This window comes from Bradyrhizobium cytisi (assembly GCF_008123515.1).
Classification (GTDB): Bacteria; Pseudomonadota; Alphaproteobacteria; order Rhizobiales; family Xanthobacteraceae; genus Bradyrhizobium; species Bradyrhizobium cytisi.
In genome coordinates this window covers 225107-338199 of record NZ_VSSR01000042.1, presented here as the reverse complement: position 1 = coordinate 338199, position 113093 = coordinate 225107, and the positions used below count along the sequence as shown (strand labels likewise).

The 113093-nt window shown below is 64.1% G+C and carries 111 protein-coding genes and 1 pseudogene (2 of these 112 running past the window's edge); 41 read left to right on the top strand and 71 right to left on the bottom strand.

All coding sequences use genetic code 11. The features are described 5' to 3' along the window. The 4 genes in view from FXB38_RS26045 to yajC are tightly spaced (at most 60 nt apart) and all read right to left on the bottom strand, a layout consistent with a single transcriptional unit that may run on beyond the window. Positions 1-63 carry the 5' end (the start) of an Mth938-like domain-containing protein gene (locus FXB38_RS26045; protein ID WP_148753782.1) on the bottom strand. It extends 321 nt beyond the left edge of the window, so 63 of the gene's 384 nt are visible here — the first part of the coding sequence; its start codon is at positions 61-63; its stop codon lies off the left edge, out of view. A gap of 60 nt (positions 64-123) precedes the next feature. After that, the gene (secF, locus tag FXB38_RS26040) at positions 124-1143 is read right to left on the bottom strand and encodes a protein translocase subunit SecF (RefSeq protein WP_148753781.1); all 1020 of its coding nucleotides are present in this window, start codon (positions 1141-1143) and stop codon (positions 124-126) included. A gap of 10 nt (positions 1144-1153) precedes the next feature. Next, positions 1154-2752, bottom strand: coding sequence for a protein translocase subunit SecD (gene secD / locus FXB38_RS26035; protein WP_148753780.1), 1599 nt, complete (start codon positions 2750-2752; stop codon positions 1154-1156). A gap of 47 nt (positions 2753-2799) precedes the next feature. Then, on the bottom strand, positions 2800-3168 hold the full coding sequence (gene yajC / locus FXB38_RS26030; RefSeq protein ID WP_148753779.1) for a preprotein translocase subunit YajC: 369 nt from the start codon (positions 3166-3168) through the stop codon (positions 2800-2802). Positions 3169-3347: 179 nt separating this feature from the next. Between yajC and FXB38_RS26025 the strand changes: the two genes are divergently transcribed. After that, positions 3348-4340 carry an ATP-binding protein gene (locus FXB38_RS26025; RefSeq protein ID WP_148753778.1) on the top strand — a complete coding sequence of 331 codons (993 nt, stop codon included), beginning with the start codon at positions 3348-3350 and terminating at the stop codon, positions 4338-4340. A gap of 94 nt (positions 4341-4434) precedes the next feature. Here the strand turns inward: FXB38_RS26025 and FXB38_RS26020 are convergent, their stop codons facing one another. Beyond that, positions 4435-5823 carry a LysM peptidoglycan-binding domain-containing M23 family metallopeptidase gene (locus tag FXB38_RS26020; RefSeq protein ID WP_148753777.1) on the bottom strand — a complete coding sequence of 463 codons (1389 nt, stop codon included), beginning with the start codon at positions 5821-5823 and terminating at the stop codon, positions 4435-4437. Between the two features lie 109 nt (positions 5824-5932). Continuing rightward, positions 5933-6583, bottom strand: a complete 651-nt coding sequence (locus FXB38_RS26015; protein WP_148753776.1) for a protein-L-isoaspartate(D-aspartate) O-methyltransferase — start codon at positions 6581-6583, stop codon at positions 5933-5935. 240 nt (positions 6584-6823) lie between these two features. On the opposite strand from FXB38_RS26015, the gene FXB38_RS26010 reads away from it, so the two are divergent. Next, the gene (locus tag FXB38_RS26010) at positions 6824-7195 is read left to right on the top strand and encodes a response regulator (protein WP_148753775.1); all 372 of its coding nucleotides are present in this window, start codon (positions 6824-6826) and stop codon (positions 7193-7195) included. A 24-nt stretch (positions 7196-7219) separates the two neighbouring features. Here the strand turns inward: FXB38_RS26010 and surE are convergent, their stop codons facing one another. The 12 genes and pseudogenes from surE to FXB38_RS25950 all read right to left on the bottom strand — a co-directional run bounded on the left by surE (position 7220) and on the right by FXB38_RS25950 (position 18723). Then, positions 7220-7987, bottom strand: coding sequence for a 5'/3'-nucleotidase SurE (gene surE / locus FXB38_RS26005; RefSeq protein WP_187435147.1), 768 nt, complete (start codon positions 7985-7987; stop codon positions 7220-7222). 102 nt (positions 7988-8089) lie between these two features. Continuing rightward, positions 8090-8452, bottom strand: a complete 363-nt coding sequence (locus tag FXB38_RS26000; RefSeq protein WP_148753773.1) for a hypothetical protein — start codon at positions 8450-8452, stop codon at positions 8090-8092. A 95-nt stretch (positions 8453-8547) separates the two neighbouring features. Continuing rightward, complete coding sequence (serS, locus tag FXB38_RS25995; protein ID WP_148753772.1) at positions 8548-9879, bottom strand: serine--tRNA ligase; 1332 nt, start codon at positions 9877-9879, stop codon at positions 8548-8550. A gap of 188 nt (positions 9880-10067) precedes the next feature. Further along, entirely contained in the window at positions 10068-10880 is an 813-nt protein-coding gene (tatC, locus tag FXB38_RS25990; RefSeq protein WP_148753771.1) for a twin-arginine translocase subunit TatC, read from the bottom strand. After that, on the bottom strand, positions 10877-11422 hold the full coding sequence (gene tatB / locus FXB38_RS25985; RefSeq protein ID WP_148753770.1) for a Sec-independent protein translocase protein TatB: 546 nt from the start codon (positions 11420-11422) through the stop codon (positions 10877-10879). Before tatB ends, tatC begins: the two co-directional genes overlap by 4 nt. Positions 11423-11510: 88 nt before the next feature. Beyond that, positions 11511-11747: a twin-arginine translocase TatA/TatE family subunit gene (locus FXB38_RS25980; protein WP_092028685.1), complete on the bottom strand. Its 237-nt coding sequence runs from the start codon at positions 11745-11747 to the stop codon at positions 11511-11513. Between the two features lie 171 nt (positions 11748-11918). Further along, a complete protein-coding gene (gene scpB / locus FXB38_RS25975; RefSeq protein WP_187435146.1) occupies positions 11919-12671 on the bottom strand; it encodes an SMC-Scp complex subunit ScpB in 753 nt (250 codons plus the stop codon). 21 nt (positions 12672-12692) lie between these two features. After that, a complete protein-coding gene (locus FXB38_RS25970) occupies positions 12693-13532 on the bottom strand; it encodes a segregation and condensation protein A (protein WP_148753768.1) in 840 nt (279 codons plus the stop codon). A gap of 8 nt (positions 13533-13540) precedes the next feature. Then, positions 13541-13771: pseudogene (locus FXB38_RS45085) on the bottom strand (beta-hexosaminidase); the annotation flags it as partial. A gap of 246 nt (positions 13772-14017) precedes the next feature. After that, positions 14018-15574, bottom strand: a complete 1557-nt coding sequence (locus FXB38_RS25960) for an SPOR domain-containing protein (RefSeq protein WP_148753855.1) — start codon at positions 15572-15574, stop codon at positions 14018-14020. Positions 15575-15714: 140 nt separating this feature from the next. Next, complete coding sequence (gene argS / locus FXB38_RS25955; protein ID WP_148753766.1) at positions 15715-17505, bottom strand: arginine--tRNA ligase; 1791 nt, start codon at positions 17503-17505, stop codon at positions 15715-15717. A 9-nt stretch (positions 17506-17514) separates the two neighbouring features. Next, the gene (locus tag FXB38_RS25950; RefSeq protein WP_148753765.1) at positions 17515-18723 is read right to left on the bottom strand and encodes a deoxyguanosinetriphosphate triphosphohydrolase; all 1209 of its coding nucleotides are present in this window, start codon (positions 18721-18723) and stop codon (positions 17515-17517) included. Positions 18724-18848: 125 nt separating this feature from the next. On the opposite strand from FXB38_RS25950, the gene erpA reads away from it, so the two are divergent. Next, positions 18849-19178, top strand: coding sequence for an iron-sulfur cluster insertion protein ErpA (gene erpA / locus FXB38_RS25945; protein WP_148753764.1), 330 nt, complete (start codon positions 18849-18851; stop codon positions 19176-19178). A gap of 245 nt (positions 19179-19423) precedes the next feature. Here erpA and FXB38_RS25940 read toward each other — a convergent pair whose 3' ends face one another. After that, positions 19424-20122 (bottom strand): DUF4272 domain-containing protein, encoded by a 699-nt coding sequence (locus tag FXB38_RS25940; protein WP_210250949.1) that lies wholly within the window; start codon positions 20120-20122, stop codon positions 19424-19426. 257 nt (positions 20123-20379) lie between these two features. Here FXB38_RS25940 and FXB38_RS25935 point away from each other — a divergent pair, with 257 nt between their 5' ends. From FXB38_RS25935 to FXB38_RS25925, 3 genes are all read left to right on the top strand, one after another. Then, a complete protein-coding gene (locus tag FXB38_RS25935) occupies positions 20380-20661 on the top strand; it encodes a type II toxin-antitoxin system RelE/ParE family toxin (protein WP_148753763.1) in 282 nt (93 codons plus the stop codon). 17 nt (positions 20662-20678) lie between these two features. Further along, positions 20679-20984: a HigA family addiction module antitoxin gene (locus FXB38_RS25930; protein WP_148753762.1), complete on the top strand. Its 306-nt coding sequence runs from the start codon at positions 20679-20681 to the stop codon at positions 20982-20984. A gap of 142 nt (positions 20985-21126) precedes the next feature. Then, a complete protein-coding gene (locus FXB38_RS25925; protein WP_148753761.1) occupies positions 21127-22029 on the top strand; it encodes a hypothetical protein in 903 nt (300 codons plus the stop codon). A gap of 126 nt (positions 22030-22155) precedes the next feature. Here FXB38_RS25925 and FXB38_RS25920 read toward each other — a convergent pair whose 3' ends face one another. Continuing rightward, positions 22156-24498 carry an ATP-binding protein gene (locus tag FXB38_RS25920; protein ID WP_148753760.1) on the bottom strand — a complete coding sequence of 781 codons (2343 nt, stop codon included), beginning with the start codon at positions 24496-24498 and terminating at the stop codon, positions 22156-22158. 134 nt (positions 24499-24632) lie between these two features. Between FXB38_RS25920 and xth the strand changes: the two genes are divergently transcribed. Continuing rightward, on the top strand, positions 24633-25430 hold the full coding sequence (xth, locus tag FXB38_RS25915; RefSeq protein ID WP_148753759.1) for an exodeoxyribonuclease III: 798 nt from the start codon (positions 24633-24635) through the stop codon (positions 25428-25430). A 68-nt stretch (positions 25431-25498) separates the two neighbouring features. On the opposite strand, the gene FXB38_RS25910 is transcribed toward xth, so the two are convergent. Together FXB38_RS25910 and ilvD are read right to left on the bottom strand one after the other, a co-directional pair. Further along, positions 25499-26323: a tetratricopeptide repeat protein gene (locus tag FXB38_RS25910; protein ID WP_148753758.1), complete on the bottom strand. Its 825-nt coding sequence runs from the start codon at positions 26321-26323 to the stop codon at positions 25499-25501. Further along, a complete protein-coding gene (gene ilvD / locus FXB38_RS25905; RefSeq protein WP_148753757.1) occupies positions 26310-28034 on the bottom strand; it encodes a dihydroxy-acid dehydratase in 1725 nt (574 codons plus the stop codon). Before ilvD ends, FXB38_RS25910 begins: the two co-directional genes overlap by 14 nt. Before the next feature lie 509 nt (positions 28035-28543). On the opposite strand from ilvD, the gene FXB38_RS25900 reads away from it, so the two are divergent. Both FXB38_RS25900 and FXB38_RS25895 read left to right on the top strand, forming a co-directional pair. Continuing rightward, entirely contained in the window at positions 28544-28822 is a 279-nt protein-coding gene (locus FXB38_RS25900; RefSeq protein ID WP_063706516.1) for a metal/formaldehyde-sensitive transcriptional repressor, read from the top strand. Positions 28823-28826: 4 nt separating this feature from the next. Then, positions 28827-29888: a nickel/cobalt efflux transporter gene (locus tag FXB38_RS25895; RefSeq protein WP_148753756.1), complete on the top strand. Its 1062-nt coding sequence runs from the start codon at positions 28827-28829 to the stop codon at positions 29886-29888. A gap of 33 nt (positions 29889-29921) precedes the next feature. Here FXB38_RS25895 and FXB38_RS25890 read toward each other — a convergent pair whose 3' ends face one another. From FXB38_RS25890 to FXB38_RS25860, 8 genes are all read right to left on the bottom strand, one after another. Next, complete coding sequence (locus FXB38_RS25890) at positions 29922-30794, bottom strand: DUF1259 domain-containing protein (RefSeq protein ID WP_148753853.1); 873 nt, start codon at positions 30792-30794, stop codon at positions 29922-29924. 445 nt (positions 30795-31239) lie between these two features. Further along, positions 31240-32010, bottom strand: a complete 771-nt coding sequence (locus tag FXB38_RS25885; protein WP_148753755.1) for a CbtA family protein — start codon at positions 32008-32010, stop codon at positions 31240-31242. A gap of 10 nt (positions 32011-32020) precedes the next feature. Then, on the bottom strand, positions 32021-32215 hold the full coding sequence (locus FXB38_RS25880) for a CbtB domain-containing protein (protein ID WP_148753754.1): 195 nt from the start codon (positions 32213-32215) through the stop codon (positions 32021-32023). A gap of 2 nt (positions 32216-32217) precedes the next feature. Then, positions 32218-32508 (bottom strand): hypothetical protein, encoded by a 291-nt coding sequence (locus FXB38_RS25875; RefSeq protein WP_148753753.1) that lies wholly within the window; start codon positions 32506-32508, stop codon positions 32218-32220. A gap of 205 nt (positions 32509-32713) precedes the next feature. Continuing rightward, on the bottom strand, positions 32714-32971 hold the full coding sequence (locus tag FXB38_RS25870) for a hypothetical protein (RefSeq protein ID WP_148753752.1): 258 nt from the start codon (positions 32969-32971) through the stop codon (positions 32714-32716). Positions 32972-33121: 150 nt separating this feature from the next. After that, entirely contained in the window at positions 33122-33334 is a 213-nt protein-coding gene (locus tag FXB38_RS25865; protein ID WP_148753751.1) for a hypothetical protein, read from the bottom strand. A gap of 208 nt (positions 33335-33542) precedes the next feature. Next, positions 33543-33719, bottom strand: coding sequence for a hypothetical protein (locus tag FXB38_RS43030; protein WP_187435144.1), 177 nt, complete (start codon positions 33717-33719; stop codon positions 33543-33545). 105 nt (positions 33720-33824) lie between these two features. Continuing rightward, positions 33825-35561, bottom strand: coding sequence for an adenylate/guanylate cyclase domain-containing protein (locus FXB38_RS25860; protein WP_148753750.1), 1737 nt, complete (start codon positions 35559-35561; stop codon positions 33825-33827). Positions 35562-35882: 321 nt separating this feature from the next. On the opposite strand from FXB38_RS25860, the gene FXB38_RS25855 reads away from it, so the two are divergent. Next, a complete protein-coding gene (locus FXB38_RS25855; protein WP_148753749.1) occupies positions 35883-38060 on the top strand; it encodes a lytic transglycosylase domain-containing protein in 2178 nt (725 codons plus the stop codon). Between the two features lie 84 nt (positions 38061-38144). On the opposite strand, the gene FXB38_RS25850 is transcribed toward FXB38_RS25855, so the two are convergent. Genes FXB38_RS25850 through FXB38_RS25840 form a run of 3 tightly spaced genes read right to left on the bottom strand, consistent with a single transcriptional unit; the run spans position 38145 to position 39078 of the window. Beyond that, positions 38145-38447 carry a hypothetical protein gene (locus FXB38_RS25850; protein ID WP_246230137.1) on the bottom strand — a complete coding sequence of 101 codons (303 nt, stop codon included), beginning with the start codon at positions 38445-38447 and terminating at the stop codon, positions 38145-38147. Positions 38448-38494: 47 nt separating this feature from the next. Next, positions 38495-38683 carry a hypothetical protein gene (locus FXB38_RS25845; protein WP_148753748.1) on the bottom strand — a complete coding sequence of 63 codons (189 nt, stop codon included), beginning with the start codon at positions 38681-38683 and terminating at the stop codon, positions 38495-38497. Beyond that, positions 38680-39078: a hypothetical protein gene (locus tag FXB38_RS25840; protein ID WP_246230135.1), complete on the bottom strand. Its 399-nt coding sequence runs from the start codon at positions 39076-39078 to the stop codon at positions 38680-38682. The genes FXB38_RS25845 and FXB38_RS25840 overlap by 4 nt, the downstream gene beginning before the upstream one ends. Positions 39079-39798: 720 nt before the next feature. Between FXB38_RS25840 and FXB38_RS25830 the strand changes: the two genes are divergently transcribed. The 3 genes from FXB38_RS25830 (at position 39799) to FXB38_RS25820 (ending at position 43375) form a co-directional block, all read left to right on the top strand. Next, a complete protein-coding gene (locus FXB38_RS25830) occupies positions 39799-42234 on the top strand; it encodes a PAS domain-containing sensor histidine kinase (protein WP_148753746.1) in 2436 nt (811 codons plus the stop codon). Between the two features lie 77 nt (positions 42235-42311). Beyond that, positions 42312-42902: a response regulator transcription factor gene (locus tag FXB38_RS25825; protein ID WP_430640189.1), complete on the top strand. Its 591-nt coding sequence runs from the start codon at positions 42312-42314 to the stop codon at positions 42900-42902. An 86-nt stretch (positions 42903-42988) separates the two neighbouring features. Beyond that, a complete protein-coding gene (locus FXB38_RS25820; RefSeq protein ID WP_187435143.1) occupies positions 42989-43375 on the top strand; it encodes a response regulator transcription factor in 387 nt (128 codons plus the stop codon). A 32-nt stretch (positions 43376-43407) separates the two neighbouring features. Here FXB38_RS25820 and FXB38_RS25815 read toward each other — a convergent pair whose 3' ends face one another. The 14 genes from FXB38_RS25815 to eno form a co-directional block, all read right to left on the bottom strand. Further along, a complete protein-coding gene (locus FXB38_RS25815; protein ID WP_148753744.1) occupies positions 43408-44379 on the bottom strand; it encodes a tripartite tricarboxylate transporter substrate binding protein BugD in 972 nt (323 codons plus the stop codon). A gap of 87 nt (positions 44380-44466) precedes the next feature. Further along, the gene (locus tag FXB38_RS25810; protein WP_148753743.1) at positions 44467-45708 is read right to left on the bottom strand and encodes a threonine synthase; all 1242 of its coding nucleotides are present in this window, start codon (positions 45706-45708) and stop codon (positions 44467-44469) included. A 74-nt stretch (positions 45709-45782) separates the two neighbouring features. After that, a complete protein-coding gene (gene lpdA, locus FXB38_RS25805) occupies positions 45783-47204 on the bottom strand; it encodes a dihydrolipoyl dehydrogenase (protein WP_148753742.1) in 1422 nt (473 codons plus the stop codon). Between the two features lie 131 nt (positions 47205-47335). Continuing rightward, entirely contained in the window at positions 47336-48682 is a 1347-nt protein-coding gene (locus FXB38_RS25800) for a pyruvate dehydrogenase complex dihydrolipoamide acetyltransferase (RefSeq protein WP_148753741.1), read from the bottom strand. 62 nt (positions 48683-48744) lie between these two features. Further along, positions 48745-49197 (bottom strand): nucleoside deaminase, encoded by a 453-nt coding sequence (locus FXB38_RS25795; protein WP_148753740.1) that lies wholly within the window; start codon positions 49195-49197, stop codon positions 48745-48747. A gap of 2 nt (positions 49198-49199) precedes the next feature. Continuing rightward, positions 49200-49502, bottom strand: a complete 303-nt coding sequence (locus FXB38_RS25790) for a DUF5076 domain-containing protein (RefSeq protein ID WP_015685879.1) — start codon at positions 49500-49502, stop codon at positions 49200-49202. Between the two features lie 3 nt (positions 49503-49505). Further along, on the bottom strand, positions 49506-50894 hold the full coding sequence (locus FXB38_RS25785; protein WP_148753739.1) for a pyruvate dehydrogenase complex E1 component subunit beta: 1389 nt from the start codon (positions 50892-50894) through the stop codon (positions 49506-49508). Between the two features lie 30 nt (positions 50895-50924). Next, entirely contained in the window at positions 50925-51947 is a 1023-nt protein-coding gene (gene pdhA / locus FXB38_RS25780; protein WP_148753738.1) for a pyruvate dehydrogenase (acetyl-transferring) E1 component subunit alpha, read from the bottom strand. Between the two features lie 169 nt (positions 51948-52116). After that, on the bottom strand, positions 52117-53496 hold the full coding sequence (locus FXB38_RS25775) for a glycerophosphodiester phosphodiesterase family protein (RefSeq protein ID WP_246230133.1): 1380 nt from the start codon (positions 53494-53496) through the stop codon (positions 52117-52119). Between the two features lie 94 nt (positions 53497-53590). Continuing rightward, positions 53591-53908, bottom strand: coding sequence for an FtsB family cell division protein (locus FXB38_RS25770; RefSeq protein WP_148753737.1), 318 nt, complete (start codon positions 53906-53908; stop codon positions 53591-53593). Between the two features lie 120 nt (positions 53909-54028). Continuing rightward, on the bottom strand, positions 54029-54580 hold the full coding sequence (locus FXB38_RS25765; protein WP_148753736.1) for an NADPH-dependent FMN reductase: 552 nt from the start codon (positions 54578-54580) through the stop codon (positions 54029-54031). A gap of 183 nt (positions 54581-54763) precedes the next feature. Then, complete coding sequence (locus tag FXB38_RS25760; RefSeq protein ID WP_148753735.1) at positions 54764-55762, bottom strand: MBL fold metallo-hydrolase; 999 nt, start codon at positions 55760-55762, stop codon at positions 54764-54766. Positions 55763-55873: 111 nt separating this feature from the next. Continuing rightward, entirely contained in the window at positions 55874-57013 is a 1140-nt protein-coding gene (locus FXB38_RS25755) for a zinc-binding dehydrogenase (protein ID WP_148753734.1), read from the bottom strand. Between the two features lie 41 nt (positions 57014-57054). Then, positions 57055-58338, bottom strand: a complete 1284-nt coding sequence (gene eno / locus FXB38_RS25750; protein WP_148753733.1) for a phosphopyruvate hydratase — start codon at positions 58336-58338, stop codon at positions 57055-57057. Between the two features lie 126 nt (positions 58339-58464). Between eno and queF the strand changes: the two genes are divergently transcribed. Both queF and modA read left to right on the top strand, forming a co-directional pair. Further along, positions 58465-58953 carry a preQ(1) synthase gene (gene queF / locus FXB38_RS25745; RefSeq protein ID WP_148753732.1) on the top strand — a complete coding sequence of 163 codons (489 nt, stop codon included), beginning with the start codon at positions 58465-58467 and terminating at the stop codon, positions 58951-58953. A gap of 16 nt (positions 58954-58969) precedes the next feature. Beyond that, entirely contained in the window at positions 58970-59755 is a 786-nt protein-coding gene (modA, locus tag FXB38_RS25740) for a molybdate ABC transporter substrate-binding protein (protein ID WP_148753731.1), read from the top strand. Between the two features lie 28 nt (positions 59756-59783). Here modA and FXB38_RS25735 read toward each other — a convergent pair whose 3' ends face one another. The 6 genes from FXB38_RS25735 to FXB38_RS25710 all read right to left on the bottom strand — a co-directional run bounded on the left by FXB38_RS25735 (position 59784) and on the right by FXB38_RS25710 (position 64846). Continuing rightward, the gene (locus tag FXB38_RS25735) at positions 59784-61016 is read right to left on the bottom strand and encodes an HlyD family secretion protein (protein ID WP_148753730.1); all 1233 of its coding nucleotides are present in this window, start codon (positions 61014-61016) and stop codon (positions 59784-59786) included. Beyond that, positions 61009-61509, bottom strand: a complete 501-nt coding sequence (locus FXB38_RS25730) for a hypothetical protein (protein WP_148753729.1) — start codon at positions 61507-61509, stop codon at positions 61009-61011. The genes FXB38_RS25735 and FXB38_RS25730 overlap by 8 nt, the downstream gene beginning before the upstream one ends. A gap of 249 nt (positions 61510-61758) precedes the next feature. Next, positions 61759-62211 carry a universal stress protein gene (locus tag FXB38_RS25725; RefSeq protein ID WP_148753728.1) on the bottom strand — a complete coding sequence of 151 codons (453 nt, stop codon included), beginning with the start codon at positions 62209-62211 and terminating at the stop codon, positions 61759-61761. Positions 62212-62330: 119 nt separating this feature from the next. Continuing rightward, positions 62331-63542, bottom strand: a complete 1212-nt coding sequence (locus FXB38_RS25720) for an MFS transporter (protein WP_148753727.1) — start codon at positions 63540-63542, stop codon at positions 62331-62333. Next, positions 63542-64393: a 3-deoxy-8-phosphooctulonate synthase gene (gene kdsA, locus FXB38_RS25715; RefSeq protein ID WP_148753726.1), complete on the bottom strand. Its 852-nt coding sequence runs from the start codon at positions 64391-64393 to the stop codon at positions 63542-63544. Before kdsA ends, FXB38_RS25720 begins: the two co-directional genes overlap by 1 nt. A gap of 126 nt (positions 64394-64519) precedes the next feature. Beyond that, entirely contained in the window at positions 64520-64846 is a 327-nt protein-coding gene (locus tag FXB38_RS25710; RefSeq protein WP_148753725.1) for an NIPSNAP family protein, read from the bottom strand. A 172-nt stretch (positions 64847-65018) separates the two neighbouring features. On the opposite strand from FXB38_RS25710, the gene FXB38_RS25705 reads away from it, so the two are divergent. From FXB38_RS25705 to FXB38_RS25690, 4 genes are all read left to right on the top strand, one after another. After that, entirely contained in the window at positions 65019-65696 is a 678-nt protein-coding gene (locus FXB38_RS25705) for a response regulator transcription factor (RefSeq protein ID WP_148753724.1), read from the top strand. Positions 65697-65706: 10 nt separating this feature from the next. Then, the gene (locus tag FXB38_RS25700) at positions 65707-67083 is read left to right on the top strand and encodes a sensor histidine kinase (protein ID WP_148753723.1); all 1377 of its coding nucleotides are present in this window, start codon (positions 65707-65709) and stop codon (positions 67081-67083) included. 111 nt (positions 67084-67194) lie between these two features. Continuing rightward, entirely contained in the window at positions 67195-67857 is a 663-nt protein-coding gene (locus tag FXB38_RS25695; RefSeq protein ID WP_246230132.1) for a class I SAM-dependent methyltransferase, read from the top strand. A 148-nt stretch (positions 67858-68005) separates the two neighbouring features. Next, positions 68006-68335: a BrnA antitoxin family protein gene (locus tag FXB38_RS25690; protein ID WP_246230130.1), complete on the top strand. Its 330-nt coding sequence runs from the start codon at positions 68006-68008 to the stop codon at positions 68333-68335. Here the strand turns inward: FXB38_RS25690 and pyrG are convergent. From pyrG to tpiA, 3 genes are all read right to left on the bottom strand, one after another. Beyond that, complete coding sequence (gene pyrG / locus FXB38_RS25685) at positions 68298-69929, bottom strand: CTP synthase (protein WP_148753721.1); 1632 nt, start codon at positions 69927-69929, stop codon at positions 68298-68300. The two genes, FXB38_RS25690 and pyrG, sit on opposite strands and share 38 nt — an antisense overlap. A 167-nt stretch (positions 69930-70096) precedes the next feature. After that, complete coding sequence (secG, locus tag FXB38_RS25680) at positions 70097-70486, bottom strand: preprotein translocase subunit SecG (RefSeq protein WP_148753720.1); 390 nt, start codon at positions 70484-70486, stop codon at positions 70097-70099. Between the two features lie 143 nt (positions 70487-70629). Next, the gene (gene tpiA, locus FXB38_RS25675) at positions 70630-71385 is read right to left on the bottom strand and encodes a triose-phosphate isomerase (RefSeq protein ID WP_148753719.1); all 756 of its coding nucleotides are present in this window, start codon (positions 71383-71385) and stop codon (positions 70630-70632) included. 222 nt (positions 71386-71607) lie between these two features. Here tpiA and FXB38_RS25670 point away from each other — a divergent pair, with 222 nt between their 5' ends. The 5 genes from FXB38_RS25670 (at position 71608) to FXB38_RS25650 (ending at position 78758) form a co-directional block, all read left to right on the top strand. Then, a complete protein-coding gene (locus tag FXB38_RS25670) occupies positions 71608-73506 on the top strand; it encodes a SurA N-terminal domain-containing protein (protein ID WP_148753718.1) in 1899 nt (632 codons plus the stop codon). Positions 73507-73520: 14 nt separating this feature from the next. After that, positions 73521-74534, top strand: coding sequence for an anthranilate phosphoribosyltransferase (gene trpD / locus FXB38_RS25665; RefSeq protein ID WP_148753717.1), 1014 nt, complete (start codon positions 73521-73523; stop codon positions 74532-74534). Positions 74535-74541: 7 nt separating this feature from the next. Beyond that, positions 74542-75363, top strand: coding sequence for an indole-3-glycerol phosphate synthase TrpC (trpC, locus tag FXB38_RS25660; RefSeq protein ID WP_148753716.1), 822 nt, complete (start codon positions 74542-74544; stop codon positions 75361-75363). Continuing rightward, positions 75363-75890 carry a cyclic pyranopterin monophosphate synthase MoaC gene (gene moaC, locus FXB38_RS25655; protein ID WP_148753715.1) on the top strand — a complete coding sequence of 176 codons (528 nt, stop codon included), beginning with the start codon at positions 75363-75365 and terminating at the stop codon, positions 75888-75890. Before trpC ends, moaC begins: the two co-directional genes overlap by 1 nt. A 147-nt stretch (positions 75891-76037) precedes the next feature. After that, positions 76038-78758: a bifunctional diguanylate cyclase/phosphodiesterase gene (locus tag FXB38_RS25650; protein ID WP_148753714.1), complete on the top strand. Its 2721-nt coding sequence runs from the start codon at positions 76038-76040 to the stop codon at positions 78756-78758. A gap of 137 nt (positions 78759-78895) precedes the next feature. On the opposite strand, the gene FXB38_RS25645 is transcribed toward FXB38_RS25650, so the two are convergent. Next, positions 78896-80233, bottom strand: coding sequence for a S41 family peptidase (locus FXB38_RS25645; RefSeq protein ID WP_148753713.1), 1338 nt, complete (start codon positions 80231-80233; stop codon positions 78896-78898). 319 nt (positions 80234-80552) lie between these two features. On the opposite strand from FXB38_RS25645, the gene FXB38_RS25640 reads away from it, so the two are divergent. From FXB38_RS25640 to FXB38_RS44010, 3 genes are read left to right on the top strand one after another with little or no spacing between them, the layout of a single operon-like run. Then, entirely contained in the window at positions 80553-81680 is a 1128-nt protein-coding gene (locus FXB38_RS25640; protein WP_148753712.1) for an alpha-hydroxy acid oxidase, read from the top strand. An 8-nt stretch (positions 81681-81688) separates the two neighbouring features. Next, entirely contained in the window at positions 81689-82315 is a 627-nt protein-coding gene (locus tag FXB38_RS25635; protein WP_148753711.1) for an HAD family hydrolase, read from the top strand. 24 nt (positions 82316-82339) lie between these two features. After that, the gene (locus FXB38_RS44010) at positions 82340-82675 is read left to right on the top strand and encodes a hypothetical protein (RefSeq protein WP_246230128.1); all 336 of its coding nucleotides are present in this window, start codon (positions 82340-82342) and stop codon (positions 82673-82675) included. 104 nt (positions 82676-82779) lie between these two features. Here FXB38_RS44010 and FXB38_RS25625 read toward each other — a convergent pair whose 3' ends face one another. Genes FXB38_RS25625 through FXB38_RS25615 form a run of 3 tightly spaced genes read right to left on the bottom strand, consistent with a single transcriptional unit; the run spans position 82780 to position 85626 of the window. Then, positions 82780-83562: a hypothetical protein gene (locus FXB38_RS25625; RefSeq protein ID WP_148753710.1), complete on the bottom strand. Its 783-nt coding sequence runs from the start codon at positions 83560-83562 to the stop codon at positions 82780-82782. A 29-nt stretch (positions 83563-83591) separates the two neighbouring features. Beyond that, a complete protein-coding gene (locus FXB38_RS25620; protein ID WP_246230126.1) occupies positions 83592-84161 on the bottom strand; it encodes a hypothetical protein in 570 nt (189 codons plus the stop codon). A 43-nt stretch (positions 84162-84204) separates the two neighbouring features. Next, complete coding sequence (locus tag FXB38_RS25615; RefSeq protein WP_187435142.1) at positions 84205-85626, bottom strand: YadA-like family protein; 1422 nt, start codon at positions 85624-85626, stop codon at positions 84205-84207. Between the two features lie 222 nt (positions 85627-85848). Between FXB38_RS25615 and FXB38_RS25610 the strand changes: the two genes are divergently transcribed. From FXB38_RS25610 to FXB38_RS43025, 5 genes are all read left to right on the top strand, one after another. Next, positions 85849-86976 carry a helix-turn-helix transcriptional regulator gene (locus tag FXB38_RS25610; RefSeq protein WP_148753708.1) on the top strand — a complete coding sequence of 376 codons (1128 nt, stop codon included), beginning with the start codon at positions 85849-85851 and terminating at the stop codon, positions 86974-86976. A 104-nt stretch (positions 86977-87080) separates the two neighbouring features. Next, positions 87081-88292 carry a molybdopterin molybdotransferase MoeA gene (locus FXB38_RS25605; RefSeq protein WP_148753707.1) on the top strand — a complete coding sequence of 404 codons (1212 nt, stop codon included), beginning with the start codon at positions 87081-87083 and terminating at the stop codon, positions 88290-88292. Between the two features lie 176 nt (positions 88293-88468). Next, positions 88469-89170 (top strand): transcriptional repressor LexA, encoded by a 702-nt coding sequence (gene lexA, locus FXB38_RS25600; RefSeq protein WP_148753706.1) that lies wholly within the window; start codon positions 88469-88471, stop codon positions 89168-89170. 31 nt (positions 89171-89201) lie between these two features. Then, on the top strand, positions 89202-89603 hold the full coding sequence (locus tag FXB38_RS44005; protein WP_246230124.1) for a hypothetical protein: 402 nt from the start codon (positions 89202-89204) through the stop codon (positions 89601-89603). Between the two features lie 193 nt (positions 89604-89796). After that, complete coding sequence (locus FXB38_RS43025) at positions 89797-90228, top strand: hypothetical protein (protein ID WP_187435141.1); 432 nt, start codon at positions 89797-89799, stop codon at positions 90226-90228. 10 nt (positions 90229-90238) lie between these two features. On the opposite strand, the gene FXB38_RS25585 is transcribed toward FXB38_RS43025, so the two are convergent. Both FXB38_RS25585 and FXB38_RS25580 read right to left on the bottom strand, forming a co-directional pair. Continuing rightward, positions 90239-92536 carry a ComEC/Rec2 family competence protein gene (locus tag FXB38_RS25585; RefSeq protein WP_148753705.1) on the bottom strand — a complete coding sequence of 766 codons (2298 nt, stop codon included), beginning with the start codon at positions 92534-92536 and terminating at the stop codon, positions 90239-90241. Positions 92537-92699: 163 nt separating this feature from the next. Next, positions 92700-93392 (bottom strand): hypothetical protein, encoded by a 693-nt coding sequence (locus tag FXB38_RS25580; protein WP_148753704.1) that lies wholly within the window; start codon positions 93390-93392, stop codon positions 92700-92702. On the opposite strand from FXB38_RS25580, the gene FXB38_RS43020 reads away from it, so the two are divergent. Continuing rightward, a complete protein-coding gene (locus FXB38_RS43020) occupies positions 93391-93537 on the top strand; it encodes a hypothetical protein (RefSeq protein ID WP_187435140.1) in 147 nt (48 codons plus the stop codon). The two genes, FXB38_RS25580 and FXB38_RS43020, sit on opposite strands and share 2 nt — an antisense overlap. A 600-nt stretch (positions 93538-94137) precedes the next feature. On the opposite strand, the gene FXB38_RS25570 is transcribed toward FXB38_RS43020, so the two are convergent. From FXB38_RS25570 to FXB38_RS25560, 3 genes are all read right to left on the bottom strand, one after another. Further along, on the bottom strand, positions 94138-95133 hold the full coding sequence (locus FXB38_RS25570; RefSeq protein WP_246230122.1) for an IS1595 family transposase: 996 nt from the start codon (positions 95131-95133) through the stop codon (positions 94138-94140). 108 nt (positions 95134-95241) lie between these two features. Next, positions 95242-95475, bottom strand: a complete 234-nt coding sequence (locus tag FXB38_RS25565) for a DUF2171 domain-containing protein (protein WP_148753702.1) — start codon at positions 95473-95475, stop codon at positions 95242-95244. Positions 95476-95654: 179 nt separating this feature from the next. Further along, a complete protein-coding gene (locus FXB38_RS25560) occupies positions 95655-97331 on the bottom strand; it encodes a glutamine--tRNA ligase/YqeY domain fusion protein (protein WP_148753701.1) in 1677 nt (558 codons plus the stop codon). Positions 97332-97487: 156 nt separating this feature from the next. Here FXB38_RS25560 and gltX point away from each other — a divergent pair, with 156 nt between their 5' ends. The 8 genes from gltX (at position 97488) to FXB38_RS25520 (ending at position 106828) form a co-directional block, all read left to right on the top strand. After that, complete coding sequence (gene gltX / locus FXB38_RS25555) at positions 97488-98915, top strand: glutamate--tRNA ligase (protein ID WP_148753700.1); 1428 nt, start codon at positions 97488-97490, stop codon at positions 98913-98915. 142 nt (positions 98916-99057) lie between these two features. After that, positions 99058-100362 carry a citrate synthase gene (gltA, locus tag FXB38_RS25550; RefSeq protein ID WP_148753699.1) on the top strand — a complete coding sequence of 435 codons (1305 nt, stop codon included), beginning with the start codon at positions 99058-99060 and terminating at the stop codon, positions 100360-100362. Positions 100363-100643: 281 nt separating this feature from the next. Next, positions 100644-101822, top strand: coding sequence for an ROK family transcriptional regulator (locus tag FXB38_RS25545; RefSeq protein WP_187435139.1), 1179 nt, complete (start codon positions 100644-100646; stop codon positions 101820-101822). Positions 101823-101875: 53 nt separating this feature from the next. Continuing rightward, on the top strand, positions 101876-103162 hold the full coding sequence (locus FXB38_RS25540) for an ABC transporter substrate-binding protein (RefSeq protein WP_148753697.1): 1287 nt from the start codon (positions 101876-101878) through the stop codon (positions 103160-103162). Beyond that, positions 103159-104088 carry a carbohydrate ABC transporter permease gene (locus tag FXB38_RS25535; RefSeq protein ID WP_187435138.1) on the top strand — a complete coding sequence of 310 codons (930 nt, stop codon included), beginning with the start codon at positions 103159-103161 and terminating at the stop codon, positions 104086-104088. Before FXB38_RS25540 ends, FXB38_RS25535 begins: the two co-directional genes overlap by 4 nt. Beyond that, complete coding sequence (locus FXB38_RS25530) at positions 104081-104938, top strand: carbohydrate ABC transporter permease (protein ID WP_187435137.1); 858 nt, start codon at positions 104081-104083, stop codon at positions 104936-104938. Before FXB38_RS25535 ends, FXB38_RS25530 begins: the two co-directional genes overlap by 8 nt. Positions 104939-104948: 10 nt before the next feature. Further along, positions 104949-106064 (top strand): ABC transporter ATP-binding protein, encoded by a 1116-nt coding sequence (locus FXB38_RS25525; RefSeq protein WP_148753695.1) that lies wholly within the window; start codon positions 104949-104951, stop codon positions 106062-106064. Further along, the gene (locus FXB38_RS25520; RefSeq protein ID WP_148753694.1) at positions 106061-106828 is read left to right on the top strand and encodes an SDR family NAD(P)-dependent oxidoreductase; all 768 of its coding nucleotides are present in this window, start codon (positions 106061-106063) and stop codon (positions 106826-106828) included. The genes FXB38_RS25525 and FXB38_RS25520 overlap by 4 nt, the downstream gene beginning before the upstream one ends. On the opposite strand, the gene lpxB is transcribed toward FXB38_RS25520, so the two are convergent. From lpxB to bamA, 6 genes are all read right to left on the bottom strand, one after another. Next, the gene (gene lpxB / locus FXB38_RS25515; RefSeq protein WP_148753693.1) at positions 106825-108006 is read right to left on the bottom strand and encodes a lipid-A-disaccharide synthase; all 1182 of its coding nucleotides are present in this window, start codon (positions 108004-108006) and stop codon (positions 106825-106827) included. The two genes, FXB38_RS25520 and lpxB, sit on opposite strands and share 4 nt — an antisense overlap. Further along, the gene (locus tag FXB38_RS25510; protein WP_187435136.1) at positions 108003-108860 is read right to left on the bottom strand and encodes an LpxI family protein; all 858 of its coding nucleotides are present in this window, start codon (positions 108858-108860) and stop codon (positions 108003-108005) included. Before FXB38_RS25510 ends, lpxB begins: the two co-directional genes overlap by 4 nt. A 19-nt stretch (positions 108861-108879) precedes the next feature. Then, positions 108880-109671 (bottom strand): acyl-ACP--UDP-N-acetylglucosamine O-acyltransferase, encoded by a 792-nt coding sequence (gene lpxA, locus FXB38_RS25505; protein ID WP_148753691.1) that lies wholly within the window; start codon positions 109669-109671, stop codon positions 108880-108882. A gap of 117 nt (positions 109672-109788) precedes the next feature. Continuing rightward, on the bottom strand, positions 109789-110250 hold the full coding sequence (fabZ, locus tag FXB38_RS25500; RefSeq protein ID WP_148753690.1) for a 3-hydroxyacyl-ACP dehydratase FabZ: 462 nt from the start codon (positions 110248-110250) through the stop codon (positions 109789-109791). After that, positions 110247-111314 (bottom strand): UDP-3-O-(3-hydroxymyristoyl)glucosamine N-acyltransferase, encoded by a 1068-nt coding sequence (gene lpxD, locus FXB38_RS25495; protein WP_148753689.1) that lies wholly within the window; start codon positions 111312-111314, stop codon positions 110247-110249. Before lpxD ends, fabZ begins: the two co-directional genes overlap by 4 nt. Before the next feature lie 162 nt (positions 111315-111476). After that, positions 111477-113093, bottom strand: the 3' portion of a protein-coding gene (gene bamA / locus FXB38_RS25490) for an outer membrane protein assembly factor BamA (protein WP_148753688.1). The gene runs 921 nt beyond the window's last position; the window shows 1617 of its 2538 coding nt (coding positions 922-2538); its start codon lies off the right edge, out of view — the gene reads right to left on this strand; it ends in the stop codon at positions 111477-111479.

Genomic DNA, 113093 nt, shown 5'->3' with positions numbered 1-113093 from the left:
CTTGCCATAGGCCTCGATCGGCGCCGAGCGTGGGAAATGGGGAGCGTTGGGATCGCCGGCCATGAGCTTCGTCCGAATGGGCTGACTGCCCTCGCAAACTCATGCGAGGGCCTGCGGTTCGGATCACGCCTTGCTTTTCTTCGCCGGCGTAGTCACTTCGACTGCGTCTTCGCGATGCTCGCCGACGCCGAGATAGATCAGGATCGGGGCTGCGATAAAGATCGAGGTGTAGGTGCCCACCAGCACCACGCCGAACATCATGACGGCCGTGAAGCTGTGGATGGCATGACCGCCGAACAGCAGCAGCGCCAGCAATGCCAGCGTCACCGTGAAGTGGGTGATAATCGAGCGCGACAGCGTCGAGTTGATGGACTCGTTGAGCAGCTGCGGCATCGGCATCTTCTTGTAGCGCCGCAGCATTTCGCGGATGCGGTCATAGATGACGACGGTGTCGTTGAGCGAATAACCGAGAATGGTCAGAAGCGCCGCGATGCTGGTGAGATCGAAGTCGACCTGGCTGATCGACATGAAGCCGATGGTCAGCACGATGTCGTGCACGTTGGCGATCATGGCGCCGAGCGCGAACTGCCATTCGAACCGGAACCAGAGGTAGATCAGGATCGACACGATTGCGAGCATCAGGCCCAGCATACCGAAGGCCAGCAACTCGCCGGAGACGCGCGGGCCGACCACTTCGACGCGGCGATATTCAAAGAAATCGCCTAGCGCCGTGCGGACTTTCTGCACGGCTTCCTGCTGCGCGGCGTCGCCGCCCGGCTGCTCCGCGACACGGATCAGGACGTCCGCGGGACCGCCGATTTGCTGGATCTGGACTTCGCCCAGGCGCAAGCCATCCAGTGTCGTGCGCATCGCCGCGATGTCGGCGGTGCCGGACTTGGCCCGCACCTCCAGCAGCGTGCCGCCGCGGAAGTCGATGCCGAAATTCAGGCCATGGGTGAAGAACAGCGTGATGGCGACAATCGACAGCGCCGCCGAGATCGGGAAGCTGATGCGACGGAAGCGCGTGAAGTCGAAATGCGTATCGTCAGGGACGATGCGCAGCGACGGCAGCAGGCCGAACACCGAGACCACGGTGAGGACAGCAATGAGGATGCCGAGCCCGATGAGAACAATGTGAGTCACGGTCAGGCTCCTAGATCGGCACGCTCTGCGGCCGCTTCCACCGCACCCACCCGGCGACGATCAGCCGGGTCAGCGTGAAGGCGGTGAACACCGTGGTGATGATGCCGATGCCGAGCGTCACGGCGAAGCCGCGCACCGGGCCGGTACCGATATAGAATAGCACCGCGGCAGCAATGAAGGTGGTGATGTTGGAATCGAGGATGGTCGCGAGAGCCCGCTTGAAACCGGCGTCGATCGCCGAGATCGCGTTGCGGCCGCTGCGCAGCTCCTCACGGATGCGCTCGTAGATCAGCACGTTGCTATCGACCGCGATGCCGACGGTGAGCACGATGCCGGCGATGCCGGGCAGCGTCAGCGTGGCGTTGAGCAGCGACAAGAGGCCGAAGATCATGGCGACGTTGATGGCCACCGCGATGTTGGCGAATACGCCGAACAGCCGGTAGGTCAGCAGCATGAACACGATGACCATGATCGAGCCGACATAGGCCGCAAGCTCGCCCTTCTCGATCGAATCCTGGCCGAGGCCCGGACCGACGGTGCGCTCTTCGACCACCGTGAGCGGCGCCGGCAGCGCGCCGGCGCGCATCAGGATCGCAAGATCGTTGGCAGCCTGGACCGTGAAGCTGCCCGAGATCTGCCCCTGCCCGCCCGTGATGGGCTCGCGGATCACAGGTGCCGAGATCACCTCGTTGTCGAGCACGATCGCGAACGGTAGACCCACGTTCTCCTGCGTGGCCTGCGCGAATTTGCGGGCGCCAGTGGAGTTGAAGCGGAAGGAGACGATCGGCTCATTGGTGCGCTGGTCAAATCCGGGCTGCGCATCGGTGAGCTCGGCGCCCGAGACCAGCACCTGCTTCTTGACGACGTAAGGCACCTTCGGCGAGTTCTGGCTCATCAGCAGCTCAGAATCCGGCGGCACTCCACCGCGCTGCGCCTGGTCCGGCGGCACCGAGGTGTCGACCATGCGGAATTCCATCTTGGCGGTCTTGCCGAGCAGCTCTTTCAGATGCGTCGGGTCCTGAAGGCCCGGGACCTGCACCAGAATGCGGTCGTTGCCCTGACGCTGGATCACCGGCTCGACGGTGCCGAGCTCGTTGACGCGGCGTTCGACGATCTGGATCGACTGCTCGATGGTCTTGCGCATGCGCTCGACCATGGCAGGCTGCGACAGCGCCAGACGGATCAACCCGCCGCCGGCATCGGATATGTCGAGGTCGCGCTGGGTGCTCGACCCGAGCAGTCCGCCGATCGGTTGCGAGAGGTCACGCAGCTTGGTCAGCGCGGCCTGGAGATCGGTATCCTTGACCCGGACCTCGACCGTGTCGCCGCGGGTCACGAGGCCGGTATAGCCGATCTTCGCCTCGCGCAGCGCGCGGCGGACGTCGTCGCGGACCTGGTCGAGCTTTTCCTTCTTGACGTAATTGCCATCGACCTCGAGCAGCAGATAGGAGCCGCCCTGAAGGTCGAGGCCGAGCACGAGCCGGCGCTGCGCCCAGGCGGGCCAGGTCTTGACCTGCGCTTCGGGGAAGAAGTTCGGGACCGCGCAGAGGCACACGATCAGCGCTGTCAGGATAATCCCGAGCGCCCTCCACCGCGTGAAATACAACATCGACTGGACCTGTCAGATCAGGAGATTTGAGAGACTCGCGGAAGCGCTTACTTCGCCGCGGCGTCGTCCTTGGCGCTTTCCTTCGCGCTGTCCTTGGCCGGCTCGCCCTTGGCGCGCACGCCCGAGATCATCGATCGCATCTGGCGCACGCGCACGCCGTCGGAAATCTCGAACTCGATCTGGTCGTCATCGACCACCTTGGTGACCTTGCCGACCAGGCCGCCCGAGGTCACGACGGTGTCGCCGCGGCGGATGTTCTTCACGAGCTCGGCGTGGTCCTTCACCTTCTTCTGCTGCGGGCGCAGAATCAGGAAGTACATGATCACGAAGATCAGGGCGAACGGCAGCAGCGACATCAACATGCTGTTGGTGTCACCGGCGCCCGCGGCCTGGGCATACGCAGGGGTAATGAACATTCGGACGATCCTTGTGGAAACAGGGGAAGCCGGTCAGGCCCTTGCGGCGACCGGTCCGGTCAAATTCGCGCGGACTATAGCGGCCATTGCCCCAATTGCAACGCTGCCAGACCGTCGATTTGGCCACCTTGCGGCCGGCCGTCAGGCCCGATAAGGCTGCATTCTCAGGAACTTCGGACATGCCCAAAAAACCAAGCAAAAGCCCGGCCGGCAAAGGCCCCCGTACCCCTGCCACCAAGCCCGCCCAGGTCGCGGCAAAACGCCCCAAGGCGGTCTCAAGGGCGGCCCTCAAGGCCTCCCAGGACCTTTCCCAGGAGCGCATCGTCCGCGCACTGGAGACCATTGCGGCGCACCTCGCCGCCCGGGGCAACCCGGTTGTCGCGCGCGAGTCGTTCAAACAGGCGGACGCCTATGTCTGGCACCCCGACGGCCGCCTTGCTGCGGTGCCGCGGGTCAGCCGCGTCGAGCTATTCCTGCTTAGGGGCGTCGACCGGGTGCGCGACATTCTGATGGAGAACACCGAGCGGTTCGCCAACGGCCTGCCCGCCAACAACGCCCTGCTGTGGGGCGCGCGCGGAATGGGCAAGTCCTCGCTGGTGAAGGCGGCTCACGCCAGCATCAACGCCGACCGCAAACCCGCCGACAAGCTGAAGCTGATCGAGATCCACCGCGAGGACATCGAGAGCCTGCCGGCCCTGATGGAGCAACTGCGCGCCTCGTCCTTCCGCTTCATCGTGTTCTGCGACGACCTTTCCTTCGACGGCAATGATGCATCCTACAAGTCGCTCAAGGCTGTGCTCGAAGGCGGCATCGAGGGCCGGCCCGAGAACGTCATCCTCTACGCCACCTCCAACCGCCGCCATCTGCTCGCGCGCGAGATGATCGAGAACGAGCGCTCGACCGCGATCAATCCCGGCGAAGCGGTCGAGGAAAAGGTCTCGCTGTCGGACCGCTTCGGCCTGTGGCTTGGCTTCCACCGCTGCAGCCAGGACGAATATCTCGCCATGGTGCGCGGCTATTGCGGCCATTTCGGCGTCAAGGTCGACGATGAGGCGCTGGAGCGCGAGGCGCTGGAATGGTCAACGACGCGCGGCTCGCGCTCGGGCCGTGTCGCCTGGCAATTCGTGCAGGAGCTGGCCGGACGGCTCGGCGTGAAGCTCGCGACCAAGTAGCGTCTTCAAAAACATGATCGCCCGCTCCAGTGCGCTGCGCACAAGGCGGGCGATCATTGGGCTCGACTTGATGTGGAAACGAGGCCCTAGGGCCTCACGCCCCGTTCAGGAATTGAAGCGGGTCAACCGGGCTCGATCCCTTGCGGATCTCGAAGTGGAGCTGCGGCGACGCCACCTCCCCGGATTGACCCGACTTGGCAATGACCTGACCGCGCTTGATGGGATCGCCGCGCTTCACCAACAGCTCACTCGCATGGGCATATGCGGTGACGTAGCCGTTGGAGTGCCGAACCAGGACGAGATTGCCGTAGCCCTTCAGCTCGTTGCCGGAATAGGCAACGACACCGTCTTCTGCCGCCTTGACCGGCGTACCCTCGGGCACCGCGACATTGATGCCGTCATTGGACTTGCCGTTGGTCTTAGCGCCGTAGCTCGTGATCACCTTGCCGCGCACCGGCCAGCGGAAGGTCGGCAACGAGCTGGTGGTCTCTGCCGCTTTCGCCGGCGTCTCGGCGGCCTTCTCTTCGATATTCGTGGTGGCCTGAGCCAGGCGCGCGCTCTGCGCGGGTTGGGCAACAGCGGCCATCCTGGTGGTCGGTGCGGGAGCGGCCGCAACTGGCTGCAGCGCAGCCGCCACGGGGGCCGCGGCGACAGGCGCCGGAGCAAGCGGAGCGGGAACCGCTGCGGTTTTGGCGCCCGGCACGGTCAGCTTGGTGCCGAGCTTCAGCTTGGTCGACGGCTCGAGACCATTGGCGCGAGCGAGCTCGGCCGCGGAGATATGGTTCTTGCGCGCGATGCTGGCGAGCGTGTCACCGTGATTGACGAAGTGGTAGCTCGATGGCGCAGCGACGGCGGCAACCGGTTTCGCCATTGCGGGAGCCGCCGCAACCGGAGCCGTGACCGGCGCCGGTGCAGCAGCCGTTGCACCCGGATGCGGGATGACCAGCTGCTGGCCAGGCGAGAGCGCGCGCGGCCCCTTGTAGCCGTTGGCGGCCATGATCGCCTGCGGGCTCACATGGTAGCGCTTGGCGAGCACGTCGAGCGTGTCGCTGGTGCCGACGATGATCTTGGTTCCGCCGACGGGCTGGGCAGCTGCAACTGAGCGCGGCGGCACGGTGCCGGTGGCTTCAAGACGCGGCTGAGCCGGCGGCGTGTAGGAGCCGAGGCCGCGACCGCCTCCGGAGACGCCCCCACCCGACGCAACCGGATAGGATTGCGGCGCAGCGACAGCCGGCGGCGGCAAGGCCTGAGACTGATAGTAGCCGGGCTGGGTCTGCGGCCGTGCATATTGCGGCAGCTCACGCTGCGGCGGCGGGGCCTGCTGGACCGAACCGGTCGATTCAGAGAAGGGATTGGAGAAGTTCGACTGGGACAGCCTCGACTGCATGTCGGCACTGCACCCTGCGAAGCTGAAGGAAATCAGCGCCAGCACCGCGACCTGCGGTACGCGGCGCGAGTAAAGCAACTCGGCGACAACAGACATGGTTACTCACTCGTACGCAACAGAACTGGTCTTTTAAGTAAACACGTCGCGAGTAAATAACGGCTTAACCCTCCCAATAAGATGTTGGCAGCACAGCCGATCCGGAATTCTACAGCTCCCGCGCCACGCCGGGCAGCGCCGGCACGAAACGGACCTCCACGAGTTCCCTGCGTTCGATCCCGGCTTCGGTACGGCTGAGACGGGTCAGCGTCTGCACGCCCTGATGCGGCCCGACCGGCGCAATCAGGATGCCGCCGACCTCGAGCCGTTCGACGAGGTTCTCCGGAATCTGCTCCACCGCGGCGGTAACGATGATGCGGTCGAACGGGCCGATGTTGGGTGGCAGATTGAGGCCATCGCCCAGCATCACCTCGACATTGTGACACCCGAGCTTTTCAAGCCTGGCGCGCGCGGCGTCCGCAAGCTTGCGGTAGCGCTCGACCGTCAGCACCTCGCGCGAAAGCCGCGACAGCACGGCGGCCTGATAACCGGAGCCGGCGCCGATCTCGAGCACGCGATGCTGCTTCTGGAGCTGAAGCTGCTCGGTCATGTAGGCGACGACAAATGGCTGGCTGATGGTCTGCCCGCAGGCGATCGGCAACGCGCTGTCACGATAGGCGGCGTCGCGATCGGACGCTTCGACGAACAGATCGCGCGGCACCTCTTCCATGGCCCGCAGCACGGTCTGATTGCTGATGCCGCGACGCCTCAGCGTGAGCTGAAACATCATCTTTTCCGGCGGGGGCTGGTTGGAGGTCATCGCTGCTTATATCGTCTCGTCAGAGGGCCGGATCGTCGCACGCGTCGCTCAGGCCCGGGCAAGAATCCTGTTCCTGCTCAGGAACCTATGATAGCCTTTCGCTGCGGTATTTGACCACAAATCGGCTTGCAGCGGGCCAGCCGCAAACGCATTTCCGCGCGTCCGCCGGCCGAAACGCGCATTGCGTCGATTCATGTTATCTGCGAACGTTTTCCGGAGATGGGCAAGGACTCAACGACAATGACCGCGACCGGGCTTTCGGGCCGCTCTGTATTCCTCGTCGAGGACGAGGTCATGATCAGAATGATGGTCGCGGATATGCTGGAGGAGCTCGGCTACAAGGTCGCGGCGGAAGCGGGCGATATCAACGAGGCCCTGCGGCTGGTCCAAGCCACCGAGTTCGACATCGCCATCCTCGATGTCAACGTCAACGGCAAGGTCATTTCGCCGGTTGCCGATCTCATCAGGGAAAAGGGCTGCCCGTTCATCTTTGCCACCGGCTACGGCTCGTCGGGCCTGCCCGAGCAATATCGCGACCGGCCAGCGCTGCAGAAGCCGTTTCAGCTCGACGCGCTCGGCAAGACCATCGAAGCCGCGCTTCGCACCGGCTAGCTAGCTTCTACTTCCAAATCATCTTCACTTTAGCGTCGCGCTCAGCTCTTCGGAAAACGCTTCATTGGTACGATCGAGCCGCAGTGGCGTGACCGAGACATAGCGCTCGCGCAGCGCCGCGAGATCGGTGCCTGCGGCCGGCATGTCCATCATCGCGGCACGTTCGAAGCCAATCCAGAAATAAGGATTGTTGCGGCCGTCCCTGCGCTCGTCGATCCTGAGGAAGCCGAGATTGCGCTTGCCCTGCCGCGTGACGCGAATGCCGAGCACATCCTCCGGCGCGCAGGACGGGAAGTTGACGTTGATGACGGTGTCCTTCGGGATGCCGGCCTTGATCACCTTGCGCAGGATGTCGGGACCGAATTTGCGCGCGGTGTCCCACGGCGGCCGCTCGCGCGTCTCGACGCTGAACTCCTGCGACAGCGCGAATGACGGGATCCCCAGGATGGTGCCTTCGAGCGCACCGGCGATGGTGCCGGAATAGACCACGTCCTCGGCAACGTTGCGGCCCTTGTTGACGCCGGAGAGCACGACATCGGGCAGCTTGGCGCCGAGGATGTGGCGCGCGCCCATGATGACGCAGTCGGTCGGCGTGCCGCGCACCGCGAAGTGCCGCGGCCCGACGTCGCGCAGGCGCAGCGGATCGTTCAACGACAGCGAATGCGACACGCCGGACTGGTCGAGCTCGGGCGCGACCACCCAGACGTCGTCGGACAGCGCGCGCGCGATCTCCTCCACGACCTTGAGGCCGGGAGCGTGGATGCCGTCGTCATTGGTGCAGAGAATACGCATGCCGGTGGTCGATTCCTGAGCTGGGTCAGGCCGTCTTATCCCGCTATGGCGGATCAGGCAAACCGGTATCCAGGCCCGACGCATTATTAACGCCGGGCGCAATTAACGCCGGACGCGCCATTGCGGCAGGAAGCGCGCAAGCTTGCCCTCCGCGCGCAGCTGCATCGCCGGCACGACAGGGCTGACGACGGCTGTCTCGATCACACCGAGCGCCTTCAGCTGCGCAACGAATGGAGCCGACACGGGCGTCTCTGGAAAGCGCTCACGCGCTACCGTTACCGCCGTGTCAAAATCCTCGACATTGACGCCCGGCTTGGCGCGCCGGCTTTGCACATGCGTGTCGTCCCAGAGCCGCGCGATGTCGATGTCCAGCACGCCACGCAAGCGCTGGTCGACGGCCTGGATACCGGAACCGGTCACCGCCCATTGTCGGCCGACCCAGAAGATGTCGCGGTGCAAGGCCATGGACGGTCGGTTCGCGTTGACGGATGGCCGGCAGGATAACCGGCCGCCCGATCTTCGCAACCAAACGTTTCTGCCGCAACACCAAGCAACGCGTTTTACTCGCGGGCAACCACCTTCAGCCCGCCCATATAGGGCTGAAGCACGCTGGGAACGGCAATCGAGCCGTCCTCCTGCTGATAAGTCTCCATGACGGCGATCAGCGCGCGGCCGACCGCCGTACCGGAGCCGTTCAGCGTGTGCACGAAGCGCGGCTTGCCGTCTGGGCCGCGCGAACGCGCATCCATGCGCCGCGCCTGGAAATCGCCGCAGACCGAGCAGCTCGAGATCTCACGGAATGCGCCGCCCTCGCCCTGCCCGGGCATCCACACCTCGATGTCATAGGTCTTTTGCGACGAAAAACCCATATCTCCGGTGCACAGCGTCATCACGCGGTAATGCAGATCGAGCCGGCGCAGCACTTCCTCTGCACAGGCCAGCATCCGCTCGTGCTCATCCTTGCTGGTCTCCGGCGTCGCGATCGACACCAGCTCGACCTTGGTGAACTGGTGCTGGCGGATCATGCCGCGGGTATCACGCCCGGCGGCACCCGCCTCCGCGCGAAAACATGGCGTCAGCGCAGTGAGCCGCATCGGTAGTTGCTTCTCGTCGAGAATTGATTCGCGCACGAGGTTGGTGAGCGCCACCTCCGCCGTCGGAATGATGCCGAGACGGTCGGTCCGCAGCCGCTCCAGATCGGGTGCGGCGAGCAGTTCGCCCTTGATCGCCCAGAACTGGTCGTCCTCGAATTTCGGCAATTGTCCCGTGCCAAACATGATCTCGTTGCGGACAAGCAGCGGCGGGTTGATCTCGGTATAGCCGTGCTCGTCGATGTGCAGATTCAGCATGAACTGGCCGAGCGCACGTTCGAGCCGCGCCAGCCCCTTCTTCAGCACGACGAAGCGCGCGCCGGAGAGCTTTGCCGCCGTCTCGAAGTCCATGTCACCAAGCGCGCCGCCGAGATCGTCATGAGGTTTGGGCGCGAACGCGTAGTTGCGCCGGTTGCCGAAGACATGGCGTTGCACGTTGCCGTGCTCGTCGGGTCCGTCGGGCACTTCGCCGAGCGGCAGATTGGGGATCGCCGATAGCGCAGTGGCGAGCTCCTCGTCTGCGGCTTTCGCAACGGCTTCGAGCTGCGGCATCGTGGTCTTGAGCTCGGCGACCTCAGCCATCAGCTTGGCCGCACGCGCATCGTCCTTCGCCTTCTTGGCGTCGCCGATCTCCTTCGAGGCCGCATTGCGCCGCGCCTGTGCCTGCTCGGAAGCCAGGATCGACGCCCGCCGCCGCTCGTCGATCGCGAGCAGCGACGCCGATAGCGGCTTCAGGCCCCGCCGGGCGAGACCGGCGTCGAAGGCTTGCGGATTGTCGCGGATCAATTTGATGTCGTGCATGGCGGTGGTCCTGAATCAGCGTGCAATGGCCGAAGCGCGTGTTGGCGGGGTGCACAGCGCTTCCCACTACCACAGGCGTCATCGCCGGCGAAAGCGGGCGATCCAGTATTCCAGAGACAGGGGTGATTCTCCGAGAGGCCGCGGCGTACTGGATTCCCCGCTTTCGCGGGGAATGACACAGAGGCGCCCTACTCGGCCGGATTCGGCGGCGTCGACACGTCGGTGCCGGTCGTGGCCTGCGAGGCGGCCGCCTTCTTCTCCACCATCGAGACCGCAATGATCGAGCCCTCGTAGAGCGCCAGTAGCGGAATCGCCAGCGAGCACTGGCTAAGCACATCAGGCGGCGTCAGCACGGCCGCGATGATGAAGGCGACGACGATGAAATAGCGGCGCTTCTCGCGCAGCATCTTTGACGTGATGATGCCGATCCGCCCGAGCAGCGTCAGGATCACCGGAAGCTGGAAGGCGATACCGAAGGCGAAGATCAGCGACATCATCAGCGAGAGATATTCGCCGACCTTGGGCAGAAGCTGGATCTGCGCGGTCTCGTCGCTGCCGGCCTGCTGCATGCCGAGCGAGAAGCGCACCAGCATCGGCAGCACGACGAAATAGACCAGCGCCGCGCCGAGCACGAAAAAGAACGGCGTCGCGACCAGATACGGCAGGAACGCCTGCTTCTCGTGCTTGTAGAGGCCGGGCGCGACGAATTTGTAGATCTGCGTCGCGACGATCGGGAAGGAAATAAAGCCGGCACCGAACAGCGCGAGCTTGAGCTGGGTGATGAAATATTCCAGCAGCGCCGTGTAGATGAATTTCGAGTTCTCGGCGCCTGCGATCCACACGAACGGCCAGACCAGCACGTTGTAGATCTGCTTGGCGAAGAAGAAGCAGAAGATGAAGGCCACGCCGAATCCGAGCAGCGCCTTGATCAGCCGCGAGCGCAGCTCGATCAAATGGTCCATCAAGGGGGCCTTGCTGGCCTCGATCTCGGCGTCGCTCATGACGCTTTGGCGTCCTTGATCGCTTCGGGCGCGGTGTCTTGCTCTACCGTCGCCTGCGGCTCGACCTCGCGCGTGATCGCGAGCGGCTCGTTGATCGCCGCGTGCGCCTCGGCCTCCACGAAGGTTTCAGGCGTCGGGGCTTCGGGTGTCGTTGGTGTCGTCGGCGTTTCACTTGAAATCGCCGGCGCTTCACTTGAAGTCGCCGGCGGTTCGACAGCAGTGGTCGTGGCGGTCTCGGCCGGCTTGTCGAGCGCATCGACGCGCAGCGCGTCGCTGACGTCCTTCTGCAGCGAGGTCATCAGACCGCCGCCGGTGAAGCCGGAAGCGGCTTCCTTGACCTCGTCAAAGCTCTTCTTGAGGTCGGCCATCTCGGCCTCGCGCATGGCTTCCTGAAACTGGCCCTGGAATTCGGCGGCCATCTTGCGGGCCTTGCCCATCCACTGACCGACCATGCGCAGCACGCCCGGCAGCTCTTTCGGGCCGATGGCGACCAGGGCCACGACCCCGATCAGAACCAGTTCACTCCACCCGATGTCGAACATGACGTCTTCCGTTCACGCGAAATCACGATCGGCCTGATCCCTCACGCGCAGGATCGGGGCCGCTACCCGTGTCTCGCGTGCTCCTGGCTCAGACGGCCTTGCTGCCGACGTCGGATCGCGCCGCGGTCGGCGCCGCATTGTGCTCGATGGACTTGGACGGCTCGGCGGGCTTGTCAGCGACCTTGTCGTCGTCCTGCATGCCCTTCTTGAAGGCCTTGATGCCCTGCGCCACGTCACCCATCAGATCCGAAATCTTGCCACGGCCGAACAGCAGCAGGACCACTGCGATCACCAAGATCCAGTGCCAAATGCTAAGTGAACCCATCCTGCAACCCTCCAAACGCGCATCGCCGGGACCCCCGGCCGATCTTCACCGAAACCTAGGCTTCGCAGGCCTCAAAAACAAGGACCAAGGCAGCGCCAATTCGCTGTTGGCGCTACGTAATCTTGCCTAGTGTTAACTGGTCGCAGGCGGCCCGCAGAAGCGACCGGAGGATCACTCCTCGTTCCCGCCTTCGCCGCCCTCATTGCCGCCTTCCGGCGGCGTCTCGGGCTCGACCGCAGGCGCCAGCGCCAGATCGAGGTCCTCGCCCGGTTCCAGGGGGTCCTCGTCCTCGCGCAGCTGAGGATCATCCGATGGCGTCGGCACGCTGAAGCCGGTCGGCAGCCGCGAATCCAGCAGTCCCGTACCCTTCAGCTCCTCCAGACCCGGCAGGTCGCCGAGCTGTTCCAGAGTGAACTGCGAGAGGAAGTCCTCGGTGGTTCCGAAGGTCAGAGGACGGCCAGGCGTCTTGCGACGACCGCGCGGCTTGATCCAGCCGGTCTCCAGCAGCACGTCGAGCGTGCCCTTTGAGGTGACGACGCCGCGGATCTCCTCGATCTCGGCACGCGTCACCGGCTGGTGATAGGCGATGATCGCCAGAACCTCGATGGCCGCACGCGACAGGCGGCGGGTCTCGGTGCTCTCGCGGGTCATCAGCCAGGCGAGATCGCCGGCAGTGCGGAACGTCCATTTGTTGGCGACCCGCACGAGGTTCACGCCGCGCAAGGCGTAGTCGGCCTGGAGCTGCTCGAGCGCGGCCTTGATGTCGACGCCCTCGGGCATGCGCTTGGCCAGCGTCGCCGTATCCAGTGGTTCATTCGAAGCAAACAGCAGCGCTTCCAGCAGCCGCAATTCTTCGGGACGCGCCTGGGATTCGTTCTCCATCGGCTCGGCCTCATCTACCCGCACTTCAGCCAGGCTTGCCATGGCAGATTCTCCTTCTTGCACTTAAGCGACCGGCGCATCGGGCGCAGGAGCTGCGTCCGGAACCGGTTTAGGACGCCCCTTCCGGAAATAGATGGGCGCAAACGCCTCTTTCTGATTCAGCTCGAGCTGACCTTCGCGCACCAGCTCGAGCGCAGCGGCGAAGCTCGAGGCGAACACCGTCGCGCGCTGCGTCGGATCAGCGACGTGACGGACCAGGAAATCGTCGAGCACGCCCCAGTCATCCTGGTCGGTGATGCTGCCGACCAGCCGCTCCAGCGTGGCGCGCGCCTCGGCGAGCGACCACACCGTGCGCTTGGCCAGATGCACGCTCGCCAGCACGCGCGACTGGCGCTGTGAAGCATAGGCCGTGAGCAGGTCATACAGCGTCGCCGTGTATTTCGGATGCCGGATCTCGGCGATCTGCTCGGGCTCGCCGCGCGGAAAAATGTCGCGCAGCAATTGCTGCCGGTTCATCAGCCGGTTGGCGGCTTCGCGAATGGCTTCCAGGCGGCGCAGACGGTTGGCGAGCGCGGTCGCCATTTCCTCGGCGCTCGGACCTTCCGCACTCGGCGGCTCCGGCAGCAGCAGGCGCGACTTCAGGAAGGCAAGCCAGGCGGCCATCACGAGATAGTCGGCGGCAAGCTCGAGGCGGATTTTTCGAGCAGCTTCGATGAAGTGAAGGTACTGGTCGGCCAGCGCCAGGATCGAGATCTTGGCGAGATCGACCTTCTGCTGCCGCGCCAGCGCGAGCAGGAGATCGAGCGGGCCTTCATAGCCCTCGACATCGACCACCAACGCCGGCTCGCCCTCGGCCAGCTCTGCGGGCCGCCCGGTTTCAAACGATAGGATTTCTGCGGTCATGCGGATGCCGTGGTTGCGGTCAATGCGTCCAGTTCCGCATTGTCATTGCTGTGAAGCGTCGTGTCGCAGCCGCCCGCGAACATGGCGCGAATTCGCTCGGCGATTCCGCCCGCCGGCGCGTTCATCGGCACGTCATTACTCATTAACAAACCCTGGAACCCAATTGCGCTGCGAATCACTTGAGCAATCATTGTCGCAGAAGTCGTCACCGGATGGGCGGGGGCGGCGGCGCCATCCACGGGAATGCTGAGACTGCCGAGATTGGCCGCGGTTAAGCCCGCAACCACCAATTCCTCAAGCAGTACCGTGACTTGCGTCGAGATTTCGATGCTACGCCTGAAGCGAATGAAATCCCGTGGGCATTCGGCACGGCCAAACGCCAGCTCGGCGGCGGTCAGTTCCATTCCGGATACGCCGGTATTGAAGGCCCGCGTGCTCATGGGGCCGATTAACCCTGCCCCGGCAGGCGGTCAAGGAAACGGCCGCTAATTCCTCTGGACGAAGCAGGACGGCAGGCCAGCCGACTTCAGATTGTTGCAGGCCTGCACCGCCTCGTCGGCCGAGCCATACGGTCCGGCGAAGGCGCGGTAGACGATACCTTTGCCCTTATCGGTCAGATCGACGCGCTTGATGACCGGCGAGCGGCCGCCGAGCACGCTGCCATACTTGCTCTGCAGTACCCTGTAGGACGCGGCGGCGCTATCCTCGCTCTGCTGCGAGGAAACCTGCACGACGAAGCCGCCACCGCCGCTGGGCGTGGGTGCAATTTGGGTCGGATTGGTCGCGGCCATACGCTGCGGCGGTTCGGCCGGCGCAGCCTGCGGCGCCAGCGAGAGCGGCTGGTTGGCACTGGCATTGGCCGAGGTCGGCGGCGTACGCGGCGCGGCTGGTGCAGCGACCGGCTTCGGCGGCGCGGCCGGCTTAGCGGCTGACGATGCGGCGGCCTGCGGCGTGGCGCTGTCGGTCTGGTCACCCTTCACCGCCACGGTCTTGACCGAGCGTGGCGCACTGTTCGGCATCGTCCCGTTGCTCGGGACCGGACCGGCATTCGGTGGCGGAACGTTGGACGGCGACACGCTCGCAACCGGCGGCGGGTTCGCATTCTGGTTCAGCGGCGGAAACACCACGCGCGGACCGGCCGCCTTGGCATTGACGTCGACGGGCGCCTCCTCGCGCGGCACGATCTTCTCGCTGCCGTCGCCGCTCACCATGCGGTCCGGCACCTTGGCCGAGGAGTCCGACGGCGCAGGCACGATCTTGGTCGGCGTGTTGTCGGCCTTGATGATCGGCGGCTCGCCGCTGCGGGGCGATCCGATATAGGTCTTGTAGGCGAAAGCAGCACCAGTTCCGACCACGGCCAGCGCGAGGATCGCGGCGACCGTCATCATGCCGCCGCGCGATTTCCTGGGCTCGTCGAGATCGGCCTCGGGATAGTCGCTCTGGAACGCGTAAGGGTCGTCCGGATAGGCCGGCTCACGCTGAAAATCCTGCTCACCCGACTCGAGCCGCCCGTAGAGCGCATCATCGTAACGCGCCGAATCGGGCTGCTCGGATGACGCCTCGTGGGCTTGGTCCTGGGCCTGCTCCTGATGATAGGCCTGATGCTGGTAAGCCTGATCCTGATAGGCCTGATCCTGATAGGTCTGGGGCTGATGAAACTCAGGCTCCGGCGCAGCCGGCTGGGCTGAATAGCGATGCAGCGGATGAACGGGATTCACCGCGACGGGATAGTCAGGCTCGGGCGCCGGCTGCGGTTGCACGTTGGCGCGGCGCATCCATGACGGCGGACCCGGCTGAGTCGGGGCAGCCTGCTCGGCATATTCCTGCCGATAGCCGTCCTGCGAATAATCTTCGTCCTGATAAGTCTGTGCTGGCGCTGCGGCCGGCCGCGCGCCCGGGCGGCCCTGTGCTGCGAACGGATCGGTCTGCCCGATCAGGCGGGCGAGCTCAGCCAAGGGATCGTTTTCCGCCTTCCCATGCTGGTCGGCGCCGCGGCCATAGTCGTCGGACGGAAACGGTCTGTCGTGATATCGATCGGCCATCGTGATGATGCGTCCCTTCGGGAAAGCCGCGCGCCCCTCGACCAAGGCGCGGCTTTCGACCCACAAGGCTTTCAACCAAGTCTAAGCGATCCGGCTTCTGCCGGTACCCCCAATATTCCCCTTAAGTAGTTCGCCCCAAACTACCGCATCTCGTCCGGAGCATGGACGCCGAGGATGGCGAGGCCCGATGCCAGGACAGAGACGACGCCCTGGACCATGGCCAGCCGCGCCTTTGTTAGAACTGCATCATTATTGATAATGAAGCGTAAATAGGGCAAATCGCGCCCCTTCGTCCAAAGTGCGTGAAATTCGCTCGCTAAGTCATAGAGATAAAAGGCAATACGGTGCGGCTCGTGAGCCGCCGCGGCGGCTTCCAGCATCCTCGGATAAATTGCAAGGCGCTTGAGAAGGTCGAGTTCAACGGGGTCCGACAGCCGTTCCACGTCCGACTCGCTGAGCCATGCGATCCGCTTGTCGGCATCCTTCGGGAGCTCCGGGAACACCTCCGTCCGCGCGTTGCGGAAGATCGAGTGGCCGCGGGCGTGGCCGTACTGGACGTAGAACACCGGGTTGTCGCGCGACTGCTCCATGACCTTGGCGAGGTCGAAGTCGAGCACGGCGTCGTTCTTGCGGTAGAGCATCATGAAGCGGACGGCGTCCTGGCCGACTTCATCCACCACCTCACGCAAAGTGACGAAGTCCCCGCTCCGCTTGGACATTTTCACCGGCTCGCCGTTGCGCAGCAACTTCACGAGCTGGACGATCTTGACGTCGAGCGCGCCCTTGCCAGAGGTCGTCGCCTTCACCGCCGCCTGCATGCGCTTGATGTAGCCGCCGTGATCGGCCCCCCAAACGTCGATCATCTCCGCAAAACCGCGGTCGAACTTGTTCTTGTGGTAGGCGATGTCGGAGGCGAAGTAGGTGTAGGAATTGTCCGACTTGATCAACGGACGATCGACGTCGTCGCCGTAGGCGGTTGCCTTGAACAGCAGTTGCTCACGGTCTTCCCAGTCCTCGACCGGTGCGCCCTTCGGCGGCGGCAGGCGGCCTTCATAGATGTCACCCTTGGCCTTCAGGAAATCGATGGTCTCGGCAACCTTGTTGTTGCCGCTCTCGATCAGCGAGCGCTCCGAGAAAAACACGTCGTGGCGGATATTGAGCGCGGCGAGATCGTCCTTGATCTCGTCCATCATCATCCCGATCGCCTTGGACCGTACCGTCGGCAGCCATTGCGCCTCGCTCATCGCGAGAAGCTTGTCGCCATGCTCCTCGGCCAGCGCCACACCCACCGGCTTCAGATAGTCGCCCGGATAGAGGCCTTCCGGAATGGCGCCGATGTTCTCGCCGAGCGCCTCGCGATACCGCAAGAAGGCGGAGCGCGCGAGCACGTCGACCTGCGCGCCGGCATCGTTAATGTAATATTCACGCGTGACGTCGTGGCCACCGAATTGGAGCAGGCTCGCCAGCGCGTCGCCGAACACGGCGCCGCGGCAATGGCCGACATGCATCGGCCCGGTCGGATTGGCCGAGACGTATTCGACGTTGACCTTGGAGCCGCCGCGGACGCGGCCGTAATCGGCGCCCTCGCGCAGCACCGTCCGCAGCGCCTCGGCCCAGGCGGCGGGCTTCAGCGTCAGATTGATGAAGCCGGGACCGGCGATGTCGACCTTGGCGATCAGCGCGTCGACGCGCAGCCGCTCGGCGATCTGCTCAGCGAGATCACGCGGTTTTGCCTTTGCCTCTTTCGCAAGCACCATGGCGGCGTTGGTCGCCATGTCGCCGTGGGAGGCATCGCGCGGCGGCTCGACCACCACGCGCGAGAAATCGATGCCCTCGGGCCAGTTGGCTTCGGCCGCGAGCGCGCGGCAGGCGGCGTGCACGCGCGCGAGCACGTCGGCGAACAAATGCGGTGCTGAGGATGTGTCGGGCATGGCCGCCGCCTAACGCAAATCCGGGGTCGAGTCAAAGAGCCGCTGGTGCTCGGTCAGGGCGAAACGGTCGGTCATTCCGGCAATGAAATTGCCGATCCGGCGGGCCCGGTCGCCCTCGTCGTCCGCCTCCGCCCCGGCCAGCCATTCCGGCGGGAGGTCGGCCGGCGATATCAGGTATTTTGCGAACAAGTCGAACAGGATCTGTTCCGCCTCCGCCATCACCCGCACGACCCGCTTGTGGCGGTACATGTGTCCATAGAGAAATCGCTTGATGGCGGCCTCCTCCTCGGCGACCTCGGCGGGGAACGCGATCAGCGCCCGGCTCTGCTGGCGCACGTCCTGGGCCGATTGCGGGCTGACCGCGGCGATGTTCTTTTTCGCCTCCGCGAACACCGCGCCGATCAGATGCGAGATCAGCTCGCGCACCAGCTCAGCCCCGCGCCTGACGTCTTCGAGGTCAGGGTAATGCGCCGAGGTCTCGGCGATGATCTCCGCCGTGAGCGGCATCACCTTGAGATCATCGAGGTGGAACAGGCCGGCGCGCAGGCCGTCGTCGATATCGTGGGCGTCATAGGCAATGTCGTCGGCAATCGCCGCGACCTGCGCCTCCAGCGAGGCGAAGCTCCAGAGCTCGAGATCGTAGGACTTGATATAGTCGGCGATGCCGACGGGAATGCCATGCTCGCGGTAGCGCCCGATCGGCGCGCCGCTGCGATCGGTCAGCGGGCCGTTGTGCTTGACGATGCCCTCGAGCGACTCCCAGGTCAGGTTGAGCCCGTCGAACTCGGGATAGCGGTGCTCCAGCAAGCCGACGACGCGGAGCGCCTGGGCGTTGTGGTCGAAGCCGCCGAAATCCTTCAGGCAGGCATCCAGCGCCCGCTCGCCGGCATGGCCGAATGGCGGATGGCCGAGGTCGTGGGCGAGCGCCAGGGTTTCCGTGAGATCCTCGTCCAGCCCAAGCTGGCGCGCCAGCGCGCGGGCGATCTGCGCCACCTCCAGCGAATGGGTCAGCCGGGTGCGATAATGGTCGCCCTCATGGAACACAAACACCTGGGTCTTGTATTTCAGGCGGCGGAACGCGGTGGAATGGATCACCCGGTCGCAATCGCGCCGGAACGGGCTCCGGGTCCGGCTCGGGGGCTCGGCGACCAGCCGGCCTCGGCTGCGATCGGGGTCGCAGGCATAGGGCGCACGGGGGGCTGCCATTCCGACGGACACGACGAATTTAGTCCCTATCCATTTGATTCTGCGTATTCTTGCACTTAACTATGCCGGACGCGGGATACCAAATGAATTGGCCAAGTGAATTTGGTATGACCGCGGACGACGACCGGAGACGAGCCATGACGACTGCTGTGACCATCAGTGACCGCGCCGCGCGCCGGATTGGGGAGATCCTCAAGGGCGAAGGCACAGGCGCGATGCTGCGCATCTCCGTCGAAGGCGGCGGCTGTTCCGGGTTCCAGTACAAGTTCGACATCGACCGCGACCGCACCGATGACGATCTCGTCATCGAGCAGGCAAACGCGGTGGTGCTGGTCGATTCCGCCTCGCAGCCGTTCCTGGCGGGCTCGCAGGTGGATTTCGTCGACGATCTGATCGGCGCCTCGTTCCGCGTCAACAATCCCAACGCGACGGCGTCCTGCGGCTGCGGGACCAGCTTCTCGATCTGATCCGACTCAAAATCTGAAAAACAACCCCATGCACAGTAGCCGGGACGCCGGCACGGTGTATTTCGGCTTTTGCGAAGATCGGTTGACCCGTCGGGCAAAACAGGGGTAATGTATCATCATCGCGAGATCCCCCAAGGTCGGGGAGCTCGACCGGGCGCACACGGGGCGGGTCGATACAGCCCAACGCCGAAGCGTCCCTTGCCGCAGTCCAATCCTTCGAGAAGGTTTGAATCTCGTCAGTGGCGTCAGGTGTGAGTGGTGACCTGATCCCACATTTGTTCCCCGTATCCGATGAGCCAGTTCAAAGCATGGTGTCTTTCTTCCGTCACGCCAGGATCTAGACCCTGCTGTCCTTTAGTACGCGCGTTTCTGACAGCCCAGTGGTACCTGTAGATCAGATCGGCCTGATCAAGAATGTCGGCGATCGGACGAAGTTCGGAGTCGTCGATAAACTCAGATATCGTCCTTTCGGCCATGGTCTTCGCGGCGAATTCCACGTCGCAAATCTGATCTGGCTTGCCTAGCTGGGCCACGAAGCCCAATGCCCAAAGCAGAGTCCAGGCGGCTTCGTGCCTCCAAGTGAATTGAATCCGGTCGTGCTGCGAAGGGGAATTGTCGAGCACGAACGCGAGTTCCTTGGGAGTCAGATGCGGCCGGAGTTCGTATGTTTCTAGAAGTCGTTCGACTAATTCTTCCTCAAGTCCCTCGCCTTTTGCAGCAACAAAAAGGAGACCAAGAGTGCGTAGCGCGACTTCTTCTTTAGATCGTTTCAGCGCCTCAGCCGTGGTCTCAATAACGGGTAATGCGGCAAGGAAAGGTACGCCCTCGGCTTGAAGTATCCTCTCTGATCTGAGCTTTCTATCAATAGCTTCCGCTGAGATCCCTCCATTCCCCGTTGACATCCTCCCATTCATCGCGCCAATCCCCCAACGCTTGTCAGACATAGAATATCACGAGACATCCTCGCCCGCGACAAGATCGAGCATGTTGCCGCTTGGAGCGCATGCCAGACTGCGAAGCACCCATCTTCGTCTGCCGTGGCGCGCCGTTCTACGCTAGGGCACGCCATGGCCCGCGTAGCGGCCGTTCCTGCGCTGCCGCTCCTACGATCAGCTACCGCGCCGAGGCTGTGGCTAGGCCGCGTATCATTGATTGATACGTTGATATTGACAGGCGTATCATCCAATGATACACCATGTGAGTGATCAAAAGCTTCCGGGACAAAACCACCGAGGCCGTCTTCAATGGCGAAAGTCCTAAGGGCTTTCCGGCCGACCTGGTCAAGGTAGCGCGCCGGAAACTGCGCTACCTGAGTGCCGCGGGCGATTTGGGCGATTTGAAGTCGCCTCCTGGCAACCGCCTTGAGGCATTGGCGGGCGATCGCAAGGGGCAACACTCAATCAGAATCAACGACCAATTCCGCGCGTGCTTTGTTTGGACAGCGCAAGGCCCGGCGGACGTCGAAATTGTAGATTACCATTAGAAGAAGAGGACGCGACAATGGCCAAGAAGCTCAAGCCCATGCATCCAGGTGAGGTTCTGCGGGAGGAGTTCCTGGTTCCGCTGAAAATGTCGGCGGGCGCTCTTGCCAAGGCCTGCGGCTTGCCTCGCACCCGGATCGAGCGGATCGCCAGCGAACAGACCGGCATTACTGCCGACACTGCGCTCCGGCTCGCTAAGGCGCTCGGGACAACCGCCCAGCTTTGGCTCAACCTGCAGAACGACTATGATATGCAGCTCGCAAAGCGCGAACTCGGTAAGACTCTTGACCGCATCGAGACCGTAAACAAGCCGGAAGCAGCCTGAGCGGCGGAGCGCAATATCGCAAGGCGTCGAAAATTTGCGGATCGGCGCGGGCGGCCGGCCGCTCCATCATAGCGCCCCGGCGAAAGCAATTGTGCCCATCTTCATCGGCCGTGGCGCGCCAATAGTGGAAGTCAATTATCAAATGCGCATTATCGATCGGCTGTTCTGTTGCTTCGTTCTATTCCTTGCAATCGCAGCCGTCCCGGTGCTGCCCGTGCACGCTGCCGAAACCTGCCCGTTCATCAGCGCCAAGGAGCTCGCCGACGCGATGCCTGCGCTCAAATGGTCGCTGATTTCAAATCAGGACGGCCGCGGTTGCATCTATCAGGGCGGGCGCGGCGACACGATGATGCTGACCGTGTTTCGCAATCCCGACAAGGACCGCGCCAAGGAATTATACGCGACCTTCGTCAAGACGCTTGGCGTGCGCATGCCGCTTAACGCAGTCGCTGACATCGGCGACGAAGGCCAGGGCGGAACGAGCGCCGCCGGCGCGGAGCGCCAGGAGGCCTCGGTCGTCGCCTTGTCCGGCGATTACATCTTGCAGATCAGCGTCTATCCGACCGGTCGGCGTGCCGGCGAGGCCTTGCTCGGGCCGCTCACCGAAGGCGCCCGCGTTGCCATCGCCAACGTGAGCAAGAGCAGCGAGCGGTTCGGCAATTGCGAGTGGCTCACTGCCGCCGATGCCGACGGTTTTCTCGACAAGAGCACGCTGACGGTCCAGCGGACCGGCGCCGGCAGCTGCATGATGTTCGATCGCGCGGCCAACACCATGACCGTCGCGGTGATCGCGAGCTCGCGCGACACGGTCATCAGCATGATGAAACGCACGGGCCCGTGCCAGCACGTGGCGATCCCCGAGCTCGGTAATGAAGCGTTTGGCGAGCATTCCTGCACCAAGGGCAACGGCAACGCCGTCAACATCTACGTCTGGAAGAACGGCAGGCAGGCTTCGATCCTGTTCGCACCGGTCAAGCCGCATCCGGAGTCCGGTTCGGTCGAGCGCCTGAAAGCGGTCGCCGGGCGGGTCTATGCAAAACTGTAGCGGCGCCGCGTTGCATTGTCGGCCGTGGCAGAGCACCAAATCGATTTCGTCGACGATTTGATCGGCGATTCTCTTTTTGACGCGTTTTCTTTACGCCAACCGGCATTCACTTCGCTTGAAAGTGCTTTAAGCCCCAGTCATCTGCCTTTCCTCGTCCGTCCACTCCACCTCGACCGGCAGCAACTCTGGCTGAAGCGGCGCGTCCTCTGCCATCACGTGTCCGTCCAGCGCATGCAGCAAGGCCGCGGCCAGCGCGGGCTTCCGTAGCGGCTTGGCCAGGAAGTCCGACATGCCGGCCTCGCGGCAGATCTTGACGTCTTCGGGAAATGCGTTGGCTGTCAGTGCGATGATCGGCAGGGCCTCGAAGCGCCCGCCTTCCGCGCGGATCGCCCGGGTCGCGGCAAGGCCATCCATCTCTGGCATGCGCACGTCCATCAGCACGATGTCGTAATCGCCTTCGGAGACGGCCGCCACGGCCTCGACGCCGTCGGCGACGACCCGCAGCTCGACCTCGAAGGCACCGAGCATCTTGCTCACGACCATGCGGTTGACGGCGTCATCCTCGGCGACCAGCACCTTCAGCGGCCGGTCGAGGCTCGCGATGCGGGTCTTGAGGTCGTCCGCTTCATCGCGGCCCGCGTCCTGACTTGACGTCTGCGCCTGGCTCCACGGCAGCACCAGCGTGAAGCGGAAGGTCGAGCCCTCGCCCGGCGTCGAGATGACGCCGATGGTGCCGCCCATCTGCTCGATGATACGCCGGGAGATCGCGAGACCGAGGCCAGTGCCGCCGAAGCGGCGGCTGATCGAGGCGTCGGCCTGGGCAAAATCCGAGAACAGCTGTCCGAGCTTCTCGGGCGCAATGCCGATGCCGCTGTCCGACACGGTCCATTCGACGGTCGCGAGCAGATCGCGGCGCGCCTGGCAAATCGCCTTGATCGTCACCTCGCCCTGATCGGTGAACTTCACGGCGTTGGAGGCGAGATTGAGCAACACCTGCCGGATCCGCGCGACGTCGCCGCGCAGCGTCGGCGGCAGATCCGGATCGAGCTCGACCTTGACTGCAAGCCCCTTGCTCTTGGCGCTTGCGCGCACCACGGTCGCGACCGTCTCGACCAATGTCTGCGGCGCAAAGTCGATCGCCTCGAACGCGAAGCGCCCGGCCTCGAGCTTGGACAGATCGAGGATGTCGTTGAGGATGCGCTGGAGGTTGTCACCGGACTCGCGGATCGTGGTGACGGCCTCGCGCTGCTCCGGATCGAGTTTTGTTTCGAGCAGCATGCTCGCAAGTCCGAGCACGCCGTTCATGGGCGTGCGGATCTCGTGGCTCATCACGGCGAGAAAATCCGACTTCGCGCGGCTCTCGGCCTCGGCCTTTTCCGCGCGCCAGCGCTCGGTGACATCTCGGCCAAAGCCGCGATAACCCAAAAATTGCCCGTCGCGGTCATAAGCCGGTTTCGCCGTCAGCGACCACAGCCGCGCCTCCCCGCCCGCAACGACCTTGAGGTTCATCTCGTGCAGCGGCTCGGCGTGCTCCATCAGGCCGACGACGTTGTAGGCCGCCGCCTTGTCTTCGGGGCACAGCATGTCGAGCACGTCGGCGAAATGCGATCCCTTCAGCAGTGGAAGCGGCAGCTGCGCGACGTCGGCGAAGCGCTCGGGCACATCCGTGAGATGCCCTTCGGCGTCGGTCTGCCACAGCCAGTCGCTGGCGTTCTCCTGAAAATCCTTCAGCAGCAGCGAGATGATCTCGGTCTGGCGTTCGAGCTCGAGCCGGGCCTTGAGATTGCCGAGGAACAGATTGCCCTGCGAGACGATGTTGCGCGCCATGAAGAACGCGAACAGCAGCAGGAATACCGCGGTCAGGGCATACGGACCAGCACCGCACAACAGCATCGCGCCGGCGCAGGCGACCGTCATGGTCGCGAGATAGACGAGGCCCGCACGCGGAAAGGTCGACAACGTGAAGGCGCCGCCCGACATCATGCCAACCATCAGGCAGGCCAGGATCAGCTGGCTGGTCGGGCCGACGCGGCTGAACAATGCGAGCGGCAGCATGCCCCAGATCGCGGCCAGAAAGAATGCCTGCCGCATCATTTGCCGCGTCGCGCGGCGTGACGCTTCCTGCGGCGGATTCTGCTGCGCGCGCCGCCACGCCCTCACCGCGAGCGAGGCGGCGGCGGCAAGCGTCATGCCCCATATCGCGAGGAAATCGTTCCAGCCCCGGCCCCAGAACAGGATCAGCACGATGGCGACATTGAGCATGGTCACGGCCATCGTCACCGGGATGGCCCGCGTCACGGCGTCGATCTGCTTGGCGCGGATGCGGCGCAGCTCGCGCTCGCTGAGACCGGCGGTCAGGCCGTCCTCGATCTCGAAGCCGCCGAGCCAGTACAGGAACGCGCCGATCAGGCCGTCTGTCAGGCCATCCTGCGGCTCAGTCTCTGTAGCGGATTTGTCCGGCCATCCCATCCGAGGAACCTTTTCCGCATCAATGGCCTGCCGCCTGCTTAAGCCGGGTTAATTTTGTGGGAGATTTTGCGGCGTCCTTGACGGGCACGTTTGCATTTTGTTCTAACCATGGCCCCTGCCCGGAGCGCGTCGACATGCCCATCAGAGTAGCCACCTGGAACGTGAATTCAGTCCGGCAGCGGATCGACCTGCTGCTGACCTGGCTCAGGGAGTGCCAACCGGACATCGTCTGCCTGCAGGAGATCAAATGCGTCGACGAGGCGTTCCCGCGGCTGGAGATCGAGGCGCTGGGCTACAACGTGGTCACCCACGGGCAGAAGACCTTCAACGGCGTCGCTTTGCTCTCCAAGCTCAAGTTCGACGAGACCAAGTCGGGGCTCGCCGGCGACGACGAGGACGCACACGCTCGCTTCCTTGAGGGCGTGGTGACGCTCAAGCGCGGCGTGATGCGCATCGCCTGCCTCTATCTGCCCAATGGCAATCCGGTCGGGACCGAGAAATATCCCTACAAGCTCAAATGGATGTCCCGGCTTCTTGAGTATTCGAAGGAGCGCCTTAAGACGGAGGAGCCGCTGATCCTCGCAGGCGACTTCAACGTCATTCCGCACGCCCGCGACGTCCACAATCCCGCCGCCTGGACCGAGGACGCCCTGTTCAAGGCCGAGACGCGGGAGAGCTTCCAGTCCCTGCTCGGCCTCGGCCTGACCGATGCGCTGCGGGCCGTCACCGACGAGCCCGGGCTCTATACTTTTTGGGACTACCAGGCGGGGGCCTGGCAGAAGAACCAGGGCTTGCGCATCGATCATCTGCTTCTATCGCCGCAGGCCAGCGACCGGCTCGCCAATGTCGGCATCGACAGCTATGTGCGGGCCTGGGAGAAGCCATCGGACCACGTGCCGGTGTGGGCGGATCTGGATCTGGAGGCGGCGTAAGCGCCACTCAGGTGGTGGGCGCGCTCCGCTTTTGCCCCACCTCACCTACGGCACCGAGGTCGCCGCGCTTACTCGTGGCGGCCCTGCACCCACTGTTCCAGCATTTGCAGGCACATGGCGCGGTCGTCGTCCGACGCCTTGGCGAAAGCGCGGTTGTAGTTTTCCTTGATCCAGGTCTCGTCGGTGCCGGCGCTGTCACGCGCCAAGGTCAGCCACATCAGGCCGCGCGCAGCCTGCCGCGGCAGGCGGTCGCCGTTGAACAGCATCTGCCCGAGCAGCGCCTGGGCCTCGTGCTGGCCCTTCTGGGCGGCGAGGCCGAGCCATCGTGCGCCGTAGCGGAAATCCTCGCGCGAGGCGTCCGGCGTCTTCAGATAGAGCCGGGCGAGATCGTACTGGGCATCCGCGTTGCCGAAATAAGAGGCCGCGTAGGAGAACATCTCCCGCGCCCGGTCCGGATCGGCCTTGATCTTCGAGTTCGGGATACCGCTCAAATAGTAGCGGCCGAGCGCGACGAAGGCGTTGGCCACGACCTGCGCCTGCGGCGCGGACGGGCTGTCCTCAGCATGGGCATTGGCGATGCGGGTGAAATATTCGAAGGCGCGCACGTCGTCCTGGGCCACGCCGTCGCCGCTGGCGTACATGCGGCCAAGCTTCCACTGCGCGATCGGGTGACCGCCCTCGGCGGCATATTGCAGAGCGCTGAGCGAGGTTTCCTGGGTCGCGACCGGCGGCAAGGACTTGCGCACCGCGCCCGCAGCACCGGGCAAGGTGGTCACGACCGGGATGGTCGCATCCTTCTGGTTGACCGGCGCACCGTCGAAGGCAAGCGCCGGCGCGGCCAGCGCGGCAGCCCCCAACACAAACGCAACAATGGCACGCCTAGATGTCCGCATAACACTGTTTCTCGTGCGCGCCGCCCGGATGGGTTACTGCCCCACCGACCGCTGGTCCAACCTGCTGGGCATATTTCCAGAGCGCGCCCGTCGTGTGGTTAGTCGCGCGAGCGCTCCATTTGGTCTTGCGTTGCGCGAGCTCGGCGTCGCTCAATTTTACGTTAAGGATTCCGGCAACGGCGTCGATCTCGATGATGTCGCCATCCTGCAACAGTGCGATCGGGCCGCCGATGGCGGCTTCGGGCCCGACATGACCGATGCAGAAGCCGCGGGTGGCGCCGGAGAAGCGGCCGTCGGTGATGAGCGCGATCTTGCCGCCCATGCCCTGGCCGGTCAGCGCCGCGGTGGTCTGGAGCATTTCCCGCATGCCGGGGCCGCCCTTGGGGCCCTCGTAGCGGATCACGATGACTTCGCCTTCGCGGTACGTGCGGTTCTGGACGGCCTCAAAGGCGTCCTCTTCCCGGTCGAAGCAACGCGCCGGACCGGTGAACCTCAGACTGGACATTCCCGCGACTTTCACGATCGCACCTTCTGGCGCCAAATTCCCCTTCAGACCAACCACACCGCCGGTGACGGTGATGGGCTTGTCTGCCGGGTGCACCACGTCCTGGTGCGGATTCCACTTCACGCTCTTGAGGTTTTCGGCGATCGTTCGACCGGTGACAGTGATGCAGTCACCGTGGAGAAATCCGTTGTCGAGCAGCGTCTTCATCAGAAGCGGTATGCCACCTACTTCAAACATGTCTTTGGCGACATAACGGCCACCCGGCTTCAAATCCGCGACATACGGTGTCTTTTTGAAGATTTCGGCGACGTCGAACAGGTCGAACTTGATGCCGGCTTCATGCGCGATCGCCGGCAGGTGCAGCGCAGCATTGGTCGAGCCGCCGGAGGCCGCGACCACGGCGGCCGCGTTCTCGAGCGCCTTGCGGGTGACGATGTCGCGCGGCCGGAGATTGGACGCGATCAGCTCCATTACCTTCTCGCCTGCGGTCATGCAGAAGGCGTCGCGGATTTCATACGGTGCCGGGGCACCGGCCGAGTAAGGCAGCGCCAGGCCGATCGCCTCGGAGACGGTCGCCATGGTGTTGGCGGTGAACTGCGCGCCGCAGGCGCCGGCCGAGGGGCACGCCACGCGCTCGATCTCGTCGAGATCCTCGTCCGACATGGCGCCGACCGAGTGCTTGCCGACGGCCTCGAACATGTCCTGCACGGTGACCTGCTGTCCGCGAAAATTGCCGGGCAGGATCGAGCCGCCATAGATGAAGATCGAGGGCACGTTGAGGCGGACCATCGCCATCATCATGCCCGGCAGCGACTTGTCGCAGCCGGCCAAGCCAACGAGCGCGTCATAGGCATGGCCGCGCACGGTCAGCTCGACGGAGTCGGCGATGCATTCGCGCGAGGGCAGCGAGGAGCGCATGCCGTCATGGCCCATGGCGATGCCGTCGGTGACCGTGATGGTGCAGAATTCGCGCGGCGTGCCGCCGGCGGACGCGACGCCCTTCTTCACCGCCTGCGCCTGGCGCATCAGAGAGATGTTGCAGGGGGCGGCCTCGTTCCAGCACGAGGCGACCCCGACGAAGGGCTGGTGGATCTGCTCGGTGGTCAGACCCATGGCGTAGAAGTAGGACCTGTGGGGCGCGCGCGAAGGGCCTTCCGTCACGTGACGGCTCGGCAGCCTCTGCTTGATGTTGGTCTTGGCGTCCATCGCGACCAGTTTCCTTGGCTAACCCTTGTCAGACCCGGAACATCAGACCCAAGATTTGAATCGACCCTGGGATTTTCCGCCGCCTGCAAGGGACCAGCCCAGCCCCTGAAACATTAGAGTTGGATTTTATTCATGTTTGGGTGTGGCCAAAAAGCGGCGCCGATGCGAACGGACTGCGATAGGGGTCAAATCGCGCGGGAATGTTGCATGAAGAGCACAAAAGTGGCTCAGAGGACACGGAAAAGCCTACTGTGTTACCCTCGTGAGACCGGCCATCCACAACTACAGATTTTGTGATGGGAGAGACGCGCCCAGCCTTGCGGCAATGGCGAGCGGAGCCAGACTGAGTCGACCGTTTCCCGCCCCATACATCCTTCGGGGCCTCCGCTGCGCGCCGGCGCCTCGGAGTGACGGTGATGGATGAGGGCTTTCTCCCTCCACACCAAAGGCAGCTGTACGATCAGCATCCACGCATTGACTCGTATAGGGTACCCCCCTATCTTATGGGCATGTCACATACGATCAAGCACAAGTCGAAGCTCATCGGTCGGGTCCGGCGTATCAAGGGCCAGCTCGAGGCCGTCGAGCGCGCGCTCGAGTCGGAGATCGGCTGCGCCGATGTGCTGATGCTGGTGGCTTCGGTGAAAGGCGCGATCAGCGGTCTCACCACCGAGCTGTTGGAAGACCACATCCGCCATCATGTCGTGGATCCCGCGCACGAGAAGGATCCGGAGAAGGCCAAGGGCGCCGCCGACCTCATCGACGTCGTCCGAACCTATTTGAAGTGAAGGGATGACCGACCTGTCTCACCTGCTCCAGCAGAGCAGCGCGCATGCATGGCTGTTCGTGCCTAGCGCCATCCTCCTCGGCGCGCTGCATGGTCTCGAGCCCGGGCATTCCAAGACCATGATGGCTGCGTTCATCATTGCAATCAGGGGCACCGTGCTTCAGGCCGTGCTGCTCGGCCTGTCGGCGACCATCTCCCATACCGCCATCGTCTGGGCGATCGCACTCGCGGGGTTGTATTTCGGCCGGGAATTATCAGGCGAACGCAGCGAGGCCTATCTGCAAATGGCGTCCGCCGTCATCATCATCGGCATCGCCGGCTGGATGGTCTGGCGCACCTGGCGGGAGCAGAACCACGCGCACGACCATCACCACCACGACGAACCGCAATCCATCTCGCTGGCAGGGTTGCAGCTCTTGCTGGAGGTGTTCGAGGACGGCGTGCCCCCTCGCTGGCGGATCCGGAACGAGGCCGGCGAACTTCCCGCCGCCCGCGATATCAAGGTGACCACCATCCGCGAGGACGGCTCGGAGCAGACATTCGCGTTTGCCGCTTGCGATGGATACCTCGAAAGCGTCGGGGAGATTCCCGAGCCGCATGCGTTCAAGGCGCGCGTCGCCCTTGCCGGCGACGCCACCGAGATCCTGTTTGAGGAGCATGATCACGACCACATGGATCTCGGCGACGAGGACGACGCGCACGCGCGCGCCCATGCCGCCGACATCCGCAAGCGCTTTGGGGGCCGCAACGTGACGAGGGCACAGATCGTGCTGTTCGGCCTCACCGGTGGACTGATCCCCTGCCCCGCCGCGATCACCGTGCTGCTGCTTTGCATACAGCTGAAGCAATTCAGCCTCGGCTTTGTCCTTGTGCTGTCCTTCGGTGTCGGGCTTGCGATCACGATGGTGTCGGCAGGCGTTCTCGCCGCGCTCAGCCTGCGCCACGTCGAACGGCACTGGGGCGGCTTCAGCCGTTACGCCCACCGCGCGCCCTACGTGTCGGCGGCCCTGATCGTCTTCGTCGGCCTCTACACCGGCTGGACTGGCCTGCACGAACTGATGTCGTGATCGGCAGCGGCGCGGCATCGGCTGCCTGTCCGGTCAGCCTTTCGTGCTCGCAGTCTTATCAAGCGCGGCCCGCAGGCCCTTGGCGAGCTTGATGGCGTCGTCGTGAGCCCAGAAGTGCATGAAGAAGAGCCGTGGCTGCTCATCCAGCATGTGGCTGTGCAGTGCCGTCATCTCGATGCCATTCGCCAGCAGTGCCGCAAGCACCGAATTCACCTCGTCACCCGACAGAACGAAGTCGCCGGTGATGGCGGCGTTGCCCCCGCCGGTTGGCTGGAAGTTGATGCCGATCGCAACGCCCATCGCCCCGACGGGGGTGAGCGGCATGCCCTCCTGCGTGATCGGATCGCGGCGCTTGACGTTGAATTGGTAGACGCCGCCATTGGCCTGTCCCTTCGCGCCGATGATCTGGTCGAGCTTGGCTGTATCGAGATCGACGGCGGGCGGCGGATTGGCCGATGCTGCAACAGTCAGCGGAGTCTTGCTTTCGGCGAGTGCGTCGTGGATCGCCGAGGCCAATTTGACGGGGTCGCCGTGTCCCGCGACATGCATGTAGAACGTCGCCGGGCTCGCACGCAGGAGGTGGTTGTGCACGGCGGTGATCTCGAGACCGCTCGCGATCATCTTCGCCATCACGGGATTGATTTCGGTCTCGAGGAGCACAAGGTCGCCCATGACCATGGCGCCGCCATGGGCTGGCTTGAACGCCACCCAGCCGCCGAGGGCCAGTGCCGGCTTGATCGCGACCCCGTCCAGAGTCACGGAGAGATCGTTGCGAGGAAACCCGTATCGGTGGACATCATCCGAGACGGCGGCCTTGCGGCCTAGCGTTTGGTCGATCGCCTGCCAGTTGATGTCTTCCGCCCGGGCCGGCGCGATGAATTGCGCAGCGAGCGACGCTGGGCCCATGACGGCGGCCAGCAAGATGGCTGCGCGACAGGTTGTTCGTAGTCGCATGGTCATTCTCCTGGTGTCCCTGCCCCAGGTCGAATCCGTTTTTCGGGCTCAGGCATCCGCACCGCGCGCGCCGACGCATGCCGCGCGAGGCGAATGAGCCATTCTGTCGAAAGAAATCGAGGTGCGTGAAGTGGACATGCTGCGCCCTTGATGATCAGGACGCGATGCTTGGGCATGTCGCCTCGCGGGGAGACCGCATATCCCCGATGCCTCAACTAGAGACCCGGGAGTCCAAGCTGTCAATCGCGTGCAATCAGCGGATCCGCGAAAAGATTTCGCCGATGCCATGGAACGAAATCGATTGACGCCCTCTCGCCCGGCTTGGTCCAGGGCGCCTGGCCGTTCGGCTTTGTCAAGACGGTCTGACGGCGGTCGCCTTGCGGCGATGGGGCAAGCTTTAGGTGCGCTGGTCCGCACCGCGATCGAAACGCGCGAACATCGCGCTCGTCAGACCGCCGAGCAAGGTCCAGAACACCAGGCTCGTCACCGTTACCGCCGTGACGAATTGATGCGTCAGCGACGACGGCACGTTGGTCTCGATGTTGGCGAGCTCAGGTGCGCCGATCAGATGCGGCAGGGTCAGCAGGATCACGCCGGCGATCGCGGCCGGCACCGAGCGGCGGAAGGCGATCAAAGCGAGCCCTCCGGCCGTGGCCAGCACGGCGGCGAGCCACCAGATCTGGCGCGACAAAAGCGGCGCGGCAGGCACGCCGGGCAGCTCCGGAGGCAGGCCGAGGCCGGGCGCCAGGGTGAAGACGGCAAAGCCCGCAAGGCCCCACAGCAGGCCTTCATGCCAGGACACAAGGGCCCCCGTAGCGCCGCTGCGCACGGCGAAGAAGCCGGCCAGCAGCAGCGCGAATCCGATCGCGGTCAGGATATTGGCGGCCGCAGTATAGGCGTTGCGCTCGAAACCATCGCGCGGCTCCCAGGCCCCGGCGCCATGGTCGTGGCCGCCGGCGCCATGGTCATGGCCTGCGTGGTCATGCCCGGCTGCTGCCGGTTGCGCAGTGGCCGGAGTGTCATGCTGGTGCGCCTCCGCCGCCTTCTCGAAGACTTCCGCCTTCAGGATCAGGGGGACGGTGCCGAACTGCTGGACGACGGTGACGATGAGACCGACGATGAAACCGGCAATGACCGACGCGAAGACGATCGAGCGAAATGTGCTCATGCCACCCCGGTTAGTGGCAGGGGAACGCGTTCGAGTGCCGCACGTCGTGGGCGGCGTTGTGGACGACGTCGATGTGGGAGAAGCCGACCATGCCGACGACGAACACGCCGAGCACCATGGCCATCAGAGCCTGCGACAACCGTCCCACCTGCCCGGCGGCGACCGGAAGCGTGACCTGGGCGTCTGCGAGCTGGGACTGGCTCATGGCTATTCTCCGTTGGCGATTTGCGCGTCTTCTAGCAGCTTCCGGGCGATGTCGCGACTGGTAAGATGCAGGCTCGTCCCCGGCAAAATGCCCTTGCGGGCGATCTTGGCACCGGCTGCGGCCCGAAAGGCGGCCTCAAACTGCCGGAAATAGCCGAAGCAGGCGTCCGGCGTCGGCTCGCTGCCCAGCAAGGTCCGGAAGGCGCCCCGGTGCACGGCGCAGATCGCGCCATGTCCGGCGACGGGAAACACCAGCGACGCGATGTCGTCGCGCCAATGGACCTCGTTGCTCAAGCTGTCGCGCGCCCCGTGAGCACCATAGGTGAACTCCCGGCGCTACCCTACCACAGCTATCGCTGAATTCCGCCAGCTCGCAATCAGGCCGGCTCACGCTCCGCGCGCGTCCTGATCATGGCCCGGTCGCCGGCGTCGGCAAGTTGGCCGATGCCGGTGCGACCCGTCAGCGCGCAGGGGGATGTTCTTGGCGACCTGCCGAACCCTAGGTTCGCCCGCGCAGGCGTTGGGCCCGGGCCCAGGCCGCGGTCACCTCGTGCGGGGGAATGTCGACGCGCTTGATCGGTAACAGCTGCCCGGACGCAGAGACGATCGCGGTCTCCTCACGGCGGCAGCGCGGACAGACGAACCTAACCTCATGCGGCTGCGCCGACCAGCTCGCGCGTTTGACGTTGGCCGCCATCGGCCAAGCCTCGCAATGCGAGCAAGACACGAGAAACCGGCCGGGATCGAGCGTACCCATCCATAGGACTCCGTGTCCTGCCCGCTTACTCCAATGACTATCCTGTAATGACTATCCTGTGTGATCGTTCCGGTGTCCCGGCACCGCCGAGCGAGCTCATAGCCACATAGGCTAGCGTGTCGTGCGCGACCTCGCCGGCATGCCTTGCTTTCAGTGCGCGCCGCGGAGGGTGCAGGAGGTGGTGCACGTGACCGTATTGCCATGGTCACACGACTTGCAGGCGGCAACGCACTGGTTCATGTCGCGGGGATTGTAGGAGCTGTAGTTCCGCAGCGCGCAGAGCGGTGTCGAGCCCGTGACGTCCTGCTCCTGGTTGCAGGCTGCCGTCAGAAGCGCAAACAAGATGACCGCAAGCAGACGCATGGGATGTCAACCATCGAACGAGCTACAGGCAATTTCGCATGGCGACCTTGCCCCAGGCATTCCCATCGCCGGGAGACGCAATGCGCGACTCCCCGCTTCCCATCAAGGATGCGTCTTAATTGTTAAGAACGGCTTGCGATCACGCGCGATCCTGCAAACGCAGGGATGCCGCGTCGTGCCTCGTTCCAATTGGAACCCTTAAGCCGTTTCAGGCCGCCGCCTTGGTCGCGATCGCCTGGCGCATGTCCACCGCAAGCTGGCGGTACTGCTCCCCGAGCTTCAGGTAAAACTCGCGCTTCTTGCTGTCGGTGGCGAGCTTGGCAATCAGCTCGCATTCGGCGGTGAGCGTCTCGAACCGCTCCAGCCTGTCCTCAAGTTCTGTCATCGGCGTATCCCCATTAAACGCCTCAAGGACAACTAACCTAAGCCCAGACATTAGGTCATTGCGAACATTGTTATAGGGTAGAATCAATTATTCGCGGGCGGACGGCTATTTGCTCTCCAACCGCCAAGCGCCGTTCCAATCGGCTGCCGGCGGGTTGGCCTCGAACTGTGCAATGCGGGCGAGCATGGCGCGCGACGGGCCGTCGCCGGGAGCGCTCTCCAGCGCCGCGTTGAACGCGCTGCGTGCCTCGTCGAAACGACACGCGCGATAGGCGGCAAGGCCTTCCGCATAGTACGCGCGCAGGCTCTCCTGCGGCGGATTGGGCGCGCCTGCCCTGCCCATCACCTCGAACACGGGCTGCGGCACGCTTTGGCCGACCACCGCGAGACGGTCGATCTCGCGCAATTCGAGGCGCGCGCCGATCGCCTCGGCGGTCGCCTGCGAGATCAGGATGCGGGTGCCGTAGACCTTGTTGGCGGCCTCCAGCCGCGAGGCGAGGTTCACCGCGTCGCCCATCACCGTAAAGCTCATCATCAGCTCGGAGCCGATGCTACCGGTCAGGACCTCGCCAGTGGCGATGCCGATGCGCAAATCGCACGGCACCGGCATGGCGCGGATGCCGAGCAGGTCCGGCAATTGCTTCTGCAACGCGGGCACTTCGTCGGCCATATCGATGGCGGTAAGCCCGGCGAGCAGCGCCTGCTCGTCCTCCTCGACGAAGGGCGGGCCCCAATAGGACATGATGGCGTCGCCGATATATTTGTCGATCACGCCACGGTTGTTCCGGATCGGAGCTGACATCACCGTGAAATAGTGGTTCATCACCTTGACCAGGCCGCGCGGGGTCATGCCCTCGCTCATCGAGGTGAAGCCGCTCATGTCAGAGAACATGATGGTCATCACCCGGCGCTGGCCGTCGATGGCAACCTCGGGCCGGTCGATCAGGCCCTGCACCACCTTGGGATCGATATAGCGGCCGAACGTCTCGCGGATGCGCTCGTTGTGGCGCAACTGCTCGATCATGCGGTTGAAGGCGGCCGCGAGCTCGCCGATCTCGTCCTGGGTCGAGACCGTGATGGCCTTGTCGAAGCGGCCCGCCTCGACCTCGCGAGTGCCGGCGAGCAGCAGCCGCACCGGGCGGGTGATGCCGCTACTGACCAGCAGCGCAAAGGCAAATCCGACCACCGCCGCAAGGACGGTGACGATGCCGGAAATGATGATCGCCTGCCGCTGGTGGCGGATCACCTGCGACGTAGAGACGAAAACCTGCTTCAGCATGTCGGCCCGGATCGCGTCGATCTTCTGGTTGAACTGGTCGCGCAGCGCGTCGATATGCTCCAGCGTATTGCGGGCTTCTGTCATCTGCTGGGCGTCGATCTGCTTGAGCAGCTTTGCGTGGTCCTCGTTCTGATCGCGGCGCAGCTCGATGACGGCGGTCTCGATCCGGGTCTCGATCCGGGCCAGCGCGGCATTGTCGGAAGGCGTCCTGGTATCGTCGATGATCGCGTTGATGTGCTTGCGCGCGCTCTCGGCCTCCTGCTCGATCTTGCGGTCAGCGTCCTCGAACTCGCGCAAGCGCGCCGCATAGGCCTCCTCGTCCGTTGGCGACTGCATCTTCATCATCACCATGCGCCGCAGCGCTACCGCCCGCTCCAGCGAACGGATATTGGCGCGCGCCAGATCTCCGTAGGCCGGGATGTAGCGGTTGGTCAGCTCGTCAAGGAGGATGCCGACCTGGCTGGACATCACCATCGACAGGATCGAGGTGACCAGCATCAGGACGATCAATCCGAGGGCGATGCCGACGATCTTGCGCCGGATCGACTGGTTGAAAAGCGGCATGAGGCGCGGGCAAAGGGGTGAAAGAAGGCTCGGGAACCCAATACACCGAATTTGGGCCCGGGAACACGCGCAATCTGGCCGTTCACGCGCCAAGAGCTGCCGCAACCGTCGCGCAAACCCTATTCGTTAACGAAGGTTAAGAGCTCTCCGTTTATCCTCCGTTGCGCAAGTTCCCGCGTTCCATCCGTATTTTGCCGCATTGTTGCGGCAGCGTGAGGAATGCGAAACGATGCCGTGTCATCGTTCTTGATGGGGTTTTGATTCTCGGCCGCATGTCGTCGCGGATTTTGGTTTGTGCTGGTTTCGCAGGGGGACCACGGAATGAACCAGTGCCTACGCTCGCTCGCGTGTGTGTTTGCCATGGCCGCTGTAGCCCTCCTTCCGACGGAGCTGGCAGCGAAGACCAAGTCATCAGCGCCGAAGAAGACGCATGAGGCCAAAACCGGCAAGCACCGTCATGCTGCATCCGGCAAGCACGGCAAACATGCCGAGGCCAGGCGCAAGTCGAAAAAGCAGGACGACGAGCCCGCGGACAAGCCCGCCCCGCCGCCGCTGACCGGCGACCTCGCCGCGCTCAAGGACGCGATCGACCTTGCACGCAAGGGCAAGACCGATGATGCGACCGCGGCGCGCGACCGCATCGCCGATCCCGCCGGACAAAAGCTCGCCGACTGGTTCATGCTGCGCCATTCCGAGAGCACGGCGGATTTCAAGCGCTACGCCGCCTTCCTCGCCGCCAATCCGGATTGGCCGAGCGCCGCGCTGCTGCGCCGGCGCGCCGAGGCGCGGCTGTGGCAGGAGAAGACCGATGCGGCCACCGTGCACGCCTTCACGATGGACCGGCCCACCAGTGCCAAGGGCGGTTTCGCGCTCGCCCGCGTGCTGCTCGCCGAAGGCGACAGCGACAGGGCCGCGCGTCTGGTGCGTGAGGCCTGGCGCTCGGAGGAACTGTCCGAGCACAGCGAGGAGGATTCCTACGCAGCGTTCCGCGACCTCCTGACCGCCGAGGATCATCGCGCCCGCATGGACAAGCGCCTTGGCGCCAAGGACTACGCCGGCGCAAGGCGTGCGGCCAAGCGGCTTGGCGAGGACGCGCTCGCGATCGTCAAGGCCTGCGCGGCGGTCAACGGCAAGGAGAACAAGGCCAAGGACTACCTCGAAGACGTCTCGGCCGATGCTCGCCGCGACCTCGGCTATGTCCTCTGCCGCGCGCAATGGCATCTCCAGAAGGACCGCATCGACGATGCGGCCGAGGTGATCCTCGCTGCGGCGCCCGACACCATGGCGGTGCAGGATACCGACGCCTGGTGGCGCGAGCGCCGCCTCCTGGCGCGAAAACTGCTCGACCAGGGCAAGTCCGGGACGGCCTATGATGTGGTGCGCGCCGCCGCGGTGCCGGCGATGGAGGTCTATCGCGTCGACTATCACTTCATGTGCGGCTGGATCGCGCTGCGCTATCTCGGCGATCCCAAGACCGCGATGATGCACTTTGCGGCGATCGACGAGGGCTCGCCCAATCCGCTCGCGCTATCGCGCGCCCATTACTGGCGCGGGCGCGCCGCCGAAGCCATGGGGGCCACAGCCGACGCGCGCATGAGCTACAGGGCCGCCGCGCGCTATCCAACCGCCTATTACGGCCAGCTCGCCCGTGCACGCCTCGGCCTCGAGGGAATCGAGCTGCGGGCGCCCTCGCCCGTGCTGGCCTCCGTCGGCGCGCCGGCCACGGACGAGCGCGTGCGCGCCGCCGACATGCTGTACGGCATCGGAGAGCGCGACACGGTGTATTACTACGCCGAGGATTTCGCCAAGGAGAGCACCGACGTCGCGGCGCTCGAAGCGCTCGGCGAGCTCGCCGGCCGGCGCAACGATGCGCGCGTCATGCTCGAGGTCGGCAAGTCGGCGCTGGCGCGCGGGCTGGCCCTGGACCATTACGCCTTCCCGACGATCGGCATTCCTGAACATAAGCAGGTCGCGCCCGCGATCGAGACCAGCGTGATCTATTCAGTGGCACGCACCGAGAGCTCGTTCAACCAGCGCGACAAGTCGGCCGCCAATGCCGTCGGGCTCATGCAGGTAACGCCCGAAGCCGGCCGCGATACAGCAAAGCGCTTCGGCGTGACCTATGACTGGGACAGGATGGTCTCCGATCCCGTCTACAACACGCAGATGGGTGCCGCCGAGCTCAGCGCGTTGCTGTCGGAATATCGCGGCAACCAGATCATGACCTTCGCCGGCTACAATGCCGGCCGCGGCCGGGTGCGCGAATGGGTGCAGGCCCACGGCGACCCCAGAGATCCCAAGATCGATCCGGTCGACTGGGTCGAGCGCATCCCGCTGTCGGAGACGCGCAACTACGTGCAGCGGGTGATGGAGAACGTGCTGGTTTACCGGGCCCGCTTCGAGGGCAGCGGTATGGTGGCCGGCAAGGACGTCCAGCGTGTCACGTCACAAGACGTGGGTGCGGCACCGACGGCATCGGCCGCAGCCCCCTCGCCCTAGGCCCGCACCGCCGGGGCTGGAGCGCGGCGCGAAGCTGGACGCGGTGACTGCGGCCGACGGCTCTGCGCGGCCGGCATCGTGGGGTCAGCCGTCACCTCCTTCCGTGGTCAGAAGGTCGTGCGCGCGCAGATAGGCTTCGGTCAGCGAGCGCGAGAGTGCGCCCATCTGCATCATCAAGCTCCAGGCCGAAATGGCCGTGAGCGCCGTGATCGCCTCGAGCGAACTGCGGAAGGGCCAGAATATCTCCATGGTTGCCTGCTGCCGGTAGCAGTCATAGTCGCAGTACCGCTCTTGCATGGAGGCATGCCGGAGGTAACTCGCGCCCAGCGGCCGGGCGCAGGCGCTACAGGTAGCGCCGAGGCGAGGTGTTTCCTGATTGACGAGCATGAATCTCAACGTCGTGCCCTCTCTTGCCGCCTCGACCGGTTCTCTCCTCAGGACGCCGCTCGCACACGCTCCCCGATCGGCGCCAACGCTTCGTGATGAAGCGCGTAGCATTCGTGGTCGCAGTAGGGCAGCAGCGTTCGGACGTCGCGCAAATAGCTGCCGCTGATCTCCTCGCAGCACCACAGACAGAACGTCTTGCGGAAAGGGGTCCTGCCGTTCACCAATACGAACCTCACGTGGCACCTCCCAGCGCGAAGCAATAGACCGTATCGACCAGGGAAGCGGACGGCGGCGGCGCGCAAAGATGGTTGCGGCCGTCGGGATTGTCCCTGTTTCGCTCGACTTTCTGGACCGGGATCAGGATGTATTTCCCGTCCTCCCGGCGCCGCGCGTAGATCTTGCCGTCGACATAGCGGATCTCGGTCGGGTAGCAATCCGCGCTGTTGCAGCAGCTCAGCACCGGATTGTCGGGCATGTGCCAGCTCGAATAAAACTTCTCGTGCAGAAGCTCGTCCTGAGGCGGATGGTGACGATGTGCAGCATCCGGTCCAACCTCGTCGGCCTTCACGCCCGTCATCAGGGGAAGCGGCAGCGCGATCGCCAGGAGGAGCTTGCCGACACGGTTCAACACGTAGCCTCCTGGTTCGGAAGTTTCCTGGTGACTGTCCCCGCGGCTGGTCCTTACGCCGCCTGGAACCGGAACAGCCAGCGGCGGTCGCGCTCACGGCGCGCCCTGAAGCGATCGAGACATTTCCGGGAGCAGAGCGGCGCTCGCCAGGAATAATACCGGATCAGGCCGAACTTCCCGCTGCAGACGGCGCAGCTTTTTGCGGCAGAAGGGCGCTCGGAGTGTTCGGGCTTATCGCACATGATCCTCTCCTCTTCGCCTCTGATGGGTGCCTCTGATGGTCCAGGCTCCCACGGGCGCTGATGCACGGTCATCACGTTCGTCAACGAAATGCGGCTTCTCAATCATGACCGGCCAGATCATCGGCAAGTCAGGCGCCGGCGAAGGCGAAGCTGGCCTCTTCGGTGCACGACACCGAGCTACTCGACGGTTCGTGCTTCGCGATCGACTCCACTGGATTGACGGTGAGACTAGTCCCCATGCGGCGGGCCGCTCAATTGTACGGAAGTAAATGCAGCGTATGACTAGGGTTGCGCGACCTATACATAGGTTTGTCCGGTAGTTTTCCGGAGTTTCGCCCGCGCGCAACGAGACGGCGCAAGCCTGGCAAGCTGCACGGAGGCCGCGAATTTCCGGTGCGGAAATCCCGCTTTGATCGGAATTGCCCCTGTTGGAGCAAAGTGCTCTACTCGCCCTGCCCCCAAGCGGGCCGGGACGCCTGCGATGATGCCTGGCCAGATCGCAAAATTAGGGAACTCGGCCGCGCAATTCCTGCTCGGCGGCCTTGCGGCGCTTCGATCTCTCGGCAATGCAGCGAAAGACGAGCCCGCGGCTGGAGAAGGCCGGCGGCAGGATAACGCCGACCTGCGCGACGCCGTAAAGCAATGGCGACAGGTGTTCGAGCACAATCCGGTCATGTACTTCATGGTCGATCCCGCCGGAACGGTGCTCAACGTGAATCCATTTGGCGCCGCGCAACTAGGCTACACCGCGGCCGAGCTGACCGGCCAATCCGTGCTGAACGTCTTCTTCGAAGAGGACCGCGATTTCGTCCGTCGCTGTGTCGGGCTGTGCCTGGAAACCGTGGACCAGTCGCACACCTGGGAGATTCGCAAGATCCGGAAGGACGGCTCGGTTCTCTGGGTCCGTGAAAACGCCAAGGCCATGCTGCGCGGCGACGGTACGCCCCTCGTGCTGGTCGCCTGCGAGAACATCACCCAGCGCAAGGAGGCGGAGGATGCGCTGCGACAGAGCGAGGCCTACCTTGCCCAAGCTCAGGAATTGAGCCGCACCGGCAGCTTCGGCTTGAGTCTGGCAACCCGCGAGGCCGTCTGGTCCAGGGAGACCTTTCGCATCTTCCAATGTGACCCGGAGGTGAGGCCGACCCTGGATTTCGTTTTCCAGCGCATCCATCCGGAAGATCGCGATGCGGTCAGCAAGACCCTCGATCGCGCCTTCCGCGACGTGGAGGATTTCGACCATGAATATCGCCTGCTGATGCCCGATGGATCAATCAAATATCTCCATTCCGTGGCGCGCGCGGTGAGACATGGATCCGGGTACATCGAGTTTGTCGGAGCCGTCACTGACGTCACGACTGCAAAGGAAGCGGAACAGAGGTTGCGCCGCAGCGAGGCCTATTTGACCGAAGCCCAGCGCCTCAGCCATACCAGCAGCTGGGCCTGGGACGTGCGTCGCCAGGAGTTCGCTTACCGATCGGCCGAACTCTACCGCTTGTTTGGATTCGACCCGGACCAGATCGATCTGTCGGCACGGGCTTTCCAACAGCGGATCCTCGCCGAAGACTTTGGCCGGATTGTCGATATGGAACGTCAGGCAATCCAGCAAAAGCAGCCTTTCGAAGTTGATTTTCGGATTATGCGTCCGGACGGTTCGGTAAGACACGTTCATACGGAGGGGCATCCCGTCATCGGCGGGGACGGCGATGTGATGGAAATCATCGGCACCCACGTGGACGTCACCGAGCAGTTTGCTGCAAAACAAGCGCTGCGAAAGGCCTTTGACGAACTCAAGCAATCCGAGCAGCGATTCCGCGACTATGCCGAAACCGCATCGGACTGGTTTTGGGAGACCGGGCCGGACCACCGTATCACACGGATCTCGGAACATGCCGATACGGCCGGTGCCGTGCCCACGGGCGTGATCGGTCTCGCCCGTTGGGACATTCCGCCCGACGCCGAGCTCGAGCCCGAGAAGTGGGAGCGGCATCGCGCGACGCTCGATGCCCATCTTCCGTTTCGCGACCTGGTGTACCGAAGCAAGGATCGCAACGGATCTCCAATCTACGTGCGCACCAGCGGCAAGCCCTTGCACGATGCGAACGGCAGCTTTCTCGGCTATCGTGGCGTCAGCAGCGACGTGACGGCGGCGATCCGTGCCGAGCAGGCCGAAGAAGCACTGCGCAAAGCGCAAGCCGAGCTTGCTCACATCACGCGCGTCACGATGCTCGGCGAACTCGCGGCCTCGATTGCCCACGAGATCAATCAACCCTTAGCCGCCGTGATCTCCAATGCGGATGCCTGCATCGGATGGATCGACCGCGAGCCGGTCGAACTGAATGCCGCGCGCCGTTCCGTGGAATGGATCGTCGAGGACGCCAATCGCGCCAGCGAGGTGATCCGCCGGATCAGAGCGCTTGCCAAGAAGACCGAGATCGAGATGGCTCCACTCGACATGAACCAGCTCGTCAGGGAGACCGTGGCGCTCGTTCGGCGCGAGCTTGCCACCCATGCTGTGTCGGTGCGAATGGAGCTGGCGTCCGCCCTGCCCCGGGTTTGCGGCGACCGGATCCAGCTGCAGCAGGTGCTGATCAATCTGGTCATGAACGGGATTGAAGCCATGCACGCCAATGTGGAACGCCCGCGCGAGCTTGCGATCCGCTCCAGCCAGGTGAGCGAGCACGGCGAAGGCCGCATGCTCGTGACCGTGACAGATCGCGGAGTTGGCCTTGGCAACGGCGCGACGGAGCGCATCTTCACACCTTTCTTCACGACAAAGCCGAGCGGCCTGGGGATGGGACTGTCGATCTGCCGATCGATCATCGAGGCTCACGCGGGCCGGCTCTCGGCCTTCCCCAATGACGGGAGCGGTGCAACATTCCAGATTGCCCTGCCCTTGCCGACCGAGAACACGTCGTGACCGACCTTCCCAAGGCCGCGACGGCGCGGACAAGCGTCGACGATGCGATCGTCTTGATCGTCGATGACGATCCATCGATGCGCCGTGCGCTCACGAACCTCTTTCAATCCGTCGGCCTCAGGGTCGAGGCTTTCGGCTCCGCGGCGGAGATCATGGAAGCCAAGCCACCGGCGGTCCCCAGCTGCCTTGTGCTCGACATCCGCCTGCCGGGCTCGAGCGGATTTGACCTGCAGTCGGACCTCGCGAAGGCGAACATTCACACGCCCATTATCTTCATCACCGGTCATGGCGATATTCCGATGACCGTCAGGGCCATGAAGAGCGGCGCCATCGATTTTCTGACCAAGCCGGTGCGCGACCAGGACATGCTGGATGCGGTTCAGGCGGCGATCGAACGGGATCGCAGGCGGCGCAATATCGAGGAGTCGGTCGCGGGAGTGCGGTCCCGCTTCGAGGGTTTGAGCGCGCGCCAGCGCGACATCCTCATCCTGGTGGCGTCCGGTCTGATGAACAAGCAAGTCGCTGCCGAGCTCGGATTGGCAGAGATTACCGTCAAGATCTATCGCGGACAGATCATGCGGAAAATGGGCGCCAAGTCGTTGGCCGACCTCGTCAGAATGGTGGAGGCGCTCGGAATCTCACGCCCGGGGGGAAAGGTGCAAACCTAAGTATGCTTTTCAAGCTCGCTCCAAGAGCCCACCTTCCGCCAGGTGCGGCACCGTGATCGGCGGCTCCCCGATCAGGAGCGATCATCTTGTCAATCCCCTCGGCTATTTCCGTCATTGACGATGATCGATCAGTCCGCCTTGCGACGAACAATCTGCTGACGTCGCGGGGATACACGGTCAACATCTTTCGCTCCGCTGACGAATTTCTTCAATCGGCCGAACTGAAGACAACGTCCTGCGTGATCGCGGATGTGCAGATGGCGGTCATGGGCGGCGTTGAGCTCTTGATGCACATGCGCAGCCTCGGTCATCACACGCCGTTCATCTTCATGACGGCCTTTCCCGACGATGCCGTGCGCGACCGCGCGCTGAAGGCGGGCGCTATCTGCTTTCTCGCGAAGCCCTTCTCCACGCCGGCTCTGCTTGAATGTCTGCGTATGGCTCTGTCCGGCTCCGATAAAACCGAGACGTGATACGCCGGCGCCGAGCCCCGGCGATAAGGCGCTCAATCCACCGTGATGTTGGCGGCCTTGATGATCGGCCACCATTTTGCGATCTCGGCCTTCTGGCGCGCGCCGAGGGCTTCGGGCGTGAGCTGATCCTGCGGCGTCATCTCCAGGCCCTGGCCCTCGAGCTGCTTCTTCACGGCAGGATCGTTCAGCGCTTCTACGGCCGCCGCATTGAGCTTGGTGACGATCTCCTTCGGCGTGCCCTTCGGCACCCACAGGCCCGACCACAGCGTCATGTTGAAGCCCTTCAGGCCCGCTTCATCCGCGGTCGGGATGTCGGGCGCCGAAGCCAGGCGCTTGTCGTCGGTGATGGCGTAGGCGCGGATGGTGCCGGCCCGCACCTGGTTGATGGAGTTGGAGGTCTGGTCGACGATGACATCGATCTGGCCGGCGATCAGATCGTTCAGTGCGGGCGCGGTGCCGCGATACGGCACGTACTGCAGCTTGATGCCGGAGATGCTCTCGAAATAGACGCCGGCGATGTGGCTGCCGGAGCCGGCGCCAGCCGTGCCGGCCGTCGGCGGCGACGGCCGCGATTTCAGCCAAGCCAGCAGCTCCTTCAGCGAGGTTGCGGGCACCGCGTTCTTGCTGACCACGATCATCGGGTTGCTCGGCAGCAGCACCACCGGCTCGAGATCGGAGACGAGATCGTAATTGAGCTTGTAGACGGCGCCGTTGGCGACGTGGGTGCCGAGATGGCCGAAGGAGATGGTGTAGCCGTCCGGCGGCGAGTGCACGGCGCGCCCCACCCCGATCGAGCCGCCGGCGCCGGTGACGTTCTCGATCACCAAGGGCTGGCCGAGCGAGGTGCGCATGCGCTCGGCGAGCACGCGCGCCATTGCATCCGACGGACCGCCAGCTGCGAAGGGCACGATGATGGTGATGGGATGCGACGGATAATCGTCGGCGCGCACGGCGCCCGTGAACGCGACAATGCCGATCAGCGCAGCCCAGACGGCCTTGTTCATTGTGTTCTCCCCGGCGATGTCGTTTTTGCTTTTATCTCTTCCCGCGTACGGGAAGAGAGGTCGTTCGTGAAGAGATGAAATGACGCGCTAGAACTGTGTGTAGTCGATCGGCTTGTGGCGATCGAGCGTGCGGGTGACCGGCGGCAGCGGGTATTTCAGGCCGGTCGCGCAGTTGAACAGCATCACGCGGTCGGTCTTGCTGACGCGGCCGTCGGCGAGGCTGTCCTTGTAGGCGGCATAGGTCGCGGCGCCCTCCGGGCACAGCAACAGCCCCTCCTCGCGCGCCACTTCGTTCAGCGCCGCCGAGATCTTGTCGTCGTCGACCGCGATGGCAAATCCCTTGCTCTGCCGCACCGCGCGCAAAATCAGGAAGTCGCCGATCGCCTGCGGCACGCGGATGCCGGACGCGATGGTGTGGGCATCCTCCCAGCGCGTGGCGTGCTCGGTGCCGGCCTCATAGGCGCGCACCATCGGCGCACAGCCCGAAGCCTGCACCGCGACCATGCGCGGGCGCTTCGAGCCGATGAAGCCGATCTTCTCCAGCTCGTCGAAGGCCTTCCACATACCGATCAGGCCGGTGCCGCCGCCGGTCGGATAGAAGATCACGTCGGGCACGTCCCAGCCGAGCTGCTCGGCGAGCTCGAGACCCATCGTCTTCTTGCCTTCGATGCGGTACGGCTCTTTCAAGGTCGAGGTGTCGAACCAGCCCACTTTTGCTTTGCCCTCGCCAACGATCTTGCCGCAATCGTCGATATAGCCGTTGACGCGATAAACGGTCGCGCCCTGCAGCTCGATCTCACTGACATTCACCTCGGGCGTATCGGCCGGGCAGAAGATCGTGGTCTTGATGCCGCAGGAGGTTGCATAGGCCGCGAGCGCCGCACCGGCGTTGCCGTTGGTCGGCATCGCCATATGCTTGATGCCGAGCGCCTTGCCCATCGACACCGCCATCACGAGGCCGCGCGCCTTGAACGAGCCGGTCGGCAGCCGACCCTCGTCCTTCACGATGATCTCGCCGCCGCCGAGCTTCTGGCCGAGCTTGGGCAGCCGGATCAGCGGCGTGGTGACTTCGCCGAGCGAGACGATGTCCTTGCATTTGCGCACCGGCAGCAGCTCGCGATAGCGCCACATGTCGGCGGGACGCTCGCTAAGCGCGTCCTTGGTCAGCGCCTTCTTCACACCGGCGAGGTCGTAGCGCACCAGCAGCGGCTTGCCGGCCTTGGAAAGGTTGTGGACCTGGTCGGCGGCATAATGATCGCCTTCCATCGCGCATTCCAGATGCGTGACGAAGGTCGGGCGCTCGATGGTCAGATTGTCGTTGTCATGCATGGGTGATTTCCTTCTTATTTTGCAAACGGCTCTCGCCGCTCGTCATTGCGAGCGGTGGGCGGCGATGGCGCCCCTCAAATATTCAGCACTCGCCCATAAGCATCCAGCACGGCTTCCTTCATCATTTCCGACAGGGTCGGATGCGGGAACACCGTGTGCATCAGCTCTTCTTCCGTCGTCTCCAGATTCATGGCAACGACGTAGCCTTGGATCAGCTCGGTCACTTCAGCGCCGACCATGTGGGCACCGAGCAGCTGGCCAGTCTTCTTGTCGAAGATGACCTTGACCAGGCCCTGATCCTCGCCAAGCGCGATGGCCTTGCCGTTGCCGACGAACGGGAAGCGGCCGACGCGGATCTCACGGCCGTTTTCCTTGGCCTTGGCTTCGGTGAGACCGACGGAGGCAACCTGCGGCTGGCAATAGGTGCAACCCGGGATCAGGTTCTTGTCCATGGGGTGCGGATGCAGGCCCTTGATCGCCTCGACGCAGATCACGCCTTCATGCTCGGCCTTGTGCGCGAGCATCGGGGGGCCGGCGACATCGCCGATGGCATAGATGCCGGGGACGTTGGTCTTACCGTAGCCGTCGATCACGATGCAGCCGCGGTCGGTTTTGACGCCAAGCTTTTCGAGCCCGAGATTTTCGATATTGCCGACCACGCCGACCGCCGAGATCACGCGCTCGAACTCGGTCGTGGCCGGCTTGCCCTTGCCGTCATCAATCGTGGCGACGACGCTGTCGGCCTTCTTCTCGAGCTTGGTCACCTTGGTCGAGGACATGATCTTGATGCCCTGCTTCTCCAGGCGCTTGCGGGCGAGGCCTGCGATCTCGGCGTCCTCGACGGGAAGGATCTGAGGCAGCACCTCGACGACGGTGACGTCAGAACCCATGGTGTGGAAGAACGAGGCGAACTCGATGCCGATCGCGCCCGAGCCGACCACCAGCAGCGACTTCGGCATCTTCTCCGGCACCATCGCCTCGAAATAGGTCCAGATCAGCTTCTTGTCGGGCTCGAGCCCCGGCAGCACGCGCGGACGCGCGCCGGTCGCGACGATGATGTGCTTGGCCTGGTAGCTCCCCTCGCCGAGGGTCCCCTTCGGTGCCTCGACGTCGGACTTCTTCACGGTGACGTTGCCGGGGGCATCGATCGAGGCGGCGCCCCAGATCACGTTCACCTTGTTCTTCTTCATCAGGAAGCCGACGCCGTCGTTCAGCCGCTTGGAGACGCCGCGCGAACGCTGCACCACCGCCTTCGGATCGAACGACACCTTCTCAGCTGACAGGCCGTAATCCTTGGCATGCTGCATGTAGTGGTAGATCTCGGCGGAGCGTAGCAGCGCCTTGGTCGGGATGCAGCCCCAATTCAGACAGATGCCACCGAGATAGGCTTTCTCGACGATCGCGGTCTTGAGACCGAGCTGGGCGGCGCGGATCGCGGTGACATAGCCGCCGGGACCGGAGCCGATGATGATGACGTCGAAGGATGTGTCGGCCATTGCGGCTCCCATTCAACTTAAATTCGTAGGGTGGGCAAAGCGAAGCGTGCCCACCGCCGTCTAACGCTATGAAATAAGGTGGGCACGGCGCCTTGCGCCTTTGCCCACCCTACGTATCCACCGTTCTCGGCTCACACCATCATCATGACGGGATTTTCGATCAGCTGCTTGAAGGCGCCGATCAGCTCGGCGCCGAGCGCACCGTCGATGGCGCGGTGATCGCAGGACAGCGTCACGCTCATCATGTTCGCGATCTCGATCTTGCCGCCGCGCACGACGGGCCGCTCCTCGCTGGTGCCGACCGCCAAAATGGTGGCGTGCGGCGGATTGATCACGGCGGTGAAGTGGCTGATGCCGAACATGCCGAGGTTGGAGACGGCCGTGGTGCCGCCCTGGTACTCTTCCGGCTTCAGTTTGCGCGAGCGGGCGCGCGCGGCGAAATCCTTCATCTCGTTGGAGATGGTGGAGAGCGTCTTGGTCTCGGCCTTGCGGATGATCGGCGTGATCAGGCCGCCGGGCATCGCCACCGCGACGCCGACGTCGGAATGATGATGCTTGACCATGCCGCTTTCGGTCCAGCTCACATTGCAGTTCGGAATCTTCTGGAGCGCGACCGCCATCGCCTTGATGACGAAGTCGTTGACCGAGATCTTGTAGAGCGGCTTCTTCTCCTTGTCCTTCGGAGCAGCCGCATTGATCTCCTCGCGCGCGGCGAGCAGCTTGCCGATGTCGCAGTCGATGGTCAGGTAGAAGTGCGGGACGTTCTGGATCGAGGCGGTCAGGCGTTGCGCGATGGTGCGGCGCATGCCGTCATGCGGGACGACCTCGTAGGAGCCAGGCTCGAATAGCGACAGGATCTGCTTGTCGGACATGGTCGGCGCGATCGAGGGTACACCGGACGGCGCCGCGGCGGGTGCCTTGAGACCCTTGCCGGACTTGGCCTGCTCGACGTCGCGCGCAACGACGCGGCCGTGCGGACCGGTGCCGATGACCATGCCGACATCGATGCCAACTTCCTTGGCGATGCGGCGCGCCAGCGGCGAGGAGAACACGCGGCCGCCCTGGCCGTTGCTCTGCGCAGCCGGTGCAGCAGCGGCCTGCGGCGCCGAAGCAGCGGCAGCAGGCGGCGGAGCCTTGGGGGCGGCAGGCGCAGGAGCGGCAGCCGGTGCAGCAGCGGCTTTCGGAGGCGCGGCCGACGCGCTGGGCTTGGCGGCACCAGCGGCCTTCACGTCCTCGCCTTCGCCGGCGAGCACCGCGATCACGTCGTTGACCGGGACGTCCTGCGTGCCCTCGGGCACGAGGATCCTGGCGATCGTGCCCTCGTCGATGGCCTCGACCTCCATGGTCGCCTTGTCGGTCTCGATCTCGGCGATGATATCGCCGGATTTGACCTTGTCGCCTTCCTTCTTCAGCCACTTGGCGAGGTTGCCCTTCTCCATCGTCGGCGAAAGAGCGGGCATCAGGATGTTGATGGGCATGCTGACCTCAAGAAGAATTTTGCAAAACGTCGTCTCCGACAGCGAAGACGAACAGACCAGGTTTAGTTGCCGATGTCGCCCTGCCACAGGCGCTCATTGGCAGGGATGGAACGCCAATTCTTCATCATGGCGATGGAGCGGTCGTCGGCAAGGTCGAGCCAGGGGATTCCGAACTTGTCGAGAATATCCTTGGAGCCCTCGAAGGTGACGGATTCCCCGATCACCACCAGCTGAACCTTGAACAAGGCGAGCGCGCCGGCACACATCGAGCACGGCGACAACGTGGTGTACATGACGGTGTCATGGAACGAGATCGCACCGGCTTCGCGCAGGCAGCTCATCTCGCCATGAAGGATCGGGTTGTTCTCCTGCACGCGGTTGTTATGACCGCGGGCGATGATCTTGTTGTCGCGCGTCAGCACGGCGCCGATCGGCAGGCCGCCTTGCGCAATCGAGGCTTCCGCTTCGCGGATCGCCTCCAGCATGAGATCGTAATGGTGGGATTCGATCGCCACGGTCAGTGTCCCTTTCCGCGCGGGGTCGTGGTGCCGGTGTCGGTGGGACGTTCGATTTCCGCCTGGAACATCTCGAGGATCCGGTTCATCGCGTCTTCCTCGGTGTATTCGCTCTCGCGCGCATAGGCGCGCGCGGCGTGACGAGCGAGATCGACGAGCAGCAGGCCCCACATGTCGGGCTCTTCGAAGGCGCGCTGGAACGCCATCGACAGCCCGCCATCCAGCACGAACACGCGCAGGATCTCGACCGCGTCGTCGCGGGCGAGGACGTCGGGCGGCAATGGCTGCTCCTTCGGGCCCGCCATGGCCTACCTGTAGCAGACAGCTTTGGCGGCCTCGACCACTTCAGCCGCCGAGGGCAGCGCAAGCTTCTCCAGGTTTGCCGCATAGGGCATCGGCACGTCCTTGCCGGTGACGCGGGCGACCGGCGCATCCAGATAGTCGAAGGCGTTCTCCATGATGCGCGCAGCGATCTCGGCGCCGACGCCGCTCTGGGCCCAGCCCTCCTCCACCGTGACGGCACGGCCCGTCTTCTTGACAGAGTTGATGATCGTCTCGGTGTCCATCGGGCGCAGCGTGCGCAAATCGATCACCTCGGCCTCGATGCCCTCCTTGGCGAGCTCGTCGGCGGCCTTGAGCGCATAGGACATGCCGTTCGACCAGGAGATGATCGTGACATGGCTGCCCGAGCGTACGATCCGCGCCTTGCCGATCGGGATCACGAAGTCGTCGAGCTTCGGCACTTCACCGGTGTGGCCGTAGAGCATCTCGTTCTCGAGGAAGATCACCGGATTGGGATCGCGGATCGCGGCCTTGAGCAGACCCTTGTAGTCGGCGGCCGAGAACGGCGCGACCACCTTGAGACCCGGAATGTTCGAGTACCAGGACGCGTAATCCTGGCTGTGCTGGGCGGCGACGCGCGCAGCCGCGCCGTTCGGTCCGCGGAACACGATTGAGCAGCCCATCTGTCCGCCGGACATATAGAGCGTCTTGGCCGCAGAGTTGATGATCTGGTCGATCGCCTGCATGGCGAAGTTGAAGGTCATGAACTCGACGATCGGCTTCAGGCCGGTCATGGCCGCGCCGACCCCGACACCGGCAAAGCCATGCTCGGTGATCGGGGTGTCGATGACACGCCTGGCGCCGAATTCCTGGAGCAGGCCCTGGGTGACCTTGTAGGCGCCCTGATATTCGGCGACCTCCTCGCCCATCACGAAGACGTCGGCGTCGCGGCGCATCTCTTCGGCCATGGCGTCGCGCAGCGCTTCGCGGATGGTCTGCGTCACCATCTCGGTGCCGGCAGGCACTTCGGGATCTGGCTCGGCGACGGCCTGCGGCGCAGGCGCGGCCTTTGGCGCGGGCGCTTCGGCCTTGGCAGCGGCGGGAGGTGCGGATTCCGCAGCCTTCTCCTGCTTGGCCGGCGCGGGCGCCTTGGCCAGATCGGCGGCACTCTCGCCGTCGGCGAGGATGGTCGCGATCGGCGTGTTGACGGCGACGTCGGCGGTGCCCTCGGGGATCAGGATCTTGCCGAGCGTGCCCTCATCGGTCGCCTCGACCTCCATGGTGGCCTTGTCGGTCTCGATCTCGGCGATCACGTCGCCGGACTTGATCGTCTCGCCCTCTTTTTTCAGCCATTTGGCAAGGTTGCCCTTTTCCATCGTGGGCGACAACGCGGGCATCAGCACTTGAATTGGCATATCTTCTCCAAAAGAAAGCTTGCGCGCGTTTCAGCGGTAAACGTCGGTCCAGAGCTCGGCGGCATCCGGCTCGGGATCGTGCTGGGCAAAGTCGGCGGACGCGTTGACGATGTCGCGCACTCCGGCGTCGATCGCCTTGAGGTCGGCCTCGCTGACCTTGGCCGCGAGCAGTCGGTTGCGCACCTGCTCGATCGGATCCTGGTCGTGGCGAACCTTCTCGACCTCCTCGCGCGTGCGGTACTTGGCAGGATCGGACATCGAGTGGCCGCGATAGCGGTACGTCTGCATCTCCAGGATCATCGGGCCCTTGCCGGAGCGGCACCAGGCGGCAGCTTCATCAGCCGCAGCCTTGACCGCGCGGACGTCCATGCCGTCAACCTGCATTCCGGGGATGTTGAAAGAGGCGCCGCGCTTGGAGAAATCCTGCTGCGCGGAGGCGCGCGAGACCGAGGTGCCCATGGCGTAGCGGTTGTTCTCGATGACGAAGATCACCGGCAGCTTCCAGAGCTCCGCCATGTTGAAGCTCTCATAGACCTGGCCCTGGTTGGCCGCGCCGTCGCCGAAATAGGTGACGCTGACATTGCCATTGCTGCGATAATTGTTGGCGAAGGCGAGACCGGTGCCGAGCGAGACCTGGGCGCCGACGATGCCGTGGCCGCCGTAAAAGTGCTTCTCCTTGCTGAACATGTGCATGGAGCCGCCCTTGCCCTTGGAATAGCCGCCGCGGCGGCCGGTGAGCTCGGCCATCACGCCGTTGGCTTCCATGCCGGTGGCAAGCATATGTCCGTGATCGCGATAGCCGGTGATGACCTGATCGCCCTGCTTCAGGGCCATCTGCATGCCGACCACCACGGCCTCCTGGCCGATATAAAGGTGGCAGAAGCCGCCGATCGCGCCCATGCCGTAGAGCTGACCGGCCTTTTCCTCGAATCGCCGGATCAGCAACATGTCGCGGAGCGCCTTCAGCTCCTGCTCCCTGGTGAACTCCGGGGGCGAACCGCCGTCGGTCTTGTCTTGTGGGCTGCTTGCGGCGGCTTTCTTGGGGGCGGCCATGGGAATTCCGGGTCAGAGAAAACTAAGCCCTCTCTAACCCAACTCAATCGCGTGTGAAAGCACCGCAGCGACATGGCACGACTTTCATTATGCCGCACTGCAACGTGGCCGAAATTTTGCAAAATCTTTGGGCTTGATCAGGCAACATTCGGCTTTGGCAATGCTCGGCTCACCAGCCGAGCTCTCGCAAATACGTTGCGCGGGCGGCAACGCCGGTGTGTGTGAAGTCGGTGAAGACCCCGTCGACGCCGAGACGGAAAAATTTGAGATATTCCTGGGCCGGATCGGCGTGATAGTCGGCCGCGAGATATTTCTTCTCATTCCGGAACGTGAAGACGTGGACGAATAGGCCGAGCTTGTGCGCGTCGGCGATCAGACTGGTTGCCTCCTGCGTCGATGCCTCCGGCGTCGAGGCCTTATAGGGCGTGCCGTCGGCATTGCTGTCCTTCCACGGCGCGATCTTGAGCGGAACGATATAGGCCTTCCACGGGCCGATGCCGTCGGCATAGGTCTTGATCTCGGCGAGGCCCACCGGGGTCAGCATCGCATCGTACAGGCGCGCGTCACCGGCCACCGTCCAGTCGAACGGACGGGAGTTGGTGATGTTGTTGAGCAGGACCTTGCCGGTCTTGAAGTCGATGCCGTTGCCGTCGATGAGCTGAACCTGCCGCGTCTCCAGGCCATGGCTGCGCATATATTTCAGGCTGCCGGGCTCGAAACTCTGGACCAGGATCGGCGCGTCCTTGGTGTTGAGGCCGTTGTCCTTGATGATCTTGATTAGGGCATCCTCGAGTGGATGGCTGCCCGGCGCGCCGCAGCCGTTGGCGATGGCCTGCGCATTGTTCCAGGTCGGGTTCTTGGTTTCCGGATAGACCAGGATGGGACGCCCGGTCTCCTTGCTCTTGGCCTTGGCGATATCGAGGATGTCCTGGAAGCTGATAACCGGGAATTTGCCGTTGAACACCTTCGGCCGCTCATTGGCTGCATCGTAAGTGGTGCCCCCGATCCACTGCTTCAGCTCGGCCATGGTGAAGTCGGTGATCGACCAGTCGTTGGTGTGATCTTCGCCGTCGACGATCAATGACTTCAGCACCGATTTGGGATCGGCCGGATCGGTGAGATCGACGAGGTAGTCGGCGGGCCCGTTGGTGGGAGAAGGCGCCTTGACACGCACGCCGGGCACCGTGCGCTTGCGGGCCGCGACTGCCGCATTGGTCTTCGCCACCTCGGCCACGTCAGTGTTATCCGCGAGCCAGGGGTTGTGACGCGCGACCAGGACGCAGTCCTTGGTCAGGTGCAGGTCCTCTTCGAGCGCGTCGGTTCCGAGCGCCGCGGCGAGGTCATACGAGGCCTCGGTCTCTTCGGGCACTAGCCCCGGCACGCCGCGATGGCCGAGGATCAGCGGCGCCTTTCCGTCAACAGTCAGGAAGGGTTTTGCGCCTGATGGCGACGAGGCGGTCTGTGCATATGCCATCGACAGCGGCAGGAATGCCGCGCTGAACAGCATCGCTCCAATACGCAGCGTCCGTCGGGAACGATCGTTCGTCATGACAAGCCTCCATCTTCGCGGCAACGCATCAATGCCGGGCTTGCTGTCTTGTCTTAAGACTCTGACATGCGGATGACGGCGGAAGGCAAGCGATTCAGTTCTGCGGGATCATCCGAACGAGATCGTGCGGATTGACATAGTCGAGCTGGAACCGCGCCCGCTCATCCAGCATGTCAGGATCGATCTTCTCAGTGCGCAGCAGCGAGACGCGCTGCTCGCTCCGGGCGCGCTCGCGCTTGAGCTGGGCGAGCTCGCTGGTCAGCGCGATGATCTCCTGGTCGAGCTCCTGGCGGGCGTTGAGGCCGTATTTGCCGGTATAGGCGTTGACGCCGAAATAGCCGACGATGGCGGCCGCCATCGCATAGAGGGCGAGACCGGTCAGGACCGATTTGAGGCGGGCGCGAGAGACCATTTTGGCAAGATGGGGCAGCTTGGTTAAGGGAGTGCTAATCTTCCCTTTCCCGTATTACGGACCCGTCATGCCCGGGTTTATCCTTGGTTTATCCCGGACATGACGGAGGCTCGAACCGTATCAGCCGTGATGCTTGGCAACGTGCGCGGCGAACGCGTCGATGTAGGCCTGGAGCACGGGCTTGAGCGACTCCTTGACCAGATTGCCCTCGGCATCAAAAGCGTCGCCGACCGCATTCAGATAGATCTCGGGCTGCTGCAGGATCGGGCCGGCAATGCCCGGCAGGATGTTCTGGAGCGTCTTGGCGGCGCTGACGCCACCGAGCGGGCCCGGCGAGTTGGAGATGATACCGACAGGCTTGCCGTTGAACGAGCTCTTGCCATAGGGCCGTGAGGCGACATCGATAGCGTTCTTCAGCACGCCCGGGATGGCGCGATTGTATTCCGGCGTGACAAAGATGACGCCGTCGGACTTCTGCAGCTTCTCGCGGAAAGCCAGCCAGTCGGCCGGCGGCGCGCTTTCGAGATCCTGGTTGAAGAACGAGATGCCCCCGAGCGTCACGACCTCGAGCTTGAGAGATGCCGGCGCGAGCTTGGTCAGCGCATTGGCGATCTTCCGAGAGAAGCTGTCCTTGCGCAGGCTGCCGGCGATCACGACGATATTGTAGGCCATGGGTTGTCCTTGAGATCTGGAGCGAGAGTTCCGCGGCAGCACTTAAGCGATCCGGACTGATGGATGCAAGTGCATGAACCGACCCGATTTGGAAACGCTGAGTTTCTTGAAAGCAGATGGTCGTCCAAAACAACCGGGCCGCCAAGCGGCGGCCCGATCTTTCGTGCAAATCTGCAAACGGGATCAGATCGTCGGATTCCACGCCGACGGGATCAGGCGATACCTGGCGCCGTCCTTCTCGACATGGCCGACCGAGGGGAAGGTGAAGTGGAAGCCGACCACGGTCGCCTTCTCGGCTGCCGCCATGTCGTAGAACTTGTGGCGGGTCTCCTGCGCCAGCGCGCCGTCGGTGTCGAATGCCACGTGCCAGTCCGGATTGCGCAAGAAAAGCTCGGGAATGTTGGTGACGTCGGACTGGATCAGCACCTTCTTGTCGCCCGAGGCGACCGCGAACGAAGTGTGACCGGGCGTGTGGCCGGGCGTCGCGATCGAGGTGATTCCGGGCGCGACCTCCTTGCCCCATTCATACTTCGTCACCTTGGACTCGATGCCGGCGAAGGTCTTCTTCACGTTGGCGAAGTAGTTCTTCATCATGTCGCTGGATTGCGCCTTGGCGGCGTTGTCCTCGCTGGTCCAGAACTCCCAATCCTTCACCGGCACCATGATCTCGGCATTCGGGAACGCGAGCGAGCCGTCGGCCAGGCGGATGCCGTTGGTGTGGTCGGGATGCAGGTGCGACAGCAGCACGATGTCGATGCTCTTCGGATCGACGCCGGCGGCCTGCAGGTTTTGCAGGGTGCGGCCGACCGCGCCCTTGCTGGGCTCCAGATTGGCGACGCCGTTGCCGGTATCGATCAGCACGAGCTTGGAGCCGGTGTTGATGAGCTGCGGATTGAACGGTACCGTGACCATGCCCTTCGGCATGTAGGCGGCGTCGGCAGCGGCGAGCGCTTCCTCCTTCGGAATGTTGGCGACGAACTTGTCCGGCATCGGGAAGCTGCGCGCGCCGTCATTGATCGAGGTGCACTCGAAGCTGCCGACCTTGTAGCGGTAGAAGCCCGGCGCCTGCGCGCCGGCTTGCGGCACCGCGGCATTGGTTGCGATTGGTCGCAATCCCGTGACGGCGGCCGCGCCGACTGCAGCGGCGCCTGCAAGCAGATGACGGCGATTGAGATCGGTCATGGAGATGTCCCCTTCTGAGCGCGTTACGGTTTTTCCGCTTTCAACGCGGCGGAATAATCTCCCGCTGCGCTCAGAAGGCAAGACCTCTTTTAGGTAACCTGCCGTCGCCGATCACGAAGATTTATTCGGATTGATGAGGAATTTTTCGCCGGTGGCACGTTTGGCGTACACCGCGATATTGGCGGGATCGAGCGCCTCCTGCAGCGACACCACCTTGGTGTAGTGGCTGGCAAAGGTGGTCTTTAATTCGCTCACGACGCGCTGACGCAGCCGTCCGATGTCGGCAGGTCCGATCTTCTGCAGGAACGGAGTCAAGAGCCAACCGCCAACGCCCCAAGCCATGCCGAAGCCGCGCGGCAGCTCGATCGGACGGATATCGAGCGCGCCGTAGACGTAAACCTGCTTGTGCACGCTGGAGCCGTAACGGCTGTATTCCTTCGCGGTCTTGTTGATCGCGATTTCCATGCAGTTGAGGATGTCGCCGGCGAGCTTGCCGCCGCCGATGGCATCGAAGGCGATGGTCGCGCCGGTCTCGACCAGCGCAGCCGTGAGATCGTCGAGGAAATCAGGCACGCTGGAATCGACAACATGCTTGGCGCCGATCTTCTTCAGGATCTCGGCCTGCTCCTTGCTGCGCACGATGTTGACGAGCCCGATGCCGTCCTTGATGCAGATCTTGTTCAGCATCTGACCGAGATTGGAGGCGGCTGCGGTGTGCACCAGCGCCTTGTGGCCTTCGCGCCGCATCGTCTCGGTCATGCCGAGCGCAGTGAGCGGATTGACGAACCAGGATGCGCCCTCTGCCGCCGTCGTGCCCTCGGGCAACGGCTGGCAGTCCCTCGCCTTCAGGGTCCGGTACTGCGCGTACATGGCACCGCCGATCATCGCGACGGTCTTGCCCATCAGCGCCTTCGCCGCATCCGACGAGCCGGTCTTGATGACGACGCCGGCACCCTCATTGCCGACCGGCAGGGATTGGTCGAGCCGCGCGCCCATTGCGCGCATCGCACCATCAGGCACCTTCGCGGTGATGACGGGCGCCTCTTTCGTGCCAGACGCCTTCGCCGTGCTCATGTCGGCAGCGCCGACGAGCAGGCCGAGGTCGGACGGGTTGATCGGCGCCGCCTCGATGCGGACGACGACCTCGTCATCCGCGGGCTCGGGGGTCGGCACGTCCAGAAGCAGGATCTCGAGCTCTCCGCTCTTCTTGATCAGCGAACGCAGTTGCAGTCCGGTCTTGCCGTCGCTCATGTCGATCCTCCCCTGTCCTTGTTCAAGCGCTGGCTGCTGGCTTATGCCAGCGCCTTCAGTGCCGCCTTGCCGCCGTAGAGCGCCTGCTTGCCGAGCTGCTGCTCGATGCGGAGGAGCTGGTTGTATTTGGCGGTGCGATCGGAACGTGCAAGGGAGCCGGTCTTGATCTGACCGCAATTGGTGGCGACCGCGAGGTCGGCGATCGTGGAATCCTCGGTCTCGCCCGAGCGGTGCGACATGACCGAGGTGTAGCCGGCCTTGTGCGCCATCTCGACGGCGGCGAGCGTCTCGGTCAGCGTGCCGATCTGGTTGACCTTGATCAGGATCGAGTTGGCGCGGCCGGCCTTGATGCCTTCGGCGAGACGCTTGACGTTGGTGACGAAGAGATCGTCGCCGACCAGCTGGCACTTGTTGCCGACGAGGTCGGTGAGCTCCTTCCAGCCGTCCATGTCGTCTTCCGACATGCCATCTTCGATGGTGACGATCGGATAGCGGCCGACGAGGTCGGCAAGGTACTTGGCCTGCTCGGAGACCGAACGGGTCTTGCCCTCGCCTTCATAGACGTACTTGCCGTCCCTAAAGAATTCGGTCGAGGCGCAATCGAGGCCGATCACGATATCGCTGCCTGCCTTGTAGCCCGCCTTGCCGATCGCGTTCATGACGAACTCGAGCGCGGCATCCGCCGACGGCAGGTTCGGGGCGAAGCCGCCCTCGTCGCCGACATTGGTGTTGTGGCCGGCCTTCTTCAGCTCCGACTTAAGGGTGTGGAACACTTCCGCGCCGTAGCGCAGGCCCTCGGCGAAGGAGGACGCGCCCACGGGCAGGATCATGAACTCCTGGAAGTCGATCGGGTTGTCGGCATGCACGCCGCCATTGATGATGTTCATCATCGGCACCGGCAGCAACCGCGCCGAGGTGCCGCCGACGTAACGATAGAGCGGCATGTCGAGCGAATTCGCGGCCGCCTTGGCGCAGGCGAGCGACACGCCGAGGATGGCGTTGGCGCCGAGCCGGCTCTTGTTCGGCGTGCCGTCGAGGTCGATCATGATCTGGTCGATCTGCGCCTGCTGCTCGGCATCGAGGCCGCTCAGGGCCTCAAAGATCTCGCCATTGACGGCGCCGACCGCCTTGGTGACGCCCTTGCCGAGATAGCGGGTCTTGTCTCCGTCGCGAAGCTCGACCGCCTCATGGGCGCCGGTGGAGGCGCCGGAGGGCACAGCGGCGCGGCCGAGCGCGCCATCTTCCAGCACGACGTCGACCTCGACAGTGGGATTGCCGCGGCTATCGAGGATTTCGCGTCCGATGATTTCGATGATGGCGGTCATGAGGGCCTCTTTTCGGGGAGCAAAGGGGGGCAGTTGGCGGTGCTTCTACCGCAATGCATCGAAGCGGAAAAGGCCGGGTGACGGCCGCGCCACGATTGGCTAAGAGGGCCGCTCGGAGGCGGCCTCATGTCGAAAAAACCCAGCAAATCAAACAACTCACGTTCAGATTCCCCTGCCCTGCAGCTAGGCCGTGCCGTGGAATGGCCGGATGCGCCCGAGAAGGCGAAGCTCGACCGAGTCCCGAATCCGCAAGGAGGAACCGAATATCTGGTCCGTTTCACCGTGCCGGAGTTCACCTCGCTCTGCCCGGTGACCGGCCAGCCCGATTTCGCCCATCTGATGATCGACTACGCGCCCGGCCAATGGCTGCTGGAGTCGAAATCGCTGAAACTCTACATCGCGAGCTTCCGCAACCACGGCGCCTTCCATGAGGACTGCACCGTGATGATCGGCAAGCGCATCGCCGCCGAGATCAAGCCGAAATTCTTGCGCATCGGCGGCTACTGGTACCCGCGCGGCGGCATCCCGATCGATGTGTTCTGGCAGACCGGCCGCGTGCCGAAGGGCCTATGGTTGCCCGAACAAGGCGTCGCGCCCTATCGCGGCCGGGGCTAGTTGGAGACCCGTGACGATGACATCGATACCTGCAAAATTCCGCGGCGTTGCCTTCGGCCTTCTTGGCGTCCTGTGGTTCACCGGCGCGTCCTACGCTGCCGAAGTCCGCGTGATGATCTCGGGAGGATTGACGGCGGCCTTTCAGGCGCTCGTGCCTGAGTTCGAGAAAGCCACCGGCAACAAGGTGCTGACCGCCTACGGGCCGTCGATGGGCACCACCACCAATGCGATTCCGGTCCGGCTCGAGCGCGGCGAGCCGGCGGACGTGCTGATCATGGTGGGCTACGCGCTGACCGATCTCGTCAGCAAGGGCAAGGTCGTGGCCGGCAGCCAGATCGATCTGACGCGATCGCCGATCGGGGTCGCCGTGAAATCGGGGGCGCCGAAGCCGGACATCAGCTCGGTGGACGCAGTCAAGCAGGCGCTACTGGCCGCGAAGACGATCGCCTATTCCGACAGCGCCAGCGGCGTCTACGTCTCGACCGAGATGTTCGACAAGCTCGGAATCACCGAGGCCATGAAGGACAAGGCGCGAAAGATCCCGGCGACGCCGGTCGGCGAGATCGTCGCGCACGGCGAGGCCGAGCTCGGCTTCCAGCAGATCAGCGAATTGAAGCCCGTGAAGGGCATCGACATCGTAGGTCCCCTGCCGAAGGAATTGCAGCAGATCACGATCTTCTCGGCCGGGATCGCGACCGTATCGAAAGAACAAGAGGCCGGCCGCGCCCTGATCAAATTCCTCGCCTCGCCCGCGGCCCGCGACGCGATCATCGCGAGCGGGATGGAGCCGATCGGGCCTTAGTGTCCACGAGAGCAGGCTCGCGGGCAGATCAATGCCCGCTCAGCACCAGCGTCTTGACCGGCAACAGCAGGGCCTGAATCCGCAACAGCATGGCGTGCACAAGTCCGGTCGCATCGACGATGTGCAATGCGAAGCTTTTGAACGCACCGACTTTGCCCGACGCGATCAATTCGTGATTGCTGGTGTAGGCGTTAGCAATGCAACTGCTGCCGGGCGTCACACCCGCTAGGCCGCCCTTGTAGATCGGCTCCATGAAAACGAGAATCGTGCCGGGTCGAACGGTATTCTGCACTTCAAGCAGTTGCTCACCGCCTCTGAACTGGCCCGCTGCGATGTAATCCTGCACGTCCGTGACCACCATCGGAACGATGGTCCATGGCTTTGAAATGCAGGCGGCCTCGGCCACCATTCCGACTTTCATGACTTGCGCTTCGATCTGACCGAACCCCGCCGAAAGTGCGCGTTGCCCAGCGCCTTCGGGGATCAGGACGCCCGCGGACCGCAGCATGGGATTAACGACGTCGCCCGGCCGCAGCAGGAATTGTTCGACACGGCCGTCCACGCCGGCGCGAACGTAGGTCTTGTCCAGATCGACCTGCGCTTCAGCGAGCGCGGCTTCCGCGCTTGCCTTCTCTGCCGGGAGAAGCGCGCTGACGCGCGTCGTTACGGACTGCCTTGCCGCAGTTGCAGCATCGACCGAGCCCTGACGGCCGGCGACGGCCACCTCGAGCTTTTCGATATCCCGCTGCGGCACGATCCCCGGATTGCGTTTCTGTAGCTCGCGCTTGACGTCGAGTTCGTCGTTGGCCTGTTGCAATGCGCTCTTGGCTTCCTGAATCTGGCCTTCCGATTTGAGAATATCGGCCTGCGCCGTCAGCATCGATGCATCGACTTCGGCGATCTTGCGTTTCGCCGTCTCCAGCGACGCCTGCTGTTTGGAATTGTCGAGCCTGAAGATCACGTCGCCTTGCTTGACCGGCGCGCTGTAGTCGACATGAACCTCTGCCACCCGTCCGGTAATCTCGGGGACGATAGGCACGGTCCGATAGTACAACGTAGCCGATGTGGTCGACGGGTGATAATAGAAAATCATCGTAATCAGCGAGACGGTCAGCATCAGGCAGGCAATGATGCCAAATCGCAATTCGAACCAGACCGAATAAAGCGTAATCTCGTGCCCGAGGCGCTTTCCCTGCCGATATCGGCGATAGAGATAGTCGGGAAATATTGTCAGGAGCGAGCAGAGCAGCAGCTCAAGCATGACCGGCCACCTCGCTCTTGGCGCTCTCAGCCTTGAGGCTCTCAGCCTTGGCGCTCTCAGCCTTGGCGCTCTCGGCCTTGGCATCGCCGGCCACAGAAGGTTGCGCAGGACCAGCTCCATTCGATGGCTCGGTCGGATCTTGCTCCGGCGCGACGCCGGCCATCTTCTCGACCGAGCCGGCAATCTTGCGCAGCGGCGTGCTGAAGTCGGGCAGATCGATCATGGCGAGGAACAGGCCGATCACCCAGAACAGGTGGTTGTGCGTGAACAGCGCCAGCAGTCCCAGTACGGCCACGATCTCAAACTGGAATTTCTGCGATTTGTGAGCCTTCCGCTCCGGCAAAGTGTGCAGGTGCAGATAGATATTTCCGACTGCGAGAACGGCGCCGACCAGAACGATTCCGACGACAACCATCAGGACATCGGTGTCTCCCGGCGCGGTGATGAAGGAAGGCAGGTGATGCGGGGCGGCGGGATGAAGCGATTCACTCACGCGTCTCTCCCCGAAATTGCATTGGGAGCCGGCCGCTCCAAATTCATTCTTTCACAATGCCGGAACTTGGCAAGCACAAAGCTCGTGCCACACCTTCAAGATTCGCCTCGGCCCGTCTCGTACGCGCTGGGAAAACAGGCCTTCGCGTTTGCGCGCATCAGCCGCCGCGCCAACAATGAAGCTGTCGCCTTCAGCCGGGAGCGAGCTCGACTGGCTCGACGGATTGGCGGCCAACGGGCGTGCACGCGACTACGGCACGACCAATACCGGCACGCTTCCGTTGACGAGAACTTCGGATGTCTGACTTCCCAGGAACAGCTTCCTGAGGCCGCGACGTCCATGCGAGGCCATGACAATCAAATCGCAGCCCCTGGACTTTGCCGTTTCGACAATCGCGGTGGCTGGGTGCGCATTCGGAACGTGTAAGAGCTCTACCGGCAGCCCGCTCCGCTCTGCCATGGACCGAGCTTGATCGAGCACCTTGCCCGCGCGCTGCTTGCAGGCTGCGTCAAACTGATCAATCTCTTCTTGCGAGGGAACCCATCCCGAATCGAATCCGCCGCCATAGTCGATCGGCAGCGGTTCCGTCACGGTGACGATTGTCGCTTTGGCATTCAAGGCCTTTGCCAGAGCAATTCCATGCTCAACGCCTTTTCTTGCGACATCCGAGCCATCGGTGCTCAAGAGGATATTGGCGTACATTGGGTGGCTCCTTGCTGATTGCCCCCTGCAAGTGATGCCTCCGAATATGGTCCGATCCCGGCCTCCGGTCTATTCGCTTTTATTTCAATCTCAATATCTCGGCCCGCGAAACACTGGCCTCAGGCACGCGCGTCGGACGGTGCCCGCGGCTTGAGGAGCGCGGCGCAGGCAAGGCCCAGCAGCACCATGAGCACGGCACTCGCGACCAGCGTCGGCGCCTTGCCGGTATGCGCAAGCCCGAACCCGTAGGCCAGCGGTCCGACCGTCTGGCCCATGAAGAAAAAGAACGAGTGCAGCGACATCGCCGTCGCACGCGCCTCGACCGACAGCTCGCTGGCGAACACCTGCAGGCAGCCGTGGATCATGTAGAAGCCCCAGCCCATCAGCAGCATGATGGCGAATTGGACTTTCCAGCCGGGCCCAAGAGCGAGTGCCGCGAGCTGGAGCGCGACGAGGCTCGCGCCTGCGATCATCATGCCCCTGACGCCCAGTCGCGGCAGGAAGCGCGAGACCGTGAACGTGTAGAACAGGCCACCGACCGCGAAACCCGCGATCACGATGCCCGCGATCGACAGCGAGGTCTCGCCGAGATCGAACAGCAGAGCGGCGATGAAGGGAAACAGCCCGAACACGCAGCAGCCCTCGACGAACACGGCCGAATAGCAATAGCGCGCGTTGGGATTGGCGAGGATGGTGCGATAGCCCTGCCGCAAGGTCTTCAGGTCGCTCCTCGGCCGAGCCGTCAGGGCGGCGCCGCGAAAGCCCGCCGCGACCGCGACCGCCGCGATCAGCCCGAGCGCCCCGATGATCACGAGCACGCCGCGCCAGCCGACGAGATCGCCGATGATGCCCGAGGCGGTCGCGCCGAGCAGATTGCCGGTCATCGAACCGGCAAGCGTGCGTCCGATCGCCACCTGCCGCTTGGCTGGTGCTACCAGGTCGGCGGTGAGGCCGAGCGCAACCGGGAACACGCCACCCGAGGCGATGCCGGCGAGCATGCGGCTCGCGAACAGGCCCGAGAAGGAGGTCGAGAGCGCGCCGAGAACGCAGGCGACGCCGAGCAGCGCCAGGCACAACGTCATCAGCCGCGCCTTGCCGAACAGATCGGCCGCCGCACCGACGATCGGCTGGATCAGCGCGTAGATCAGGGCATAGCCGGCCGCGATGCTCGCCGCCGTCGTGATGCTGATCGAAAATTCCTCCGCGATGTGCGGCAGCACCGGGTCGAGCGCCCGCGTCGACAATGCAGCCGAGAAGCTCGCAAGCGCGATGATGTTGATCGCAGGCGGAAACCTCTGGTCGGTCGACGGCCTGGCCACGGGCTCGTGCATCAGTGCATTTGGCCCTTGGCGATCGTATCGAACGCCATCAGCGTACGGATCAAGCCTTCGAACTCGCGCAGCGGCACCATGTTGGGCCCGTCCGACGGCGCGCGGTCGGGATCGGGGTGAGTCTCGATGAAGACGCCGGCGACACCGACGGCGACGGCCGCGCGCGCCAGCACCGGCACGAATTCGCGCTCGCCGCCGGAGGACGCACCCTTCCCGCCCGGCTGCTGCACCGAATGGGTCGCGTCGAAAATCACGGGCGCGCCTGTGGTGCGCGCCATGATCGGCAGCGCGCGCATGTCCGATACCAGCGTGTTGTAGCCGAAGGACGCGCCGCGCTCGGTGACGAGCACGTTGGGATTGTTCGCGCTGGTGATCTTGGCGACCACGTTCGTCATGTCCCAGGGGGCGAGAAACTGGCCCTTCTTGACGTTGATGACCTTGCCGGTAGCGGCCGCGGCCAGCAGCAGATCGGTCTGCCGGCACAGGAAGGCCGGAATCTGCAGGATGTCGACGGCTTGCGCGACGTCGGCGCATTGCCCGGCATCGTGCACGTCGGTCAGCACGGGCAGGCCGAGCGAGGACCGGATCTCGGCGAAGATCGGGAGCGACTGCGCCAAGCCGAGACCGCGTTCCGCCGAGGCGCTGGTGCGGTTGGCCTTGTCGAAGGAGGTCTTGTAGACGAGGCCGATCTTCAGCCGCGCGGCGATCTCCTTCAGCGCGGAGGCCACCTCCAGCGCATGCTGGCGGCTTTCGAGCTGGCACGGGCCGGCAATGATCGAGATCGGCAGTTCATTGCCGAACTTGGCCGTGCCAACAGTGACGACCGGGGCCGCGGATGATGAAGAGCTCAAGGCCAATTCCCTCGTTTCGCCGCGACCATAGCGGTGATGAGGGGCCGATCAACCCCATTCGGCCCGGGCTATCAGAATATCAGGGTTGCGCGAGAGGTCCCCGCCGCAACCCATGCCGGACAAGCGCTATTTGACCGACGAAAAGGCGGTCGGCGTCAGCAGCTGGCTGACGATGTTGCCGACGATCTGGCCGTCCGCTTCGCTCTCGGCGCGCCCCTTTATCCAGTCCGGATCGGTCATGAACTTGCCCCACTTGGTCTCGCGCTCGGCAAGCGATTCCCAGGCCAGGAAGTAGGTCAGCTCCTGGTTGGATTCACCGATCAGCGTGGTGAAGAAGCCGGCCTGGCGGATGCCGTGCTTCTCCCAGAGCTTCAGCGTCACCGTCTCGAACCGCTTCAACAGCGCCGGAAGGCGGCCGGGCAGGCAGTGATAGACGCGCATCTCGTAGATCATTGTTGTATTCCTCCCTGGACAGGTGCGGAGGTTATAACGATCGGCCCTGATACTGTCTTGAGCCCTGCCCGGCGGCCCCCGCGGCGTTTCGCGCATGGCTGGTCCTGTTCCCGCAATGCTGCCGCAATGATCGGGCCGCTAGAATGGCTCAATGGGGTTGAGGTGGCGGATCATGCGAATCTTGCTCGTCGAGGATGAGGCGGAGATGGCCACAGCGCTGTCGTCGGCGCTCAGGCGCTACGACATGGTGGTGGATCACGCCCCCACGCTTGCGGATGCTGAGGAAGCGATTTCCGCCGACGTCCATGCCGCCGTCCTGCTCGACCGCCAGCTTCCCGACGGCGACGGCCTCGCCCTGATCCCGAAGCTTCGCGCACGCGCCGACGGCGTGCCGATCATCGTCCTGACCGCTCGCGGCGAGCTCGCCGACCGCATCGCCGGGCTCGACAGCGGCGCCGACGATTATCTCGCCAAGCCGTTCGCGGTCGAGGAGTTATTGGCGCGACTGCGCGCCGTGCTGCGGCGGCCCGCGGGGCTGTCTCCGGACGTCATCCGCACCGGCCGCCTCGCCTTCGATGTCGGCCATCGCGAGGCCAGCATCGACGACCAGCCGTTCGAGCTGCCGCGCCGCGAGCTGCTGGTGCTCGAAGCCCTGATCCGCCGGATGGGCCGCACGGTGCTGCGCGCAGCGCTGGAAGAGGCTGTCTACAATTTCGACGACGAAATCCAGTCGAATGCGCTGGACACCCATGTCTCGCGGCTGCGCCGCAAGCTCACTGATGCCGACGCCGGCGTGGAGATCCACGGCATTCGCGGCGTCGGCTATCTCCTGAGGAAGCTGCCGACTTGAAGAAGCCAACATGAGCAAGCACGACGATCCCTATTGCCTGCGCTCGCGATTGAGCTGGCGCCTGCTTGCGCTCCAGGCCGCACTGTTGCTGGCGCTGGTTGCTGTTGTCGTCGGTGCGCTCTGCGCCTCAGGCTTCGTGCTCGCGGATCGCGACGAGGATCGCGTCATCGATGTCGTGGAGCGCGCGCTCGCGCGTAACGCTGAAGGCGACCTGACCCTGCGCCAGACGCCCGACCTGAAACAATTGCGTGCCGAGACACCGGACCTCTGGTTTCTGGTCCGCGACCGGCAGGGACATTCGCTCACTGAAGGCGCCGCGCCGGCGGAATTCGCGGCAATCGGCGGCAGCCTCGACCAGATCAGCCAGGCGCGGCTCGGCTGGCAGATGTTCGAGGACGACCCGCGAAAGCCGGCGGCGCGGCTGAAGCGCGTCGACACCGATGCCGGCAATGTGCAGATCATCACGGCGACGCAGGGACGGCTGACCGGCGCCAAGGCGCTGTTGATGACCTCGCTGGCGTTTCTCGGCATCGCCCTGCCCGGCCTGCTCGTGATGGGCACCGCGACCTTCATCGCGACGCCGATGATCGTGCAGCGCGCTTTCAGGGGGTTGGATGCGACCGCGGATCAAGCGCGGCGCATCGACATCCATCAGCGCGGCGCGCGGCTGTCGGTGGAGAAAGTTCCGCTGGAGGTCGTACCGCTGGTCACCGCAGTTAACGAGGCGCTGGCGCGACTCGATCAGGGCTATGCCCGTCACAAGCGCTTTGTTGCGGATGCCGCGCACGAGCTGCGGACGCCGATCGCGATCCTGAACACGCGGCTGGAATCGCTCCCCTCCGGTCCGGACAAGACCCGGCTGCTGGAGGATGCCGCGCGGCTGGCGACGCTCGCCGAGCAGTTGCTCGACATCCAGCGGCTTGACCGTTGCGGTCATCCCTTCACGCGCGTCGACCTCGTCGCGATGGCGCAAAGCGCGGCCGCCGACCTCGCACCGCTCGCGATCGCCGCGGGCTACGAGCTGGAGCTCGATGCACCCTCAACGCCGATCGAGACGATCGGCGATGCCGCCGCGCTGGAGCGCGCGCTGACCAATCTCGTGCAGAACGCGATCCAGCACGGCCCTCGCCGCGGCACGATCGGCATTCGCGTGAGCAAGCCCGCCTGCATCGAGGTCACCGACGAAGGCGCCGGCATTCCCGCTGATCAACGCGCGCAGATTTTCGAACCGTTCTACCGGCTCACGCCGCTCGATCGCGGCGCCGGCCTCGGTCTCAACATGGTGCGCGAGATCGTGCTCCTGCATGGCGGACAGGTCTCGGTCACCGATGGCGCGGACGGCGGCACCTGCTTCAGATTGACGCTGCGGCCAGGCCCGCAGAGTTGATTCAATCCGCTTTCATGGCTCACAGCGCAATGCTGTCGCAATCCACTCCCGCGACAGTGCATCCGCCTCACCTCTAATCCTCCGAGGTGCAATCGAAATGCCGGAGTGCGCATGCCCAACGATTTTCTGTCCTTCTTTATTTCCTGGATGTCTTCGCCGCGCCGGGTCGGCGCCATCGCGCCATCGGGCGCGGCGCTCGCCGATCTCATCACGCGCGAGATCACCGAGAAGACCGGCCCGATCCTCGAGCTCGGTCCCGGCACCGGCGCCTTCACCTACAAGCTCTTGAAGCGCGGCGTCAGGCCACAGGATCTCACGCTGATCGAATACGGCTCGGACTTCATGAAGCTCTTGCAGATGCGCTTCCCCGGCGCGCGCGTGCTGTGGATGGATGCGGGGCGGCTGGCGACGGAGCGGCTCTATGACGGTGCGCCCGTCGGCGCGGTCGTGAGCGGCCTGCCGCTGCTCAACATGTCGACGCGCAAGGTGGTCTCGATCCTCGGTGGCGCGTTCAGCTATGTCCGCCCCGGCGGCGCCTTCTACCAGTTCACCTATGGCATGAGCTGCCCGATCCCGCGGCCGGTGCTCGACCGTCTCGGCCTGCGCGCGACGCTGGTCGATCGCGCCTTCCTGAACGTGCCGCCCGCCGCCGTCTACAAGCTGACGCGGCGGCCGCAGATGACGCTCATTGCGGGATCGGTTGCGCCTGAGCAATCGACAAGACGAACGTTAGCGACGATGGACATCGAGCGCGATTGCACCCTCGCTCCCTAAGGCGGAGCACTGGCGGGGTTGCAGCCCAATGGCGCTGCGATACGATGCGGTTGCCCCGATGCGGCGCACGACCTGGTGTTCACCGTTCGCGACGAGCGGTATCGACCGATCAGCCTGCGGCGTGCTCATGCCAAGGAGGTGAAGCGTCATGTCCCGGAAGACTAGGCAACCTGCCCCCGACAAGGAGAATCCCGAGTGGACCCGGGAGGACTTTGCGAAGGCGACCAAGTTTCCCGCTGGAGTCCGGTTGAGCGACATGAAGCCGGCTCAGCTTGCATCATTGGTCGGCAAACGCGGCCCTCAGAAGACTCCGACCAAAATTCCGGTGTCGATCCGGCTCAGCCCTGAAGTGGTTCAACACTTCAAGGCGAAGGGGCCTGGCTGCAATCGAAGATTGATGCAGCCCTACGCAAGATGGTCAAGAAGGCGGGCTGAACCGATTACACCAACCGGCTCTGCACCATCGCCGCCTGGATGAACGAGGCGAACAGCGGGTGCGGCTCGAAGGGGCGCGACTTCAGCTCGGGGTGGAACTGGACGCCGATGAACCAGGGGTGATCCTCGTACTCGACGATCTCCGGCAGCACGCCGTCGGGCGAGAGGCCGGAGAATTTCAGGCCGTGCTGCTCGAGACGGTCCTTGTAGGCGGTGTTGACCTCATAGCGGTGGCGGTGGCGTTCCGAAATCTCGGTTGCGCCGCCATAGACCTGCGAGACGCGGCTGCCGCGATCGAGCGCGGCGGGATAAGCGCCAAGCCGCATCGTGCCGCCGAGATCGCCGGCCCGCGAGCGCTTCTCGAGCTCGTTGCCGCGCAGCCACTCCGTCATCAGGCCGACCAGCGGCTCCTTGGTCGGGCCGAATTCGGTGGAGTTGGCCTCCTCGATGCCGACGAGGTTTCGCGCGGCCTCGATCACCGCCATCTGCATGCCGAAGCAGATGCCAAAATACGGCACGTCGCGCTCGCGCGCGAACTGTGCCGCCTTGATCTTGCCCTCCGCGCCGCGCTGGCCGAAGCCGCCGGGCACCAGGATGCCGTTGACGTGCTCGAGGAACGGCGCCGGATCTTCCTTCTCGAAGATCTCGCTCTCGATCCAGTCGAGATTGACCTTCACCTTGTTGGCGATGCCGCCATGCGAGAGCGCCTCGATCAGCGACTTATACGCATCCTTCATGCCGGTGTATTTGCCGACGATGGCGATGGTGACATCGCCCTCGGGATTACGGATGCGCTCGTTGATCTGGTGCCAGCTCTTGAGCACCGGCGGGATGCGCGATTCGATGCCGAAGGCGGCGAGCACTTCGTCGTCGAGGCCCGCCGCGTGATAGGCTTCGGGCACGGCATAGATGCTGTCGGCATCGCGCGCCTCGATCACGGCGCTCTCGCGCACGTTACAGAACAGGCCGAGCTTGCGCCGCTCTTCCTTCGGGATCTCGCGATCGGTGCGGCAGAGCAGGATGTCCGGCTGGATGCCGATCGAACGCAGCTCCTTCACCGAGTGCTGCGTCGGCTTCGTCTTCAGCTCGCCGGCGCTCGGGATGTACGGCAGCAGTGTGAGGTGAATGTAGATGGCGTGATCGCGCGGCAGCTCGTTCTTGAGCTGACGGATCGCCTCGAAGAACGGCAGGCCCTCGATGTCTCCGACGGTGCCGCCGATCTCGACCAGCACGAAATCGTAATCGTCATTGCCGGAGAGGACGAATTCCTTGATCGCGTTGGTGACGTGCGGCACCACCTGGATGGTCGCGCCGAGATAATCGCCGCGGCGCTCCTTCGAGATGATGTCCTGGTAGATGCGCCCCGTCGTGATGTTGTCCTGCTTCGTCGCAGGCCGCCCGGTGAAGCGCTCGTAATGACCGAGATCGAGATCGGTCTCCGCGCCGTCATCGGTCACGAACACTTCGCCGTGCTGATACGGCGACATCGTTCCGGGATCGAGGTTGAGATAGGGGTCGAGCTTGCGGAGGCGGACCTTGTAGCCCCGGGCCTGCAGCAGGGCACCGAGTGCCGCTGAAGCCAAACCCTTGCCGAGCGAAGAAACCACGCCGCCGGTGATGAATATGTACCGCGCCATGGGACCTAACCTCTAATCCCTCGAATCCGATTCGCCAAAGCGATTCGCATTCCGCCCCAAAGAATCCTGCGGGACTGTGGGTGAGCCAAAACTAAGAGTGGTGACAGAGCCTTGATGGGGGTTGTTGATGCAGGATGGTAGCCACCGCCCTGCATGGCGCCCCTGCTTTATTGCGAGCGAGGCACCTGCGGGCCACTCGGCGCTGCCGGGGCCTGCTGCTGCTCGTCCGCCTTCTTCAGCGTATCCAGAATGCCGCCCGAGGTCGGCGGGGTGATCGGTCCACCGCCGGCCGGCTGGGTCTGCGACGCCGGCTGGCCGATGATCGAGGACGGTGCACGGTTGTAGCCGGCATACCAGGACAGGAACAGGCTGGTCAGGAAGAACCCGGCAGCCAGGACCGCGGTGGTGCGCGACAACAGATTCGCGGTGCCGCGGCTCGACATGAAGCCCGCGCCTCCGCCCATGCCGAGGCCGCCGCCTTCCGACTTCTGGAGCAGCACGGCACCGATCATGACGGCCACGATCATGAGGTGGATGACGATGACAACAGTCTGCATAGTATCCTTCCGTCACAAGCCGACAGCGCCGGTACCGGCAGCCGATCGCGCTTCGCGGGTTTTCCTGAAGTTGCGCGGTGTTACACGATCGGAAACGGCATTGCCACCCCCGATCGGCCACGGCCCCGCGCTTTACGAATTAGCTAGGGGCAGCCCTTGGCGATCGCAAGGAAATCGGCCGCCTTCAGGCTGGCACCGCCGACCAACGCGCCGTTGACGTTTTTGACCGCCATCAGCTCGGCCGCGTTCGACGGCTTGACCGAGCCGCCATACAGGATCCGCATCGCTACCCCATCCGCCTTGAAACGGGAGGTCAGGAGTTCCCGGATAAAGCCATGAATCTGCTCGACATCCTCGGACGTGGGAGTCAGGCCCGTGCCGATCGCCCAGACCGGCTCATAGGCCACGACCAGATTGGCTGCGGTGGAGCCGTCCGGGAGCGAGCCGTTGAGCTGGCCGCGGACGATGTCCAGGGTCTGCCCGGCATCGCGCTGGGCCTGCGTCTCGCCGATGCAGACGATCGCGACCGCTCCTGCCCGCCAGACGGCCTCCGCCTTCTGCCGGATCAGCGCATCGCTCTCGCCATGGTCGGCGCGGCGCTCGGAATGGCCGACAATGATGGCGGTCGCGCCCGCGTCCGCCAGCATTTCGGCCGCGATGTCGCCGGTATGGGCGCCGGAGGCCTTGGGATGGCAATCCTGGGCCCCTACGGCGACCTTCTTGCCGTGCGCCTTGTCGGCAAAGGCTGCGATCAGGGTTGCCGGCGGGCAGACCAGCAGATCGGCCTTGCCGGCCACCTCTGCCGCGCCATTGAGCATGGCGTCGAATTCGGCGGCCGCGGCCTTCAGGCCGTTCATTTTCCAGTTGCCGGCAATCAGCGGTCGGATGGCATCGGTCATGTCAATTCCCAGCAAAATGAGGTTTGTGCATGCGCTAGCAGAGGTGTCGCGGCAGTTCCAGAGACCAGGGGCTTTTAACCGCAGCTTCGAAGCGCGGCCTGAGCTGAGGTTGCGGGGGGAAAGCCGCCACTTTATGATGGCATATCAATTTGGTGACGCGCTTCTGCGGAATCTGCATTAAGACGCGCTCCCGTTCCCCTCCTTTCAGACAAGTTGGACCAAATGCTTCGAGGAATGCGCAAGGCCTCATCAAACTGGGTCGGCAAGACCATCATGGCCGTCGTGATGGGCGTGTTGATCATCAGCTTCGGCATTTGGGGCATCGCCGACATCTTCCGGGGCTTCGGACAGTCCACGGTGGCCAAGGTCGGCCACACCGAGATTTCGCTGAACGAGTTCCGCCAGATCTACACCGACCGCCTCCAGCAGATCGGCCGCCAGTTCGGCCGCCCGCTGACGCCGGAACAGGCGCGCGCATTCGGCCTTGACCGCCAGGTGCTCCAGCAGACGATTGCGGAAGCCGCCCTCGACGAGAACGCACGCCGGCTCGGGCTCGGCCAATCCGATGAGCAGATCCGACAGCTCATCATGAACGATCCGAACTTCAATGGCGTCGATGGCAAATTCGACGCGAACCGCTTCCAGAGCCTGATCCGCAATTTCGGCTACACCGAGCAGCGCTACGTGGCCGAACAGCGCAAGGTAGCGCTGCGCCGGCAGATCACCGGCACGATCGGCGCCGGCCTCGAGCCGCCGAAAGCCATGCTCGACGTCGCGACCCGCTTCCAGAACGAGCAGCGCGCGATCGAGTTCGTCAGGCTCGACACGGCCCAGGCAGGCACCATCGAGGCGCCCTCGCCCGAGGCGCTCGCCGCCTATTTCGAGGATCACAAGGTCCAGTTCCGCGCGCCCGAATACCGCAAGATCGTCTTCGCTGTGATCTCGCCTGAGGAGATCGCCAAGTGGAGCGATGTTTCAGATGACGACGCGAAGAAACTGTTCGACCAGCGCAAGGACCAGCTCTCCACGCCGGAGAAGCGCCAGATCCACCAGATCGTGTTCCCGAACGCTGCCGACGCGCAGGCCGCGCGCGAGCGCCTCGCCGGCGGCCTCTCCTTCGAGGACCTCGGCAAGGAGCGCGGACTGAGCGCCACCGACGTCGATCTCGGGCTCGTGGCCAAATCAGCACTCGAATCCGCTGTCGGGGATGCCGCCTTCGCGCTTGCCGCAGGCGAGGTCAGCCAGCCGATCCAGGGCCGTCTCGGCGTCTCGATCGTCAAGGTCGACAAGATCGAGCCGGGTGCCGAGGCCGACTACGCCAAATTTGCCGGCGACGTGAAGCGCCAGATCGCGACCGAGCGCGCCCGCGTCAAGGTCGGCGAGCTCCGCGACAAGATGGAAGACGAGCGCGGCGCAGGCACCAGCGTCGCCGATGCCGCCCAGAAGCTCGGGCTCACCGCCGTGACCATCGATGCCGTCGACCGCTCGGGCCGCGCGCCGAACGGGCAGACCGTCGCCAACATTCCGCAGGGCCTCGATGTGGTGTCGCAGGCCTTCAACAGCGACGTCGGCGTCGACAACGACCCGATCTCGTTCAAGGGCGGCTATGTCTGGTACGACGTGGTCGCCATCACGCCGTCGCGCGACCGCAACCTCGACGAGGTTCGAGACCAGGTCGAGGCCCGCTGGCGCCAGGACCAGATCGCCACCAAGCTGAAGGCGAAGGCGACCGAGATGGTGCAGAAGCTCGAACAGGGCGGCAGGCTCGCTGACGAGGCGGCCGCGATCAACGCCAAGGTCGAGACCGCCAGCGGCTTCAAGCGCGACGACACGCCCGCCAGCGTGCCCGCGAACATCGTTGCGGCCGCTTTCCGCACCGCCAAGGACGGCGTCGGACAGGCGCCCGTGACCGGCGGCGGCGAAGTCATCGTCTACCGCGTCACCGACATCGTCGATCCCGCGGCCGACACGGCCTCCGACGCCGTCAAGAAGCTGAAGGACAGCACCGACCGGTCGTTGACCGACGAGCAGGTTGCCTCCTACGTCAACAAGCTTGAAGCCGACATCGGGACCACCATCAATCAGGCCGCCTTCGCGCAGGTGACCGGCGCGAACCAGTGAGTTGAAAGCACGCGATGGACGACCTGAAATCGATCATTGGAAAAGTGGCGACCGGCGCCAGCCTGTCGCGTGACGAGGCCGCTTCCGCCTTCGACGCCGTGATGTCCGGCGAGGCTACGCCCTCGCAGATGGGCGGCCTGCTGATGGCGCTGCGGGTGCGCGGCGAGACCGTGGACGAGATCACCGGCGCGGTCACGGCGATGCGCTCGAAGATGCTCACGGTCGATGCGCCTGCGGACGCCGTCGACATCGTCGGCACCGGCGGCGACGGCTCCGGCTCGGTCAACGTCTCGACCTGCGCGTCGTTCATCGTCGCGGGCACGGGCCTCCCCGTGGCCAAGCATGGCAACCGCGCGCTGTCGTCGCGCTCGGGCGCCGCCGACGTGCTGGCCTCGCTCGGCGTGAAGATCGACCTCAAGCCCGAGCAGGTCGGGCGCTGCGTGCGCGAATGCGGCATCGGCTTCATGTTCGCGCCGGCTCATCATCCCGCCATGAAGAACGTCGGCCCGACCCGGGTCGAGCTCGCGACGCGCACGATCTTCAATCTGCTCGGCCCGCTGTCCAACCCCGCCGGCGTGAAGCGGCAGATGGTCGGGGTGTTCTCGCGGCAATGGGTGCAGCCGCTGGCGCAGGTGCTGAAGAACCTCGGCTCCGAATCCGCCTGGGTGGTGCACGGCTCCGACGGGCTGGACGAGATCACCCTCACTGGCCCGAGCTTCGTCTCCGCACTCCACCATGGCGAGATCAGGAATTTCGAGGTGACGCCCGAGGACGCCGGCCTGTCGCGCTGCGAGCCCGGTGCACTCAAGGGGGGCGATGCCGACGCCAATGCGATCGCGCTGCAAAGCGTGCTCGACGGCATGCCGAGCCCCTATCGCGACGTCGCACTCCTCAACGCCGCGGCCGCGCTCATCGTCGCCGGACGCGCCAAGGACCTTAAGGAGGGCGTCGCGATCGGAGCAAAATCGCTCGACAGCGGCGCGGCGAGCGCGCGGCTGAAGCATCTGATCGCGGTCTCGAACAGCTGAGCTTGTCATGTCTGATATCCTGACCAAGATCGAAGCCTACAAGCGCGAGGAGATTGCCGCAGCCAAGCGCGCGCAGCCGCTCGCGGCGGTGGAGGCAAAGGCCAATGCGCAAGGCGCGCCGCGCGGTTTCGTGCGCGCGATCAGGGCCAAGCACGCCAATGGCGACTATGCGCTGATCGCCGAGGTGAAGAAGGCCTCGCCGTCCAAGGGGCTGATCCGCGAAGATTTCGATCCGCCCGTGCTCGCCCAGGCCTATGAGGCGGGCGGCGCGGCTTGCCTGTCGGTGCTGACCGACACGCCCTCGTTCCAGGGCCATCTCGACTTCATGGTGGCCGCGCGCGCAGCCACGTCACTGCCGGTGCTGCGCAAGGATTTCCTGTTCGACACCTATCAGGTGGTCGAGGCCCGCGCGCATGGCGCCGATTGCATTCTCATCATCATGGCCGCGCTCGACGACGCCACCGCCAGGGACCTCGAAGACGCTGCCATCGCCTATGGCATGGATGTGCTGATCGAGATCCATGACGGCGCCGAGCTTGATCGCGCGCTGAAGCTGCGTTCGCCGATGATCGGGGTCAACAACCGCAATCTGCGCACCTTCGAGACCACGCTTGCGACCAGCGAGACGCTGGCGCCGCTGATCCCCGACGAGCGGCTGATGGTCGGCGAGAGCGGCATCTTCACGCCTGCCGACCTCGCCCGGCTCGAGCGCGTCGGCATGTCGACCTTCCTGGTCGGCGAGAGCCTGATGCGGCAGGCCGACGTCACCGCGGCGACGCGCACGCTGCTCGCGCGCGAGACCAAAGCCCGCGCCACAGGCGCGCGCTGATGGCGCGCAAGCCGTCCAAGACCAAGCAGAAGACCAAGCCGTCGAACAAGGCGAGCCCTGCCCTCACCCATATCAGCGCCTCCGGCGAGGCGCGGATGGTCGACGTCTCGGACAAGACCGCAACCGAGCGGCTCGCCGTCGCCGAAGGGCGCGTCGTCATGGAAAGGGCGACGCTCGACCTGATCGTCTCCGGCAATGCCAGGAAGGGCGACGTGCTCGGCACCGCGCGCATCGCCGGAATCATGGCGGCGAAACGCACCTCCGAGCTGATCCCGCTCTGTCATCCGCTCGCGCTGTCGAAAGTCACGGTCGACATCGAGCCCGACGCGAAGCTGCCGGGCTGCGTGGTGCGTGCCAGCGTCAAGGTGACCGGCCCCACCGGCGTCGAGATGGAAGCGCTGACGGCGGTCTCTGTCGCCTGCCTCACCATCTACGACATGATCAAGGCGGTGGAGCGCGGCGTCCGCATCGAGGGCATCCGGCTCGTCGAGAAGCTCGGCGGCAAGTCGGGCCACTACCGCGCCTGATCACGCCATGCGCATCGATTGCATTTGTGTGTTGCAGTTTATGCCGCGTTAACCCCGCTTCCTAACGTCGCCTCCACATCGATCCTGTAAACCGACGGATGTACGGGGGTCATGAATTGACCCTGACGTGTGTACGGCAGCGACGACATGATGACGGGATACGGCAGTCGCCTCCTTGACCAGGCCTTCGTCCGCAGCGGACCGATCCGCTGGCTGGTGGTGGGCGGCACACTCCTGATCGCTGCGATCGCCGTCGGCGCGGTGCTGATGGCACAGAACTTCCGCGAGCGCGCGCTACGCAACTCCGGCCGTGAGCTGGAAAACACCGTGCTGCTGCTCGCCCATCATTTCGATCAGCAATTGCAGGATTTCGCGGTCATCCAGAAGGATTTCGTCGGTCATGTGCGCGCGAGCGGAATCACGACCGCGGAGGACTATCGCAGGCGCCTCGCCGGCCAGGACGTGCACCAAATGCTGCGTTCGAAGATCGAGGCGCTGCCTTACATGGGCGGCGTCAACATCATCGACGCCGACGGCAATGTCATTAATTCCTCGACGGCATGGCCGGCCCCGAAGGTCAACGTTTCCGACCGCTCTTATTATCGCACCTTCCGATACGATCCGCAGGCGCCCGACGTGCTGATCGAACCGGTGCACAGCCGCATCTCCGGCGCCTGGACCATCCTGATCGTGCGCAAGATCATGGGACCGCACGGCGAGTTCATGGGCATCGTCGGACGGGGCATCGAGCCGGCCAATTTCGAGAAATTCTTCGAGACCGTCATGCTCGGCGAAGGCGCGACGATCTCGATGCTGCATCGGGACGGCACTTTGCTTGCCCGCTTCCCGCATTCCAGCGAGATAATGGGACACAATTTCAGGAACGGCTCGTTCGAGCAGCAAAAGATCTTCACGCTCGATCACTTCGCCGGACGTTTCGTGAGCCCGGTCGACGGCGAGGACCGGCTGGTCTCGGCGCGTGCCCTGCCCCACTTCCCGATCCTGATGATGGCGACGACCACGCGCGCGGCGGCGCTTGCCGACTGGCGCGAGCAGATCGGCATACTGATTTCGGTCGCCTGCGCCTCCGCGCTCGCGATCGCCGGCGTGCTGATCGCGATCGTGCGCAAGCTGCTGGAGCAGCATCGCATGTCCCGGGAGCGGCTGACGCTGGAGAAGCAGCGGCTCGACCGCGCCGTCAACAACATGACCCAGGGCCTGCTGCTGTTCGACGCCTCGCAAAAGCTCGTGGTTTGCAACCAGCGCTACATCGAGATGTACGGCTTGTCGGCCGAGATCGTGAAGCCAGGCTACAGCTTTCTCGACATCATCGCGCACCGCAAGGCCACGGGTTCGTTCCCGGGCGACGTGGACCAGTATGTCGCACGCGTGCTGCGCGATGTCCATGTGCGCAACTCCATGGTCGTTGATACCGGCGACGGCCGCTCGATCCAGATCGTCAACGAGCCGCTCGGCGACGGCGGCTGGGTCGCGACCCATGAGGACATCACCGAACGTCGCCGCATCGAGGAGCGCATCACCCATCTCGCGCATTACGACGCGCTGACCGACCTGCCGAACCGCGCCATGTTCCACGAACATCTGCGCGGAGAGCTGCTCGCCATCGTCGACGGCGACGAGCTCGCCGTGCACTACATCGACATCGACGAATTCAAGGGCGTCAACGACGCGCTCGGCCATCTCGTCGGCGACGAGCTGTTGAAATCGGTGGCGGAGAGCCTCCGCGGCTGCGCCGGCCCCACCGACTTCGTGGCGCGGCTCGGCGGCGACGAGTTCGCGATCGTTCAGAGCGCGGTGACCTCCCAGGACCAGGTCAACGAGCTCGTCGCGCGGGTCTTCGCGGCGATCCGCACACCATTCGACTGCATGGGGCATCATCTCACCACCGACGCCAGCATCGGCATTGCGCTGGCGCCGGGACACGGCACCGCGCTGGACCAGATCCTGAAGAACGCGGACATGGCGATGTACGCCGCCAAAGCCGCCGGGCGCCGCACCTGCCGATTCTTCGAGCCGGAAATGGACGCCAAGGTGCGCGAGCGGCGACAGCTGGAGATCGATCTCCGCCACGCCATCGCTCATGGCGGCCTGGAGGTCTATTACCAGCCCTGCCTCAGCCTCAAGGACGACCGCATCACGGGCTGCGAGGCGCTGGTGCGCTGGCGCCACCCCGAGCGCGGCATGGTTTCGCCGGCCGAGTTCATCCCGATTGCCGAGGATACCGGGCTGATCAACGAGATCGGCGAATGGGTGCTGGCGACTGCCTGCCGCGACGCCGCCGGCTGGCCCGACGACATCCGCCTCGCCGTCAACGTCTCGCCGGTGCAGTTCAAGAGCGGCACGCTGGCGCTGAAGATCATGGCGGCGCTGGCCGCCTCCAATCTGCCGGCGAGCCGGCTCGAGCTCGAGATCACCGAGGCCGTGCTGATCCGCGACGACGAGACCGCGCTTGCGATCCTGCACCAGCTCCGCGCCATCGGCGTCCGCATCGCGCTCGACGATTTCGGCACCGGCTACTCCTCGCTGAGCTATTTGCACCGCTTCCCGTTCGACAAGATCAAGATCGACCGCTGCTTCGTCAACGACATCGCAGGCCCCGACGGCTCTGCCAGCATCGTGCAGGCCGTGGTCAACCTCGCCAGCGCCCGCCGCATGGCGACCACGGCCGAAGGCGTCGAGACCGAGGAACAGCAGCGGCTGCTGCGCACGCTCGGCTGCACCGAGATGCAGGGCTATTTGTTCAGCGCCGCAAAGCCGGCCGACAAGGTCGTGGAGCTGTTCGCGCTCCATCGCAGCCGCCTCGCCCAGCGCGACGGCAACGAAGCTCGCCGCCGCGAGGCAGGCTAGCAAGGGCCGCTAGTTCGTAGATGGAATACTTCGTAGGGTGGGCAAAGCGAGCGTGCCCACCTCTTGTCTTCCCGCACACGCAGAAGCGGTGGGCACGTCGCTTACGCTCCTTTGCCCACCTACGGCATCTCGATCAGCTAGTTCGGCACGGTGGTCTTCGGCGCCGGCTTCGCGGCGGCCGCGTTCACGGTGACGCCGTGCAGGAAGTCGTAGGCCGCGTGCAGCGCCTTGTCGTCCTTCTCTTCCGGCGGGACATAGGATTGCGATCCGGTCTGCTCGCTGCCGTCAGCGGCCTGCAGATGGCCGCGCATCTGCGACTCCGCCATGGTGTCGACGCGGCCTTTCAGCTCGGCCGGCACGTCCTGGAGGATCTCGATGTCAGGCGCGATGCCCTGGGCCTGGATCGAGCGGCCCGATGGCGTGTAGTAGCGCGCCGTGGTCAGCGCCAGCGCGCCGTTGCCAGCGCCAAGCGGAATGATGGTCTGCACCGAGCCCTTGCCGAACGAGCGGGTGCCAATGATCGTGGCACGCTTGTGATCGTGCAGCGCACCGCCCACGATTTCGGACGCCGACGCCGAGCCGCCGTTGACCAGCACCACAAGCGGCTTGCCCTTGGTGAGGTCGCCGCCATGCGCGGTGAAGCGCTGGGTCTCTTCCGGATTGCGGCCGCGGGTCGAGACGACCTCGCCGCGCTGCAGGAACGCGCTGGACACCGACACGGCCTGGTCGAGCAAGCCGCCCGGATTGTTGCGCAGGTCCATCACGTAGCCGACAAGCTTCTCCTGCGGGACGTCCTTGGAGATCGAGGCGATCGCCTTCTTCAGGCCGTCGGTGGTCTGCTCGTTGAACGAGGTGACGCGGATGTAGCCGATGTCGCCGTTCTCGACATGGAAGCGGACGGGGCGGACATGGATGATCTCGCGCGTGATCGCGACATCGAGCGGCGCATCGGCGCCCTTGCGCATGATGGTGAGCTTCGTCTTGGTGTCGACCGGCCCCTTCATCTTGTTGACGGCCTGCTCGAGCGTCATGCCCTGCACGGCCTCGCCATCGATCTTGCTGATGAGGTCACCGGACATGAGGCCAGCCTTGGACGCCGGCGTGTCGTCGATGGGCGAGACGACCTTGACCAGGCCCTCCTCCATCGTGACCTCGATGCCGAGCCCGCCGAATTCGCCGGAGGTGGTCTCCTGCATCTCGGTCCAGGCCTTGTCGTTCATGTAGCGGGAATGCGGGTCAAGCGAGGTCACCATGCCCGTGATCGCGCCTTCGATCAGCTTGGAATTGTCGGGCTTCTCGACATAGCTCGCCTTCACCCGCTCGAACACCTCTCCGAACAGGTTGAGCTGCGAATAGGCGTCATCCGCATTCGCTGCCGCCCGCGCCGCCCATAGTCCGCCATGCGGACCGGATGCGAGGAGGGTCAAGCATGCTCCGGTGAGCGCGCCCAGGGGGAACAGCAGGGTTTTCCGCATGGAATGGTTGGCCTTTTTGCTTCGCGGTTCTCTTGGGGCAGTTCGTTCGGGCTTGGGAGCCGCCATGCAAATGGCGATCCAGACCGGTTCTCACAATATCATTCCGGTTTCTTCAAGGCCGGCGTGCCACGCCGGCGGGCAGCTTGTAGAAATCCCTTCGTCTGGACCTAAACTTTTGGCAACGTTCGGAAACCACCTCGCGCAAAGCAGGAATCGGTCGGCCGGCCCACGCCTCGCTGCTATGCGATTTTAGGATGGTTTTGCAGCCCTGAACGGGATACCCGATGGCATAAGGCTTCAAATTCTCGGGAGGATAACAATGAACGAAGCGCTCCGGCCGGAACGGAACGTCGAACTCGGCGCCAGCAACGAGCCGTTCCAGAATCTGCACGAATTCATCCGGAAGGCGCGTTCCAACCTCAACCAGAACGCCTGGGACTACATCGTCGGCGCCGCGGAGACCGAGACCACGATGCGCCGCAATCGCATGGCCCTGGACGAGATCGCCTTTCGCCCGCGCGTGCTGCGTGACGTGCGCAAGGTCTCCGGCTCGGTCGAGCAGTTCGGCCGCAAGATGCGCTTGCCCGTGGTGCTCGCCCCTGTCGGCGCGCTGGAAATCTTCGACCCGCATGGAGCCGCCAGCGTCGCGCGCGCGGCCGGCACCTTCGGGGCGTCGCACATGTTGAGCTCGGTCTCCGAGCCCGGTCTGGAGAAGACCGCCGAAGCCGCCCCCGATGCGCTGCGCATGTACCAGCTCTATGTCCGCGGCGATGATGCCTTCGTCGCCGACGTCGTCAGCCGCGCCGAGAAGGCCAAATATGCCGCCTTCTGCCTGACCGTCGACACCGCCCATTACAGCCGTCGTGAGCGTGACATCGCCAAGCGCTACGTTCGCGAAAGCCGCCTGCGCGCCACTGGCGGCGATTTCCAGAAGGGGCTGGAGTGGCGGACCGTGAAGATGGTCAAGGACAAGTTCCGGATACCGCTTATCCTCAAGGGCATCGCCACCGCCGAGGACGCGCAGATCGCGGTCGATCACGGCGTCGAGTGGATCTATGTCTCCAACCACGGCGGCCGCCAGCTCGATCACGGCCGCGGTGCCATGCATGTGTTGCCCGAGATCGTCGAGGCGGTGAAGGGTCGCGCCAAGATCATGGTGGATGGCGGCATCTGCCGCGGCACCGACATCGTCAAGGCGATCGCAGCGGGCGCCGACCTCGTCGGCATCGGCCGGCTGCAGTGCTGGGCCCTGGCAGCGGCCGGCGAGAACGGCGTGACGCGAATGCTCGAGCTGCTCGAGGACGAGGTGCTGCGCTGCCTCGGCCTCCTCGGTGCCACCTCGTTCGCCGAGGTCGACAAATCCTGCCTGCACCAGGCCGCCGCAACCAATGCGCCGAGCGTGTTCAGCGCGTTCCCGCTGTTCGACCATGAACCCTACCGATACTGAAGGATAGAATGACATCGCTCTCTCCCGGCAGCGCGGATGCGCTTCTGTTCGATCTCGGGCGCGTCGTGCTCGACATCGATTTCTCCAAGGCGATCGCCTGCTGGGCAGGACATGCCGGGTGCAAGCCTGAGGCCGTCCTCGCGCGTTATGTGCGCGACAGCGAGGCCTACCGGCTGCACGAGCTCGGTAAGATCAGCGACGAGGACTATTTCCAGTCGCTGCGCTCATCGCTCGGCATCGACATTTCGGATGCGCAGTTCCTGGAGGGCTGGAACGCGATCTTCGCCGGCGAAATGCCCGACGTTGCCGAATTGCTGCCGCGCGCGGCGAAGCAGATGCCGCTCTATGCCTTCTCCAACACCAACCGCCCGCATGTAGACCATTTTTCGAAAGAGTATGCCGATCTGCTCGGCCATTTCCGCGAGTTGTATCTGTCCTCCAGCATCGGCCTGCGCAAACCGGACGCGGAGGCGTTTGACCACGTGGTGGCTGCGATCGGCGTGCCGGCGGAGCGAATCGTGTTCTTCGATGACCTCGCCGAAAACGTCGAAGGCGCCCGCGCCCGCGGGCTGACGGCGGTGCATGTCACCTCTCCCGGAGATGTCGGGAACGCGCTGAGAGCGCTGGGTATCTGACGGCAAAGTCGCGGACCGTCCACGTTGGATGTTTCAGGAACTATTTCGCCTGAAAATATGGAACCAGCTCACTTTGTGCATTTTTATACCGAGTTCCCGGAACGAATGCCTGGTTCAGGACTCAATGAGTCCGTTGGGAACCTCTACATCGGACGTATCATCGTGTTGGGCAAAACCTACCTCACCAAGCAGGCCTCTCTGCTGGTCAAGTTCGCCAAGACCACCTCGGATTCCGAACTTTCCGCCAAGCTGATGAGCAAAGCAGCGGATCTGAAATCTCAGGCTGATCCCATGCCCGGCGGGGATCACAGCCTGAGGGCACCGGATGTCGATCCTGATAATGGAACGGGGACAGCCTGACCGCCGTCTCCTGGCCATGCTGCTTTCAATTCGTTTTTCTCGTCCCGAATTCAGCAGTCCCTGCGTCTGGTGAGCCGCGTCGGCCCCTTCGGGCGTACCCCAGCTCACCAGCGGTCCTGAAGCCTCAGGCTCGCCTCGAGGTCGCCGCGAAAATTGTGCTGACCGAGATGGAGCAACTTGCACTGCAGGTCGACCCATATCTTGCCGCCGATGTCGCGCCAGCGGCGGCAGAACGCATAGTCCTCTGAGAGATAGCGGCCGGAATCCGGATCGACCATGCAGTCGAAGAACAGCCAATGCAGATGCGCCAGCGGATTATTCGGCGGGCCGTCCGGGACGTAGTTCAGCTCCGGATATTTCTCCATCATCTGCTTGAACACGTCACGCTTGACGCACATGAAACCGGTCGGCGCCTCCGCCACCTCAGCAAAACCATCGGCATCTGCATAGGTGCTGATGCGCTCGACGCCATGGCCGATTGGGTTGAAGGGGTATTCGGTATAGCGATCCTCGAATTGCTGCCGGGTCGTTCCCGCCGGCAGTCCTCCCTCCGGCCAGTTGAAGTTCTTCATCGGATAGATGCCGGCGGTCACGTCGCGATCGATCAGGAGCAGGCGGCAGACCGATTGCGGCGTGAAGGCGAGATCAGAATCGATCCAGAACAGATGGGTGAGCGTCTCGTCGGAGAGGAACTTGATCACCATCTTGTTGCGCGAGCGGGTGATCAGGCTTTCCGAATGCATGTGCAGGATGCATTGCAGCCCGAACCGGTTGCAGTGATGGGTCAGCTCGAAAATGCTGGTGACGTAGTGCATGCTGACAGCCGAGATGTAGCAAGGCGTCGCAAACATCACTTTCATCGATTTCAGCGCTTCGTCGGGTAACATTTCTCGCTCGTCTGGCCGAGTTGCTGCGTCTATTTCGAGGCGTTCTCCGGCGGCTTGGTCGCCGGTGCGGACTTTGCGACCGCCGCAGGCTGCTTGCTGGCATTTGTCGGGGTCTGCTTTTGCTCAACACGCGGCTCGGGCGGGGTCGGCGCTGCCGGCCCGCTCTGTCCAATCGAGACCGAGATCCCGAACAACCGCCACTGTCCGTTCACCGGCGCGAAGGCCAGGTCGAAATTGACCTGGTTCGGGACCGACGGAAAGAAGCCGGCCAAATGCATCAATCCGTTGGCCTCGATCTGCGGCAGCAGGTTGAGCTGCGGATCGATAACGGCGACACCCGAGAGATCGAGATTGTCGTTGCGCAGCTTGGCGAAAATCTCGCCCAGCCGCGCAGCCGAGTTGACTTGGAAACCGGGCGCGCCGATATCGCGCAGCACAGTGTAGTTGCCGGTCTTGTTGGCGTGGTCGAGTGCGAGCAGCGAAGAGCGGACCAGCATCAGCACGCCGTTGCGGTCGATCTGCGCGGGTTTTGGCGCCGGCGGGGGCGTTTCCGCATGGCCGGCGGCGGCGGCCGCCGCCGTCAGCGCAGCCGCAAGCATCAAAGCCCGCCACCCCCGTTGCTTTCCGCTCAACACGCCGCCGTCACCACGCAACCGTCACTCCGGCGCGTCCACCGACGCCGCCTTGCGCGAACCCGGCCGCGACGCCGCCGTTGAGCACGACATACTGGTTGAGGCGCATCTGGGCGCCCAAGCTCATGGCGTTCTGCCCGCGGAACGTGCCCCAATTGGTGGAGACCGCAAACCGCTTGTCCGATGGCAGTGCCGAGCCGCCCATGGCAATGGCGATCGCGGTGCCCTCGAACGCCTGCCGCATTTGCGTCTGCAACGTGGAGACGTTGGACTGCAGCGTGGAAATATCCGCACCGCTGAAGCTTGCGGCCGCCAGATGCCCGGCGGCATCCGTCGTCACCACCTGGGTTGGTCCAGATTGTGCGGCAAGGCTCGCGGCCGAGGTGAGGCCGGACATGCGATAGGTGTTCGTGCTGGTGCCGATCGAGACCTGATTGGGCGCTGATGTCGTCGCGCCCGCGCCGATCGCAGTCGAATTGGCGAAGGTAGCCGTGGCGCCCGCACCGATCGCAGTCGCGCCGGTGGCGCTGGCGGTGCTGGCTTGGCCAATCGCGGTGGTGGCGTCGCCGGTCGCGTTGCTACCCTGGCCGAACGCACTGGCTGTCAAGCCATTGGCGATGCTGCCTTGACCAGTCGCGGTTGCGAAATCGCCATTTGCGAAACTGCCTTGGCCGGTCGCGGTCGCGCTGTCGCCGTGGGCGACGCTCTGGGCGCCCGTCGCGGTCGCGAAGGTGCCATTCGCAGCACTTTGAATCCCTGTTGCCGTTGCGTCAAAGCCATTCGCCTTGCTTAGACTACCGGTCGCGGTCGCGTCCACGCCGTTCGCGACGCTGCCTTGTCCCGTCGCCGTCGCGTTGGTCCCGTTTGCGTTGCTGGCTTGTCCCGTCGCCGTTGCATAGGTGCCGTTGGCGAGGCTGAACTGTCCAGTCGCGGTCGCGTTGGTCCCGTCTGCGCGGCTTTGCTCTCCGGTCGCGGTCGCGAGGGTTCCAACGGCGGCGCTGAAGGTACCCGTCGCCGTCGCCGAGGTCCCGTTCGCGACGCTGTTTTGTCCCGTCGCCGTCGCATAGGTGCCGTCCGCGAGGCTGGACGCTCCAGTCGCGGTCGCGTTGGTTCCGTTTGCGGTGCTGCCCGGTCCAGTCGCGGTCGCGAACGTGCCGTTCGCGATGCTGCCCGCACCATAGGCTGTCGCAAAGTTGCCGGTCGTGGTCGCGCCGCTGCCAACCGCTGTCGCATTGCCGCTGGGCGCGTTGATCACGCCGCCGCCGGCGGCGTAGTCGGCAGAAAGAGCTGCCGAGGGACAAAGCGCCACTCCGGCGCCGAGCACGCCCACGCCGGTGAGCATGCTGCTGGCGAGCAAGCCGGCCTTGCGAGACAGGCTCCGGATGACCGGAATGATGGTCTTGCGACCTCGATGGATTGCCGAAATCGACACTTTCGCCCCCGTCCCCTGAATCGCAGGAATGATGTCCTTTCGGAAATGTTGCAAAGCCCGGACATGGAGGCATCTGACGTTTGTCGGATGCGTCGATGATTGCGTCGGGAATGCCAATGGGGTGCGGCTTTGCGGCAACATCGGCACGACTGCCGCTTTTCTGCTCTTGCTCGTTCCGTGACGCTGCGCTGAGATGCCTCATTGCATTTTGAGGCATTTGTCTTGGGTACGGACGATATTTCCAACGAATCCGTATTGGACCTCATCGGCGCCATCTACGAGGTTGCGCTCGACGGAAGCCGCTGGGAAAATGTGCTGACGCGCATCGACGACGCCATCGGCGGCCGTACCCTGTTCGGCGTCTTTGATCCCGCAAGCGGCCTCTCCAGCCTGCTGTCGCCACGCATCGACCCCGACCGCGTGCAAGAGCTACTCGGCTGGGCCCCGCGCAATCCCCTGTTGCCGCTTGGCATCGGCCGGACGCCCGGCGAGGTCTTCACCATCGGCGACTTCATCACACGCGATGAGTTCACCCGCAGCGATTTCTACAACGAATGGTGGCAGCCGGGCGGTTTCGACACCGAACCGTTGACGACGAATCTGCTGGTCGATCACAACGCCACGGGCATCCTGACCAGCCATCGGCCGTCCAATTTGTCTCCGTATGACGACAAGGCGCGGCGGCTGTTTGCAACGTTGGCGCAGCATCTCGTACGCGCCGTTGCGATCCAGCGGCGTACCCACCAGGTCGACATCGCCGGCCGCGCGGCGCTGGCGGGCCTCGACGGCCTCGATCAGGGTTTCATTCTCGCGGACGCCCAGGCCCGCCCGATCTTCGTCAATCGTCGCGCGCACGAATGGCTCGACGCCGCCGACGGCATCGTGATCGACGCGGGCGCGCTGAGCGCCATCACCAGCGACGATGGCCGTTGTCTGCAAACGCTGGTCGGCTCATGCAGCATCGATAATCCCGATCGCATCGGCGGCGAGATGAGCCTGCGGCGGCTTCCCGGCCGCATGCCGCTGCACGTGCAGGTAACGCCGGTCGGCAGCGATTGGGCGGAGAGCTCGGTGTCGCTCGCCTCCGGCTGGCGATCGAGTGCGATGGTGCTGATCACCGACCCCGAGCCGGACGCGAGATCAAGACTCGACGCCCTACGCGCGCGTTACGGCCTGACCCGTGCCGAAGCGGCCTTCGCGCTCGAGATCGTCAAGGGCGGCGGCCGCAAAGCCACGGCCGAACGGCTCGGCATCGCGGACGGAACCGCGCGCAGCCATCTGTCGAAGATCTTCGACAAGACCGGCGTGGGGCGACAGGCCGAGCTGGTGCGGCTGTTGCTCCAGAAATAGCTGCGTCCGCGCGTATGCGCATCCGTTTTGCCTCAACGGCCACAGTCGGCTAGAACGCTGGCCGCGACCTGATTGTCGCGTTGCCCAAGCAGGAGCTTTCAGCCGTGGCCCTCATGCCGGTTTCCGATGCGCTTGCCGCGGTGCTCGCCGGTGCGGAGCCGCTGGCTGAAGAGATGGTTGCGCTCGATGAGGCTTGGCACCGGGTGCTGGCGCGCGATCTCGCCGCACGGCGCACGCAGCCACCGCAGGCGATGTCGGCGATGGACGGCTATGCCGTCCGCGCGGCCGATGCAGCCAGGGTCGATGCGCAGCTCAATGTCATCGGCGAGGTCGCTGCCGGCCGGCCGTTTGCAGGAACTGTCGGTGCCGGGGAAGCCGTCCGGATCTTCACCGGTGGCGTCGTTCCCGACGGCGCCGATGCGGTCGTGATCCAGGAGGACACCGTCGCCGACGGCAAGCGCATCGCGATCAAGGAAGCCGCCGTCGCCGGGCGGCACATCCGCCCGGCCGGCATCGACTTCCGCGAGGGTGACGTGCTCCTGCGCAAGGGCGCCCGGCTGACCGAGCGCGACCTCGCGCTTGCCGCCGGCATGAATCACCCGCAGTTGGCGGTCGGCCGCCGTCCGAAGGTCGCGATTCTCGCAACCGGCGACGAGCTGGTGATGCCGGGTACGACGCCCGGTCATGGCCAGATTGTCTATTCCAACGGCTATGCCCTGCATGCGCTCGCTCGCAGCGAAGGGGCCGACACCATCGACCTCGGGATTGCCGCCGACACGCTTGCCGCCACCACCGCCGGTATCCGCCGCGCGCGCGAATCCGGCGCCGACATCCTGATCACGACGGGCGGCGCCTCGGTCGGCGACCACGATCTGGTGCAGCAGGCGCTCCGCGACGAGGGCACCTCGATGGCGTTCTGGAAGATCGCGATGCGGCCGGGCAAGCCGATGATGAACGGGCAGCTCGGGGCGATGCGCGTAATCGGCCTGCCCGGCAATCCCGTGTCATCCTACGTTTGCGGCTTCCTGTTCATGGTGCCGCTGATTCGTGCGTTGTCTGGCCGTTCGATGGTTCATCACCGCCGCGAACGCGCCGTGCTCGGCCGCGACGTCGGCGCCAATGACCAGCGCGAGGACTATCTGCGCGCCCGCCTGGATGTGCGTGATGACGGCACGCTGATCGCCCTTCCCGTCAATCACCAGGACTCCTCGCTGCTTGCGAATCTCGCTGCGGCACAGGCACTTCTCGTGCGCGCACCGTTCGCACCGAGGGCCGAAGCGGGAGCGCCGTGCGAGGTGCTGCGACTGCCCGTCTGAGCGCATTGTTCGCATGCGTTCCGCGAACTTTGTCGCGTTCACGGTAAATTAAGCAGTTGCGGAACAAGTATCGAACATATAGTGTCCGTTCATGATTTGTTTCGAGCATGTAGCGGCTTATTGCTGACTTCGGCGTCTCGGAATCGAACGACATCAACCGGGGGATTTTGGTCGAGATGTTAACGCGCAAACAGTACGAGCTCCTGCGGTTCATCAGTGAACGCCTGAAGGAAAGCGGCGTGCCGCCCTCCTTCGACGAGATGAAGGATGCGCTCGATCTGCGCTCGAAATCAGGCATCCATCGCCTGATCACTGCGCTCGAGGAGCGCGGCTTCATCCGCCGCCTGCCCAACCGCGCCCGCGCCATCGAGGTGATCAAGCTGCCCGAACTCCAGGCCGCCGCTGGCAGCCGCCGCGGCTTCACGCCGAGCGTCATCGAGGGCAATCTCGGCAAGGTGCGCCCGGCGTCGAGCCTGCCGGCCGACGAGGGTGAGCGTCCAGTCGCAGTGCCCGTGATGGGCCGGATCGCGGCCGGCACGCCGATCGAGGCTTTGCAAACCCGCAGCCACACCATCAGCGTCCCGCCCGACATGCTCGGCTCGGGCGAGCACTACGCGCTCGAAGTGCGCGGCGACTCCATGGTGGAGGCCGGCATTCTCGATGGCGACATGGCGCTGATCCAGCGCAACGAGAGCGCCGATACCGGCGACATCGTGGTCGCCCTGATCGACGACGAGGAAGCGACACTCAAGCGTTTCCGCCGTCGCGGCGCCTCGATCGCGCTCGAGCCGGCCAACGCGGCCTATGAGGTTCGCATCCTGCCGCCCAACCGGGTCAAGATCCAGGGCAAGCTGATCGGGCTGTACCGGAAGTACTGATCGCGTCGCTATCGGCGAGCGCAATCAACGATTGGAGCGGACGATTGTCCGCTCCGGCTGGGTAGTCTTTCTGGTTTTGCACAGATTATCCGGCCCCTTCTCCAGCGCTACATCCTCGGCACGCCGCAACGAAGCACGCATTGCTTCGCAGGGCCTTTGCCAGACCGAGGAGACCAACATGCGCAAGATCATTTTGAGCACCGTCACGATGACGCTGATCGCAGTATCAGCGTCGCAGGCCTTAGTGTCGCAAGCCTTGGGCTCGCAAGCCTTGGGCTCGCAAGCCTTGGGCTCGCAAGCCTTGGCTGCGCAGCCGCAGCACCACGCTCGCAAAGCACCGCGCGCAACGACTGAGCAATTCCGCAATGCCCGTAACGCCGTCGCGCAGCCGGCTTGGCAATATTCGGGCTGGTCAGCGCCAGCCGGCCGCTGAAGCAACGCGCTCACCAAATGCGCGGGAGCAGGCTTTGTTCCTCGTGCATTTGAAAAAGATAATGTGATCGCGCTCTGCTGATGCGAGCCGCAGATTTGCCCACAAACAAGCATAAGATGAGCTTCCACTCTGATAGGGGCCTGCGCCTCCGAGACAGAGGCGCGGGTGCTCTATCCTGATTGAGGAGCACCCGATGTGTGACTATAGCCTGCATGCCGTCGCGACGCGTCCCGCAGAAGTTGGCGAGACGATCGTCACGACAACGTTCCGCGGCACCTCGACGCGCGGCTTCGCCTCCGAAGCCGACATGTCCGTCGCGGTTTGCCTGCTGCCGGGAACGGAGCTCGCCTTCGCCGACAACGTCCGCTACGACAATCGCTGGATCTGGACGCGCACCATCAACTCGCGCGTCGGCAAGTTCGGCAAGGTCGATCCGCACATTCCCGACCGCCATCACGACGCGATCGAATTCCCCGACGGCAAATACGTGCTGGTGACGCAGCTGGTCGAAGGCCAGCGCGCAACCGTGCTGCAACTGCCCGTGACCCAGCCGCTCGGCGAGCGCGAGCACAAGCCGCAGGTCGCCGACAGCCGCTCCACGTCCCCGCGCCTGCCGATCGGCTAAGCCGTCGATCTCAGTCATCGGCCTGCAGGTCGGCGTCAGACGGCGTTGCGTCTTTGGAGCGCGGAGCTGCCGACCGCGGCATGAGGGTCTGTTCGAAATCTCCATCGCCGGCCGCCGCCGGCGACCAGGGGCGGTTTGCGCCCCTCGCCTTTACCGCCTGAATCGCAAAGCCGTCGCCACGCGGCGTCAGCGCCAGCGCGCCCTGACGCACGAGACGTGGCCGATCGACCACCATCGCACCACAATCCGGCGGCGCGGACCTTGCCGTCACCACCAGTGCCGCGCGGCTGCAATCGTCTCCCAGCGCGTCGATGCGCAACGCCAGCGCAACGATGCGTCCGTCGGCAAGCGGCGTCACGCAGCCTGACTCGTCGCACGACACACCATCGGCAAGCGCGACGCTGCCGGGATCGCGAGAGTCGGCATCGGCCGCGAGCCACTCCTTGAGCAGAAAGCTGTCCTTGCTCGCCCTGATCAGGTGCAGCTGCCCGTCCCTGCCCCGCACGGCAACGCTCTGGCCGTCACCGGCGATAAGGATGTCGGGTTGCCGGACCGACAGACCCCAGACGATTGCCGCCACGAGCACGATCGCGCCCGACCACCGCAGCGGCGTGCGTAGCAGTCCCATCAGGACGAGGCCGAGGCTCGCCGCGATCAGCGGCGCAGTGCCGAAGGCACTGACGTGGCCGATCGCGCCGGGCAGCGCCGCGACCCATCGCGAGACCGCCACCATCCAGTCGATACCGATCCCCATCAACCACCAGAACACGCCGTCGAGCCCGAACGGTGCCGCGAGCAATCCCAACAGCCCAGCCGGCATCACCAGCGCCGAGACCACCGGCATCGCGCCGAGATTGGCAAGCACGCCATAGGGCGTGACGCGATGGAAATGGAAGGCGGCATAGGACGTGGTCGCAAACCCCGCGATCATCGAGGCCATGAATAGCATCGCAATCTCGCGGCCGCCCCATAGCGCGATGCGCGCGGTTGTCGAGTGATCGGGCGAGGCAAACAGGTTCGGCATGCCGATCTGCACCAGCGCCACCAGGCCGAGCGTTGCCGCAAAGGACATCTGGAAGCTCGGATGCACCAGCGCCTCAGGCGCGACCGCAAGCACGATCAGCGCTGCCACCGCCAGCGTGCGAAAGGTGATGGCGCGGCGGTCAACCATGACAGCGATCAGCACCACCGCGGTCATGAAGAACGACCTTTGGGTCGCAACCTCCGCGCCCGAGAGCAGCAGATAGAACGCGGACGCGACCAGCGCCGCGGCGGCCGACCATTTCTTGATTGCGAAGCCGACCGCCAGCCCGGGGATCAGCGCCAGCAGCGCGCGAACCGCGAAGAAGACGACGCCGGCGACGACAGCCATATGGTACCCGGAGATCGACAGAACATGGCCGAGGCCGGAGATGAACATCGCATCGTTGACGGGCGTGGTGATGGCATCGCGGCGGCCGGTCAAAAGCGCAGTCGCGATCGCGCGGTTGTCGCCGTCGAGCGTGGCGCGGATGCGCGCGTCGATCGCATCGCGCAGGCCCTGCATCACCGCCGCATAGCGCAGTTGCAGGCCGCCGGCATCGGGCGGCGCCACGGCCGTGATCGCTCCCATCACGAAGCCGGAGGCGCCGATGCCCTGGAAGAACATGTCGCGCGAGAAATCGTAGCTGCCCGGCCGCAACGGCGCGAGCGGCGGCATCAGCCGCGCCTTCAGCTGCACGAAGCTGCCGACGTCGGGCGCCGTCCCCTTGCGCACGGAGAGGCGGACGCGCTCCAGCTTCACGTCGCTGCGCTGCGCCTCCATCGCGGTGACGCGCAGCACGAACCGGTCGGTGCGTTCGCGGATGTCGCGGGTCTCGACGAAGCCCGACAGCGACACCGAATAAAGCGGCCTTGCGAGCACCGTATGGGCGATGCGCGCCGTCTTCCAGGTTGCCATGGCAAAGCCGGCCGCGACCGCCGCGATCATGATCGCCGGCGCAAACCACCGGCTCCGGCGCAACAACACCGCCCCGAGCGCCAGCGCCACCGTCGTCGTGGCAACGACCCACAGCACCGGCTCATGATCGGCCGCGAAGTAGAGCGCGATGCCGCAGCCAAAGGCGATCGGCACCCAGGGAAACAGTCGCCCGGCGCCGGCTTCGGCCTTGGCCCATTCGCGAAGCCGCCCGACGATCGCGGGCCAAACGTCAAAGCCCGCCGGCACAAAGCCGCCCGCCGACGCGGTCCGGCCGGTTGGCCAAGTCCCTGCAATCGGCGCGCCGGCGATACCCTGCGAGACCCGTTGCGGCCGACCCGGCTCCGCCATTCCCTAGCAACCCTGCCTTAGCAACCCTGCGATACGCGACAGGCGCAGAGGCTACCGGAACGTGCAGCGGTGCGAATGGGGTTTATATACTTGACACCACATCACGCGATAGCTAGTTCTGGCGCTGCCGACGGTGATTTGCCGGCGGCTGGCGCGCCCGAGATTACTCCCCAGATGCTTCGAGCTGGGGAGGAGCGGTTGCTTGATCTGGTTGAGTGGAGAGAGTCAGCGCACGTGGTAGCCGAGGTTTATCGGGCAATGTGGGCGTTGCGGTCTCTCCGCCTTCCCACGTGATCGTGCCACCGCTCAATGCCGCTATGCGCCAATAGAAAAGCTGCGATCCAAACATGGCGAACTCCGCCATGTCGTCAGCAACGGATCTCAATTCCGCGACATCCAGGCTTATGAAATTATTTTCGTCGGGTGTTTTCTTGGATGGTTTCGCCAATGTCAGATGTGAACTAGTAAGGTCTGACAGCGAGGCGTTGTGCGCCTTGGAATGCATCAGGATATTTCGGTTGTCTGTGGCGGTGCCATAGCCTGAAATGAAGTGCTCGTATCGTTCACGGAAGCTAAGCGGCTGCGTTTCGGCAACCTTTCGCGCCACTTCCATTCGTTGAGCGTTGTTAAGTTTTGAAAAGACCAGCTTACCGACTTCAAAATGCGTCTGTGTGATGTAAAATAAGCGGTAGAATTGGCCTTCTAGATCGTTGTAGTTGGCGGCTATGACTCCAAGCGCATGCATGTGCTCCTTGAGGCTGGGATTATATTTCCAGTTCCAACTCCACGGCTTTTCGTCCAGCAGAAGGGCCGCTAAGAGGCCGCGATAGACTGGTTTAGGAGCATCATCAGTCATGGCTAAAGAGCCTGAAAAGTACGAGGAAAAGGAAGCACAAGAGCGTTTCGAGGCTGCGCTACGTGGCGCGCTCAAGACGCCTCATGAGCCGTTGAAGGAAAAGCCGAAGGTGAAGAAGGCCAAGAAGCGAAAGGCGACCAAATGAGCGAGTTCAAGTTGACGGGGGCCGGAGAGCTTGATGCTAACCAGCCCCGCGCTTCACTTAGTGCGCATGGTGAGCGGAGCACACCACCAGCCGCCACCGAACCGGGCCTTGCCGATCTGCGGGGTGCTGGTGATGATACTGCGGAGGTAGCGGAGCGCCCTCGATAGAGGTGCACTCATAGCCGCATGTTACGCATCTATAGATGCCAGAGTTCTGGGTTAAAGAACCGGGCTCAGCAATTGCGTCGAATGCAGGATGGTCTTTAGGATTCAGGTAGGCAGGATATTTGTAGTAGGCCAATTGGCCCTCCATTAAATGTGAGGGCGGACCTTGACCTTTTGTGCAGAATCCCAAAGATGGGATTGCTAACTACACTTCAGCTCATGACCCGTCCCTCGGGTTAATGAGCTACTCGGGGCCGCCGGCGCCAACCGGCGGTTTCCCCCGAATCGCTCAAGCCAATTCTGCCAAGAAGTGCAACCTGGAGTCCATCCCGGTTCCCTTTTTGTGCGCGTTTCTCAACCCGTGCGATACCGGGTTGATTTCAAGCGCTTGGCTCGCCAGCGAACGAATCGCCGGGCCAGCCGGGAGAGATCGCGCTTAGTGAGATTGACGATACGTCAGACGCTTGCCAGCCGCGCCTTTGACGGCAAGGTCTGCACGTGCCCCATCGTCAATGCCGAGCGCGATGCGGTTGCTGTAACGGAAGTCGAATTCTGACAGATAGCGGTGCAGGTGCTTTTCAGCGCAATGCTGATAGATGCCCTTCATGCCGCGCTTGAAGATCGAATAGTAGCCTTCAACCGTATTGGTGCTGATCGTGGTGGTAACGACAATGGGCTTGCCATCGTCGCGCAGTTCGTCAGTCACCGTGTTGCGGTAACGGGCATACTGATCCTTGCTGTGGGTGACGGTATCGTGGGTAAGGCCTTCGATATTGGAAATGATCTTGTAGGACGGCGCTTCGTCCGTCATCAGATGCGCCTCACGGCTGAGGTTGGCGCGGATGATCGGCATGATGTCGCCCGTGCGCGTGCCGTCGATATGGAAGCTGCGGGCAGCACCGCCGCGTTCCACAAGCGTAAGAACCACGTTCTTGTTCGACCAAGCGAGGCGGCCCTTCTTGGGCTGGCCTTCAAGGAAACCATAGAACGTTTCGTCAACTTCCACCGTCTTGCCGCCACCACCCATCGGGGGCAGCAAGCCGCCAGCGCGCATTGCCTCGCGGATGCGATGCGACAGGAACCACGCGGATTTGTAGGTAATGCCCAAGGTGCGATGCAGTTGATGCGAGCTAACGCCCTTCTTGCTGGACGCCATCAGGTAGAAGGCCTGAAGCCAGACGTTGAGCTTGATATGGCTGCTTTCCATCACGCTCTTGGTGGTGACGGAGAAGTCCTTACGGCATTCCTTGGAGCCGCAGCGGTAGACGCCGGGCTTCTTGGTGGCAAACGAGGCGTTCACGGTGCCGCAGTGCGGGCAAACGCGATCGGTACCCCAGCGCAGGGCCTCAAGGTAGGTCCGCGCAGCCTCGACGCTCTGGAAGTGCGGAGCGTTGAAGCTGGCGTTCTTGATGGGCGGCTTGGCTGCGGGCATCGCGTTGTTCCGAGTTGATGCCCGTTTCTACATTTCGTACCTTGTGGTGTCAAGTATATAATCGCCGTGCGAATAGCGGTACGGATCAGGAACGAAGGGGCCGCGGCCCTACTTTTCCTCTTCCATCGTCACGGCGACATCCGCCTTGGCCGACAGCCGGACCTTGTTGCCCTCGACATCAGCGACCAGACCCTTGTCGATGAAATGATGATGACCCTTGTGGCTGCCCTCGCCGCTGTCCTTCTTGGTCAGCTTGATGCGGTTGCCCTCGACCTTGTCGACGGTGCCGACATGGACGCCGTCGGCACCGATGACTTCCATATGCTCTGCGATGTTCTGCATGGCGGGATCCTCAATTGGGGACCCACACAACGCGCAGGGGACGCGTTCGTTGCCTCGCCGGAATGACGATGCCGTGTGCCCCGTCAGATCAACGGCGCGCGTGACGAGGCATGAAGCCGGCGCACCATTTCGCGACGATGGCGGAAACGATGGCGTCGGCTTCTCGGCTCATGCGTGTCTCAGCCTTTGGCGACTTCCTTTGCGAACGTGTCACGCAGGCCGATGGTGCGCGAAAACACCGGCTTGCCTGGCGTCGAGTCCTTGTCGCGCACGAAATAGCCCTGGCGCTCGAACTGCATCGGCTCGGTCGAATTGCTTTCCGCAACCGATGCCTCGATCCGGGCATCAGCGAGGATCTCCAGCGACTGCGGATTGAGGTCGGCCGCGAAATTCGAGGCGTCCGGGCTCGGATTGGCGAACAGCTGGTTGTAGATGCGAATCTCCGCCGGCACCGAACTCGCCGCCGGCAGCCAGTGCATGGTCGCCTTGACTTTGCGGCCATCGGGCGCGTTGCCGCCCTTGGTCGCGGGATCGTAGGTGCAGCGCAGCTCCACCACTTCGCCGGCGTCGTTCTTGATCACGCCGGTGCACTTGACGAAATAGGCGTAGCGCAGCCGCACCTCGTTGCCCGGCGACAGGCGGAAGAATTTCTTGGGCGGATTCTCCATGAAGTCGTCCTGCTCGATATAGAGCTCGCGGCCGAACGTGATCTTGCGCGTGCCCGCGCTAGCGTCGTCGGGGTGGTTGATCGCCTCGAGCTCCTCGGTCTGCCCTTCCGGATAGTTCTCGATCACCACCTTGAGCGGCCGCAGCACGCCCATGCGCCGCTGCGACGTGCGATTCAATTCCTCACGGATGCAAAACTCGAGCATGCCGACATCGACAACGCTGTTGGCCTTGGCCACGCCGATGCGCTTGACGAATTCGCGCAAAGCCGCCGGCGGCACGCCGCGGCGGCGCATCCCCGCCATGGTCGGCATGCGCGGATCGTCCCAGCCGGCGACATGACCGTCGCGGACGAGCTGGGTCAGCACACGCTTGGACAGCAGCGTGTAGGTCAAATTGAGCCGCGCCATTTCGTACTGGTGCGGCTTGGACGGCACCGGCAGCTTCTCGATGAACCAGTCGTAGAGCGGCCGGTGGTCCTCGAACTCCAGCGTGCAGATCGAATGGGTGATGCCCTCGATCGCGTCCGACTGGCCGTGGGCATAGTCGTAGCTCGGATAGATGCTCCACTTGGTCCCGGTGCGCGGATGATGTGCATGCAGGATCCGATACAGCACCGGATCACGGAGATTGATGTTGCCCGAGGACATGTCGATCTTGGCCCGCAGCACGCGCGCGCCGTTCGGAAATTCGCCGGCCTTCATGCGGCGGAACAGGTCGAGATTTTCGTCGACGCTGCGGTCACGGAACGGCGAGTTCTTGCCCGGCTCGGTCAACGTGCCGCGCGAAGTGCGGATCTGCTCCTGGGTCTGATCGTCAACATAGGCCAAGCCATCGCGGATCAGCTTCTCCGCCCATTCGTACAGGCGGTCGAAATAGTCCGAGGCGAAAAACAGGTTCTTGCCCCAGTCGAAGCCGAGCCACCGCACGTCGGCCTGGATGGAGTCGATATATTCCTGCTCTTCCTTGACCGGATTGGTGTCGTCGAAGCGCAGATGGCAGCGGCCCGGAAATTCCTGGGCGATACCGAAATTGAGGGCGATCGACTTGGCGTGGCCGATATGCAGGTAGCCGTTCGGCTCCGGCGGGAACCGGGTCACGATCTCCTTGTACTTGGCCTGATCGAGGTCGGCCTGGATGATGTCACGAATGAAATCGCGCCCAACCTCAGTCGCCACCAGTTCTGTCATTACGAAAATCCTGTAGGGAAATCAGCGGTCCTTCTGCCAAATTTGCTTGGCTGAGCCAAGGGTTTAAGCAAGGCCTTAAGCGGTCCGCTGCCGGGCTTTAGTTATGCTCCGGTCCTGTTATATACCACCGCCTCCCATGCATAGGCCCTGCCACGAATGACCAATTCCGTCGTCACCCGCTTCGCTCCCTCCCCGACCGGCTTCCTCCATATCGGGGGTGCCCGCACGGCGCTGTTCAACTGGCTCTATGCGAAGAAGCACGGCGGCAAGATGCTGCTCCGGATCGAGGACACCGACCGGGAGCGCTCTACCGAGGCTGCGATTGGCGCGATTCTGGACGGGCTGAAATGGCTGGAGCTCGGCTGGGATGGCGACGTCATCTACCAGTTCAGCCGCGCCGCCCGTCACCGCGAGGTCGCCGAGCAGTTGCTGGCGGACGGCAAGGCCTATCGCTGCTACGCCACCGCCGAGGAGCTCACCGCCATGCGCGAGAAGGCGCGCGCAGAGGGCCGCACCCGTCTCTATGACGGCCTATGGCGCGACCGCGACCCGGCGACGGCACCGTCGGACGTCAAGCCGACCATCCGCCTGCGCGCGCCGCAGACCGGCGAGACCGTGATCGAGGACCAGGTCCAGGGCCGCGTGGTCTGGCAGAACGAGAACCTCGACGATCTCGTCCTGGTGCGCGGTGATGGCAACCCGACCTACATGCTCGCAGTGGTCGTGGACGACCACGACATGGGCGTCACCCACGTCATTCGCGGCGACGACCATCTGATCAACGCCGCGCGCCAGAAGCAGATCTACGATGCGATGGGCTGGGCACTGCCGAGCATGTCTCACATCCCCCTGATCCACGGTCCGGACGGCTCAAAGCTGTCCAAGCGGCACGGCGCGCTCGGCGTCGACGCCTACCGCGCCATGGGGTACCTCCCAGCCGCGCTTCGCAACTACCTCGTCCGCCTCGGCTGGAGCCATGGCGACCAGGAGATCTTCTCGACCGAGGAGATGATCGCAGCCTTTGACCTCGCCAATGTCGGCCGCGCCGCCGCCCGCTTCGATTTCGCCAAGCTGGAAAACCTCAACGGCCATTACATCCGCCACGCCGACGATCAATCGCTCGTGAAGATGTTCGAGGACGTGCTCGACCATTTGGTGCCCGCCCGCGACGAGATCAAGGCCAAGCTGAACGACGCCACGCGCGCCCAGCTGCTCAAGGCGATGCCGGCCCTGAAGGAGCGCGCCAAGACGCTGATCGAGCTGATCGACGGCGCCTATTTCATCTTCGCCGACCGGCCTCTGCAGCTCGATCCCAAGGCGGCGGCCCTGCTGACGCCTGAGAACCGCAAGCTGATCGGTCAGCTGCATTCCGCGCTGGAGAATGTCGCGACCTGGAGTGGCGCCACCACGGAAGCCGCGCTGCGCGCTTTTGCCGAGGAAAATAGTCTCAAGCTCGGCGCGGTCGCCCAGCCCCTGCGAGCCGCGCTGACCGGGCGCTCCACGTCGCCTGGGATATTTGAGGTTTTGGACGTGCTGGGACGCCAGGAAAGTCTGGGCCGGCTTAAGGATCAGTCTACGACGTAAGTCCATAGCTGCCATGATCTTGCAGTGCACACAGCAATAATATACCCATCTCCCCGTACATTCTGGAACATCCGGCCTGCCCCACCCATGTCATCGGGGCCTTCCGGGTCCGGCCCGTTTCACCTTACATCGGGGACCTCTGATGGACGCAAACTCAAGCAACAAGATCGCCACGCTGACGGTCGGAAACAAGAACTACGATCTTCCGATCCACAGCGGCAGCGTCGGACCTGATGTCATCGATATCGGCAAGCTGTACGGCCAGTCCGGACTGTTCACCTACGATCCCGGCTTCACCTCCACTGCGAGCTGCCAGTCCAAGATCACCTATATCGACGGTGATGCGGGCGTGCTGGAATACCGCGGCTACCCGATCGAGCAGCTCGCCGAGAACGGCGACTTCCTCGAGACCTGCTACCTGCTGCTCTTTGGCGATCTGCCGACTGCCGCGCAGAAGAAGGATTTCGACCACCGCGTGATCCATCACACGATGGTGCACGAGCAGATGGCCCGCTTCTTCCAGGGCTTCCGCCGCGACGCCCATCCGATGGCCGTGATGGTTGCCTCCGTCGGCGCGCTCGCCGCGTTCTACCACGATAGCACCGACATCAACGACCCGAAGCAGCGCATGATCGCTTCCATGCGCATGATCGCGAAGATTCCGACGCTGGCGGCGATGGCCTACAAATACACGGTCGGCCAGCCCTTCGTGTACCCCAAGAACTCGCTCTCCTTCGCCGAGAACTTCCTCAACATGTGCTTCGCCGTGCCGTGCGAGGAGTACAAGATCAATCCGGTGCTCGCTGACGCGCTGGACAAGATCTTCATCCTGCACGCCGACCACGAGCAGAACGCCTCGACCTCGACGGTGCGTATCGCCGGCTCCTCCGGCGCCAACCCGTTCGCCTGCATCGCCGCCGGCATCGCCTGCCTCTGGGGCCCGGCGCATGGCGGCGCAAACGAAGCTGCGCTCGCGATGCTTGCCGAGATCGGCTCCGTGGACAAGATCCCCGAGTTCATCGCCAAGGTGAAGGACAAGAACTCCGAAGTCCGCCTGATGGGCTTCGGTCACCGCGTCTACAAGAACTACGATCCGCGCGCCAAGATCATGCAGAAGATGTGTCACGCCGTTCTCAAGGAGACCGGCCATGGCGACGATCCGATGCTGAAGGTGGCGCTCGAGCTCGAGAAGATCGCGCTCAGCGACCAGTACTTCATCGACCGCAAGCTGTATCCGAACGTCGACTTCTATTCGGGCATCACGCTGAAGGCGATGGGCTTCCCGGTCTCGATGTTCACCGTGCTGTTCGCGGTCGCCCGCACCGTCGGCTGGATCAGCCAGTGGAGCGAGATGATCGAGGACCCGCAGCAGAAGATCGGCCGTCCGCGCCAGCTCTACACCGGCGTCACCCGCCGCGACTACGTCGCGATCAAGGATCGCAAGTAAGTCTCAGCCTGAGGGCTATCAATGCGGCGCCGTCTCCGGATGGCGCCGTTTTTGTTTTTGCGATCACCTTGTAGGGTGGGCAAAGCGCAGCGTGCCCACCGCAACTCTGCGAGCGCGACAAAAATAGTGGGCACGCTTCGCTTTGCCCACCCTACGAAACTCGTGGGCCGCCCCAATCTTGCTGCCGCGCACAACAACAAGTCGCCGCATCGCGCCGGCGAACGCTTGACAGTCGAAATGCTCCGCGCGCATTCTTACACTAAGTAAGAATGACGACAGGGATGGAAATGCCGGAGCAGCCGAGAAGTCGGCGGCAGACGCGTGCTGCCATTTTGACTCATTTGCTCCAGTCCGGCGGCTCGTTCCGGCCGCCCCTGGCGCGCGCCGTGCGCCTGTCCGAAGCAAGCCTGTCGCGTATCCTGTTCGACTTGAAAGCCGAAGGCCTGATCGAGGAAGTGCGGCGCCCCGCCCCTTATGTCGGCGGCCCGACGGGTCTGGTGTCGCTCGACCGCACGGTGGCGCTTGCCGCCCTCGAGCTGACCGGCCAATGGCTCAGCGTCGGCGTTGGCGGCCTGTCGGGGGAACTGCATTACACCGAGCGTGTGCCGCTGCCGAAGAAGCCGACCGTTGAATCCGTCGGCCGGGTGTTTCGCGAAGCACTGGCGTTGCTGCGCGACTGGACGCGCCGGCGCCGCATCAGGCTCGCACAGGTCGGCGTGACCGTTCCCGGCCTCGGCCGCCTGAGTGTATCAGGCAATCCGATCATTCCGTGCGACGTCGGAGCTATCGGGGACATGTTCGGCGAATTGTTCGCGGGCGTGCCGGTCACCTTCACCAATTCGGTGGTGGCGCACGCCACATTTCACCGCTGCCGCACCGAGAACTATCCGTTCAGCGATGCGCATCTGTTCGTCTTCGTCGGCCAGGGCGTCGCGGGCGCCTGGCTGGATGATCCGATCGAGAACGACGCGCTCGACCCGGTCGAGCTCGGCCACATGGTGTTCGGAACCGACGGCCCGCGTTGCCGCTGCGGACATCACGGTTGCGTCGAAGCCTATACGTCGCTGCCGGCGCTGGCCGACCTTTTGCGCGTCACCGAAGCAGAATTGCTCCGGCTCGGCAGTGAATGGGTGACCACGATCCCCCTCACATCGCGGGTGCGCCAGGAATTGCGCCAGCGCCTGTTCAGGCTTGGCCTCGCCATCGGCAACACATTGAACGTCAAGCCATGCCGCGGCGTTGTCGTCAGCGGCTGGCCATCGCTGCTCACTGAAGACGATAGAAAGGCCGTCATCGACGGGATCGACTCCTGCCTGCTCGGCGGCCGGAAACTGGCGCAGGTGTCGCTCGCTTTCGTGCCGCCCTCGATGGGCAACGATCCGCAGGCAGCACTTGCCTTCGCCGCGCTCTGCCTGACCAGAAGCGGCGGCATGCCGGCCGCATCGACGGAGGCCGCCTGACATAGCCTGCGCGGCTCTCGCGCAAAAGAGTTCACACCCGGGAGGAACTTGCCATGCCGATCACAACAACAAGGCGCCGTCTGCTCGCTGGATCTGCTGCCGCGCTCGCGCTGCCGGCCTTTGCTCGCGCGCAAGGCGCCGTCAAGCCGCGCCTCACCGCGATCTCGCAATGGTCCGCAGGCAGCGACGGAGCGGCGATCACCGCGCTCGGCAAGAAATTCGAGGAGAAGGGCGGCATCTGGCAGCACTCGCCAGTCCCCGGCTTCACCACCGAGATGATGAACAAGCTGCGCGCCCAGATCATCGCCGGCGATCCGCCGGCCTGCTCGCAGCTCAAGGGCCCGGAGATTGCCGCCTGGTCGAAGATTGCGCCGACCGTCGATCTTGACGCCGTTGTCGCTGCCGCCGGCTACGAAAAGGTCGTCGCGCCGGACCTTGCAAAATTGCACAAGCCGGGAGGCAAGTGGATTGCCCTGCCCTTGCAGATCTACAGCACCAACATGCTGTTTCTCTCCAAGCGCGCGATGGACAAAGCCAAGGCCGACAAGCCCCCCGTGACCTGGGCTGACTTCAACGATCTTGCCGAGAAGATGAAAACCGCCGGGGTCACCTTTCCCGTCGCCAACGGTGGCACCCGCGCCGACGATGGGCAAAAATTCGAGGCCTCGCTCGCCGGCATCAGTCCCACCGCATATCGCGCAGCCGCCATGAATCTCGACAAGAAGGCCCTAGAGGGTCCCGAGATCAAGGCTGCCTTCGCCCAGATGCGTAAGATCACCAACTGGATGGATCCCAATGTCGGCGCCCAACCCTATGCCATCAATTTGAAGCGCTTCGTCGATGGCGACATGGGCATGTTGATCATGGGCGGCTGGGCGCAGGGCGTGCTGCGGAACGCCGGTTTCAAGCTCGACGACTTCGTCATCGCGCCAGGTCCCAGCGACAATGGCAAGCCGGTGTTCCTGTTGAATGCCGATGCCTTCATCTTCTGGCAGCGCAAGGAGCCCGATCTGCAAGCCGGCCAGATGTTGATGGCCCAGCTCGTCATGGACCCGGCGATCCAGACCATGTATTCGCAAATCACGGGATCGATCCCCGTGCGCACCGATGTCGATCTGTCCGGTGAGGGCTGGTCGGATGGTCAACGGCGAACCGCAGCCGCACTCAAGGACGCTGTCGCCAGCAATCAGGCCGTCCTGAGCCTCGCCCACAACATGGCGCAGGAAAATGGCCTGACCGCTGCGATGATCGACGTGTTCACCGAATACGCGAAGAACAAGACGATCACGCCGGATCAAGCCGTCACCCGCCTTGCCGAGGCCGTCGAGGGCTCGCGTTGACCGACGCTGTCTCCACAGCAACGCGACCGGGCTGGCCGGCGACCTCTGACATGGTGCGCCGGCTGCCCGAATATCTGATGATCTGGGTGCCGCTGCTGTTGTCCGCAGCGCACCTCATTTCGTTTTCGATCTGGACAATCTGGATTTCGTTCACGCCATCCACCCTTGTGCCGGTCACGGGCTGGGTGGGTCTGCGCAACTACAATTCGGTCCTGGCGTCGCGGAACTGGCAAATCGCCTTCGACAATCTGCTGCTGTTCGGCATCGCGTTCGTGCTGCTGAGCTTGATCACCGGTCTCGTGCTGGCGATCCTGCTCGATCAGCGCATTCGCGGCGAGAACGTGCTGCGCACCATCTTCCTGTACCCCTTGGCGGTATCGTTCGTCGTCACCGGCACGGTCTGGAGCTGGCTGCTCAATCCCGGTATCGGGATCGAGAAGCTCGTCCATGATCTCGGCTGGAGCTCCTTCCACTTCGACTGGCTGGTCAATCGCGACATGGCGATCTGGACCATCGTCATCGCTGCGATCTGGCAATCCTCGGGCTTCGCCATGGCGCTGTTCCTGGCCGGCCTTCGCTCCGTCGACACCGACATTATCAGGGCTGCGCAGATCGACGGCGCTGGACCGATCCGAACCTATTGGCGCGTCATTCTGCCGACGCTCTGGCCGATCACCATCACCGTCGTCGTCGTCCAGCTGCAATTTGCGATTTCGGCCTTCGACCTCGTCCGCGCGCTCACCAACGGCGGGCCCGGCATCGCGACCCAGCTGCCGGCCCTTGTCGTCTACGATTTGATGTTCCAGCGCAGCCAGCTCGGCCGTGGCGCGGCGGCGGCTGTGCTCATGCTGCTCATTCTGCTCGCCGTGCTGCTGCCCTATGCGGCGTGGCGTTATGTCCAGCGACGGCAGGCCGCCCATGCGTGACCGCAGCTTCGCGCCGAGCAGGATTTTGATCTATCTCGTCGTGACATTGTTCGCGGCCGCTTATCTCGCGCCGCTGGTCGTCGTCGTGCTGAACTCGGTCCGGACCAATGAGGAGATTGCGCAGGGTTCGATGATCGGCTGGCCGCAACACATGGCCTGGCGCAACTACCTCACTGCCTGGAGCGGCTTTTGCATCGCCGAGACCTGCGCCGGTATCCGGCCGTACATGCTGAACTCCGCACTCATCACGATCCCCGCGACGATTTTCTCCACCCTGCTCGGTGCTGTCGCGGGTTACGCCGTGTCGCTCTGGCGTTTTCGCGGCGACAACTGGATTTACGGCATCGTCACCCTCGGTCTCTTCCTGCCCCAGCAGATGCGCTTGCTGCCTTGGACCATCGTGTTGCGGGACATCGGGCTCATCAACACGCTGTGGGGCCTCGTGCTGATTCACACGATCCAGGGGCTCTCCTTCACCGTGCTGTTCTGCCGGAACTACTATATCGCCATTCCGCATGAACTGATCAGGACGGCGCGCATCGATGGCGCCGGGTTCTTCCGTATTTTCTGGCGCATCATCCTGCCGCTCTCGTCCCCCATCCTGATCGTCACAGTGATCTGGCAGTTCACGCATATCTGGAACGAATTCCTCTATGGCGTGACATTCACGACCGGCCAGCAGCAGCCCGTGACGGCCGCGCTCATCGCGCTGTCTGCCGCGGTCGCGGATATCCCGCAGCACGGCGTGCAGAGCGCCGCGGTGATCATCGCGGCGCTCCCCACTTTGCTGATCTATCTCTTCGGCGGCAGGTATTTCGTACGCGGCCTCACTGCCGGGGCCGTGAAATGATGGATGTGTCATGGCAGCACTAAGCATTCGCGCCCTGTCGAAGCGCTACGCCAATCTGGAGGTGCTGAAGGGCATCGACCTCGACATCGAGAGCGGTGAATTCACCGTGCTGGTCGGTCCGTCCGGCTGCGGCAAGTCCACGCTGCTCAACATCGTCGCCGGGCTTGATCGGGCAAGCGACGGCACGATCGAGATCGGCGGACGCGTCGTCAACGACGTGCCTCCGAAGGACCGCGACATCGCCATGGTGTTCCAGTCCTACGCGCTCTATCCGTCGATGACGGTGCGCCAGAACATCACCTTCGGCATGGAATGCCGACACGTCGCCAAGGCGGAGCAAGAGAAGGCGTTGGCGAACGTGGCCAAGCTGCTGCAGATCGAGCCGCTGCTCGGCCGCAAGCCGTCGCAACTGTCCGGCGGCCAGCGCCAGCGCGTGGCGATGGGGCGCGCGCTGGTGCGCGATCCCCTGCTCTTCCTGTTCGACGAGCCGCTCTCCAATCTCGACGCCAAGCTGCGGGTCGAGATGCGGATGGAGATCAAGCGGCTGCACCAGCGCATCGGCGCCACCATCGTCTATGTCACCCACGACCAGATCGAGGCGATGACGATGGCAACCCGCATCGCCGTGATGCATCGCGGCGTGGTGCAGCAATTCGCCGACCCCGACACGGTCTACCGCTATCCGGCCAATCTGTTCGTCGCCCGCTTCATGGGCTCGCCGCCGATGAACTCGATGCCGGCACGGCTCGAGGCTAATGCCGGCGGGCCTGTGGCGGTGATCGGCGCCGGCCGGCCGGACGAGGTCCGTATCCACTTGCAAGACTACGACGCAGCTACGTCCTATGTCGGCCGCGAGGTGGTGCTCGGAATCCGGCCGGAATGCATCGCCGAGGGGGATCGCGTGTTCTCTGCGGCCACGGGCGCGCCGGTCATCGTCACCGCGCCGGTCGAGCTGGTCGAGCCCACCGGTGCGGAGACCATTGTCCTGCTGCGACTTGGCGGCGAGCCCGCGCAGGCGCGCATCTCGCCGGACATCCGCCCGACGCCGGGCGGGACCGCGTCCTTCGCCCTCGATACCCGCCGCATTTGCCTGTTCGACCCTGAGACGGAGCGACTGATCGCATGACCAAGACAAGCTATGCCGACCTCGCGGACCGCGTGGTGCTGATCACCGGGGGCGCCAGCGGCATCGGCGCCGCCTTGGTACGCGCTTTCGCCAGCCAGCGTTCCCGCGTCGCCTTCCTCGACATCGACACGCCGGCGGGTGAAGCGCTGGCGCACGAGGTGGCGAAAACGTCCGGCACCGCTCCGCTATTCGTGCCCTGCGACCTCCTCGACATCGACGCCCTGCGCGCGGCGCTGGCGAAGGTGCAGGGATCGCTGGGCGATGCCGCGGTCCTCGTCAACAACGCCGCCAACGACCAGCGCCAGGTGCTATCGGACGTGACGCCGGCCGAATTCGACTGGATGATCGGCGTCAATCTCAAGCACGTCTTCTTTGCCGCGCAAGCCGTGGTGCCGCAGATGCAGGCGCGCGGCGGCGGCTCGATCGTCAACATGTCGTCGGTCGCCTGGATCCGCGGCGCACCGGCGCTGCCGGTCTACGCCGCGGCGAAGGCTGCGATCGTCGGCTTTACCAATTCACTGGGCCGCCGGTTCGGCGCCGACCGCATCCGCGTCAACGCGATCGCGCCTGGAATGGTGATCACCGAGCGGCAGCGGAAGCTGTGGTATCCGGACGAGCGGCAGATCGCCGAGATGCGCACGCGCCAGGCCATTCCCGATGCGGTGACGCCCGATGATATCGCCGACATGGCGCTCTACCTCGCCTCCGACGCGAGCCGGCGCATCACCTGCCAGTGCTTCCGGGTCGACGGCGGCTTGGCCTAGCTTCGCCGTCCCTTCCGCATCGTCGTGAGCACGATGTCGGCGGCGAGCACGCTCGGTGATTTGTTGCCGGTGGACATGATGGTGTCGAGCTGGGCGAAGGCTTCAACCTGTTGCTTGCGCATCGGCGTCTCGCTCAACACCTCGGCCAGTGCGGCTGCGAGCTTCTCCGGCGTGCAGTCCTCCTGCAAAAATTCGGGGATCACGTCCTTGCCGATCACGAGATTGGCGAGGATCACCGAAGAGACCTGGATCGCGCGGCGCAGGATGAAGGCCTCCATCGCGCCGACGCGATAGGCGGTCACCATCGGAATGCCCGAGAGCGCGAGCTCCAGCGTCACGGTGCCGGATTTCGCCAGCGCCGCGCGCGCGATCCGGAATGCGGCGCGCCTCTCGGTTTCGCCGACCACGATCTGCGGCTTGACCGGCCAGGTCGCCACGCCCGCGCGGACGGTGGCCTCGAGGTGCGGCATCGTCGGCAGCATCAACTCGAACGCGCGGCCCTCGGCCTGCAATCGCCCGAGCGCGGCGCCGAACAGGCCGAGATGATGCCGGATCTCGCTGCGGCGGCTGCCCGGCAGCACCAGCAGCACCGGCGGCTCGCTGTCGCGGCGCTTTTGCTCGTCAAGGTTCGGGCGCAGCGACGGCAATTGCTCGATCAGGGGATGGCCGACATAGCTGCATGGCGGCCCTTTCAGCTTGCGGTACTCCTCCGGCTCGAACGGCAGCAGACCCAGCACGTGATCGACATAACCGAGCATCGCGCGCGCGCGGCCGGGCCGCCAGGCCCAGACCGAGGGCGAGACGTAGTCGACGACGGGGATCGCCGGATTCTTCGCGCGGACGCGGCGCGCGACGCGATGGGTGAAATCGGGACTGTCGATGATGACCAGCGCGTCGGGCGCGGACTCGGTCACGGCATCCGCCGTCTCGCGGATCAGCCCCAGGATCTTCGGCAATTGCTGCACCACCGCGGCAAAGCCGACGATCGACAGCTCCTCGATCGGAAACAGCGTCTCGAGCCCCTCGCGCGCCATGGTGCGGCCGCCGACGCCCTCGAACTGCACGCCGTCGCCGAGGCGCTGGCGCAGCACCTTCATCAGCGCCGAGCCGAGCCGGTCGCCGGATTCCTCCGTCGCGATCAGAAAGATCTTCCGTTGGGGATCGCGGGTCGGCATCACGCGGGCAGACCGACGACGAAGAGATATTTGGCGTCGGCGAGCCCGATCATCGCCTGCGGCTCGGCGGCGATGGTGTTGCCGGCGATGACAGCGACACCGGCAAGGCCGGCCTTGGCGACGCCCTCGATCGTGCGCGCGCCGATCGTCGGCAGGTCGAAGCGCAAATCCTGGCCGCTCTTCGGCGCCTTCACCAGCACGCCACGCCCCGTCGCGGCACGGATGCGGCCCTCCTCGCGCAGCCGCGCCACGCGCGCGAGCAGCGCATCAGTGCCCTCGATGTCCTCGACCGCCACCACATGGCCGTCGATCACCACGGCGGCCTGACCGATGTCGAACGGCCCGAGCGCGGTGAGCACCGCACGCCCGCGTTCGATGTCGCCCTTGGCATTGTCGGCCGGCCAGGCGCGGGTGACGCAGCCCTCGGGCATCAGCAGGTCGGGCGCGACGTCCTTGATGCCGACCATGCGAAAGCCGCCTTGCTCGAGAATGCGGCCGACACCCGACAACAGATGATCGTCGCCGCCGCGAAAGGCGCGGATGACGTTACCGAGCAGCCGCAACGTGGTGACGTCGAAGCGGATTTCCGTGAGCGAAGGCCGCACCAGGGTGCCGATGAAGATCAGGTCGCGGCAGCCCTCCTCGCGGAACAGCCGCATGGCGCGGCCGAGCTGACCGACCGAGATCCAGCGGTGGTGGAATTTCTCCACCTGCACCGGATCGCAGGCGCCTCGCAGCGGAAACAGCACCGGCGTGATGCCGCGCGCGGCGAGCGACTCGGCCACCGCGAACGGCATCGCACCACCGCCCGCGACCACGCCGACCGGTGATGAAACGCCTAGAGCCGCCGATGTCATATCCGCGGCCATCCCGGCGTCACTTCTCGATGGTGGGGAGACAGAGCGGACGCTTGCCCTTGCCGATGAAGCCGAGGATTTCGGCGATGGCAGGATCTTCGCTCTCAAGGGACCGCACTGCCTCCAGCCGCTCGGCGAAGGTGCCGGGTCCATGGAAGAGCTTTTGGTAGAACGCACGTACGGTTGCGAGGCGCTGCCTGGTGAACTTGCGCCGCTTCATGCCGATGAGATTGAGGCTCTCCAGCACCGCATATTGACCGTTGGCGAGCCCGTACGGGATGATGTCGTCGCGCACGCCCGAGAGGCCGCCGACCATCACATAGGAGCCGATGCGCGTGAACTGGTGCACCGCGGACAGCCCGCCGATATAGACGGCGTCGCCAATCTCGCAATGACCGCCGAGCGTCGCCGAGGTCGCGAAGATCGCGTTGTTGCCGACCATGCAATCATGGCCGACATGGCTGTTGTTCATGAAATAGCCGTCGTTGCCGACGCGCGTCTTCCCGCCGCCCTTGACGGTGCCGACGTTCATCGTCGCGCCTTCGCGGATGATGCAACCGGAACCGATGTCGAGCGTGGTCGGCTCGCCCTTGTAGCTGAGGTCCTGCGGTGCGCCGCCGAGCACCGCAAACGGCGAGATCACGCAATTGTCCCCGACCGAGGTATGGCCGATGACGGTGACCTGTCCAATCAGCTTGCAATCGGCCCCGATCCGGGCGTTGCGACCAATGATGCAAAAGGGCCCGATCTCGGTGCCCTCGCCGATCACGGCGCCGTCTTCCACCCGTGCGGTGGGGTCGATCTTACTCATCAAGAAGGTCTGACTATGTGTTGAACTTGCTCGGCTTTCCGGTGGTTAGCGCGACTGCGCCCGATCTGTCCAGTGACGTATGATCTCGGCGTGTTTCGCCGCTCTCGCCACTCCCCCTCAGTCCGTCAGCATCGCCCCGACATCGGCTTCGGCGACGATCTGGCCGTTGACCTTGGCGTCCCCGTGAAACCACCACATGGCCTTGCGGCGGCCGACCGAGCGCATGTGATACTCGATGGTATCGCCGGGCAGCACGGGCTTGCGAAACTTGCACTTATCGATGGTGAGGAAATAGACCGCGCGCGGCTTCTCGGTGCCCTCGACCGACTTGATGCCGATCACGCCGGCGGTCTGCGCCATCGCCTCGATCATCATCACGCCCGGATAGACCGGACGTTCGGGGAAATGGCCCTGGAAGGCCGGCTCGTTGAAGGTGACGTTCTTGATGCCGATGCCGCTGTAATCGGCCCGGATGTTGATCACACGGTCGATCAGGAGCATCGGAAAGCGGTGCGGCAGGGTCTGGAGGATCGCATTGATATCCACCAGCTCGAACTTAACAGGTGATTCCGCCGTCATTCCCGTCCCTCGTCCTTCGGATCGGCCTTGCTGTCGCGTACCAGGCGCTCCACCGCGATAATTTCCTTGAACCACTGTTTGGTCGGCTTGGCAAAAAATCCGCCCCAGCGACCGTTCGGCGGGATGTCGTCCTTGACCCCGCTCATCGCGGTGACCTGGGCTCCGTCACCGATCTTGAGGTGATTGTTGATGCCGACCTTTGCTCCCAGCGCCACGTTGTCGCCGATCGTCAGGCTGCCCGCGAGCCCGATCTGGGCCGCGAGCAGGCAGTTCCGGCCGATCGTCACATTGTGGCCGATCTGGACCTGATTGTCGATTTTGGTGCCCTCCCCGATCACCGTGTCCCGCAAGGAGCCGCGATCGATGGTGGTGCCGGCGCCGACCTCCACATTGTTCTGGATCAGCACACGGCCGGTCTGGGGCACTTTCAGATGGCCCTCGGGGCCGAAGAAGATGAAGCCGTAGCCGTCCTGGCCGATCGAGCAGCCGGGGTGGATCAGCACGTTGTTGCCGATCAGTGTGCACTGGATGGCCGTGCGGGCGCCGACATTGCAGTCCCGCCCGATCTTGACGCCCGGACCAAGGACCACACCGGCGCCGATCACGGTGCCGCTGCCGATCTCGACATCCGGACCGATGACGGTCAGCGGCTCGACGATGACGTCGTCCTCCAGCCGCGCCGACGGGTCGATGACGGCCGATGGCGCGATGCCGTCATTGCCGAACCAGGATTGCGGGCGCAGCGCATCGCCATGCCATTCCCGAGCGATCCCGACAAAGGCGCGGAACGGCTGCGCCACCCGCAGCACGGCCACGTGCGCGGGCACCTGGGCCTCGAAGCGCGGACTCACAAGACAGGCACCAGCCTTGGTCGCCTTGAGCTCATCGGCGTATTTGAGGTTGTCGAAGAACGCCAGATGCATCGGGCCGGCTTCGTCCAGCGAAGCAAGACCCGTGACGACATGATCGCCCCTGACAGGGTCGACCAGTTGCGCCTTGGTCAGCGCGGCGATCTCAGCCAGCGTTGATGCCGGCGGTTTCCTAAAGAAGGTCGGCTGCGCCATTCCACCCCGTCGCGGTCCGGCTTCGGCATGAAGCGGAAAGGCCGCATCATGCCTTATCTCATGGATTGAGCACGATCTTTTTGGCGACCGGCCGCAGGGAGTTCCTGGAAGCAATCGCTACAAGGAACTCCCGAGCGGACGGATCATGCCCTGCTGATCGAACTAGAACGAGGTGCCGCCGCCGAACCGGAATTCCTGCGTGCGGTCATTCTTGCCTTTGGTGAGCGGCACTGCATAGTCGAAGCGCAGCGGTCCGAACGGCGAAGCCCAGATCAGGCCGACACCGACCGACGATCGCACCACATTGCCGTTGTCATACACCAGGCCGGTACAAGTTCCAGTCGAGGCCGGGTTGACGGTCGATGGCGTACAGGTCGAGTTCCTGGTCGTGGTCATTTCGTTGGTCACTGACCACGTCGTCGGGCCCTGATAGTCGAACAGACCGCCGGCGTCGGCATAGACAGCGCCCTTCAGACCCACTTCCTTCGGAAGGAACCAGAACGGCATCTGCAACTCGAGCGAAGCGCCCCAATATTTGGTGCCGCCGAGCGCGTCCTGCGTACCAAAGGGATTCAAATCGCGCGGACCGATGCCGTTCGGCGCAAAGCCGCGGACGAGGTTCGGGCCCATCTGGAAATGATCCAGCATGCGCAGATCTGTGCTGCCGACCTTGTTCAGGATACCGCCCTGGAGATGGACGAGACCGACAAGGTCCGACACCAGCGATTGGTAGTACTTCGCATCGGCCACGGTCTTCAGGTAGGAGACGTCGCCGCCGACGCCGGCGAAGTCCTGCCTGAAGTCGATGAGCAGGCCGTCGGTCGGGTTCTTGTTGTTGTCCAGCGTGTTGTAAGTCAGCGTATAGCCGAGCGCCGAGGTCAGGGTCTTGCCGTTCGCAAGTTCCTTGCGCACCGGGAGCGACGCTTCACCGTCAGCGTAGCAGCCGAGATTGCCTGTCAGGATCGGATCGACGCCTGTTGTTGCGTTGATAAAGGCCGGGCTCGGGTTGTATGCCGGTGAGCCGACGACGTTGTTACAGTTCGCCAGATAGGACGGCAGCGTGATTTCCTGCTGGTAGATCGAGTAGCGCAGCTGGAGCGATAGGTCTTCACGCAGGGCGAAGCCGAGGCGCGGGCTGAAGCCCAGCGTCTTGGTGCCGTAGGAGATGTAGCTGTTGGACAGCTGTGTGCGCTGATAGAGGTCGAGGCCCAGCGCGACGCGGTAGTCGAGCAGATACGGCTCGACGAACGACAGCGAATAGCCGCGGGCGTACTGGCCATAGGTGACCGACGCCTTGGCGAACAGACCGCGGCCGAGCAGGTTGCGCTCGGAGACCGAGACTTCGGCCAGCGCACCATCGGTCGTGGAGTAACCACCGGAGACCGAGAAGTCGCCGGTCGACTTTTCTTCGAGATCGACGAGCAGGACCACACGGTCGCTGGAAGAGCCCGGCTCGGTCGTGATCTTCACGCTCTTGAAGTAGTCGAGATTCTTCAAGCGGCGCTCAGCACGATCGACCAGCGCACGGTTGTAGGCGTCGCCCTCGGAGAGGTCGAACTCGCGACGGATCACGTAGTCACGGGTACGCGTGTTACCGCGGATATTGATGCGCTCGATATAAGTGCGCGGACCTTCGTCGATGTTGAACACGACGGATACGGTGTGCGCATCGAAATTGCGATCGCCGCCCGGACGCACCACTGCGAAGGCATAGCCGCGGCGTGAGGCCTCGATCTGCATGTCCTCGACCGATTTCTCGACCGATTCGACGTTGTAGAG

Excerpts from the sequence above, each read along its gene's own strand:
- secD (WP_148753780.1), bottom strand. The coding sequence starts at position 2,752 with ATGTTGTATTTCACGCGGTGGAGGGCGCTCGGGATTATCCTGACAGCG.
- yajC (WP_148753779.1), bottom strand. The coding sequence starts at position 3,168 with ATGTTCATTACCCCTGCGTATGCCCAGGCCGCGGGCGCCGGTGACACC.
- FXB38_RS26025 (WP_148753778.1), top strand. The coding sequence starts at position 3,348 with ATGCCCAAAAAACCAAGCAAAAGCCCGGCCGGCAAAGGCCCCCGTACC.
- FXB38_RS26020 (WP_148753777.1), bottom strand. The coding sequence starts at position 5,823 with ATGTCTGTTGTCGCCGAGTTGCTTTACTCGCGCCGCGTACCGCAGGTC.
- FXB38_RS26015 (WP_148753776.1), bottom strand. The coding sequence starts at position 6,583 with ATGACCTCCAACCAGCCCCCGCCGGAAAAGATGATGTTTCAGCTCACG.
- FXB38_RS26010 (WP_148753775.1), top strand. The coding sequence starts at position 6,824 with ATGACCGCGACCGGGCTTTCGGGCCGCTCTGTATTCCTCGTCGAGGAC.
- surE (WP_187435147.1), bottom strand. The coding sequence starts at position 7,987 with ATGCGTATTCTCTGCACCAATGACGACGGCATCCACGCTCCCGGCCTC.
- FXB38_RS26000 (WP_148753773.1), bottom strand. The coding sequence starts at position 8,452 with ATGGCCTTGCACCGCGACATCTTCTGGGTCGGCCGACAATGGGCGGTG.
- serS (WP_148753772.1), bottom strand. The coding sequence starts at position 9,879 with ATGCACGACATCAAATTGATCCGCGACAATCCGCAAGCCTTCGACGCC.
- tatC (WP_148753771.1), bottom strand. The coding sequence starts at position 10,880 with ATGAGCGACGCCGAGATCGAGGCCAGCAAGGCCCCCTTGATGGACCAT.
- tatB (WP_148753770.1), bottom strand. The coding sequence starts at position 11,422 with ATGTTCGACATCGGGTGGAGTGAACTGGTTCTGATCGGGGTCGTGGCC.
- FXB38_RS25980 (WP_092028685.1), bottom strand. The coding sequence starts at position 11,747 with ATGGGTTCACTTAGCATTTGGCACTGGATCTTGGTGATCGCAGTGGTC.
- scpB (WP_187435146.1), bottom strand. The coding sequence starts at position 12,671 with ATGGCAAGCCTGGCTGAAGTGCGGGTAGATGAGGCCGAGCCGATGGAG.
- FXB38_RS25970 (WP_148753768.1), bottom strand. The coding sequence starts at position 13,532 with ATGACCGCAGAAATCCTATCGTTTGAAACCGGGCGGCCCGCAGAGCTG.
- FXB38_RS25960 (WP_148753855.1), bottom strand. The coding sequence starts at position 15,574 with ATGGCCGATCGATATCACGACAGACCGTTTCCGTCCGACGACTATGGC.
- argS (WP_148753766.1), bottom strand. The coding sequence starts at position 17,505 with ATGCCCGACACATCCTCAGCACCGCATTTGTTCGCCGACGTGCTCGCG.
- erpA (WP_148753764.1), top strand. The coding sequence starts at position 18,849 with ATGACGACTGCTGTGACCATCAGTGACCGCGCCGCGCGCCGGATTGGG.
- FXB38_RS25940 (WP_210250949.1), bottom strand. The coding sequence starts at position 20,122 with ATGTCTGACAAGCGTTGGGGGATTGGCGCGATGAATGGGAGGATGTCA.
- FXB38_RS25930 (WP_148753762.1), top strand. The coding sequence starts at position 20,679 with ATGGCCAAGAAGCTCAAGCCCATGCATCCAGGTGAGGTTCTGCGGGAG.
- FXB38_RS25925 (WP_148753761.1), top strand. The coding sequence starts at position 21,127 with ATGCGCATTATCGATCGGCTGTTCTGTTGCTTCGTTCTATTCCTTGCA.
- FXB38_RS25920 (WP_148753760.1), bottom strand. The coding sequence starts at position 24,498 with ATGGGATGGCCGGACAAATCCGCTACAGAGACTGAGCCGCAGGATGGC.
- xth (WP_148753759.1), top strand. The coding sequence starts at position 24,633 with ATGCCCATCAGAGTAGCCACCTGGAACGTGAATTCAGTCCGGCAGCGG.
- FXB38_RS25910 (WP_148753758.1), bottom strand. The coding sequence starts at position 26,323 with ATGCGGACATCTAGGCGTGCCATTGTTGCGTTTGTGTTGGGGGCTGCC.
- ilvD (WP_148753757.1), bottom strand. The coding sequence starts at position 28,034 with ATGGACGCCAAGACCAACATCAAGCAGAGGCTGCCGAGCCGTCACGTG.
- FXB38_RS25900 (WP_063706516.1), top strand. The coding sequence starts at position 28,544 with ATGTCACATACGATCAAGCACAAGTCGAAGCTCATCGGTCGGGTCCGG.
- FXB38_RS25895 (WP_148753756.1), top strand. The coding sequence starts at position 28,827 with ATGACCGACCTGTCTCACCTGCTCCAGCAGAGCAGCGCGCATGCATGG.
- FXB38_RS25890 (WP_148753853.1), bottom strand. The coding sequence starts at position 30,794 with ATGGGCCCAGCGTCGCTCGCTGCGCAATTCATCGCGCCGGCCCGGGCG.
- FXB38_RS25885 (WP_148753755.1), bottom strand. The coding sequence starts at position 32,010 with ATGAGCACATTTCGCTCGATCGTCTTCGCGTCGGTCATTGCCGGTTTC.
- FXB38_RS25880 (WP_148753754.1), bottom strand. The coding sequence starts at position 32,215 with ATGAGCCAGTCCCAGCTCGCAGACGCCCAGGTCACGCTTCCGGTCGCC.
- FXB38_RS25870 (WP_148753752.1), bottom strand. The coding sequence starts at position 32,971 with ATGGGTACGCTCGATCCCGGCCGGTTTCTCGTGTCTTGCTCGCATTGC.
- FXB38_RS25865 (WP_148753751.1), bottom strand. The coding sequence starts at position 33,334 with ATGCGTCTGCTTGCGGTCATCTTGTTTGCGCTTCTGACGGCAGCCTGC.
- FXB38_RS43030 (WP_187435144.1), bottom strand. The coding sequence starts at position 33,719 with ATGACAGAACTTGAGGACAGGCTGGAGCGGTTCGAGACGCTCACCGCC.
- FXB38_RS25860 (WP_148753750.1), bottom strand. The coding sequence starts at position 35,561 with ATGCCGCTTTTCAACCAGTCGATCCGGCGCAAGATCGTCGGCATCGCC.
- FXB38_RS25855 (WP_148753749.1), top strand. The coding sequence starts at position 35,883 with ATGAACCAGTGCCTACGCTCGCTCGCGTGTGTGTTTGCCATGGCCGCT.
- FXB38_RS25850 (WP_246230137.1), bottom strand. The coding sequence starts at position 38,447 with ATGCTCGTCAATCAGGAAACACCTCGCCTCGGCGCTACCTGTAGCGCC.
- FXB38_RS25830 (WP_148753746.1), top strand. The coding sequence starts at position 39,799 with ATGATGCCTGGCCAGATCGCAAAATTAGGGAACTCGGCCGCGCAATTC.
- FXB38_RS25825 (WP_430640189.1), top strand. The coding sequence starts at position 42,312 with ATGCGCCGTGCGCTCACGAACCTCTTTCAATCCGTCGGCCTCAGGGTC.
- FXB38_RS25815 (WP_148753744.1), bottom strand. The coding sequence starts at position 44,379 with ATGAACAAGGCCGTCTGGGCTGCGCTGATCGGCATTGTCGCGTTCACG.
- FXB38_RS25810 (WP_148753743.1), bottom strand. The coding sequence starts at position 45,708 with ATGCATGACAACGACAATCTGACCATCGAGCGCCCGACCTTCGTCACG.
- lpdA (WP_148753742.1), bottom strand. The coding sequence starts at position 47,204 with ATGGCCGACACATCCTTCGACGTCATCATCATCGGCTCCGGTCCCGGC.
- FXB38_RS25800 (WP_148753741.1), bottom strand. The coding sequence starts at position 48,682 with ATGCCCATCAACATCCTGATGCCCGCTCTTTCGCCGACGATGGAGAAG.
- FXB38_RS25790 (WP_015685879.1), bottom strand. The coding sequence starts at position 49,502 with ATGGCGGGCCCGAAGGAGCAGCCATTGCCGCCCGACGTCCTCGCCCGC.
- FXB38_RS25785 (WP_148753739.1), bottom strand. The coding sequence starts at position 50,894 with ATGCCAATTCAAGTGCTGATGCCCGCGTTGTCGCCCACGATGGAAAAG.
- pdhA (WP_148753738.1), bottom strand. The coding sequence starts at position 51,947 with ATGGCCGCCCCCAAGAAAGCCGCCGCAAGCAGCCCACAAGACAAGACC.
- FXB38_RS25775 (WP_246230133.1), bottom strand. The coding sequence starts at position 53,496 with ATGACGAACGATCGTTCCCGACGGACGCTGCGTATTGGAGCGATGCTG.
- FXB38_RS25770 (WP_148753737.1), bottom strand. The coding sequence starts at position 53,908 with ATGGTCTCTCGCGCCCGCCTCAAATCGGTCCTGACCGGTCTCGCCCTC.
- FXB38_RS25765 (WP_148753736.1), bottom strand. The coding sequence starts at position 54,580 with ATGGCCTACAATATCGTCGTGATCGCCGGCAGCCTGCGCAAGGACAGC.
- FXB38_RS25760 (WP_148753735.1), bottom strand. The coding sequence starts at position 55,762 with ATGACCGATCTCAATCGCCGTCATCTGCTTGCAGGCGCCGCTGCAGTC.
- FXB38_RS25755 (WP_148753734.1), bottom strand. The coding sequence starts at position 57,013 with ATGAGCGACGGCAAGACCGGACTGCAACTGCGTTCGCTGATCAAGAAG.
- eno (WP_148753733.1), bottom strand. The coding sequence starts at position 58,338 with ATGACCGCCATCATCGAAATCATCGGACGCGAAATCCTCGATAGCCGC.
- queF (WP_148753732.1), top strand. The coding sequence starts at position 58,465 with ATGTCGAAAAAACCCAGCAAATCAAACAACTCACGTTCAGATTCCCCT.
- modA (WP_148753731.1), top strand. The coding sequence starts at position 58,970 with ATGACATCGATACCTGCAAAATTCCGCGGCGTTGCCTTCGGCCTTCTT.
- FXB38_RS25735 (WP_148753730.1), bottom strand. The coding sequence starts at position 61,016 with ATGCTTGAGCTGCTGCTCTGCTCGCTCCTGACAATATTTCCCGACTAT.
- FXB38_RS25725 (WP_148753728.1), bottom strand. The coding sequence starts at position 62,211 with ATGTACGCCAATATCCTCTTGAGCACCGATGGCTCGGATGTCGCAAGA.
- FXB38_RS25720 (WP_148753727.1), bottom strand. The coding sequence starts at position 63,542 with ATGCACGAGCCCGTGGCCAGGCCGTCGACCGACCAGAGGTTTCCGCCT.
- FXB38_RS25710 (WP_148753725.1), bottom strand. The coding sequence starts at position 64,846 with ATGATCTACGAGATGCGCGTCTATCACTGCCTGCCCGGCCGCCTTCCG.
- FXB38_RS25705 (WP_148753724.1), top strand. The coding sequence starts at position 65,019 with ATGCGAATCTTGCTCGTCGAGGATGAGGCGGAGATGGCCACAGCGCTG.
- FXB38_RS25700 (WP_148753723.1), top strand. The coding sequence starts at position 65,707 with ATGAGCAAGCACGACGATCCCTATTGCCTGCGCTCGCGATTGAGCTGG.
- FXB38_RS25695 (WP_246230132.1), top strand. The coding sequence starts at position 67,195 with ATGCCCAACGATTTTCTGTCCTTCTTTATTTCCTGGATGTCTTCGCCG.
- FXB38_RS25690 (WP_246230130.1), top strand. The coding sequence starts at position 68,006 with ATGTCCCGGAAGACTAGGCAACCTGCCCCCGACAAGGAGAATCCCGAG.
- pyrG (WP_148753721.1), bottom strand. The coding sequence starts at position 69,929 with ATGGCGCGGTACATATTCATCACCGGCGGCGTGGTTTCTTCGCTCGGC.
- secG (WP_148753720.1), bottom strand. The coding sequence starts at position 70,486 with ATGCAGACTGTTGTCATCGTCATCCACCTCATGATCGTGGCCGTCATG.
- tpiA (WP_148753719.1), bottom strand. The coding sequence starts at position 71,385 with ATGACCGATGCCATCCGACCGCTGATTGCCGGCAACTGGAAAATGAAC.
- FXB38_RS25670 (WP_148753718.1), top strand. The coding sequence starts at position 71,608 with ATGCTTCGAGGAATGCGCAAGGCCTCATCAAACTGGGTCGGCAAGACC.
- trpD (WP_148753717.1), top strand. The coding sequence starts at position 73,521 with ATGGACGACCTGAAATCGATCATTGGAAAAGTGGCGACCGGCGCCAGC.
- trpC (WP_148753716.1), top strand. The coding sequence starts at position 74,542 with ATGTCTGATATCCTGACCAAGATCGAAGCCTACAAGCGCGAGGAGATT.
- moaC (WP_148753715.1), top strand. The coding sequence starts at position 75,363 with ATGGCGCGCAAGCCGTCCAAGACCAAGCAGAAGACCAAGCCGTCGAAC.
- FXB38_RS25650 (WP_148753714.1), top strand. The coding sequence starts at position 76,038 with ATGATGACGGGATACGGCAGTCGCCTCCTTGACCAGGCCTTCGTCCGC.
- FXB38_RS25645 (WP_148753713.1), bottom strand. The coding sequence starts at position 80,233 with ATGCGGAAAACCCTGCTGTTCCCCCTGGGCGCGCTCACCGGAGCATGC.
- FXB38_RS25640 (WP_148753712.1), top strand. The coding sequence starts at position 80,553 with ATGAACGAAGCGCTCCGGCCGGAACGGAACGTCGAACTCGGCGCCAGC.
- FXB38_RS25635 (WP_148753711.1), top strand. The coding sequence starts at position 81,689 with ATGACATCGCTCTCTCCCGGCAGCGCGGATGCGCTTCTGTTCGATCTC.
- FXB38_RS25625 (WP_148753710.1), bottom strand. The coding sequence starts at position 83,562 with ATGTTACCCGACGAAGCGCTGAAATCGATGAAAGTGATGTTTGCGACG.
- FXB38_RS25620 (WP_246230126.1), bottom strand. The coding sequence starts at position 84,161 with ATGCTTGCGGCTGCGCTGACGGCGGCGGCCGCCGCCGCCGGCCATGCG.
- lexA (WP_148753706.1), top strand. The coding sequence starts at position 88,469 with ATGTTAACGCGCAAACAGTACGAGCTCCTGCGGTTCATCAGTGAACGC.
- FXB38_RS43025 (WP_187435141.1), top strand. The coding sequence starts at position 89,797 with ATGTGTGACTATAGCCTGCATGCCGTCGCGACGCGTCCCGCAGAAGTT.
- FXB38_RS25585 (WP_148753705.1), bottom strand. The coding sequence starts at position 92,536 with ATGGCGGAGCCGGGTCGGCCGCAACGGGTCTCGCAGGGTATCGCCGGC.
- FXB38_RS43020 (WP_187435140.1), top strand. The coding sequence starts at position 93,391 with ATGGCTAAAGAGCCTGAAAAGTACGAGGAAAAGGAAGCACAAGAGCGT.
- FXB38_RS25580 (WP_148753704.1), bottom strand. The coding sequence starts at position 93,392 with ATGACTGATGATGCTCCTAAACCAGTCTATCGCGGCCTCTTAGCGGCC.
- FXB38_RS25570 (WP_246230122.1), bottom strand. The coding sequence starts at position 95,133 with ATGCCCGCAGCCAAGCCGCCCATCAAGAACGCCAGCTTCAACGCTCCG.
- FXB38_RS25565 (WP_148753702.1), bottom strand. The coding sequence starts at position 95,475 with ATGCAGAACATCGCAGAGCATATGGAAGTCATCGGTGCCGACGGCGTC.
- FXB38_RS25560 (WP_148753701.1), bottom strand. The coding sequence starts at position 97,331 with ATGACAGAACTGGTGGCGACTGAGGTTGGGCGCGATTTCATTCGTGAC.
- gltX (WP_148753700.1), top strand. The coding sequence starts at position 97,488 with ATGACCAATTCCGTCGTCACCCGCTTCGCTCCCTCCCCGACCGGCTTC.
- gltA (WP_148753699.1), top strand. The coding sequence starts at position 99,058 with ATGGACGCAAACTCAAGCAACAAGATCGCCACGCTGACGGTCGGAAAC.
- FXB38_RS25545 (WP_187435139.1), top strand. The coding sequence starts at position 100,644 with ATGGAAATGCCGGAGCAGCCGAGAAGTCGGCGGCAGACGCGTGCTGCC.
- FXB38_RS25540 (WP_148753697.1), top strand. The coding sequence starts at position 101,876 with ATGCCGATCACAACAACAAGGCGCCGTCTGCTCGCTGGATCTGCTGCC.
- FXB38_RS25530 (WP_187435137.1), top strand. The coding sequence starts at position 104,081 with ATGCGTGACCGCAGCTTCGCGCCGAGCAGGATTTTGATCTATCTCGTC.
- FXB38_RS25525 (WP_148753695.1), top strand. The coding sequence starts at position 104,949 with ATGGCAGCACTAAGCATTCGCGCCCTGTCGAAGCGCTACGCCAATCTG.
- FXB38_RS25520 (WP_148753694.1), top strand. The coding sequence starts at position 106,061 with ATGACCAAGACAAGCTATGCCGACCTCGCGGACCGCGTGGTGCTGATC.
- FXB38_RS25510 (WP_187435136.1), bottom strand. The coding sequence starts at position 108,860 with ATGACATCGGCGGCTCTAGGCGTTTCATCACCGGTCGGCGTGGTCGCG.
- lpxA (WP_148753691.1), bottom strand. The coding sequence starts at position 109,671 with ATGAGTAAGATCGACCCCACCGCACGGGTGGAAGACGGCGCCGTGATC.
- fabZ (WP_148753690.1), bottom strand. The coding sequence starts at position 110,250 with ATGACGGCGGAATCACCTGTTAAGTTCGAGCTGGTGGATATCAATGCG.
- lpxD (WP_148753689.1), bottom strand. The coding sequence starts at position 111,314 with ATGGCGCAGCCGACCTTCTTTAGGAAACCGCCGGCATCAACGCTGGCT.